Annotated in this window: 73 protein-coding genes (1 of these 73 cut by a window edge); 43 read left to right on the top strand and 30 right to left on the bottom strand. The window is 56.8% G+C overall.

Annotation, left to right across the window (positions count from 1 at the left end; translation table 11 throughout):
* The first annotated feature begins 44 nt into the window (after positions 1-44).
* Positions 45-662, top strand: coding sequence for a serine hydrolase domain-containing protein (locus FDY93_RS04590; protein WP_171018887.1), 618 nt, complete (start codon positions 45-47; stop codon positions 660-662).
* A 66-nt stretch (positions 663-728) separates the two neighbouring features.
* Positions 729-1,028, top strand: a complete 300-nt coding sequence (locus FDY93_RS04585; protein ID WP_246068455.1) for a hypothetical protein — start codon at positions 729-731, stop codon at positions 1,026-1,028.
* Positions 1,029-1,167: 139 nt separating this feature from the next.
* Here the strand turns inward: FDY93_RS04585 and FDY93_RS04580 are convergent, their stop codons facing one another.
* Positions 1,168-1,404, bottom strand: coding sequence for a helix-turn-helix domain-containing protein (locus FDY93_RS04580; protein WP_220446089.1), 237 nt, complete (start codon positions 1,402-1,404; stop codon positions 1,168-1,170).
* A gap of 228 nt (positions 1,405-1,632) precedes the next feature.
* Here FDY93_RS04580 and FDY93_RS04575 point away from each other — a divergent pair, with 228 nt between their 5' ends.
* The 3 genes from FDY93_RS04575 (at position 1,633) to FDY93_RS04565 (ending at position 3,809) form a co-directional block, all read left to right on the top strand.
* Complete coding sequence (locus FDY93_RS04575) at positions 1,633-2,373, top strand: hypothetical protein (protein ID WP_138234545.1); 741 nt, start codon at positions 1,633-1,635, stop codon at positions 2,371-2,373.
* 246 nt (positions 2,374-2,619) lie between these two features.
* Positions 2,620-3,384, top strand: a complete 765-nt coding sequence (locus FDY93_RS04570; protein ID WP_138234544.1) for a hypothetical protein — start codon at positions 2,620-2,622, stop codon at positions 3,382-3,384.
* A gap of 56 nt (positions 3,385-3,440) precedes the next feature.
* On the top strand, positions 3,441-3,809 hold the full coding sequence (locus FDY93_RS04565) for a PH domain-containing protein (RefSeq protein ID WP_138234543.1): 369 nt from the start codon (positions 3,441-3,443) through the stop codon (positions 3,807-3,809).
* Positions 3,810-4,144: 335 nt separating this feature from the next.
* Here FDY93_RS04565 and FDY93_RS04560 read toward each other — a convergent pair whose 3' ends face one another.
* Complete coding sequence (locus FDY93_RS04560; RefSeq protein ID WP_138234542.1) at positions 4,145-5,098, bottom strand: peptidyl-alpha-hydroxyglycine alpha-amidating lyase family protein; 954 nt, start codon at positions 5,096-5,098, stop codon at positions 4,145-4,147.
* A gap of 95 nt (positions 5,099-5,193) precedes the next feature.
* On the opposite strand from FDY93_RS04560, the gene FDY93_RS04555 reads away from it, so the two are divergent.
* Together FDY93_RS04555 and FDY93_RS04550 are read left to right on the top strand one after the other, a co-directional pair.
* Complete coding sequence (locus tag FDY93_RS04555) at positions 5,194-6,090, top strand: LysR family transcriptional regulator (protein WP_138234541.1); 897 nt, start codon at positions 5,194-5,196, stop codon at positions 6,088-6,090.
* A gap of 216 nt (positions 6,091-6,306) precedes the next feature.
* Positions 6,307-8,820, top strand: a complete 2,514-nt coding sequence (locus FDY93_RS04550) for a hypothetical protein (RefSeq protein ID WP_138234540.1) — start codon at positions 6,307-6,309, stop codon at positions 8,818-8,820.
* A 610-nt stretch (positions 8,821-9,430) separates the two neighbouring features.
* Here the strand turns inward: FDY93_RS04550 and FDY93_RS04540 are convergent.
* The 4 genes from FDY93_RS04540 to FDY93_RS04525 all read right to left on the bottom strand — a co-directional run bounded on the left by FDY93_RS04540 (position 9,431) and on the right by FDY93_RS04525 (position 11,749).
* Positions 9,431-10,072, bottom strand: coding sequence for a hypothetical protein (locus FDY93_RS04540; protein ID WP_138234539.1), 642 nt, complete (start codon positions 10,070-10,072; stop codon positions 9,431-9,433).
* A gap of 69 nt (positions 10,073-10,141) precedes the next feature.
* A complete protein-coding gene (locus FDY93_RS04535) occupies positions 10,142-10,348 on the bottom strand; it encodes a hypothetical protein (protein WP_138234538.1) in 207 nt (68 codons plus the stop codon).
* Positions 10,349-10,724: 376 nt separating this feature from the next.
* Entirely contained in the window at positions 10,725-11,129 is a 405-nt protein-coding gene (locus tag FDY93_RS04530; protein WP_138234537.1) for a GFA family protein, read from the bottom strand.
* A complete protein-coding gene (locus FDY93_RS04525) occupies positions 11,129-11,749 on the bottom strand; it encodes a glutathione S-transferase family protein (RefSeq protein WP_138234536.1) in 621 nt (206 codons plus the stop codon). Before FDY93_RS04525 ends, FDY93_RS04530 begins: the two co-directional genes overlap by 1 nt.
* 111 nt (positions 11,750-11,860) lie before the next feature.
* On the opposite strand from FDY93_RS04525, the gene FDY93_RS04520 reads away from it, so the two are divergent.
* The 6 genes from FDY93_RS04520 (at position 11,861) to FDY93_RS04495 (ending at position 18,043) form a co-directional block, all read left to right on the top strand.
* On the top strand, positions 11,861-12,844 hold the full coding sequence (locus FDY93_RS04520; protein ID WP_138234535.1) for a helix-turn-helix transcriptional regulator: 984 nt from the start codon (positions 11,861-11,863) through the stop codon (positions 12,842-12,844).
* A 143-nt stretch (positions 12,845-12,987) separates the two neighbouring features.
* A complete protein-coding gene (locus FDY93_RS04515) occupies positions 12,988-14,379 on the top strand; it encodes a MutS-related protein (protein WP_138234534.1) in 1,392 nt (463 codons plus the stop codon).
* 215 nt (positions 14,380-14,594) lie between these two features.
* Entirely contained in the window at positions 14,595-15,512 is a 918-nt protein-coding gene (locus tag FDY93_RS04510; RefSeq protein WP_138234533.1) for a hypothetical protein, read from the top strand.
* A 216-nt stretch (positions 15,513-15,728) separates the two neighbouring features.
* Entirely contained in the window at positions 15,729-16,994 is a 1,266-nt protein-coding gene (locus FDY93_RS04505; protein WP_138234532.1) for a DEAD/DEAH box helicase, read from the top strand.
* Between the two features lie 38 nt (positions 16,995-17,032).
* On the top strand, positions 17,033-17,479 hold the full coding sequence (locus FDY93_RS04500; RefSeq protein WP_138234531.1) for a DUF1294 domain-containing protein: 447 nt from the start codon (positions 17,033-17,035) through the stop codon (positions 17,477-17,479).
* A 150-nt stretch (positions 17,480-17,629) separates the two neighbouring features.
* The gene (locus tag FDY93_RS04495; RefSeq protein WP_138234530.1) at positions 17,630-18,043 is read left to right on the top strand and encodes a VOC family protein; all 414 of its coding nucleotides are present in this window, start codon (positions 17,630-17,632) and stop codon (positions 18,041-18,043) included.
* A 141-nt stretch (positions 18,044-18,184) separates the two neighbouring features.
* Here FDY93_RS04495 and FDY93_RS04490 read toward each other — a convergent pair whose 3' ends face one another.
* The 3 genes from FDY93_RS04490 to FDY93_RS04480 form a co-directional block, all read right to left on the bottom strand.
* Positions 18,185-18,814 (bottom strand): glutathione S-transferase family protein, encoded by a 630-nt coding sequence (locus FDY93_RS04490; protein WP_138234529.1) that lies wholly within the window; start codon positions 18,812-18,814, stop codon positions 18,185-18,187.
* 84 nt (positions 18,815-18,898) lie between these two features.
* Positions 18,899-19,249: a YciI family protein gene (locus FDY93_RS04485; protein WP_138234528.1), complete on the bottom strand. Its 351-nt coding sequence runs from the start codon at positions 19,247-19,249 to the stop codon at positions 18,899-18,901.
* 46 nt (positions 19,250-19,295) lie between these two features.
* The gene (locus tag FDY93_RS04480; protein ID WP_138234527.1) at positions 19,296-19,739 is read right to left on the bottom strand and encodes an SRPBCC family protein; all 444 of its coding nucleotides are present in this window, start codon (positions 19,737-19,739) and stop codon (positions 19,296-19,298) included.
* 548 nt (positions 19,740-20,287) lie between these two features.
* Between FDY93_RS04480 and FDY93_RS04475 the strand changes: the two genes are divergently transcribed.
* Positions 20,288-21,844 (top strand): ATP-binding cassette domain-containing protein, encoded by a 1,557-nt coding sequence (locus tag FDY93_RS04475; RefSeq protein ID WP_171018886.1) that lies wholly within the window; start codon positions 20,288-20,290, stop codon positions 21,842-21,844.
* A gap of 85 nt (positions 21,845-21,929) precedes the next feature.
* Here FDY93_RS04475 and FDY93_RS04470 read toward each other — a convergent pair whose 3' ends face one another.
* The 3 genes from FDY93_RS04470 to FDY93_RS04460 form a co-directional block, all read right to left on the bottom strand.
* Positions 21,930-22,808 (bottom strand): hypothetical protein, encoded by an 879-nt coding sequence (locus FDY93_RS04470; protein ID WP_138234525.1) that lies wholly within the window; start codon positions 22,806-22,808, stop codon positions 21,930-21,932.
* Positions 22,809-22,821: 13 nt separating this feature from the next.
* Entirely contained in the window at positions 22,822-24,474 is a 1,653-nt protein-coding gene (locus FDY93_RS04465; RefSeq protein ID WP_138234524.1) for a hypothetical protein, read from the bottom strand.
* A 351-nt stretch (positions 24,475-24,825) separates the two neighbouring features.
* Complete coding sequence (locus FDY93_RS04460) at positions 24,826-26,601, bottom strand: ABC transporter transmembrane domain-containing protein (RefSeq protein ID WP_138234585.1); 1,776 nt, start codon at positions 26,599-26,601, stop codon at positions 24,826-24,828.
* Between the two features lie 366 nt (positions 26,602-26,967).
* Between FDY93_RS04460 and FDY93_RS04455 the strand changes: the two genes are divergently transcribed.
* The 6 genes from FDY93_RS04455 to gad all read left to right on the top strand — a co-directional run bounded on the left by FDY93_RS04455 (position 26,968) and on the right by gad (position 33,875).
* On the top strand, positions 26,968-27,177 hold the full coding sequence (locus tag FDY93_RS04455) for a cold-shock protein (RefSeq protein ID WP_138234523.1): 210 nt from the start codon (positions 26,968-26,970) through the stop codon (positions 27,175-27,177).
* 167 nt (positions 27,178-27,344) lie between these two features.
* The gene (locus FDY93_RS04450; protein WP_138234522.1) at positions 27,345-28,559 is read left to right on the top strand and encodes a DUF3667 domain-containing protein; all 1,215 of its coding nucleotides are present in this window, start codon (positions 27,345-27,347) and stop codon (positions 28,557-28,559) included.
* 165 nt (positions 28,560-28,724) lie between these two features.
* A complete protein-coding gene (locus FDY93_RS04445; RefSeq protein ID WP_138234521.1) occupies positions 28,725-30,329 on the top strand; it encodes an ABC-F family ATPase in 1,605 nt (534 codons plus the stop codon).
* A 278-nt stretch (positions 30,330-30,607) separates the two neighbouring features.
* Positions 30,608-31,399, top strand: coding sequence for a hypothetical protein (locus tag FDY93_RS04440; protein WP_138234520.1), 792 nt, complete (start codon positions 30,608-30,610; stop codon positions 31,397-31,399).
* An 81-nt stretch (positions 31,400-31,480) separates the two neighbouring features.
* The gene (locus FDY93_RS04435; RefSeq protein ID WP_138234519.1) at positions 31,481-32,446 is read left to right on the top strand and encodes a linear amide C-N hydrolase; all 966 of its coding nucleotides are present in this window, start codon (positions 31,481-31,483) and stop codon (positions 32,444-32,446) included.
* 22 nt (positions 32,447-32,468) lie between these two features.
* Complete coding sequence (gene gad / locus FDY93_RS04430) at positions 32,469-33,875, top strand: glutamate decarboxylase (protein WP_138234518.1); 1,407 nt, start codon at positions 32,469-32,471, stop codon at positions 33,873-33,875.
* Between the two features lie 107 nt (positions 33,876-33,982).
* On the opposite strand, the gene FDY93_RS04425 is transcribed toward gad, so the two are convergent.
* On the bottom strand, positions 33,983-34,480 hold the full coding sequence (locus FDY93_RS04425; protein WP_138234517.1) for a Spy/CpxP family protein refolding chaperone: 498 nt from the start codon (positions 34,478-34,480) through the stop codon (positions 33,983-33,985).
* A 633-nt stretch (positions 34,481-35,113) separates the two neighbouring features.
* Here FDY93_RS04425 and FDY93_RS04420 point away from each other — a divergent pair.
* Positions 35,114-35,623: a hypothetical protein gene (locus FDY93_RS04420; protein ID WP_138234516.1), complete on the top strand. Its 510-nt coding sequence runs from the start codon at positions 35,114-35,116 to the stop codon at positions 35,621-35,623.
* Positions 35,624-35,709: 86 nt separating this feature from the next.
* On the opposite strand, the gene FDY93_RS04415 is transcribed toward FDY93_RS04420, so the two are convergent.
* Positions 35,710-36,126, bottom strand: a complete 417-nt coding sequence (locus FDY93_RS04415) for a VOC family protein (RefSeq protein WP_138234515.1) — start codon at positions 36,124-36,126, stop codon at positions 35,710-35,712.
* 277 nt (positions 36,127-36,403) lie between these two features.
* On the opposite strand from FDY93_RS04415, the gene FDY93_RS04410 reads away from it, so the two are divergent.
* Positions 36,404-36,799 carry a hypothetical protein gene (locus FDY93_RS04410; protein WP_138234514.1) on the top strand — a complete coding sequence of 132 codons (396 nt, stop codon included), beginning with the start codon at positions 36,404-36,406 and terminating at the stop codon, positions 36,797-36,799.
* 54 nt (positions 36,800-36,853) lie between these two features.
* Here FDY93_RS04410 and FDY93_RS04405 read toward each other — a convergent pair whose 3' ends face one another.
* Both FDY93_RS04405 and FDY93_RS04400 read right to left on the bottom strand, forming a co-directional pair.
* Positions 36,854-37,954 (bottom strand): acyltransferase family protein, encoded by a 1,101-nt coding sequence (locus FDY93_RS04405; RefSeq protein ID WP_171018885.1) that lies wholly within the window; start codon positions 37,952-37,954, stop codon positions 36,854-36,856.
* 66 nt (positions 37,955-38,020) lie between these two features.
* Positions 38,021-38,959 (bottom strand): LysR family transcriptional regulator, encoded by a 939-nt coding sequence (locus FDY93_RS04400; protein WP_138234512.1) that lies wholly within the window; start codon positions 38,957-38,959, stop codon positions 38,021-38,023.
* A 225-nt stretch (positions 38,960-39,184) separates the two neighbouring features.
* On the opposite strand from FDY93_RS04400, the gene aptA reads away from it, so the two are divergent.
* The 6 genes from aptA (at position 39,185) to FDY93_RS04370 (ending at position 51,318) form a co-directional block, all read left to right on the top strand.
* On the top strand, positions 39,185-40,522 hold the full coding sequence (gene aptA, locus FDY93_RS04395; protein ID WP_138234511.1) for an omega-aminotransferase AptA: 1,338 nt from the start codon (positions 39,185-39,187) through the stop codon (positions 40,520-40,522).
* 124 nt (positions 40,523-40,646) lie between these two features.
* The gene (locus tag FDY93_RS04390; RefSeq protein WP_138234510.1) at positions 40,647-42,140 is read left to right on the top strand and encodes a CoA-acylating methylmalonate-semialdehyde dehydrogenase; all 1,494 of its coding nucleotides are present in this window, start codon (positions 40,647-40,649) and stop codon (positions 42,138-42,140) included.
* Between the two features lie 401 nt (positions 42,141-42,541).
* Positions 42,542-45,238, top strand: a complete 2,697-nt coding sequence (gene pepN / locus FDY93_RS04385) for an aminopeptidase N (protein ID WP_138234509.1) — start codon at positions 42,542-42,544, stop codon at positions 45,236-45,238.
* A 177-nt stretch (positions 45,239-45,415) separates the two neighbouring features.
* On the top strand, positions 45,416-46,339 hold the full coding sequence (locus FDY93_RS04380) for an alpha/beta hydrolase (RefSeq protein ID WP_138234508.1): 924 nt from the start codon (positions 45,416-45,418) through the stop codon (positions 46,337-46,339).
* A 128-nt stretch (positions 46,340-46,467) separates the two neighbouring features.
* Positions 46,468-49,155, top strand: coding sequence for an aminopeptidase N (gene pepN / locus FDY93_RS04375; RefSeq protein ID WP_138234507.1), 2,688 nt, complete (start codon positions 46,468-46,470; stop codon positions 49,153-49,155).
* Positions 49,156-49,431: 276 nt separating this feature from the next.
* Positions 49,432-51,318 carry a hypothetical protein gene (locus FDY93_RS04370; protein WP_138234506.1) on the top strand — a complete coding sequence of 629 codons (1,887 nt, stop codon included), beginning with the start codon at positions 49,432-49,434 and terminating at the stop codon, positions 51,316-51,318.
* Positions 51,319-51,469: 151 nt separating this feature from the next.
* On the opposite strand, the gene FDY93_RS04365 is transcribed toward FDY93_RS04370, so the two are convergent.
* From FDY93_RS04365 to FDY93_RS19420, 3 genes are all read right to left on the bottom strand, one after another.
* Positions 51,470-52,411, bottom strand: coding sequence for a hypothetical protein (locus FDY93_RS04365; RefSeq protein ID WP_138234505.1), 942 nt, complete (start codon positions 52,409-52,411; stop codon positions 51,470-51,472).
* A 162-nt stretch (positions 52,412-52,573) separates the two neighbouring features.
* Positions 52,574-53,524 (bottom strand): hypothetical protein, encoded by a 951-nt coding sequence (locus tag FDY93_RS04360; protein WP_138234504.1) that lies wholly within the window; start codon positions 53,522-53,524, stop codon positions 52,574-52,576.
* 142 nt (positions 53,525-53,666) lie between these two features.
* Positions 53,667-56,435: a hypothetical protein gene (locus tag FDY93_RS19420; RefSeq protein ID WP_171018867.1), complete on the bottom strand. Its 2,769-nt coding sequence runs from the start codon at positions 56,433-56,435 to the stop codon at positions 53,667-53,669.
* 414 nt (positions 56,436-56,849) lie between these two features.
* Here FDY93_RS19420 and FDY93_RS04350 point away from each other — a divergent pair, with 414 nt between their 5' ends.
* Together FDY93_RS04350 and FDY93_RS04345 are read left to right on the top strand one after the other, a co-directional pair.
* A complete protein-coding gene (locus FDY93_RS04350; RefSeq protein ID WP_138234503.1) occupies positions 56,850-57,233 on the top strand; it encodes a RidA family protein in 384 nt (127 codons plus the stop codon).
* Positions 57,234-57,326: 93 nt separating this feature from the next.
* Entirely contained in the window at positions 57,327-58,157 is an 831-nt protein-coding gene (locus tag FDY93_RS04345) for an ATP-grasp domain-containing protein (RefSeq protein WP_138234502.1), read from the top strand.
* Positions 58,158-58,247: 90 nt separating this feature from the next.
* Here the strand turns inward: FDY93_RS04345 and FDY93_RS04340 are convergent, their stop codons facing one another.
* The 6 genes from FDY93_RS04340 to FDY93_RS04315 form a co-directional block, all read right to left on the bottom strand.
* Positions 58,248-58,994 (bottom strand): TerC family protein, encoded by a 747-nt coding sequence (locus FDY93_RS04340; protein ID WP_138234501.1) that lies wholly within the window; start codon positions 58,992-58,994, stop codon positions 58,248-58,250.
* 82 nt (positions 58,995-59,076) lie between these two features.
* Complete coding sequence (locus FDY93_RS04335) at positions 59,077-59,466, bottom strand: SpoIIAA family protein (RefSeq protein ID WP_138234500.1); 390 nt, start codon at positions 59,464-59,466, stop codon at positions 59,077-59,079.
* Between the two features lie 97 nt (positions 59,467-59,563).
* Complete coding sequence (locus FDY93_RS04330; RefSeq protein ID WP_138234499.1) at positions 59,564-59,875, bottom strand: hypothetical protein; 312 nt, start codon at positions 59,873-59,875, stop codon at positions 59,564-59,566.
* Between the two features lie 12 nt (positions 59,876-59,887).
* On the bottom strand, positions 59,888-60,616 hold the full coding sequence (locus tag FDY93_RS04325) for an SIMPL domain-containing protein (protein ID WP_138234498.1): 729 nt from the start codon (positions 60,614-60,616) through the stop codon (positions 59,888-59,890).
* Between the two features lie 163 nt (positions 60,617-60,779).
* Positions 60,780-62,297, bottom strand: coding sequence for an aldehyde dehydrogenase (locus tag FDY93_RS04320; protein WP_138234497.1), 1,518 nt, complete (start codon positions 62,295-62,297; stop codon positions 60,780-60,782).
* 214 nt (positions 62,298-62,511) lie between these two features.
* Complete coding sequence (locus FDY93_RS04315) at positions 62,512-63,036, bottom strand: asparaginase (protein ID WP_138234496.1); 525 nt, start codon at positions 63,034-63,036, stop codon at positions 62,512-62,514.
* A gap of 220 nt (positions 63,037-63,256) precedes the next feature.
* Here FDY93_RS04315 and FDY93_RS04310 point away from each other — a divergent pair, with 220 nt between their 5' ends.
* The 4 genes from FDY93_RS04310 to FDY93_RS04295 all read left to right on the top strand — a co-directional run bounded on the left by FDY93_RS04310 (position 63,257) and on the right by FDY93_RS04295 (position 65,790).
* Positions 63,257-63,868 carry a Crp/Fnr family transcriptional regulator gene (locus FDY93_RS04310; RefSeq protein ID WP_246068454.1) on the top strand — a complete coding sequence of 204 codons (612 nt, stop codon included), beginning with the start codon at positions 63,257-63,259 and terminating at the stop codon, positions 63,866-63,868.
* An 82-nt stretch (positions 63,869-63,950) separates the two neighbouring features.
* Positions 63,951-64,577: an NAD(P)H-dependent oxidoreductase gene (locus tag FDY93_RS04305; protein WP_138234495.1), complete on the top strand. Its 627-nt coding sequence runs from the start codon at positions 63,951-63,953 to the stop codon at positions 64,575-64,577.
* 1 nt (position 64,578) lies between these two features.
* Complete coding sequence (locus tag FDY93_RS04300; protein ID WP_246068453.1) at positions 64,579-65,016, top strand: DMT family transporter; 438 nt, start codon at positions 64,579-64,581, stop codon at positions 65,014-65,016.
* A gap of 3 nt (positions 65,017-65,019) precedes the next feature.
* The gene (locus FDY93_RS04295; protein WP_138234494.1) at positions 65,020-65,790 is read left to right on the top strand and encodes a GNAT family N-acetyltransferase; all 771 of its coding nucleotides are present in this window, start codon (positions 65,020-65,022) and stop codon (positions 65,788-65,790) included.
* A gap of 81 nt (positions 65,791-65,871) precedes the next feature.
* Here FDY93_RS04295 and FDY93_RS04290 read toward each other — a convergent pair whose 3' ends face one another.
* On the bottom strand, positions 65,872-66,534 hold the full coding sequence (locus FDY93_RS04290) for a fumarylacetoacetate hydrolase family protein (protein WP_138234493.1): 663 nt from the start codon (positions 66,532-66,534) through the stop codon (positions 65,872-65,874).
* Positions 66,535-66,682: 148 nt separating this feature from the next.
* Here FDY93_RS04290 and serA point away from each other — a divergent pair, with 148 nt between their 5' ends.
* Positions 66,683-67,915 (top strand): phosphoglycerate dehydrogenase, encoded by a 1,233-nt coding sequence (serA, locus tag FDY93_RS04285; RefSeq protein WP_138234492.1) that lies wholly within the window; start codon positions 66,683-66,685, stop codon positions 67,913-67,915.
* 170 nt (positions 67,916-68,085) lie between these two features.
* Positions 68,086-69,000, top strand: coding sequence for an EamA family transporter RarD (rarD, locus tag FDY93_RS04280; protein ID WP_138234491.1), 915 nt, complete (start codon positions 68,086-68,088; stop codon positions 68,998-69,000).
* Positions 69,001-69,018: 18 nt separating this feature from the next.
* On the opposite strand, the gene FDY93_RS04275 is transcribed toward rarD, so the two are convergent.
* The 3 genes from FDY93_RS04275 to FDY93_RS04265 form a co-directional block, all read right to left on the bottom strand.
* Positions 69,019-69,996 (bottom strand): alpha/beta hydrolase, encoded by a 978-nt coding sequence (locus FDY93_RS04275; protein ID WP_138234490.1) that lies wholly within the window; start codon positions 69,994-69,996, stop codon positions 69,019-69,021.
* Positions 69,997-70,065: 69 nt separating this feature from the next.
* Complete coding sequence (gene fba, locus FDY93_RS04270) at positions 70,066-71,130, bottom strand: class II fructose-bisphosphate aldolase (protein WP_138234489.1); 1,065 nt, start codon at positions 71,128-71,130, stop codon at positions 70,066-70,068.
* A gap of 219 nt (positions 71,131-71,349) precedes the next feature.
* Positions 71,350-72,522: a phosphoglycerate kinase gene (locus FDY93_RS04265; protein ID WP_138234488.1), complete on the bottom strand. Its 1,173-nt coding sequence runs from the start codon at positions 72,520-72,522 to the stop codon at positions 71,350-71,352.
* Positions 72,523-72,847: 325 nt separating this feature from the next.
* Between FDY93_RS04265 and FDY93_RS04260 the strand changes: the two genes are divergently transcribed.
* The 5 genes from FDY93_RS04260 (at position 72,848) to FDY93_RS04240 (ending at position 79,476) form a co-directional block, all read left to right on the top strand.
* A complete protein-coding gene (locus tag FDY93_RS04260; RefSeq protein WP_138234487.1) occupies positions 72,848-73,663 on the top strand; it encodes an alpha/beta hydrolase in 816 nt (271 codons plus the stop codon).
* A complete protein-coding gene (locus FDY93_RS04255; RefSeq protein WP_138234486.1) occupies positions 73,660-73,866 on the top strand; it encodes a CPXCG motif-containing cysteine-rich protein in 207 nt (68 codons plus the stop codon). Before FDY93_RS04260 ends, FDY93_RS04255 begins: the two co-directional genes overlap by 4 nt.
* A 145-nt stretch (positions 73,867-74,011) precedes the next feature.
* Positions 74,012-76,837 carry a M16 family metallopeptidase gene (locus FDY93_RS04250; protein ID WP_138234485.1) on the top strand — a complete coding sequence of 942 codons (2,826 nt, stop codon included), beginning with the start codon at positions 74,012-74,014 and terminating at the stop codon, positions 76,835-76,837.
* Between the two features lie 431 nt (positions 76,838-77,268).
* On the top strand, positions 77,269-78,837 hold the full coding sequence (locus tag FDY93_RS04245) for a S8 family serine peptidase (protein ID WP_138234484.1): 1,569 nt from the start codon (positions 77,269-77,271) through the stop codon (positions 78,835-78,837).
* Positions 78,838-79,077: 240 nt separating this feature from the next.
* Positions 79,078-79,476 (top strand): globin, encoded by a 399-nt coding sequence (locus FDY93_RS04240; RefSeq protein ID WP_138234483.1) that lies wholly within the window; start codon positions 79,078-79,080, stop codon positions 79,474-79,476.
* Here the strand turns inward: FDY93_RS04240 and FDY93_RS04235 are convergent.
* The gene (locus tag FDY93_RS04235) at positions 79,470-79,952 is read right to left on the bottom strand and encodes a hypothetical protein (RefSeq protein ID WP_138234482.1); all 483 of its coding nucleotides are present in this window, start codon (positions 79,950-79,952) and stop codon (positions 79,470-79,472) included. The genes FDY93_RS04240 and FDY93_RS04235 overlap by 7 nt on opposite strands.
* A gap of 243 nt (positions 79,953-80,195) precedes the next feature.
* Here FDY93_RS04235 and cyoA point away from each other — a divergent pair, with 243 nt between their 5' ends.
* Positions 80,196-81,125 carry a ubiquinol oxidase subunit II gene (cyoA, locus tag FDY93_RS04230; RefSeq protein ID WP_138234481.1) on the top strand — a complete coding sequence of 310 codons (930 nt, stop codon included), beginning with the start codon at positions 80,196-80,198 and terminating at the stop codon, positions 81,123-81,125.
* A gap of 3 nt (positions 81,126-81,128) precedes the next feature.
* On the top strand, positions 81,129-81,287 hold the 5' end (the start) of the coding sequence (gene cyoB / locus FDY93_RS04225) for a cytochrome o ubiquinol oxidase subunit I (RefSeq protein WP_138234480.1). It continues 1,896 nt past the right edge of the window; the window shows 159 of its 2,055 coding nt (coding positions 1-159); it begins with the start codon at positions 81,129-81,131; its stop codon lies off the right edge, out of view.

The raw sequence follows: 81,287 nt of genomic DNA, 5'->3' as shown, positions 1-81,287 counted from the left end.
GGGGTCATGGCTGATTCCTTTGTGTAAGTACGGTTGGAATCAGTGTGTTGAAGTCGAATCAGGAAAAACAGGTGCTGATTCTTTGGCGCTTACAATACAGCGATACCGGATTTAACCTGCTGGGAGCCGTCGTCAGTGCGGTGTCCGGCATGCCCTTCGATCAGTATGTGGAACAACACATACTGGAGCCCAGTCATATGCGACACAGCGGCTACTATGATGGTCAGCAGGGTATAGCACCCTCTGCACAGCCAACCTATCAGGGCAAGGTGCTGACACAAACGCAGCAGCGGCCCTTCGATCCTGGCTTTTATCCCAGTGAAGGATTGGTCTCCAGTGCCGAAGATCTGGGCCTTTGGCTCAGCGCCACGCTGAATCAGGACGACAGTATTCTGACCGCGCCCAGTTATGCGGAAATGCTGCAACCACGTGCAGACACCCCATGGGGAGATATCCAGGTTGCACTGGCGTGGCAGGTCTACAAGAAAGACGACAGAATCGTAGCCCAGCACCTGGGTAGTTTGCGCGGATACAAGTCGCTGCTGATCAGTTATCCACAGGAACGCAACGGTATCGTACTGCTGACCAATGCGGCGGAGGCCCCACGGTTTGAGATTGCCGAGAAATTGACGCAGGCCTTGCGGAGCTCGGGCGTCTGGTAGTGCGGCCTGCACTCTATTGCCCCCAACCCTGCTACACTCGCCACAAAATATTGACCCGGATAAATTATGCAAGAAGAAATTCTAAAGGTGTTTCTAACCAACCAGTGGCTGACTATACCGATATTCATCATCCTGGTAATCGGTATTACCCTCTTCTGGTTCGGTGGTCTGATGGCTGCGCTTACGGCATTGGGTAACAACCGCTGGGGTTGGGGCTTATCGGCGATTATTCTCGGCCCGATAACGGGATTTCCATACTCCCTGATTTACAAGGAAGCCTCATACCCGAAATCACTAATGATCAAAGGCTTGATCTTCCTGCTAGCGGGGCTGATGTTATCACTCATTGCATGGGTAATTGCCTGAGTGGAATCTGTAGTAAATTTTGTTGCCGGCGTCCACCACGCCGCCACATGGCACTAGGGGGAAAATTTTCACACAACATCAAAACAACAACTAGCAACACCATGATCATGCCGCTGGTACAAAGATGTACATCGAGGGTTTATTTTTCAAGGTCTATGTTTTTCGCTATCTCTACAACTCGCGCTTTATCTTTTGCAGACAGCCGGTGGAAATACAGTAGCAACTCCGCAGTGGCGTCGTCTTTCGCATAGAGATACTCAATCGGCACTTCCAATACCTCGGCGAAGCGCTCTGCCAGTGGATACCCGGGCGTATGAACGCCACGCTCGTACTGGCTCATCCGCGCACTGACCGACATTTCATCTATGCCGGCCATAATACTGAGACGCTCTTAAGAGAGCCCCAGGCGTGATCGAGCTTCTTTTAGCCGCTTCCCAATAACAGACATTTAGCCTCCTGTACAAAGCTTAAGACAGGTTTAGATTTTGCTTGTCCGACCACTAAGTATTACTTAGCATGGTTATCACAACACTTGAAAGTGGAGATTCCCTTAAGACCGCATTAGGGTTGCACGTACTCGCATATTGGCAAACTCTGGAAAACAATGAATCGAAATCACGGAACCGCCATTGCGGCGAAATCAATTCTGATAGTGCTAGCATTTCTCGGATCATCCGACATCTGGGCGAAAGAAAAATATCTCTGTTTCGAGGGAATCTCAGACAAAGCCAATATGCTCTGCTACCCAAATACCATCGACTCGGAGCGAGAGGCGATTGTAAAGCATGCGGTTGATCGGTTGGGCTTGAAGTTGGACGGGAAAGAGCCTCTAGAGTCGCTGGCAACCATGGGGCCTGACATGGCCAACTTCTACACACAGGATAAATTTGAAGCCTCGCTTCGAAAGCACTTCCCCCTGCTCGGTCGCAATTCCATTGCACACATCGTGCATCACGGCGAGAGTTCCGCCCTTCTTCTAACAGATGGATCACAGCTCCTGTTCGATCATGAGAAACAATCGTTCATATTCGGCTTCAATGAGCCACCGCCTCTAGCCGGGCTGGCATACTATTACGGACGCGGCAGTAAACCCGGCACTTGGGCGGAGGAACTTCCCATCTCCAATTGTGCCCTTACCCGGGAAGGAATCACCTTTGTTGCACCGGCGCGTGAAAACCTGCTTTACAGCCAAACCGGGTCATTCTGCGCTTACGATGGTTATTATTTCAAACCGATTGGAGGTAAACTCGAAGTCCGCAAGGTGGATCAGATCGGACAGGGGCAAAGCCTGATCAGCGTAAATGGTCTCGCTCCAATGTTGGAATGGCTCAAACAGGGTCAGTAATTTTATGGGACGCGCGATTTTAACGACTTGGCGTAATTTATAGCTTCTGAAAGCGGCGCATCGACAGAAATTGCTTGTTGCGAAGCTGGATGCTTCAGAAGCCAATCCGCGCCCCAAGGTTTTGTATCAGCGACTAATCTTTACCGAGAAACATAACAAAAAGCCCACGCAAAGCTTGACGGAAAAACGGGATCTTATGTGTAGGGAAATCCTAAGATCAACGCCAATGTGACAAAGGAAGACGCTATGGCCGGTAATAACAATTTTCAATCCCTGCGCGAGTTTTCACAGAAGGTTTATAAGTTTCAACAGGAAAAATCTATTTTCGCGTTGGATCCCCATGGAGAAGTAAATGGTGGAGCCATCAACCATGTCGTGTTGCCGAGTGATCAGTTCAATTTAATCAAGGGTGGTGTTTGCGCATCCTTAACCTGCGCCTGGCTTAAAGAGAAACAAACCAGCGGGAACTCTTTCAGGGGAAACTCCGCCGGCGGTAATATCCACACGGGTAAAAACCTTGATACTGTGGCTGCGGCGGCAACATACCAGATTGAGTACGTATCTAATTTTCAGAAAAACTCCCCTATTAAACTATACGGACTCAAGCCTCTTTCTTACCCAGATGGTAACGATGTCCTTGTAACTAAAATGACGCCCTTCCAACGGACAACAATGAGCGGTTATGTAGAACGCGGATTTTTGCGTGAAATCGAGGTATTGCCTTCCATATTAAATGCTTGCGAGCGAGAATATCTTAAGATGGGTCGGGGTGTTTATGTTAGTTTTACCTTGCGCTCTACTATCGAAGGCAAGCAGGGAGGTGGCCATGCGGTGGGAGCCTACCGAAGCCGCGGCGATAAACTTTACTTTTTCGATTCAAACTGTGGCGTTTACCATGTAGCCGATCCTTATAGTTTTTTTGATGCATGGATAAACTGCTATAAAAATATAGGCTATGAAGTTACCATCAATGAAAATAACGGCAACGGATTTACCTACGTCAAAGGGTAGCCTGACTTGCCGTATGTTGTTCAACGACTGCGCAAGACCCCGGGAGCCTCCAAGAAATGATCGATTTCAGTAATAAGAGCGTATTCAAGCTCAAACAGAATTCGGACTTCGCCGAGAAGGTGGCACCACTGCTTCTGGATGGTGAAGAAGTGCTGGACTCGTTCAAATCCATGCGCGACGGCGTGGTATTCACGAGCAAGCGTATCATCGCGTTGAATGTGCAAGGCCTTACCGGTAGCAAGAAAGATTTTACTTCCCTGCCCTACAAAAATATCGTGGCTTGGTCAGTAGAAACCTCCGGCACATTCGATATCGACAGCGAGCTGGAGATGTATTTCTCTGAAGTTGGCAAGGTGCGTTTCGAGTTCAGTGGCAAGTCACGGCTCGTGGATATTTCGCACTATATTGCGCGCTATGCGCTGTGAACACAGGACCGGGTGTATTGAAGCGCAAAGCGGCAAATCATTTCTAAAATGGAATCAGGTACCGGGATACACTATTTGAATGTATCCCGTGAGCAAAGCCTCGAACCAGACAAATATACGTCGCGTCGGCACTCCAGACCTGGTTGGTAGGGTAATCGGAACTCCGCGCAATAGACATGGGCACGCCCTTGTGCTTATGGTGCTTCTTACTGGTCGCCGATCCTGAAACCATACCCGCTTAGACCTATTTCGCCGTACTGGCGATCTTTATCGCCCTCGTTATCCTTGCTTGGTCTAGAACGGTGTGCTGATGTTTGCGCGGGAGCCGGGGTGGATTACCTAAAAGTCTGGGTGCGCCAGTTCAGCAATTCGCCGACATAGACCACACCTTGATTGTCGACAGCCAGACCGTGTGGAAAGCCGAATTCCGACTCACGTTTGCCCCACTTTCCAAAACGCTCAATCACAACGCCTTCCATGCTCACTTTGTTGATTTCACCACTTCTGGCATCGGTCAGGATCAGTGTGTTTTCATCATAGCGTTCCAACTCATATGGGTAACCGATATCCCGCCACTGATTGATGAAATGACCGTCGGTATCAAAAATCTGGATGCGGGCGTTCTGCCGGTCAGTTATGTAGATCTGGTCCCGCTCGTCAATGTACACAGAATGGGGGAAATTGAATAAGCCTGCTTTGTCCCCTTTGTGCCCCCAGGTACTCAGTAGATTGCCATCCGTGTCGAACTTAACAATCCGAAAGTTTCCGCCGTCAGCCACATAGATATTGCCATTGCTATCCAGAGCTACATCACTGGGAGCATTTAACAAGTTAAGTTGGTAACCGTTATCAAACCAGCCGGTCCCCGGAGAGTCGCGACGCCCCAAGATCAGATGGATCTTACCCTCTATATCCATTTTGAGCACCTGGTGGGTCTCCTGATCAGTGGTCCAGATATAGCCTTCCTTATCGACAGATAGTCCGTGCGGCATTTTGAACAATCCGATGCCCAGTTCGCGCTTGAAATGGCCCTTCCGGTTGAAGAGCATCAGCGGATGCAGGCCCCGATTGAAAACTACAAGATCGCCGGATGGCATAAACTCCAGCCCCGCGACTTCACCGAGATACCAGTTTTCCGGCAATTTCAAATCAAGCAACTCGGTGCGGCTGGTATCCACAACACCGGCAAGGCTCGGGGCACAAAAAGCAGAGCAGATAACAGCCGCAGCAAGGTAGGCTACCTGCAACGCCTTATTGACGGGATTTCTTTTCCTAAGCTTTAGTATCATCAGACAGTCTCCAATAGTTGTGGAGCCAGTATGAGCCTCATATAATTTCCGATTAAGGCGTATTACGGAAGTTGATATTTTCCAATAAGGAATTAATGGACAAGGATCTAATAGCTCTATTGCGTGTGTTTTGTGCCGTGGCTGAAGCTGGAAGTCTGTCAGCGGCGGCCGATCGCCTGGACGTACAGCCTCCGGCGATCAGCAAGTCGCTAGCCAGGCTGGAAACACTGCTTGGTAAGCGGCTCTTTAACCGCACGACGAGGGCAATTGAGATCACGGAGGTTGGGCGATACGTCTATGCGGAAGGCCTCAAACAGCTTCTGGCGCTGGAGGCGTTAGTAGAAAATGTCGGCGCCTTTGATCAAGCGCCGGCCGGAACTCTAACCATTACTGCCAGCTCAACTATTGGAGAATACTTGATTGCCCCATCCCTGGCGGATTTTGCCCGGCAATTTCCGCAGATAGCGGTAAACCTGCTGTTCAGCAATACGATGCTGCGATTGCCCTCTCAAAATATCGATATTGCCATTCGCAGTAGCCAGGCCTTGGAAGATTCGACGTTAACGTCCCGAAAACTATTTGAAGTAGCCAGGGTAGTAGTAGCGTCGCCAACTTACTTGGAAAGAGCGGGCACTCTGCAGGAGCCGGAGGAAATCACCCATCATGCCTGCCTGAATTTTCGGCACAGAGAGTTGTACGATCAATGGGATTATGTTCGTGATAACATTCACCATGAACTTGCCACTCGTACCACTTACAGCGCGAATAGTTACGCGACCTTGAAGACCTTGTGCTTGACGGGCCTGGGCGTGGCCAGGCTTTTTGAATATCAGGTCAAAGAGGAGTTAAAACGAGGTGAACTGGTGGCTATAGCAAGGCATGTAGACTGGGGAAGACAATCCATTCACGCTGTTTATCATGGCAGGCTGGCGGATTCGCCTAAAGTCCAGGCCTTTCTTACACATTTTTGCGCACAAGGCGGGCAGAACTGAGGTCGAAATAAATCGGGCCGGATCAAAAATCAAACGAGTTCAAATCAGTATTCTGCCCCAATTCGCGCACTCATTATTCATTGCTCGCTGTGATCACATCGCATTTGCCAGTAGTGGCGTCCATTTCATCAAACTAGCGCTGTATGAGCTGGTTCTCGTGCGCCATTTATGGTTTTCTGCCAATCAAATAGTCAACCAATCAATGTTGGAAAATAAATGCGCGAAAACGGATTTTCAGGAAAGGGGTTTTTGTGGACCCTGCTGTTGTTGCTTACCGGTTGCGGCGGCGGGGGGTCGAGTTCCAGCGGTCCCGGGCAGAGCAGCGGTGGAGATGAGCCGCCGGAGCCCTCCCAGTTTACAGCCACTCCACAGCAGCTGCGCGATCGGGTCGCCATCGACAGCGCCCCGGCAGAAATCACTCTGGAAAACACACCGCTGCTCTCCGGAAGCTTCTATGAGTTCTACGCGCTTGCGCAAGAGCTCTACTACACCTACTTCGACGAATATACCTGGGGTTTTAATTCCCTTGATGTCCAGAATGGTGTTTTCGACTGCCGTTATGGTGGCTCCCTGGAAATGCGTTACTCCGAAGGAAATACCGTCTTATCCGCATTTTACTCTGACTGTGTGGAGAGCCTCCCGGGGATCGAGGGGCCGGTAACCCTGTCCGGAGCGGAGCGCCAGAGCTTTCTGTGGGATGAAGCTGGTGAGCGCTATATGCGGCACGAATACGACGGTTATCGCATAGTCGCGGATAGCGGAACCCTGGCTATAGACGGAGTTACCGAACTCTTCAACTCGCGTATCGACGGACGCCCGGGAGATGTGCTGCTGGACCTCTCCATTCGTGACGACAGCGGCTTCCATATCCGCGCGGAGAACCTGTTGTTCGACCTGTACCGGAACCAGTACGGGGTCTACTTCCATAATGTGATTGAAAGAGTTTCCGGTACCCTTGAGTTTTCCGACGGGAAGGTAGAGATTCTGCACTCCGGTACGGAGCCGCTGGCGCTGCGCTTTAGCGGTGCTACCGAAGCCGCTGCCAGTATGCTCGTGGGGGGCTGGTATCCCAACAACATGTATATGCAGCTGGGCTTTGATGGCGATGGGGATGGCTATCGGGATAACACCCTGTTTGCCACGCTGGATGAGTACCTGGAGGAGCCATTTGCCAGGGGCGGTCTCGCAACACCGCTGTTGCGAGGCTCCAGCCCGAATAGGGCGGAGGATGTGGAGAACCTGGGAGCTACTCGTGCCGGTTTTGATGCAGCGCCCTTCTTCCGCGACCCCGGTGGAAACCTGCTGAATTATTCCGCGGCACTGACAAAAGCGGAGGAAGTACTGGGAGATAAATTATCCGATCCCCGGGAGGAGATCGAGGTTCGGGAGTCTGTCGACTTTCAGCTGGAACAGGATCACGCGGGCCATTTTGTTCTTTCCTCGGAGATCCAAAGTCCGTTGCTGGTGTATACCTTTGAGATGACGGCGCGCAATCGTCACGGTGAAGTTTCCGAGGAAACACTGCTGGTGGAAATGCCCGTATACCTGGACACGGATGGGGACGGAAATCCGGATCTGTTCGATTCGGATAAGGATGGTGACAACGTCAGCAACGACGATGACCCTTGGCCAATGGATCCTTCTAAATGGCGGGATACGGATGGCGATGGCATTGACGACAACGCCGATGAGGACGACGACGGGGATGGTGTCGTGGATACCGATGACGTTCAGCCCCTGGATTTTCTTTGCAGTATCGAAAGCGATACGAATGGGGAAGTGTGCCTGCAGCGAGTAGTGCTGGGCAGCGGTTACGATCGACGCAGCGCCTTTATGGGTAGCGATGGCATCGTCTACTTCTGGCACTCCGATGTGCAGGATATGTATCGCTGGGACTCCAAGAGCGGGCACTTTCTTGAGCCGGTAGATATGAATCCTGGTGCCCTTGGTGAAGTATATTATTCCGACAAGAATACGCTCATCAACACGCCCTTACAGGATGCGATCTATGTGCTTTTAGGCTCATCGTTTCAAACCCGATTTATGATGCGAATCGACCTGACCGACGGACTTGCGGAAACACTCTTTCTCGACGAGGAAGGCTTTGCTGCCCTGGAACTGGGGATGCAAAGCCGAGTTTTTGATCATACCGGGTCTGCCCTGATCTTAGGCTCGGTCTTCAGAACAAAGCGTAACTATGTCGCCGTCGGGCGAGATGGAGAAGTGCTTGATCACTACGTCAGTGAAATGCCAAGCGACTATGCGGCAAGTGATGACATCAATTTCCGGTCGCACGATCTTGGCCCATTCTGCACCAGCGGCTTCTACTTCGACACGGAAAGCGGCACTTTTGTTGCCAACGACAGCGGAGATCCGCAGGCTGATCCCTGCAGACGCACACTTGATGACACAGGCACTTGGCCCGCAGTGTCTACCGATGGCCAGCTGGCCCTGACCAGCGAGGGCATCATTGATCGCTTCCAGAATATGGTGGCGGAAGTTCCGGGTCTCTCTCCCGCGACGACTACCTGGTTTGGTGAGCACCTCTACCATCTGGATCGGGAAGCAGGCCGCCTGGTACGCTACTCTCCCGCCGGTGAGCCGCTGGGCCAGATGTCCATCCCCAAAGCCGGTTACAACGATTACCTGATGGTCGCTGGTGATCACTTGGTGTACTTCGCTATCAACCAAGAGAATAACCATGTACTGATGCTGCGCTACAAAGAGTAGCGTAGGCACGCGCCCGCCAGACATTTACCCCCTCTTTTACATACCAGCTGGTGCGAAGCGGCGGCGCAGCACTTGCTGGGCCGCCAATTTCTTCCACATAGCCTTTGCCGAACGAGCACACGCCGCAGTGTTTGCAGAACAGGTGGTGTCCCTGCTTGCTGCTGAGGAATTTGCAAGTAACACTTGCGAGTTAACAGGTTTTTGAGAAGCAGATGACAACGTAGGCGCCGCAGGCTTTACCTGAACCAGCCAGGCGTGTAGATGATCTGATGAAATTACTCGGCTTCAATATGGCGGTAGGAAATGGCTATATACCTGAACGTTGCTGTGCCATTTTCCTATGCATAAGGATGATTACCGGCTGAACGTGTCAAAGCACCACTAACCTAGAATATGAAGAGAGCAAAATATTACTTGCGAAGTCATTTGCAGAGAGACGCGACAAAAGTTCAACTATCGCAAAACGCGTACTCGTTATGAGAACCAGGCTGGATTTCCAAGGTTCCCTATCTATGGCGCTTCCTATGAAATCCCTTTTAAATCTTCGGCTTGACGAAAACCTTCATACACTTTATGGATAACATTCTAACTTATTCGCGAATTTTCAATTTTAGAAATCGGTTACATCCTGCGTTGTCTGCATTTGAACTACGCGCGCTATTCGCCGTGCAGTACCGCCATAGCCAGGCGCGGTGAGGACTACGGTGTAAACCTGCCCGGACTGTTCGAACGCACCGTAGAATTCCGGCGCCTCCCCCCTGATGTTAAGCATATTCGTTGCAGGGAGATTGGGGCCCACAGGATTGAATGCTGCAATGGGTTGTATTTGCTGCGTATTGACTGCATTACGCCAAGCCGCCTTCGCTTGGAGAGAGGCCGGGGTATCAGGAGCGGTATCAGTACCTATATGACCGGCGTAATCCACACCTTGGAAACGAAAAATGACAAGCCAACAGCCACTCATTCTCCCGGTCAGAATATCCGCCCCCGCTAGTGGCACACAGCTTACCTTACCGATAATCCAAGGCAGCCATCGAAAGGTGCGGTGTGCTTTATTTCCATGAGCACCCGCGACGATCTGACTGGATCGTTTACGATGGAAGAAACTTCCGATATTTGTCGACTGCTGAATATTGTAATTTCGGTTTGGCACAGGGGAAAAATCGTTGGGAAAGTTCTGGTTTACCCCGGAAGGAGCTTGATCGAACTGAGGTAGGGTAAGGTGACGATCGCGAATTAATTTATGTAACATGGTTCACGTCCTTTGTTGACAATTTGGCCTTAAACGTTCCAGTTTAACCCCAGCCCGATAAAAGTATTTTCAAGAAGGTAGAACTGGCTTTTTTCGCTTGATAACATTCCCCTCTTCATCCAGTTTTTCATAAAAAAAATCTCCTGTTTCCGGGGCTTGTGACAGGACTTCCAGCCCAGCCTCCAGGCTTTCCTTACGGGCTTTAAGGCCAGCCTCAGATGCAATTTCAGCGACTTCACCCACCGAAAAGCCATCAAAACTACGTTTTTTAGACATTTTCGCACCCTTTAATTAAAACTTCGTCAAATCCGCCGACCAGTAAATTTCATTTTTGTACCAATTGATCTAAATCTACTTGAACGGCACATCGATAAAGACGGTTTTTATCCCATAGAGCTATTAGCTTTGCAACCAAGGAGGAAAGTAATAGTTCTAGCAGGAAAATGAGATGCTAACCAACCATCTCAAGAAAGGAAATCAGCCGGTGCGGTTAGTTAAATTCGTATCAGAGTGGAATATTTATCGGAATAGAAATCTGAATGCGGAATTCTGAGATAGATGAATTTCGAGCCACTAATCCGCCAGGCGCAGTCCGTTGCACTCTGGCCGATAGAAAGCGGCGACCCAATACTTAGTCGAGCCGCCCAGACGGTCACAGATGCCGGGTTTCCGCTGGTGACTCGAACCAGTTGTCGTTGCGCCCATCGAAATACTGAATCGGTGCGTCGATCAGTTCCTGCGGGGTGACATTGTCTAGTGAGGAGACATAGATGGCGACAAAGTCGCCGCCAATTTCCTCCACATAGCCTTTGCCGAACGAACGCACGCCGCAGTGTTTGCAGAACAAATGGTGTCCCTGCTTGCTGCCGAACTGATAGTTGCTGAGCGCGTCCTCGCCCTGCAGCAGGCGGAAGTCCGCCGGCTTGATCATCGCACCCCACTCACGGGTCTTGGTACAGATGGAGCAATTGCATTTGCCTGTGCCGGCACTGAGGTCGATATCCGCTTCAAATTTCACGGCGCCGCAGTGGCAACTGCCTTGGTAGGTCTTTTTCATCAGGCCTTCTCCACCAGTGCTTCGTCTTTTTCCATGGCGCGGCGGTAGGTGTCGCGGTCGGTGACGCGCTTGGCGTAGTCGATGAATTCGATACGCTTTTCGATGGTGCCAAAATGCAGGCCCCAGTTGATCTGCGCTCCCACATAGACGTCGGCAGCAGTAAAGCGCTCGCCGGTGACATAGGTGTGGCCCATAAACCAGTTGGAGAGGTTGTCGAGCACCGCAGCGTAACTGCCGTAACCCACCATCATCTGCTTCTCCGCATCCGGCTCCACGCCGAAGGTCTTGGTGTCGATAATTGCCGATTCCAGCGGCCCGGCGGCAAAGAATAACCAGCGGTAATAGCTGGCACGCTCCTCGGGCTTAGGTGCCAGTCCCGCCTGCGGGAAGGCTTCCGCCAGGTAGGCGCAGATGGCCGCGCCTTCGGTAACGACCTCACCGCGGTGGACAATGGCCGGCACTTTACCCATGGGGTTGATCTTGAGATAGGCCGGCGCTTTCATGCTGCCGCCGTATTCGAGTACTTCCGTTTTGTACGGCGCACCCACTTCCTCCAGCATCCAGCGCGCAATACGACCACGGGACTGGGGGTTGGTATAGAGGATGACTTCATCTTGCATAGCAGCTCTCCGTTGCTCATGGGTTGTTTGGGGGCTTGTGGCCCGAGTGCGAGCACTGTAAATGCTAAATAGGCTATATTCCGCCCTAATAAATCTGGCGGGATGAAATTTATGTCGAATCCGACGACGCGTGTATTGGCGCTACTGGAGTTGCTGCAGAGCAATGGCAATGCCAGTGGTAGCGAGTTGGCACAGACATTGGGTGTAGATGGCCGCACCCTGCGCCGCTATATCGCGACGCTAGAGGAGATTGGTATTCCACTGACGAGCGAACGTGGGCGCCACGGTGGCTATCGGCTGGTGTCTGGCTACAAGCTGCCGCCGATGATGTTTACCAACGATGAAACACTGGCCATCTCCCTTGGCCTGCTGGCGGCGCGCAGCCTCAGTGTAGGCGAGATATCCACGGCTGCAGCGAGTGCCCAGGCAAAACTTGAACGGGTGATGCCAGAAAAACTGAAACAACAGCTGCGCGCACTCGACGACAGTGTGACTCTGGATCTGGTGCCGAGCGCGGCACCGGAGAGCGCCACGCTGGCAACCCTGGCCGCCGCCACCCAGAACCGGTGCCGCACGGTGTTCGACTACGTGGGCGGCGCCGGCAAGGGCCAAGGCAATGGCAAGGACGAGGGCTATCTGGAACCGACACGGCGCGAGTTCGATCCCTATGGCCTGGTGTTCCGCCGTGGCCGCTGGTACGCGGTGGGCCACTGCCACCTGCGCGCCGAGCTCCGCACCTTCCGCCTGGACCGTATCCAGCGGTTACGCCAACTGGAAACCCCCTTTCAGCGACCACAGGACTTCGATGCTGCCGCCTACCTCAACTTCAGTTTTGCCAGTATGGACTCAGGCTACGAAGTAGAGCTGCTGCTGCACACGGACCTTGCGAGCGCCAGCGCCGTACTCGGTGATGAGCTGGGCCTGCTTACGCCTAAAGGGGAGGCCGTGCTATGGCGCGCCCACACCGGCTGCCTCAACTGGCTCGCTTCCCAACTGGTGCGACTGCCTTTTGCGTTCGAGATTCTTACGCCATCGGCCTTGCGAGAGGAGCTGCATCGCCATGCGGAGAGACTATTGGCCATGACGGCGGCGTAAGTTGGCAGGCAGGATGGGGTAGGAATATCCGTCTATAATCAGCAATCCTGTATAGTCAACGCACATAACAATAACCATTTGATCGGAATTGCGGGAGCGATCGCCTCCATCGTGGTTTCGCTTTGCAAACCGGAATCCCGCTTATGCTGCCTAACCCTATTAGTTCCGATATTCTCGGTGTCGATTCCCACACCGCCAAAGACCTTGAAATATTCGAGTCCGATACTGGCGATGCCAGCCTGTTCGATTTCTGTAATCGAACGCGATCCGTCGGTGGCGCGGTGGTTTTACGGCGGCGTATGCAAAATCCCTGGGCCAGTGGGGAGCGTATTGAATTCACCCAACAGGCTATTCGCTATATCACAGAGCGGCGCGCACTGTTCAACCAGATGCCTTCCGTGTATGCAGTTGAAGGTACGCAGAACTATCTGCAGGAAATTCTGCCAAATCTGGACTTCCGCAACCGGTTGGAGTTTGTTCTGGGTGCCTTTCAGGTCTGGGCCAATCAAGACAGTCACTATTTCAGCATTGTGCGCGGTGCCCAGGCGACCTGCCGATTAATTCAGGCGCTGAGGGCATTTGTGACACAGCCGTCCCTGAAAAAGCCGCCCGGCGAACTGGGGCCGCTGTTGCAACGATTGCGCGCGCACTTGTCACGTCCGAACTTCCGATTGATACCCGACTATGATGTGGGCGCCTGGGGCACCTGGAAAATGCTCAAACTCGACCAAATACTGCGCGTTAAAGAGAAGGACGCCCTCAACCGCCTGCTGGCAATCAACTATGAACTGGAAGCACTGGTATCCATGGCCGATGCCACCTGCGAACACAACTTTTCTATACCCGAAATCTGCACCGGCCAGATGCAGGTTGAAGCCGAAGGCCTCTACCATCCGTATCTCGCTAACCCTGTCGCCAATCCTGTTGCACTCAACCAGCAACACCGCATCCTGTTCCTAACCGGACCCAATATGGCCGGCAAGACCACTTATCTGCGCGCCTTTGCCACCGCGCTCTACCTCGCCCACCTGGGGATGGGCGTACCCGCACAGACGTTTCGCTTTGTGCCGGTGCAGTGGCTATTCAGCTCCATTTCGTTGACCGACGATTTGCGGCGGGGCGTCAGCTACTTCCGTGCGGAGGCGCTGCGCGTTAAAGCAGTGGCTGAGGCCGTGGCACGGGGGGAGCGGGTCTTGGCGCTGATGGATGAACCCTTCAAGGGAACCAACGTGAAAGACGCATTCGAAGCATCCTTGGCGATCCTCGAGCGTTTCTCCAGGCGGGACAATTGTCTATTCATGTTTTCCTCCCACCTCATCGAACTCAGCGATGATTTGCAACGGCTGCACAACCAGGTCGACTGCCGCTATTTCGAGGCGGTGGAGACAGGCGAGCGGCTGCTCTTTGATTACCGACTGCGCTCAGGTATTTCCGATCAAAGGCTAGGAATGCGGGTGTTGCGGGAAGAAGGAATATTCGATCTATTGGATCCGAATTCAGATACGACATCGGTACCAATGCAAACAGCGTTGTGATCTGCCGCACGGGTGAAATCCTGATAACCATTTTTCCCATTCAGCCACCTAAGTAAATATCCAAGCAATAACCTTAGAGATTTGCACGCCACCGAAATCCAGACGCGAATTGCGCCACCAAGTAGATAAATTTTGTCTATGGCAGTGAAGTGCCTGGCGCACTTTTCCACTCAGCTAGTATTAGTAGAACAATGACCCTCTAGCACTCGACACTTGTGAAAATTCTATTTTCAGTACTTGTTTTAATGTTCTCAGACTTGGTTAGTGGTGAAGTTTTGGCTACTCGTCGAGAAAATCTGGACAAGGTGGCGATATATGATCGCTTTAGATTTTTTTACGCCTTGAAGGGAGTGGATGCACTGTCAGCCGAACGGCATGTGGACCGGGATAACAGCGGCACCCCTGATTATATCGAGAGACTGGCGCAGCGATTCATCCGGGTAGACAAGTTCTACAGAGAGGAGGTGGGGCTGACATCGCCGTTGGATGGCGATCGGTACCGGGGACACGCGCTGTATATTGATGTAAACCTGCTGAACCTACCCACCCACAAAAATGGCCCGATGAATGGCATCGCCTACGATGGCACGCCGAAGCTTGACCGGGCTGCGGCAGGCGAGGACTCGGTCAACGTTCTGTTGATTGATTTATCCGCTTCGCTCAGCTGGGAGAACCGGTCTGTTGAGCACGAGTTGTTTCATCTTTACCAGAACGGATATACCTATTTCAAAAATCCCTGGTATACAGAGGGGACCGCCAGGTGGTCTGAGTTTGTGATGAATGGCCGTCTTGGCCCCGGGAGCACGCTTCCTCGCACCAGTACTCAACAGCGAGAATTATTCAGTAAAACCTATGCGGCAAACACGTTTTGGAACGAACTGATACTGCGCTGTGATAGAGCGGATGTTGGAAAAAATTTCATTAGAAAGTTACTGGAGACGCTTGGAAAACTGGACCGCATTGCCGCGAAAGATAGAGGTATAAACAGCACAAACTGGGAGGAATCGGAACAGCGGAGCAAGAAGAACGATCCGTATATATGGCGCGCGGTGCTGGAAACAATAGAGGGCATGGAGTACCCGGTTTCCAGCGATAAAGAAATGAATGCTCTGTTTGATTTGTCTGGCCTATAGACCGGGCCGGCCAGACTTGCCATTCGGATACCACCCGTCGCAGATGGGCTAGTTCTCGCCGAAAGCGAGCCCCTACCTCGATTGCGAATACACAGTCGCTGGCTCCTGTGCCCCAGGGCTCAAAGACTGCCAACTATTCTGTACATTGCTGTTACCATGCCGCGCTGAAACCAGCCGCCGATCCATTATCGGCCAACGCCCGTACAGAGAACCCAGATGACATTCCGTACCTTAGGATTGAGCAACCCGATCCTGCAAGCCCTTGAAGAGAAAGGCTACTCAACCCCCACCGAGATCCAGCGCAAGGCGATCCCCGCCATTGTGGAGGGCCGGGACGTGATCGCGACTGCGCAGACAGGCACAGGTAAAACCGCCGCGTTTGTGTTGCCGATACTGGAAGCACTGCGCGGTGAGCGCAAGCGGCGCGCCAAACGCTTCCGCGCGCTGATTCTGGTGCCCACCCGCGAACTGGCGATGCAGGTGGAAGAGAATATCCAGCGGTACGGAAAGCATCTGGCGGTGACCTCCATGAGCATGGTGGGCGGCGTTGACCTGGAGCCCCAGAAGCAGCAGCTGATCGAAGGTGTGGATATTGTGGTGGCCACGCCGGGTCGCTTGTTGGACCTGGCCCATCAGCGCGCACTCTATTTTGATGAGCTGCAAGTGGTGGTGCTGGATGAAGCCGACCGGATGCTGGATATGGGGTTTATCGACGACCTCAACAAAATCATTGCGCGCCTGCCCGCACAGCGCCAGAGCCTGCTGTTCTCCGCAACCCTGTCGAGCCAGGTGCGATCGCTGGCGAAATCTGTTATCGAAGATCCCTTCGAAGTATCCATCGCCAGCCATCAGAAAACTGCACCCAGAATTACTCAGTGGCTGATTGCGGTGGACAAGCACAATAAGTCGGCATTACTCAGCCATCTGGTGAGCGAGCGCAATTGGACCCAGGCGCTGATCTTTATCCGCACACAACACGGTGCGGCAAAGTTGGTAAGCCAGCTGGAGAAGCGCGGTATTGCGGCGGAATCCATTCACGGTGGCAAGAGCCAGGCGTCGCGCACGCGGATACTGGAAGACTTTAAATCCGGCAAGATCGGTCTGCTGGTGGCGACCGGGGTTGCGGCACGCGGCATTGATATTGATGGGCTCGCGCGCGTGGTCAACTATGACATGCCAGACGATGCCGACGAATACATTCACCGCATCGGCCGCACAGGACGCGCCGGCTTTGCCGGCGAGGCGGTGTCGCTGGTCTCCAAAGACGATTTCAAACGGCTGTGCGCGGTCGAGCGGCGGCTGGGGAGGATCATCGACCGCGTGACGATTGAGGAATTTCCCGTGGTGAAGGACCTGCCGCCGTCGAATTTAAACTTTTCACCGAAAAGTGGTAAACGCACTGGCGACATTAAGAAACCGCGCCACGCGACCAAGCCCGCGCAGCCTGCCAGTAAAACACCCTGGGGAGCCATTAAGAAATGATCGACTTCGACAACAAAAGCACCCCGGTGTCAGGATAGATGTCGCGCGCGGGAAAGCCGAAGGTAAAGCACAAATCAGCGGGCACTAATGCCGGCAGTTCGCGCCCGCTGATGGTCGGCCTGGCCTTTTTTGGTCTGGTGGTCGGCTCGACGACGCTCGGTAAATTGCCTCCGTTGGTGCCAATGCTCTACATCTTCATGAGCCTGCTGACCTATCTGCTTTATTTTCTCGACAAATCCGCGGCGCGTAACGGCAGCTGGCGCACCAGGGAAAGTACTCTGCACCTGGTGTCACTGTTGGGCGGTTGGCCCGGCGCCTTGCTGGCGCAACAGCGGCTGAGACACAAAACCCGCAAGCAGCCATTCAGGTTCATCTTCTGGTTTACCGTGCTTGGCAACCTCGGCGCTTTGATCTGGTTGCACTCCGCTGAGGGCTCTGCCTCACTGCAAGCGCTGTTGGGTCACCATAGAGACTTCCCTTTTTGAGGCCGTTGCACAAATGACGACTGAGACACGCTTCCGAGTATCTCAGCACTATCCGCCAAAAAAATTTTTCGTTACTGTCGATTTTCCATCGATTGCTTCGACTATTGTGTATCAACGCAATCCTGTGTTGACTCTACCTGAGGAATTGCTATGTCCAGAATGATGTTCGTGAATCTCCCTGTTGCCGATCTGGGAAAATCCATCGAGTTTTTCTCTCAACTCGGCTTCGAGTTCAACCCACAGTTCACCGATGAAACGGCCACATGCATGATTGTTGGGGAAAGCAACTTCGTCATGCTCCTCACCCGTGAGAAGTTCAGCGGCTTTGCGCCCGGCCTTAAGATCTGCGATACCGGCAAGAGCACCGAGGTGCTGGTGTGCCTGTCTGCGGACAGCCGCGCGGAGGTCGATGCGATGCTCAGCAAGGCCGTAGCGGCCGGCGGCAGTAACTTCCGCGAACCGGAAGATTATGGCTTTATGTATGGCCGTTCCTTCCGGGATCTGGACGGACATATCTGGGAAATCATGTGGATGGACCCCGCCGCCGTGCAACAGCCCAGCTGATTGTCGGAAAGATATATCGTCACCTGGTGACATACTGCCCCTGTCCTTAATAGGAAACGCTCCAGACCCGTCTCGCTGCAATAGAAGTTAATGACAGCAGGCAGGTAGGGAGCGTCAATAAGGGGCCAGGAGGCGCGCCGGCTACTGGGTCTCCATAGCCGCGAACCCCTCGGCAATGGTCATCGGCGCTGCAGGTCGGGCGTACATGGATTTCAGGTAATTTTTCAAATTCGGCGTGCCTTTGAGCAGTTCCTCTTCGTTTGCCCAGTCGAGCGTGTAGGCGGCATTAAAGTCGGCAACACTTACCCGGTCTCCCACTATAAATTCGCGATCCGCCATGTGCTTCTCCAGCACAGCAAGCATTTCTGAACACTCCTGCTTGGCGAGCTCGACATCCTGAGGTATTCGTTTGCTTTCCGGGTACACGAAGGTGTGGCGAGCAATACGCCACAACGGCTGCTCGATTTCGGTCATCAGGAAGAATATCCAGCGGTACATCTGTCCTCTCTCTTCCACCGTATCCGGAATAAAGCCAGCTTCAGGATATTTGTCGGCCAGGTAGAGCTGGATGGCAGCGGATTCGGTCAACACATGCTCCCCATCGACCAGCACCGGAACTTTAGCGGCGGGGTTGAGCGCAAGGAACCTGTCCTCCTGACACTCGCCATTGGCAACATCTATGGGCAGCATTTCGTATTCCACGCCCAGCTCATTGAGCAGCCAGATTACACGCAAGGCACGGGTTGGAGGTGTTCCGTATAGTTTGATCATTATAAGCTCCACATATTTTCAGCTGTGGCTTGGTTGAGGTTTGCCAGCAATTGTCACTGCAGGCAAACCTCGGGGCGGATGGAATCACGGTGTAGGAATGGGCATGCACTCCATTACTTCTACGCAGTCGCCAGGAAAGATGCTGAAATGCGGATGGTCTTCGAAGAGCTTCGCGGCTTTGTCGTGGTTTTCCGCTTTTACGATGACATAGCCGGTCATATCGTTGCGGACATCGGCGATACCAGTGGCGTCAATACGTTTGGTTTTGCCCAGCGGGCCGCCCTCGGCGACAAGAATATCGCTGTGTTTTTCCATCCAGCCGCCCCAGGCAGCCATGCCTTCCTGTATACGCTGCTGACGCTCGTCTTCCGACAGGTTTTCCCATCCTTTCATTGAGTCCGGGGCGCCGAGATACATGGCGAGGAAGTTTTTCATGTTTTCTCCTTAGGTTATTTCTACGGTTTACGGTGCGAAACAATCATTATTCTCTAATTTCCGGCTCTACCAGGCGGGCCAGTGCCGCCAGGGATTCCTGCCAGCCGAGATAGCACATTTCTACGGGAATCACGTCCGGGATGCCTTCCTGAACGATACTGAGTTCGGTACCGCAAGAGACGGCCTTCAGCGTGACGGTCACATTCATGGTGCCGGGCAGATTTGGATCGTCGAAAGTATCGACATAGCGAATCAGTTCGTTCTCCACCAGTTCTTTGAATTCACCGCCAAAGGAGTGGCTCTGCCCGGTGGTAAAGTTGGTAAACGAGGCCTTGAAAGTGCCGCCCACCTTAGGCTCCAGGTGCTCGTAGATGGCGTAGAAACCGTCTGGCGGGCACCATTTGGCCATGGCATGCGGGTCCATAAAGGCGCGGTATACCCGCTCGGCGGGCGCCCGCAGGACGCGGTGTAAACGTACGGTGCCAGTCATGTTATTTCTCCTGATGTTTTTCTATGGATTCAACCGGCGCTGCCACCGGCCTGGTTTTTTGTCCTGTCAGTTCCCGCGCGAGGCGTGAACCCTCAAGCTGCAGCGGACCGGTAAGATCCTGCCGTTTGAAGTTAGTCGAATGGCGCTGGCGAAATTCGACAGATCTACGATTTTTTTGAAAATTTTTTCAGTCAGGCCCGCTGGCCCCCGATTTGGCTGGGCACAATACCCGGAATATGGAGGTAACCCACGCCCCCAAAGTCGAACTGATCACGTCGCGACAGAAGGAAACCCATGCGTCACATTGCGCATTTCGCCGGATTTCGCTACTCTTCCCGTCCACTCCATTTCCCACTCAGAGACGCCTTACGCCGATGAATTAACCCTGCACTACACCGGACACCGACTGGCTCCAGCCTGGAGCTATCTGATTCCTGTGGCAGGCGGCGCATGGCCATTCCAACGCTCTCTTTCCCGAGACCTATTTCGCCCAGGTTTCCGGGCAATACCACCCGATGCGCTGCCCGCTCCGATCCCCGGAGGGGCCTATGACAACCATCTGTAACATACACAACATTAGCCTGACTCTGGACGGGCATTCTGTTCTCGACAATCTCAGTGCCAACCTGCCAGCGGGTCTTTCCGGGCTCGTTGCACCCAATGGTCGCGGAAAGTCGGTACTGTTGAAACTGCTATCCGGGCACTGGCGCCCGGACGATGGCGGAATCGAGTGGCGTCGCACATTCTATGTCGTTGATCAGATAGAGCGCTTGCGGGGGCACAGATTGGTGGATGCGCTGTGCCGCGGCGAATTGTTCGACTGCTTTCGGCGTATTGAAGCCGGTTGCGGTAGCGAACCGGACCTCGTCGCTGTTGCAGACTACTGGCACCTTCCCGCGCTGTGGCAGCAACAACTGGATAGCGCTGGCCTGCATGGCCCACTGGATGCGCCGGTAACAGAATTGAGTGGAGGACAGCGTACGCGGCTCGCGCTTGCCGCAGCATTTATGCACCGGGGGCACTACCTGTTGCTGGATGAACCCAGCAATCACCTGGACAGACATGGACGTGCCTGGCTGCACGCGCAGCTGCGCGCACATCATGGTGGCGCGCTGGTTGCCAGTCACGACCGTGAATTACTGGAGTGTATGGACAACCTGTTTGAGCTCGGCGAATCCGGCCTCAGGCACTATGGCGGTAATTACAGTTTCTACCAGCAAGTTCGCTCCGCGGAGCTTGCGGGGCTGGAGCAGCGCCTGGAAAACACGCGCAAAGAAATTCAGCTCACGGAACGGCAGCAGCAAAAGGCCTTGCAGCGTGCGGCACAACGACAGCGCCAAGGGGAGAATGATCGCGGCTCACAGAGCAAGCTGCTTCTCGACGCCAAAAAAAACCGTGCCGGTAACAGCCTCGGCAAACTAAAACAACAGCATTTTCATCGGCAGGCTCATCTGCAGCAAAAATTGGCCAATGATAAAAGCCAGCTTGAACAGCATCGTGTCCAGCACCTGGCAGTGACCAGCTCGGGGTTGCGCGGTGGCATCCGCTTGCATCTGGAAAATCTGCGTTTACCGTTCGGCAGCCAGGAACCGATCTCATTGACCTTGCACAGTGGTGCCCGCTGGCATATCAGTGGTGTCAATGGCAGTGGAAAATCCACTCTACTGAAAGTAATCAGCGGAGAAATACGGCCGCAATCGGGTGAATGCCATGTGCATGGTACGTATCTATACCTGGATCAGGATTTCACGCTGCTGGATATTCACTGTTCGGCACTGGACAACCTGTTGCGCCTGCATCCGGATAAGGATGCCACCTACTGGCGTACGGCACTGGGCAGCATGCGACTTCGCGGTGAGTTGGCGCTTCGCCCGCTGAATACGCTGAGTGGTGGCGAACGTTTGAAGGTCGCGCTGCTCGCCGTCACCCGCGGTGCGCAGGCGCCGGACCTATTGCTTCTGGACGAACCAGATAATCACCTGGACTTGGATTCACGCCAACTGCTGGAAGGCGCACTGCGGGAGTATCCGGGTAGCTTCCTTATTGTTTCTCACGACCCGGTCTTTTTGGCGGCCGTTGGTATGAATGGCGAACTGTCCCTTTAACAGACGCGGTATTGAAATTTCTTTCTGTTAAAAAAGGGCTGCGGTGATTTCCGCAGTCCTTTTAGTTCTTCGAGAATGTACCCACTCAGGGTTCTGCCGTCGCTTCCACCTCCTCGTTTGCCCTGGCAACCGCAGAGACATTCGTTACTGTTACCTTGGCTCCCGGTACAACGGGACCGGAGAAGTCTGCCTGTGCCCGCCGGGCATCTTCAGCCGTGTTGATGGTATAGCTTTTTAAGCTCTCCAGGCTCTCGATATGCCGGAAGGTACCGTCTTCCGGCAGCGTTGCGTCGTACTCGTCCCGAAACCAGCGCCGCCCGTGGGTAATGACCTTGCCCACCGAGTTTTCGGCGCTGGGAAGCCCTGGAACCATGTATGGCATGGAGAAGTCGTCATAGAAAGACTGGATCTCCGCGGCGTCGTCAAAGTCGGTGAAGTCGATCTCGAATGTGGTGGTTACACTGTAATAGGTAAAACCCACCACCTGGGTATTTGGTCCACAGATTTTCTCCACCATCTGGCAGGTGCCGATGGGATCTTCCATGACCTTGCACCCTTCGAAAACGATCTTCGATTGGACAGTGACTCCAGATTTCGCCAGCACCTGCTGCACGGTGGAGAGCGAGGGACTCGCGCCGCCGATCAGCAGGAAACCCGGCCCGGAGTGCACGTCGATGATCAGCGTATCAATCCTGCTGTATTTACTGAGTGCGGAAGCAAGTCCTGACAGTGAATTGACGCCAACGAGTTTTGCCCTGGGATAGTAGGCGCGCGCCAGGATCGGTGCAAATGCGCTGATCCTGGCGTCACTGCTGTCGTATACCATCAGTGTATGAATTGTTGGCCCCGTGGTTGCGGGCGATCCGCCACCAGTGGCCGCTTTGGTGTCGCTCACCGGTGAGTTGGTGAGGGTGGCCGCATTGAGCACCCTCCCAACATCGGTAACGGGATGTCTTGGAGGCATGGGGGATTCCTCCTTATTCCGCCGTTTCCAGTGCACACAGGCGATTGAGATCCACGATGGTCTCAAGACGGTCCTCGAGCTTGGCTTCGGCAATGGCGGCCTGTACCAGACGCTCGCGATCGTTGGCCAGGGTTTCCTTGTTGGCGGCGGCGCGCTGGATGGACATTGCGTATTCATCCAGCGCATCGGCCTGGCCGAGCAGGGCTTCGACGATGACGCTGTCGGTGCGCATGGTGATACGCGATTCATTCAACAGCACGCCGTCAACCGGATTGCTGGCATCGTCCTGGTGCAGTGGCCCCGTTTTGAAGCGGTAGTAGCTATTGCGGGTCGGCACCGGGAACTCCCCGTTTTCGTCCAGGGTCGCCGGCGTGATTTCAATACGCGTGCCGTGGTCGACCAGATTTACCCGCTCAAGCGTGGGCACCATTACGTCTTCGCTATCGGCAATAAACCCCGCAATCTTCAAGATGGCGCGCGCTACTTTCGGGATTTTTGCTTCGACCACGAACTCCTGCAGAAAGCCCAGCAGCCCGGAGATCGGCACTTCGCGCCAGGAGTCGCGGCGGCCGTTGGTAAATGCCACGCGCACGTCCTTCAGGTGTAGCTTGGTGATGTACTCCTGATTGAGCTCGCGGAAGACGAAGTTGAGTACGCGCCGCATATTGGCATTGCTGATGGTGCGTTCGATGATGGTTTCGGAACCGGATTCCTCTTCGCGCTCGGAACTGCTGGTTACGGACATTTCGCGTTTGCTGGATGCCTCCGCGGCATGTTCCTTGACGGACTCTGCGGCCTGCTTGGCAAATTGCTCGCGGCCACTGGAGTATTCGCCACTGCCCCCGCCAGAAACACTGGCGCTGCCAAAGCCCCAGCTGGCAGAGACTTCCGCTTCCACATGCCATTCTTCGGTCTTGGATTTGGTCTGTTTGTCGGTGGTCTCGTTCTGGATCTTGTCGGCGAAGCGCTCGCGCGCGGACTGCTCGTGGGAGTCGATAATGCTGGAGGATTCCTGACGGCTCTCCTTGGTACTCTGCCAGGTGCGCATGGAAATCTTTGTGGTCTCTCCCGGCAACAGCGTGAAGGTCTTCACGGTTTTGCCCATACCATAGTCACCCAGGAAGGAGCTGACACCGTAGCGTTCCACCAGGAATATCTTCGGTTTTTCCGGGGAATCAACCGGGTGGGGCGTGTAAGTCAGGTTGCCCGCCCAGCCCACACTTGGGACCATGACCATGCCAACATGGATGTTTTCCTTGAAGATATCCGCATCGATGGCGTTGTTCAGCGCGGTGATGGTTTTCATCTGTGGGCTGGTATTGCCTGATGCTGCTTTATCCAGCGTCGCGCGCTGAGGCTTCACATTCTCCGGCAGCCGGGTTATCCGCGTGCTGATACGGTGAATACTCTCGCTCAGAAAATTCTGCACCTTGGTGTTGTTGGGCAGGATTTTGTCTTTCACTTTCGGATCTATGCCGAGCGAATCCTTGTAGGAGGTGCCGGCGGTTCTCGCCAGCGCGGTGAAGTCTTTGTGGCCGAGCCCCAGATCCAACTCAATGATCCGCCGCCCGGTATGGGCGCCGGGCAATGGCACCTGATAATTGATTTTTGCTGGCTGTCCGGCTTCGCTGAACTGAATTGCCTTGGGTTCATTGATATCTGGCATCGCTAAAGTCCTTTTTATGGATGAGTGTGACGATCAAACCTGGCTTTAAATCCTGCTAAAACCAGACAGCGTTTGAAATGGCTCTGAACTCAGAACTGGGAGAGAAAGGCAGTTGCAGTGCCCGAAGTAACTTGCGGGCTCTGTTTCAGAGTTCGGCGAGAATAGCAGAGTAATATTTTTATCGGCAATTGCACGAAACGCTTATCGCGACAGAAAAAATCGCCGTTAAAAAAATCTATGGGCCCGTCTCTGACAACTTCCTGATTTGGAAAATAAATTAAAAAAGTAACTGCCGATTACATCGGTATTACATGCGCTTACAGACAAATTACGCCGGTCAGCTTACGGGGTTTATTCCGCCACCGGCTGCTGCGACTCCGGACTCTGAAACTGAAGTTCCGCCAGCCGCCGGTACAGTGGCGAAACCTGTATAAGCTCTGCGTGGGTTCCCTGTGCAACCACCCGCCCATGCTCCAGCACCGCGATATTGTCCGCGTGCAGGATGGTGGCCAGCCGGTGCGCGATGACGATCGTGGTGCGGTTGTGCATCAACGCCTGCAATGCCTGTTGCACGTGGTATTCGCTCTCGGCATCCAGCGCGCTGGTGGCTTCATCCAACAGCAGGATCTTCGGGTCTTTAAGAATTGCGCGGGCAATGGCGAGGCGCTGCTTCTGACCGCCGGAGAGACGGGTGCCCTGCTCGCCAAGATGGCTGTTGTAGCCATCCGGCAACTGCTGGATAAAGTCGTGGGCGTGGGCGGCTTTGGCGGCGGCGATGACCTCTTCATCGCTCGCATCGGGTTTACCGTAGCGGAGGTTATACCAGACATCCGCGGTAAACAGCGCCGGTTGTTGCGGCACCACGGCCATCTGGCGACGCAGGTCGGCGGTGTCGAAATCGCGAATATCGGTGCCGTTCAACGTGATGCGCCCCCGCTGCGGATCGTAGAAGCGCTGCAACAGCTCCAACAGCGTCGATTTGCCCGCGCCGGAGGGGCCGACCAGAGCGAGGCTCCTGCCAGCGGCCACGCTCAGATCCAGTCCGCGAATGGCGGGCTGATCGGGGCGCGAGGGATAGCTGAACTCCACGCTCTCAAATTCGACCTGCGCTTCATTTTCGCCGGCGAGAGACCCGGTGACCGCGTCGCCATCGCCTGCCGGGATTTCCGCTTTCACATTCAGCAGGTCCACCAGCCGCTCGGTGGCGCCGGTGGCGCGCTGCAGTTCGCCGTAGACTTCCGAAATAGTCGCAACCGCCGAACCCATCATAATGGCGTAGAACACAAAGGCGGCGAGATCGCCACTGCTCATGCGCCCGGCGATCATGTCATTACCTCCCACCCACAACAGCGCACTGACGGCGCCGAACATCAGCAGTATTACCACCGCCACCAGTAGTGAGCGCTGACGTATGCGGCGGCGGGCGACGTTGAACGCGGTTTCCACCTCGACAGCAAAGGCCTGTTGCTCGTGCTGCTCGCGGGTATAGCTCTGTACGGTCTTGATGTGCTGGATGATTTCGCCGGCATAGCTGCCCACATCGGCGATGGAGTCCTGGCTGGCCTTGGACAACCTGCGCACGCGGCGACCGTAGAACACGATCGGCAGCAATACCAGGGGTACCCCCACCAGTACCATCACGCTCAGTTTGAGGTTGGTGAACAACAGCAGGATCAGTGCACCCACAAACATCAGCGCGCTGCGCAGCGCCATCGAGAAGGAAGTGCCAATGATGTGCTGCAACAGACTGGTGTCGGTGGTGAGGCGGGACATGATCTCGCCGCTGCGATTGGTCTCGAAGAAACTCGGGTGCAGGGTAATGATGTGGTCGAACACCGCCTTGCGCAGGTCTGCCACCACGCGCTCGCCGAGCCACGACACCAGATAATGGCGCGCGTAGGTGCCAACAGCCATCAACAGGGCCAGCGCCATGATGACCAGAACCGCGCGGCCGAGCGCCTGGCTGGAATCCCCGGTCAGACCCTGGTCGACCAACAGGCGCACTCCCTGGCCGATAGCCAGGGTAACGCCTGCGGTAAACACCAGCGCCACCCCGGCACCGCACAGAACGCCGCCATAGGGGCGGACAAACCGCCAGAGCACCGCCACCATGGCGCGCGCGCTCATGCTGGAGGCCGCAGCGGAATGTGTGGCCGATGGGTCAATTCTGGCATGACTGGTGGAGGAATCCTGCATCTTTGGCATTCTTGGCTACTTTTACGTCTGTTTGCGAAACGGAGTGCGCGGTCACCCAGTATATGGGGCAATGCCGGCTCGGGGCCAAACGCGGATTGGCAGAACAATTTGTAGACAACCCTATCCTTTACCCAGTAGAGTTGCTCCCTGCTAGAAAGAAAGCCTCACATTTACACGCTACATTTCGCTGTTTTACTCGTAATACCTCGTCCTGCAGTTTTTAAGTCGCGGCTAATTTTCCAAGCACCACCCGCCTGAATTACCAGGCACAACCCGATTCAATCTCAGGATTTAAAAATGTCTAATGCAGTAAGAGGAACCGTTAAGTGGTTCGACGAAGCGAAAGGTTTTGGTTTCATTGAGCAGCAGTCTGGCCCAGACGTATTCGCACACTTCAGCGCAATCGCCAGCACCGGCTTCCGCACCCTGACCGAAGGCCAAGCCGTTGAGTTCACCGTAACTCAGGGCAAAAAAGGCCCGCAGGCAGAAAACATCGTAGTCGTGTAATCGCACTTCGGATGTGAAAACGGACCCTTCGGGGTCCGTTTTTGTTTGTGGCCCACCAGCGGTGAAGCAGAGATTAACCGGCGCGCCATTTCATGGCACCATCGCGTTCATTTCCTAGCAAACTGCCACTGGCATGTTGAAATCCACGACTTTCGCGTTGGTGCGCCATGAGTGAAATTGCAAGTCCCATCAAACCGGACCTGGCGGCCGAGCCCCGGTCGCAGCCCGAATCCGCGCAGGCCATCCCTGACATACCTTCCGCGGCACCCAATGCCGCCCGCTGTGGCAACTGCGCCGAGCCACTGCTTGGGCCCCACTGCTACGCCTGCGGGCAGCCCGAAAAGAGCCTGGTGCGGCAGTTCCCGGAGCTGCTCGGAGATTTTTTCGGCGCCGTGTTCGGGCTGGACTCACGCATTGCGCGCACCTTCGGCCCGCTGCTGCTGAACCCCGGCTTTCTCACCAATGAGTATTTCGCCGGTCGCCGTGTGCGCTATGTGAGTCCGGTGCGCCTGTTTGTGTTCCTGTGCCTCACGGCGTTCTTTGCGGCAAAACTCAGCAGCGACTGGAAAACCACCTTCAACTTCAACGAGTCCACCACCAGTCAGGCGATGGCCGAGTCCAACCTGGACCAGATGGAGCATTCCATCGCCACAGCCACCAGTGTGGAAGAGGTGCTGCGGCAGCGCGATCTGGCGCTGGCGGAAATCGCCGAAGTGGCACGCGAAAGCAGCGATGTGCCCGGTATTTCCGGTTTAATGAACGGCGTGGAGCAGATCGTACGCAAACACGCGAACCAACGCATCGCGCAGCTGGACCCGACGGCGCTGCAGCAATTGGCGGAGGAGGGACAGATAGAAATTCAGCCATTGCAGATCGACGGTGCGCCGTCGGCGGTCAATGCCTGGTTCGTCCGCCAGAGTGCGCGGCTGACATTGAATATTTCCCGCATCGAGAAGGACCCGAACCTGCTCAAAGACGCCCTGTTCGGAGCCATTCCGTCCGCGCTGTTTGTCATGCTGCCGTTTTTTGCCCTGAGCCTGGGAGTGCTGTATGTGTTCAAGCGCCGCCTGTATATGGAACATTTGATCGTCGCGCTTCACAGTCACGCGTTCCTGTCCCTCGCGCTGCTGCTGGCGGTGTTGCTGTTCGATCTGCGCGCCTGGCTCAGCGAACCACACACACTGCCGCACGCGCTGTTCAATCTGGCGCTACTGGCGCTCGCATTGTGGGTGCCGGTTTACTTGTTGCTGATGCAGAAACGGGTATACCGGCAGGGCTGGCCCATGACCGCAATGAAGTTTTTCGTACTCGGCGTGGTCTATATCGCCTTGTTGAGCTCAGCCGCTGCAATCGCCGGGCTGGCGAGTGTGGCCAGTTTCTGATGCGATACCCCGGGGCGACGCCATGCGGCCCCGGAGTTGCTCATTTATCAAACAAATCCCTCGACACTCCGCCACTGCCGCCGTATAGTTCGCGACCCGCGCCATGTGCCCTTGCACGGCATTAACCCGGCGCATCTTTTCAGCTATACCCCTCGGGACAGACTCTTGATTACCACCGCCAACATCACCATGCAGTTTGGTGCCTCGCCGCTGTTTGAAAACATCTCCGCAAAGTTCGGCAACGGCAACCGCTATGGCCTGATCGGGGCTAATGGCTGCGGCAAATCCACCTTTATGAAGATCCTGAGTGGTGAGCTGGCGCCCACCGCAGGCAATGTATCCATTGCGCCCGGCTGTACCCTCGGCATCTTGAGCCAGGACCAGTTCGCGTTCGAGGAGTACACCGTGGTAGACGCGGTGATCATGGGCGATGCGCGCCTGTGGGCAATCAAGCAGGAGCGCGACCGCATCTACTCGCTGCCAGAGATGAGCGAGGAAGATGGTATGCGCGTGGCGGAACTGGAAGTGCAGTTTGCCGAACTGGACGGCTACAGCGCGGAGAGCCGCGCGGGTGAGATTCTGCTGCAGGCGGGCATTGAGGAATCCTTTCACTTCGGCCTGATGAAACAGGTGGCTCCGGGCTGGAAACTGCGGGTGCTGCTGGCACAGGCCCTGTTCGCCGATCCGGACATCCTGCTGTTGGACGAGCCCACCAACAACCTGGATATCCATACCATCCACTGGCTGGCGGAAGTGCTGAACCAGCGCAAGTCCACCATGATCATCATTTCCCACGACCGCCACTTCCTGAACCAGGTGTGCACGCACATGGCGGATATCGACTACGGCGAGCTGCGTATTTTCCCCGGCAATTACGAGGATTTTGTAGCGGCATCCACCCTGATTCAAGAACAGCTCCATGCGGAGAACGCCAAGAAAAGCGCGGAGCTGGAAGAGCTGCAATCCTTCGTGAACCGTTTCTCCGCCAACGCCTCCAAAGCCAAACAGGCGAGTTCCAGGGCAAAGAAAATGGAGAAAATCAAGCTTGCGGAAATCAAGCCTTCCAGCCGCGTGAAACCCTACATCACGTTCCAACAGTGCAAGAAACTGCACCGCCAGGCCCTGACCCTGGAGGGACTGACTCACGGGTTTGACGGCGAGATGCTGTTTGCCGGTGGTGAAATGATTCTGGAAGCAGGCGCCCGCCTGGCGGTAATTGGCGAAAACGGCGTGGGCAAAACGACTTTTCTGCGCTGCCTGGTCAATGAACTCGAGGCCAACGGCGGCGTGCTCAAATGGTCCGAAAACGCGGCCATCGGCTACTGTCCACAGGACAGCAGTGCCGACTTCGATAACGATCTCACCATCTTCGAGTGGATGTCACAATGGCGCTCGCCCAAGCACGACGACCTGGTAGTGCGCGGCATGCTCGGCCGTCTCCTGTTTACCGCCGACGACGCCAATAAAAAAGCACGGGTGTGTTCCGGTGGTGAAAAGAACCGCTTGCTGTTCGGCAAACTCATGATGATGGACACCAATGTGCTTATCATGGACGAGCCCACCAACCACCTGGATATGGAATCCATCGAAGCACTGAACAAGGCACTGGCCAAGTATGAAGGCACACTCATATTTGTCAGCCACGATCGCCAGTTTGTTTCCTCACTGGCAACCCGTGTGCTGGAAATCAAGGACCAGACCCTGATCGACTTCCAGGGAACCTATGAAGAGTATCTGGCGCACCGGGAAAGCACGGCGCGCGCCGCATAGTTTTCCGCAGTGAAATGTCAGCAGAGCAACGTGCTGACATTTCCTTTTCTGTTTACCTGCCCCACAACTGCCCCTCTGTACGCATTGAGTCGTTCATTTTCTCGCTCTGACGAGACGCAGACCGGTACCGGAGTTTCTGAATTTTTCTGACGACTCCGATACAGCAAGAACACTTCCGCCATATTTGCGCGCCAAGTACCCGTCGCTTTCCTCCGACCGCAACCTGACAGTCTAAGATTTTTAGACTTTCAGATTAAACGGCAGAGGATTTTTTGCGCATGGCGGGATTGTTCACTTTTGACTTTAGACATCGCTATCGAAATGGCCTTAGTACATGGCTTGTTGCGCACGCTCTGCTGCTTACTTTTCAATGCAATCCCACCCATGTACAGGCGGAGACCGCTGACTGGGAATTCTATATCGCGCCCTATGCCTGGGGGCTGGGTCTTGATGGAAACATTTCCCACGGCCCGTACCACTTCAGAGCAGACGCCAGTTTCAGCGACCTGTGGTCTGACCTTAACTGGGGTGGCATGGGGGCCTTTCAAGCACAAAAGGGCAAGTTCGGAATTCTGGTGGATGGGCTTTACGTCGATCTTTCCGATGATGTGTCGTTAACCAACCTGCCACTGCCCTTCCCCGTGGATATTGATATCGATAACAAAACCTCCACCGGTTTGCTCGCAGCGACATTCAGAGTCCTGGATAGACCGGGCGGTTTTGTGGACCTGATGGCCGGCTACCGCTATTGGTCGATAGAAACCGACGTGGATATCTCGGTGCCAATTGCCAATCTGGATGTTTCCGAGGGCGCCGATTGGCATGACGGGCAACTCGGTATTCGCGGTCACGCGAACCTCTCCTCACGCTTCTATATTGAAGGCATGGCCCTGACCGGAACGCGCTCCGATCGCACTACAGATCTCACCGCATTTGCGGGCTTCCGGATAAATGACTGCACCGCAATCATGGCCGGATTCCGCCGCATAAGTATCGACTACCGTAATTCGCTCTACCGTTTCGATGCCACACTACATGGGCCGGCCATAGGGTTCAGTTACAAATTCTGAGGCCGAACCAACCGTTCGGAAAATTACTCCACACACAACGTCGCCGCACAGGTCGACAGAGTACTACCCTGGAAAAACACTATGTGTACAAGAACACTATGGCTTGAAAGTGGGCAAGGCCCCATTGCGGGGCGCAACATGGACTGGGCGCAGAGCCTGGGAACCAATCTCTGGGTGTTGCCGGCGGGCGCAGAACGCACCGGTATCGACAAGGACCCGAACCCGCTGAAGTGGAAGTCAAAACACGCAAGCCTGGTCGCCACCGCATACGATCTGGCAACGGTAGATGGCCTGAATGAGAAGGGCCTGGCAACCCATGTGCTGTGGCTCACCGAATCCGACTACGGCGAGCGCGATCCGGCACAATTGGGATTGTCCGTCTCTCTGTGGGCCCAGTTTTATCTGGACCAGTTTGACAGCGTCGAAGCCTGTGTTGCCTATACCAAGAAACACCAGATTCAAGTACGACCTCAGGGCGACCCGGTGTCCGGCCGTTGGTCAACGGTGCACTTGGCGCTCAGTGATGCTACCGGCGATTCCGCGGTGATCGAATATATCGACGGCGTGGCGAAGGTGCATCACAGCCGGAAATACACAGTGATGACCAATTCACCGCCATTTGATCAGCAGCTGCAGCACCTGGCCAAGTATCAGGGGCTGGGGGGAGACCTCCCACTGCCAGGAACTACTGAGGCGGCAGACCGGTTTGTTCGTGCGAGCTACTACCTTTCGAAACTGCCACCGGCGGACTCCCCGAGGCAGGCCTATGCAGCACTGTTGAGCGTAATGCGCAATGCGGCACAACCCTTCGGTGTCGCCGACCCGGCCCGCCCGCATATCTCCATGACCATCTGGCGTACCCTGATCGATCTCAAACGCGGTGTTTACGCGTTCGAATCTTCCTTCAGCCCGGACATCATCTGGGTACAGCTTCACAAACTGGATCTCAGTAAAAGCCAGAAGCTGGATCTCAGCCAAGAGGACCTGGTAGGAGATGTGAGTGGCAGGTTTGTCGCGACTCCTGCATTTGCCTTTATGTCCGCCTAGCGCAGCGAATCAGGATTCACCGATGCCATTACACCGGAAAAGTAAGCGTAAGCATGTCTCGCGGGATGTCGGCGAGGACATATTCGCCGACAGCGCCAGTCGCCACAGCGTACCCCGCTACAGCCTGCCCACTCATTCGATGGCTGCGCCGACCGGCTACCAATTGGTGCGAGATGAGCTGTATCTGGACGGCAATTCCCGCCAGAACCTAGCCACCTTCTGCACCACCTGGGCCGAAGACGAAGTGCATCGTTTGATGTCGGATTGTTTTGACAAAAACATGATCGACAAAGACGAGTACCCACAAACGGCAGAAATCGAAGCCCGGTGTGTACATATGCTCGCCGCGTTATGGGGCGCACAGGATGCGGAAGACACCATCGGCTGTTCCACCACAGGCTCATCCGAAGCCGCGATGCTCGGTGGCTTGGCATTGAAATGGCAATGGCGCAAGCGGCGGCAAAAGCTGAATCTAAGCACGGACAAGCCCAACCTGATTTGCGGGCCGGTCCAGGTCTGCTGGCACAAGTTCGCGCGATATTTCGATGTGGAACTCCGCGAGGTACCACTTGATGGCGATGAAGTCTGCCTGAACGCGGAGAAAATTCATCAGTATGTCGACGAAAACACCATCGGTGTAGTTGCCACCCTCGGTGTAACCTTCACCTGTGTTTACGAACCCGTAGAGGAAATCGCCCGCGCCCTGGACCAGATTGAAGCAGACACCGGTTTTGACATCCCCATTCATGTGGATGCCGCCAGCGGCGGATTTGTGGCGCCGTTTGTACAACCGGATCTGGTGTGGGATTTCCGCGTAAAGCGAGTGAAATCCATTAACAGTTCCGGACATAAGTACGGCCTGGCGCCGCTCGGTGTGGGGTGGGTGGTGTGGCGAGATGCTGCCGAGCTACCTGAGGATCTTATATTCCACGTGGACTATCTCGGTGGCGATATGCCTACCTTTGCCCTGAACTTCAGCCGTGCCGGCGGTGGCGTGATCGCCCAGTACTATAATTTCGTTCGCCTCGGTTTCGACGGCTACCGAAAAATTCAGCAGAGCTGCATTGATACCGCAATCTGGCTTGGTAAGGAAATTGCGGATATGGGGCCGTTTGAGCTGTTTTACAATGGAGAAGGTGGTCTGCCAGCCATCAGCTATACGCAAAAACCCGGCGATTGGGGCTTCAATCTCTACGATCTCTCCGACCATTTGCGCATGCGTGGATGGCAGATTGCATCCTACCCGCTGCCGACAAACCGGGAACACACCGTGATTCAGAGAATCATGGTCCGCCACGGTATCAGCCGCGATATGGCCGCACTCCTGACGGAGGATATCCGGCGCGCGATCACATATTTTGCGGCCCACCCGGAGCCGCCTTCACCAGCGCGTCCGGCATTCAGTCACTCAGGAAGAACGTCTTCCTGACGATGTATTCCGAATCAGGCAACAACGGGGACGGTTTAACCGCCCCCATTGTCGCTGGGGGAGAAGGCATCACATCAGAATGACTTCTCATTCAGGTTGACACGACATTAATCGTCGTCTCCTCCCCGATATTTTTTCTCCCACTCATCCCGATGTTCAGCCTTGAACTTTTCAAGCCTGGCTTTCTGCTCTTCATCGAGAATCTCTTTGAATTTCTTCTGGTACTTGTGAGCCATTTCCATTTTCGCCACCTGGACTTTTCCCCATTGTGCACCCAGGCTATCGAGCGTGGACCGGTCCGCCCCGGACTCCAGCGCATCTTTTATCTGCTTGTGAAGTTTCTTACTTTCTTCTTTCAGTTTCTTTCTTTCCTCCTTTACCGCCTCTCGATGCTTTCTGAGTTCCTCCTTCTGCTCCTTTCTGAGCGCCAGCTTTTCTTCCAGCGTCATCCAGAACTTATCAAACCTCTCGGAGTGATCGTGTTTTTGATAGTTGACTATCGCCGCATCGGCCTGACCGGGAAGAGCGACGAGAACCCCTGACAACCCCATGCAGGCGACCAGGTATTTCCAAGAACTCATAGAAACCTCTACATCATTGACCATGTTGGTTCAATTAGCCTAGTTCGTTGTTTTTTGCGCCTCAAGAATCTGTATATACCCATTCAGAGTAGCGGGGCTGCTATCTATTTCCGAAGATAAGGACAAGACATAGTGAACGCAAAACCAGGGATTCACTGAATACTTCCCGGATCGGGGCCTAATGCTACCGGACTTCGCCCATGGACCATCGGCTCACCAGAATCCCGCTCTCTGCTTCGAGCTTCTCGGACTGGATCTTTGTGCGTACCTGAATATCCGCTCACTGCATTGAAACCGAGGTGTCCACAACATGCACGATTTAAACTTATCACTTACCTGGTCACACCAGGCTTTATCAGCCTATCAACCGTTGCCTTAAACCTCCCGGTCTTCCATATCACTATTCCGATGTACATACAGAGCACATGATATCCACCCCAGGATTAGCATTGAATGGAAGATAAATCCAAGTCGTTTTGCTCAACAGTTAGCAAAAACAGATTTCAGACACGCTTTTTCCTTGTCAAAAGCGGACAACTCGGACACCACCACTAGAATCAGCCTGGCAATCCTTTCTGAATAGAGATTTACCATTCATAAAGGTATTGCAAAATTTTTATAGCATCTCGCCCATTATTCAACCTTCAGGAAGGCATCATGAAAATTGCGAATTTTAATAAAATATTCACTCTTCTATTTGTAGCGCTTCCATTCAACAACGCGCTGGCGGTAGGTGAACTCACGTGTACGGCCAGCGCTGATATTTCCTACTCGCCCGGATTGCGTTTATTCTCGCAACAAACTGACATCAGTTTTGATGTGGAATATTCAGGGTGCACCTCCTTGACCGGATCAACAATTACCGGTGGAAGCCGCTCAGGCAGTTTTACCGGTTCACGCAGTTGTCTTGCACTACCGCCCAGCGGCTCGGCAACCATTGAAATTTACTGGGATAACGGCCAGACAAGCGTTGTGGATGCCACCACGCAGAGTACGGATGCCGCAGGGCAAACCGTGCACCTGCTGACGGGCCCGATCATTTCCGGACCGTTTGCCGGTTTGACGTTTAGTGAGCAGCTAGTGCAGGCATCTCTCGATCTCTTGAGTTGCCTGGTCGCACCTGGTGTTGAATCACAAACAGGTATAGGCGTGATGGAAATTTTATAATTGAAGAACAGCCCTTTCTCGGCGTTTAATGAAAACCATGAACACGAGAAAGGGTTGCGAAAAAATACGCGTCCGGCAGCCTTTAACTACTTGAACATAAGCTCCGGATTTTTCATCGACTTCATCTCCAGCACATTGCCGTTAGGGTCTTTGATGAAAAAAGTTTCCTGCTCATATTCGTTGCCGACAAATCGGCGATAGGGTTTATCCAGATATTCCAGACCCGCAGCTTCGATACGTGCCTTTAGCGCCTGAAATTCTTCATTGGGCAGATGTGCGCCAAAGTGCGGTACCGCTACTGCGCCCATATCAACTTCATGACGCACATTAGGCAACTGCTCGGTACTCTGATGCAGGGTGAGTTCATTGCCCCAGAAGTCGATGTCGATCCAGTGCCCAGCTTCGCTGTTACCGGTCTTACAGCCGAGTATGTCGCAGTAAAACTCCTTGGCAGTTTCCAAATCCCCGGCGGGAATGGCCAGGTGCATACAGTTGGATTTCATCCTATCTCCTGAAGTTGGTTCAGGGTGAAAGTGATCGCGCCCACGGTGCGTCCTGCAAGGAGTTTAGATTAAGGATCAGCACCCCTCTATAATCGACCTCTCCGGAAAGCGGTGCAGAACACTGCCGGGAGGTACCTGCATCATTTTCAACAGCCGGTTATGCGCCAAATGTACTTGAAACCCTGTTTCGGTTAGAGTGCCTGACAGCGGTTGCGCTATGACTCCAGCCCAATCCGGCGCTCGGAACTCTTATTGAATACGACCAATCCAATGCACCATGTTTTCTAACCAGTGGTACCAACTGAAACTGCAGTTTCGCGAGCACTCGGCGCATTTCACCGCCGGGGAATGCAGTTTTCGCGCGCAACTGCACGCTGCGTTCGTGCGCCTTGCCGCCAGCGGTGGTGAAGTCAGGGCTACGCTGATGGTGCATCACCGGCTGCACGGCTGGCTAAAGGTGTGCGATGCCGATCATCGCTACCCCATCATCCAAAACCCGCTGCGGCTGGACTGTACACAGCTGTTCAAAGCCGTGCGTCACACCCTTCAGGAAGCCGATCGCTGGCCAAGCGATGAGGAAAAGCTGCGCCGCCGTCTTGAGCGCCAAACCCGCCGTCGCGCAGAAGATGCCATGGCGCGCCGCAGCAGGTTTCATATCGTCCGGGATGAATGAGTGGGCATGATCTGTCACTGTTGCCCCGCCAATATCTCATTGCCAGGTTAAATATTAAGCGACCGCCGCCAGATCTTTGTCCACGCTATTCCGGCTCAGGCGGCGTCCGGCCTCAATGGCGGGCCGCTCAATCAGGTAGTATGTCGCGATAGCAATCACCATGGTCAGTGTTATTGCCACGGCCATATATCCCCACAGCGCCCAATCTCCGGTAAAGCTTGCCCACGTTTGGTGACGCAACCAATGGACGACCGTCATTGCCACCGGATGGAATAAATAGACGGAGTAACTCACAACACCCGACCAAGCCAGCATTGCTGGTACCCGCCAGTGGAAACCGATAGCCATGCAGAAGACACCAAGCGCAATAAGATGTGCTGCCCCAAACCTTATGGGCTGGTCGACAAGGTTGACACCAGCAGCATGGAGCATCAGCGCAAGCGCGGGCAGACCAAATACTGTAGCGGGTGCCATCAGGAAAAACAGTTTTGTTGCTGTGGTATGGGTACCAAACAAGACTTCGCGCAAAATCGTTCCGCAGAGCATGATCGCAAGCAAGTAGGGGATATATTGATGCTCCGGCGATAGCGAACTCTGATAGCCAAACATTTTTTCGAGCAATTTTTGACCAACAAAAACTGATAGAAACACAACGGCTAACACGGTCAGGAACCGGCCGTCGTGCATTTTCCCGATATAAAACAGAAAACCGCACAAAATATAGAAAACCAGTTCAACTTGCAGGGTCCAATACAATCCCTGTATATGAGGCATACCCAACAGTGACTGGAACATCGTAAGGTTGGTACCTATCTCGGAGATGGTCCATTGCTTACCGACAAAAATTGCCCCAGTGAATACCGCCAGAAAAATAGAAAACCAATAGACCGGGTACAATCTGAAAAATCGTCTTACCGCGAATTTTTTCACAGCGCCGGCGCCAGCCGAAAAACTGTGTGGAATAATAAAGCCGGAAATCAGGAAGAAACACACCACGCCGATCCGACCAAAATCGACACTCCACGCCACATCGGCGAGCCACGTTCCTTTGTCCGCCACACCTGGAATTCTTACAAACGACTCGGAGGTGTGTTGCCACACGACCAGCAACGCGGCAATTCCCCGCAGTGCATCCAGCCGATCAATTCGCGTCACTACTTTACTCCCCTGAAATCCATTAACAGTCCCGGCACCCCTGCCGAGGTCGCTCAACATACATGACTATCTCGAGCTACCCAAGTAGTGCGCCTCCACCAAACAATCCCACAACACCTTCACAATCCTTGAAGGCCGCGGCGACAACCGGCGAATCGCAACAAAATCGCATTCGTATTGGTAGTGCTGCGGACAGATTGCGCGGATTTCCCCTTTTTTCAAAAACGTCTCCGCATAGTGGTCCGGCAGATAGCCGATATAGCGGCCGGACTGCAGGCAGTGGACGATGGCTTCCTGGTCGTTGACGGTGATATCGCGCTTGAGGCCGAGGCGGTTGCCTACCTCCATGTTCGGGGAGTGGTAACCGAGGCCAGCGTATTTGCTCGCGCGGATGGCGTCGTCGTCGATGGAGATATCCGCGGTGCCGAACAACGGGTGGCGGTAGCCGCAGTAGAGGTACATCTGCTCGTAGAACAGGTGCTGGTATTCGAGGCTCGGCGAGGTGCGGTGCGCGGGAATCACGCCGAGCTGAAAGCGCCCCTCCATGACTCCGCGCTCGATTTCATTGATCGGTTCGATGTGGATGTCCAGGCTCACCTCCGGCGCCAGATCGTCGAATTGGCGCAGGGCTTCCGCCACATGGGCGGCCGGGTTGGTGACCATCTTGTCGAACAGGGCGATGGAGATGTGGCCGGTCATGCGTCGGTGTACGTCCGCCACTTCACCGCGAAAGGTGTCCAGCGAGGCCAATAAACGCAGGGTGGCCTCGTAAATCTGCCGGCCCTCGCGGGTGAGCGCGAACCCGCCTCGCCCCCTCTGGCACAAGGTTACTCCAAGGCGCACTTCCAGATCCTTGATATGGCGGCTGATGGTGGAGCGGCCCACATTCAGCTCCAGCTCCGCAGCGGAGAAGCCGCCCGCCTCGGCCACGGCGCGGAAGACCCGCAGCAGGCGCAGGTCGATGTCGCTGAGCTGGCCCAGCAGGGCGGTTTGGGTTCTTGCCATGGATATCTCGTTACGTGCGCGCTCTCTGTAGGAGCCTGCCCGCAGGCGAACCCCAAGGTGGGCGCCGCTTTGCGGCGCTTCGCCTGCAGGCAGGCTCCTACAAGAAGGTGGTCGCGTTAAGTTTCATGTAAGTGAAACTTAACGTTTATAAGTCACAATTCATGAAACATTAAAGCTCATCTACAGTTACCGCAACTCAATCGTCGAACAAGCCGGAGAAGAAGAGTGAGCGACAAGTTTGCCGGGCTCAGCCAGTCTCAGCTGGATGCCCACTGGATGCCCTATACGGGCAACCGCCAGTTCAAGAAGGATCCGCGGATCATCACCGGGGCAGAGGGGTGCTATTACACCAGCGCCGACGGCCGCCGGGTTTTCGACGGGCTGTCCGGTCTTTGGACCTGTGGTGCGGGCCACAATCGCGCGGAGATCGCCGATGCGGTCAGTGAGCAGTTGCGTACCCTGGATTACTCGCCGGCTTTCCAGTTCGGTCATCCCAAGGCGTTTGAACTGGCCGAACGCATTACCCAATTCATGCCAGACGGGCTGAACCGCGTATTCTTCACCGGCTCCGGTTCCGAATCCGCGGAAACGTCACTTAAAATCGCCCGCGCCTATTGGCGCAAGAAGGGCTTCGCCTCCAAGACCAAGCTGATCGGCCGCGCCAAGGGTTACCACGGGGTCAACTTCGGCGGCATCAGCGTCGGTGGCATCGGCGCCAACCGCGCGCTCTACGGCACCGCGGTGGATGCCGACCACCTGCCGCACACGGTGTTGCCTCAGAACAGGTTCTGCAAAGGCATGCCGGAGGAAGGTGCGCATCTGGCGGATGAACTGCTGGAAATGATCGCGCTGCACGACGCCTCCAATATCGCCGCGGTGATCGTGGAGCCGATGGCGGGTTCCGCCGGGGTGCTGCCGCCGCCGGTGGGTTACCTGCAGCGCCTTCGGGAAATCTGTACCCAGCACAACATCCTGCTGATTTTCGATGAGGTAATCACCGCCTTCGGTCGTATGGGCGCCGCAACCGGCGCCGAGGCCTTCGGGGTGACGCCGGACATTCTCAACGTCGCCAAGCAGCTGACCAATGGTGCGGTACCCATGGGCGCGGTGATCGCGAAGCAGGAAATCTACGATACGTTTATGGAAAACGGCGGTCACGAATATTTGCTGGAGCTGCCCCACGGCTACACCTATTCCGCGCATCCGGTGTCCTGCGCCGCGGCACTGGCCTCGCTGGATATCCTGGAGAAGGAAAACCTGTTTGCACGCGCGGCGGAACTGGCGGTGGTACTGGAAGAGCGCGTGCACCAGCTGAAAGGCACCCCGCTGATCAGCGATATCCGCAACTGCGGTGTGGCCGCGGGCCTCACCATCGAGGCGGCGCCCGGTGAGCCGCTGCTGCGCCCGTACCAGATCGCGATGAACATGTGGCAGAAGGGCTTCTACGTGCGCTACGGCGGCGACACCATCCAGTTGGGGCTGCCGTTTGTGGCGAGCCCGGAAGAAGTCGACACACTGGTCAGTGCGCTGGGCGATGCGATCAATGAGGTTGCTGCGGGCTAACCACCGCCGTCATCCCGGACTCGATCCGGGATCCAGTGGGCACGGTATTTTCCAGCTTCGTAGCCCTGGATACCGGCCTTCGCCGGTATGACGAAGAAGAACATCAGATTTGAGAGAGAAAAACATGAACACAGTCGGCCACTTTATCAACGGCGAGGTGGTGGAAACCGCCGAGCGCACCCAAGATGTTTTCAACCCGGCCACCGGTGAGGTCGTCCGCCAGGTGGCGATCGCTGCCAAAAGCACGGTGGAAGAAGCCATCGCCGCCGCGCAAGCTGCCTACCCGGAGTGGCGCAACACGCCGCCGGCGAAGCGCGCCAAGATCATGTTCAAGTTCAAGCAACTGCTGGAAGACAACGCGGAGAAGATCTGCGCGTTGATCGGCGAGGAGCACGGCAAGATTTCCCACGACGCCATGGGCGAACTGACCCGCGGCATCGAAAATGTGGAATTCGCCTGCAGTGCCCCACTGATGCTGAAGGGCGAACACAGCCGCAACGTGGGCCCCGGTATCGATTCCTGGAGCGAAATGCAGCCGCTGGGTGTGGTGGCCGGTATCACCCCGTTCAACTTCCCGGCGATGGTACCGCTGTGGATGTTTCCGCTCGCCATCGTGTGCGGTAACACCTTCGTGCTGAAACCCTCCGAGCGCGATCCCTCCTGTGGGCTGTTTTTGGCGCAACTGCTGCAGGAAGCCGGCCTGCCGGATGGTGTGCTGAATGTGGTGAACGGCGACAAGGTGGCGGTGGACACCCTGCTCACCTCTCCCACCGTGAAGGCGGTGAGCTTCGTCGGATCCACCCCCATTGCCGAATATGTCTACTCCACCGCAACAGCCCACGGCAAACGCTGCCAGGCGCTGGGCGGTGCCAAGAACCACGCGATCATCATGCCGGACGCGGACATGGACAACACCGTGGCCGCACTGACGGGCGCCGCCTTCGGCTCCTCCGGCGAGCGCTGCATGGCGCTTTCTGTCGCCGTGTGTGTGGGCGACGAGGCTGCCGATACCTTTATCGAAAAAATGTCCACAGCCATGACCGGCCTGAAAGTGGGTGCCTACACCGACAGCAGCAACGACTTCGGCCCGGTGATCACCGAGGCGCACAAGCATAAGGTGAATGGCTATATCGCCAGCGCCGAACAGCAGGGCGCCACCATCGTGGTGGACGGCCGCAACCCGCAAGTCGCGGGGTTCGAGAAGGGCTTCTATGTGGGCGGCACCCTGATCGATCACGTAAAACCCGGCATGACCTGCTACGAAGAGGAAATCTTCGGCCCAGTACTGCTGGTGGTGCGCGCCGAGTCCATGGAACAGGCGATGCAGATGATCAACGATCACGAGTATGGCAACGGCACCTGCATATTCACCCGCGACGGCGAAGCGGCACGCTACTTCAGCGACAACATCCTCGTCGGCATGGTGGGCATCAATGTGCCGCTGCCGGTACCAGTGGCATATCACAGCTTCGGCGGCTGGAAGCGCTCGCTGTTCGGCAGCCTCGGCACCTACGGGCCTGACGGTGTGCGCTTCTACACCAACCGCAAGACCATCACCCAGCGCTGGCCGTCCAGCGGCGTGCGCGAGGGTGCGCAGTTCTCTTTCCCGAGCCACTGATCTCTGTGCAAATTTTCCCCAGGTTTTTCCGGGGGAAAAGCATTCAACGGCGGAAGTGCAGTGATGTACACATCACAATATATGGAAATATGTCCCGGCGCGCTTACCCGCGGAACAATGCCGGCGAATCGCGCCGGCATTGTTCCTGACCCCCGATATTTTTGACCATTAAAAGCCACTCCTGCGAAATAAAAAACAATTTTCAGGGGCGCTGTCAGCGCGAAATATTCAGAAAATTCACCCCGCGATAAAGCGCCCAATCGGCGGGACAAAGCGCCCACGCCGTTTGCGGGGAGCGTGATATAAGGTGGCTCTTCCCATGCGGGGTTCCTTGAGATTTTCTGCGGATCATCTGGTCGCCCGCGTTACGAATAACCTATAGAAGTGACCAAGGGGTTCCCATGAACAGATCCGGAAAATTCGCCGTCGGCGTGCTGTGCAGTGCGGTACTCGCCGCCTGTAGCCTCGAGCCGAACCAGTTGCAGGCCACCGCCGGCACCAGCACCGCCCATGCACTGGCCGAGTCCGCAGCCGCGCGCGACAACGCACCGGGCCTGTCGGAGCAGTACGCCAAGCTGCGCAAACAGCAGATTGCGCAGGTGGACTACAAGCTGTCTGTCACTATCGCCAAAACCGGCGAGGCATTTTCCGGCCGCGTGATCGCGGATACCCAGTTCCGTCGCAACCTGTTGCAACCTCTGACCATCGACTTCGCCGGTGGTGAAGTGCGGGGCGTGCAGGTGGACGGCAAGACCGTACCCTTCGAATACAATGGCCACTTCATCACCATTTCCCCCGAGCACCTGAAAGGCCGCAAACACGCGATCGCTGTGGACTATACCCACGCTTACTCCAGCAACGGTTCCGGCCTGCACCGTTTCCAGGATCCGGTGGATGGCGAGGTGTACATGTACACCGACTTCGAACCCTACGATGCCAACCGCCTGTTCCCGCACTTCGACCAGCCGAACCTGAAGGCGCACTACACCCTGGACGTGACCGCGCCGAAAGACTGGAGCGTGATCACCTCCGTGCGTGAAAAGAACGTCGAGCAGAAGGGCGAGGTGAATCACTGGGTATTCCCACAGTCCCAGAAATTCTCCTCCTACATTTTCTCCCTGCACGCGGGCCCGTTCCACGTGTGGGAAAACGATGCCGACGGCATCCCGCTGCGCCTGTTCGCGCGCAAAACCCTGGCCGAATACGTGAAGCCGAACGACTGGTTCACTTTTACCAAACAGTCTTTTGAATTCTTCCAGAAGTATTTCGAAGTGGATTACCCCTTCGTGAAATACGATCAGGTGATCGTGCCCGACTTCAACGCCGGTGCGATGGAGAACGTGGCCGCGGTGACCTTCAGCGAGCGCTACGTATCCCGCGGCGACAAAACCCAGGCGGAGCGCATGCGCCTCGCCAACGTGATCGCCCACGAGATGGCGCACATGTGGTTCGGCGATCTGGTCACCATGAACTGGTGGGACGACCTGTGGCTGAACGAGAGCTTCGCCACCTACATGGCCAACCTGGCACTGGCGGAGAACAGCGAGTTCGACGATGTGTGGGAAAACTTCTACCTGGGCACCAAGCAGTGGGCCTACGGTGAAGACCAGCTGCCCACCACCCACGCGATCCAGCTGCCGGTGCAAAACACCGATGAGGCCTTCGCCAACTTCGACGGCATCACCTACGGCAAGGGCGGTTCCATCCTCAAGCAGCTGCCCTACTACCTGGGCAAGGAAGAGTTCCGCAAGGGTGTGTCCAACTACCTGAAGGACCTGTCCTACAAGAACTCCACCCTGGACGACTTCATGGGTCACCTGGGCAAGGCCGCCGGCAAGGACCTGGACCAATGGCAGCAGCAGTGGCTGTACAACGCCGGTCTCAACACCATCGCCGCCAGCTTCCAGTGTAAAGACGGCAAGATTGCCAGCCTGACCATCAAGCAGTCCGCCCCCGCGGATTACCCGGTGCTGCGCGAACAGCGCACCCAGGTTGGCCTGTACAACATGGCCGGCGGCAAAATGGTGCTGAGCAAGGCCATTCCGGTGACCTACGCCGGCGCTTCCACCGAAGTGGCCGCGGCCAAGGGCGAGGCCTGCCCGCAGATCGTCTACCCCAACGAGGGCGACTGGGCGTTTGCCAAGGTAAACCTGGACAAGGTATCTGTGGACAACATGTCCAAGCACATCAATGACATCGACAAGCCGTTCACCCGCCTGATGCTGTGGCAGAGCCTGTTCGACTCCGTCAGCGACGCCAAGCTGCCGCTGGACGAATTCGTCAGCTTCGCCATCAACAACGCCGGTGTCGAAACCGACATCAATGTGATCCGTCTGGTGTCCCGCTACCTGGGCACGTCCTATGCGTTCCTCGATCAGTTCCAGATGGACGACGCCAAGCGCACCCGCCTGCAACTGGCCATTGAAACCTTCGTGTGGGACCAGTTGCAGAAGGCGCCGGCGGGCAGCGATGCGCAGAAGACCTGGTTCAGCACCTTCACCGGAGTTGCCCATACCAACAAGGCGCTGACCAACGCCCGCAACCTGCTGCGCGGTGAGCTCGTCATCGACGGCCTGAAGCTCGACCCGGATATGCGCTGGAGCCTGATCACTCTGCAGAACCAGCGTCTTTTCGGCGACTACGCACAGGCGATCAAGACCGAGCTGGCGAAGGACAACTCCGACCGCTCGCAGCTGAACGCCATCGCCGCGGAAGCCATCCGCCCGCAGCAGGAAGCCAAGGCCAAGTGGCTGGAGAACCTGCTGGAGAAGCGCGACAACTTCAAACTGGCGCAGCTGAAATACGCCGCCGATGCCCTGTTCCCCACCGAGCAGGGCAGTCTGTATAACGCCAATGTCGAGCGCGTCATCGCTGCCTTGGACGACGTAAATTCCAGCGACGCCTCCGAGTTTGTCGGCACCTACGCGCGCCTGTTCCCGCTGAACTGCAGCGATAAGGGTGTACAGCAGGTGAGCGACATCCTCGACAGCGGCAAAACCCTGAACCCGCTGCTGGAAAAAGCGCTGAAAAACCGCCGATTCAAGAACCAGAGCTGCCTGGACATGGCGGAAGCCATCAACGGCAACACCGCCGGCTGATCGGCCAGCGGATAAAAAAGGCCCTGCGGGGCCTTTTTTATTGCACGTCGCGCGACACCCGACTCAGCGCCCAAGTCCTTCGATCTATCGGATACCCTCCCCCCCCTGCAGGCGGATGTACTTCAGGCGCGCGCCGACCACTATCCGCACTGAACATTCACACGCAAGGAAATAAAAATGTTACAGCGGTTGTTCCGAAATCTCAGTGTTTTGTGGTTACTCCTCCCCGGCCTGCCGGTCGTTGCCATGGAAGTTTCGTCGGGGAAGCTGATGACCTTGCCCGCGTTTGAATTTCACGATATTGCGGCGCGTCCCGTGCATGTGTGGCTGCCTGAGGGATACCCATCACAGCAGCCCTATTCCGTCCTCTACATGCACGACGGGCAGATGCTGTTCGACCGCCGCACCACCTGGAACAAACAGGAGTGGGGCGTGGATGAAGTTGCCGCAGAATTGCAGCGCCAGGGAAAGGTAAAACCCTTCATCGTGGTGGCCATCGAAAACATCAGCGAAACCCGCCACCAGGACTACTTTCCGCAGAAGGCGCGGGCACTGATGCCCGAAACGGCGCAGGCTCAGCAACACCCGTTCAACCAGGCGGAACTGCGCGCAGATAACTACCTGAAGTTTCTGGTCACGCAAGTGAAACCGTATATCGACCGCAATTTCCAGGTCGCGAGGGATGCGAGCCACACATTTATCGCCGGCTCCAGCATGGGCGGCCTTATCTCGCTGTATGCCACGCTGGAATACCCGGAGGTGTTTTCCGCCGTGGCTGCGATCTCCACCCACTGGCCGGGGATAGGCCCGGAAGACAAACTCCCTGTAGCAGCGAGCATCCGCGCTTATCTGGAGCAGAATCTGCCGGAGCCTGGCACACACCGCTTTTATTTTGATTACGGCACCAAAACCCTGGACGCCTACTATCCGCCACTGCAACAGCAGGTGGATACCATTATGCAGCAGGCCGGTTACCACAGCCCGGACTGGCAAACGCGCGCCTTCGAAGGTCACGCTCACGATGAAGACTCCTGGCGCCTGCGACTTGCAGAGCCGCTGCTGTTCCTGCTTGGCAGCGACACGCCGGTACAGCCCAGGTAATTCGATTCGGCAATGGGATGGCCAAACGGTCTGGGGTATCCTGTGTGCTCTCACGCCGCTGGTCATCCGGGCACGGAATACTTTGAATACAGGGCGCTGCACAACTGAAATATCTACCGGAGAATTCAATGCCCCGAATTTCACTCGTCAGTACGATCCGTCGCACCGCCATTGCCGGGGTTGTTTTCAGCACCTTGAGTGTCACTGCAGCGGCAGTGGCACGTGACAATAACCAAGCAAGTCCGATCGAACGGCCGAATGCACCGCTGCTGACGGCGGAATACGCGGCGCTGCGCCGCGCGCAGATCGCCGATGTGGATTACACCATTGCGGTGAAACTCGACGGCGATGCCGAGAGTTTCACCGGCGTGGTCACCGCCGACACCACCCTCGCCCACGATCTGAAACAGCCGTTGACGGTCGACTTCGCCGGCGGTGACGTGAAGTCGGTGCGCGCCAACGGCAAGCCGGTCAAATTCCACTACAACGGCAACTTCATCAGTATCGCCCCGCGGGATCTGCGCAAGGGCGAAAACCAGATCGTCATCGAATACAGCCATCCCTATTCCAGCGACGGCTCCGGCCTGCACCGTTTCAAGGACCAGGAAGACGGAAGCGCCTACCTCTACACCCACTTCGAGCCTTACAAAGCCAACCGCTTTTTCCCGCACTTCGACCAGCCGGACCTCAAGGCACGCTACACCGTGGAAGTGACCGCGCCGGCGGACTGGCAGGTGATCACTACCGCGCGCGAAGAAAAAGTGGAGGAAGTGGAAAATGGTCTGAAGCGCTGGTATTTCCCGCAGACCAAGAAATTCTCTTCCTACATCTTCCCGCTGCACGCCGGCCCCTATGCCGTGTGGGAGAGCGACGCCAACGGTATTCCCCTGCGCCTGTTCGCGCGCAAGGCGATGGCGGAGTACGTCAAACCGGAGGACTGGTTCAAGTTCACCCGCGAGTCTTTTGACTTCTACCAGAAGTATTTCGACATTCCCTATCCGTTCGGCAAATACGATCAGGTGATCGTGCCGGACTTCACCATCGGCGCCATGGAAAATGTCGCCGCGGTGACCTTCAATGAAGCCGCCTACGTCAGCCGCGGAGCCAAAACCCAGGCCCAGCGCCAGCGCCTCGCTAATGTGATTGCCCACGAGATGGCGCACATGTGGTTTGGCGACCTGGTAACCATGAAGTGGTGGAACGGCCTGTGGCTGAAAGAGAGTTTCGCCACCTATATGGCATCGCTGGCCCTGGCGGAAAACAGCGAATTCGAGGATGTGTGGCAGAACTTCTACCTGGGCTCCAAGCGCTGGGCCTACGGCGCCGACCAGCTGCCCACCACCCATCCCATTGAAGTGCCGGTGCCGAATACCGACGAGGCCTTCTCCAACTTCGACGGCATCACTTACGGCAAGGGTGGCTCGGTGCTGAACCAGCTGCCCTACTACCTGGGCAAGGAAGAATTCCGCCAAGGCGTGAGCAACTATCTCAAGCAGTACTCCTACGGCAACGCGGAGCTCGACGACTTTATGGGCGCGCTCGGCAAGGCCGCCAACAAGGACCTGCAGCAGTGGACGCAGAACTGGCTGTACAAGGCCGGCGTCAACACCATTTCCGCCAGCTTTCAGTGCGACCGCGACCGCATTACTTCGCTCACCATCGAGCAGAGCGCACCGGAGCAGTACCCGGTACTGCGCTCGCAGAAGGTGCAGCTGGGTATTTACCGTATGCAGGGCGGCAAGATGACCCGGGTCGCCAAGGTGCCCGCGATCTACAGCGGCGCGCGCACGGAAGTGAAAGATGCCGTCGGCATGCCCTGCCCGCAGATCCTGAGCCCCAACGATGAAGACTGGGCCTACGTGAAAACCAGTCTCGACGGCAATTCTGTGGCGGCCATCAACCGCCATATCAACGACATCGAAAGCCCGTTCACGCGCCTGATGCTGTGGCAGAGCCTGTACGATTCGGTCACGGATGCAAAGCTGCCGCTTACCGACTGGATCGAGTTTGCCCTCGCCAATGCCAGCAAGGAAACCGACATCAACGTCATCCGTTTGATTGCCGGCCATCTGGAAAGCGCGCGCGCCTATCTGTTCCGCCTGGATATTCCGCAATCCCTGCGCAAGGAAAAATTGCAGGCCATCGAGGACTTTGCCTGGAGGCAGCTGAATGCGGCACCGCAAAAAAGTGATGCACAGAAAACCTGGTTCCAGACCTGGTCTGATCTCGCCCAGAGCAAGACCGCATTGAAGCGTGCCGAGCGATTGCTCGACCATAAAATGACAATCAAAGGCCTGGAGATCGACAAGGACCGCAGCTGGCCGCTGATCGCCCTGCTGAATCGCAATCTGTTCGGCGACTATGAAGAGCGCATCAACCGGCAGCTGGAAAACGACAGCAGTGACCGGGCGCAACTTGCCGCCATCAGTGCCCGTGCCGGCCGCCCGACCCTGGAGGCAAAAAGCCTGTGGCTGGATAACATCCTCGACAAGCGCGACACCCTCAAACTGAGCCAGATTCGCGCCGCTGCCGGCAGCCTGTTCCCGGCGGAACAGCTCGACCTTTACCGCCAACTCGCCCCGCGCCTGTTTGCCGCGGTGCCGCAGGTCAGCAGCACCGGCGACACCCTCTACAACAAGGCCTACGCCATGCTGTTCCCGGTGGTGTGTGTTAAAGAGGATATCGCGGCCTACAACAGTGCGCTCACCAATAGCACCAATCTCATGCCGGCCCTGGGCCGCGTGTTGAAAGATCGCCGCCAGCAGAGCGAATGGTGCAGAGCTATGGATACGCTACAGCACCAGGCCAATAACTGAGCTTCGGCAAAACGCTAGCCACACTCACTCAGCCCCCGAAATTCAGGGGGCTGAGTGACAACCCGACAGTAGCGAAGATTTCATTTTCAATTCCTCGCAGTGATCTCGATTCTCGCGCCCGCAATCCAAGCGTGGTATAACCCATTCCGCCAGATAATTGCGCGCTGAGTCACAGTTACCAGTGCGACCAGTCACCGTTTTTTTCATCAGTAACACCGATAATCCGCGGCGTTAGTAGTGCGGATTCATGAGTATTTAAAACAAGAGGGGACAAGCATGGCGTTCGATTATGGATCGATCGACCTTGGGCTTAAAAATCCATTCAAAACCGAAGGCACTGTCACCGCCATCCGCGGCGGCCTGCAGACCATTTCCGGTCTGGTGCTGCTGATTTCTGCCGCGGGCACGGTCAAAGAAAATGCCGGTGCCGGCTGGATACTGATGGCGTTCGGCCTGTTTCTGTTAGGCTCGGGCATCCGTGTACTCGCTGGCGGTATTTACGCGGTGCTGCGTTACTTCGTGGGCCGCAACCACCCCACCTCGCTGGCCCCAAACCGCAGCAAATCGGAAAGCAGTACCGCCAAGGAAGAGGCCGCCTATGTGGCCTACAACGCGCAGCAGCTGGAAGAAATGCTCATTGGCCGCAAGAATGCGACATTTACCGAGCCACAGGGATTCCTGGCGCGCCTGTTACACACCTTCATCCCCAAATTGCTGTTTATGCCCTACCCGGTGCGCAACTTCGCCCAGCGTTTGTTCGGAGCCTGGACCAGTACGCTGTTCGCACTTGTGGCTTTTGCCCTGGTGGCATTCGTATCCCTGGCGGGTTTCGCCGGCACAGCCGGGGAGCTGCTGTTCCCGGTATATTCCGTGCTGCTGATGGTCTATCTGCTGGCAATCTGGCGGCGCGCGGGCAAGCCGATCCAGCGCAGTGCCGAGCACAACATCGAATCTCTCGGCGGCGGCACACTGTCCCGAGCAATTACCCTGGCCCTGATCGTGCCCGTGTTGGCCGGCCTCGCCGTCTCCTGGATGCTTGCCAAGAGCCGTGTCACCCCGGAGCAACTGGACGGCTTCCTGGCCCAGGTGCCCAACCTGAATCCGGGACTGTACATCATTTCCGCACTTTTGCTCGGCGCGGCCAGCGGTGCGCTGTGCTTTGTACTTTTGCGCCAGCGCCTCACCGTCGCCAATCCGGTGGCAGAGGTATCGGAATTGCGCGAGAACTGGCAGGAGTCGGTTCACCCGAACGAAATTTTCATCAATCTCGACAACCTGGTAATGGCCAACCGCCGCTACAAGGAAGTTCCCAATCGCGTGTACCGCGAACTCGACCCGCAGCTGCAGGAACAGACCGATGGCAAGGGCGGGTTTCGCGGTGAAATGATTCAGGAGGTCCAGCCCCGCGTAAAGCCCATGGAACTCGGCGAGACCTTCCGCAAAGCGCGTTTTGCCGCCCTGATTGCGGGCAATGTTCTGAGCATAATCGCCATCGCCTTCACGCTGATGCTGGCTTACAAGGCGGTGGATATTTACAGCTTCATTGCCAATCCCGCTACCGGCTCAATCAAGCAGATCCTGAACAGCGAGCAGGTGTTCACGCTGCTGGGCCTCAGCATGGGCGCAGTGCATATCCTCCTGATTGGCTTCCTGTTGAAGTCCTTTGGACAACTACTCTCTAACGCGGCGCACCTGCACTTTGCCGAGATCCAATTTGAATCCCTGCTGGTGTATTTCAAATGTGAGGGCACCTTTACCGAATCGAAGATTTCCACTGGTACCGGTATTCACGACAGCACCCGCTCCGAGAACACCCTGGTGCGCAGCAGCATTACCCCCTGGGTGGTTGTATCTCGCATCGTTTCCAGCACCTTCGCCTCAACCGGCATGAAAAATCTGGAGCATCCGCGTCACATTCTGGAAATGCACCGGGACGAGCGCGAACTTCAGAGCATCAAGAATGACGTGGTGAATTTCCTGAAGGATCGCGAGTCCATTGCCTCCATCACCAGCAACCGCGACTTGGGCAACGCCTCGCAGATTCACCAACTGAATCAGCAGACCCGCGCCATGCCCGACGATCACAGTCTGGTACACGACGAGGAAGCGGCGGGCTTCCTTCGCAAGGAAGCGGAAGCAAAGCTGCCGGAAACGGATAAGTAACGCTCAACAGGCGATATAACAAAAAGGCCGCAGATTAGTCATCTGCGGCCTTTTTGTTTTTACTGACAGTCACACCCAAGTACATGCCGGAGTCGAGAGCATAACGAAATACTACCCGATACCGTCAAGAGCTCCCGGCCCTGGCAAAGACTCAGTTTTTAACCACTCTGATGCCAATACCCATATGGTCGGTAACCGCAGCGGCGAGACTGCCGTTTTCACCAGCCACTTCCGTGCACTGGGACAGATAGACCAGATCTTCGATGGTTACCGTCGCGGTATTGTAGACAGCTACATCGTATTTTTTTGAGGCATTACTGTTGGTGCCACCAAAGCTGCGCTGGTGGGCGTCTTCCGGCTGAATATCCTTCCCCTGGTGAAACACCGAAAAATTCTGCCCGGTCGCCGCGGACACCACTTCCTGGGTGTAGCCAAGGCGCGGTTGGTTGGTGTCGCCCATGATGACATCGATCACACCGCCACCGGCAACGCCCAGTAGAGAGTCTTGAATATCGCGGTAAAACTTTTTCGTGAGCGCTTCCTGGGTGGCCACGCTGTTCGGAACATGCACAAACAGAGCGCGGATTCCATCGCTCTTAATGGCGATCCAGCCCATCCCCTGCCCGAGAATCTGGTGGCTGCCACTGCCGTTGGTATGTACGCTGAAACTGTTGCACGCCTTGCCGGAACTGAAGGCACCGAGCAGGTTGCCGGCGTGATTCTGCATGCTCTGCCAGTCGCTATGATTGCCATCCATTTCCCCGTAGACCATCAGGCTGCACTGCCCGAGGGAGCGGATCAGATGCTGGTGAGTCTGTCGCGCCTTACCTTCCACCATCTTGCGAAAGTTCACATCCGTGTGTTTACCTTTTTGGATGTAGTTTTTTTGCGCGCTGGGCAGTAACTGCGCGGGGCCGTGTATCGGTATATCCGGCGCCGCACTGTCGGCAACCGGCATCGCCAGCATCCAGCGGCCGCCGCCGGCGGCGATGTTGTTGTGGGTACTCTCGGTAAACCGTTGTGAGTTCGATGCGTGTACACCGCGATCGGTATTGTTGCCGGAATTGAGGGATTGATAGGCAAAGACGGGCACGACAGTCACCTCCTGTGATTGTATTCAGTCCGTGATGGCGTCCGCCCGTCGGCGTTGGCGGAGGCCGTTGGAAAACCGGCCCGTATTACATCACTTATTGCCGCCAAGCTCAGCAATTATAAAATCGTGTCAGAGTGAATTTTCTACGTGCGTCACACCGCTTTACCAATACGCCGCCACCGCCATGGCAATGGTCAGGCTGTGCGCCTTTTCCAGATCGGGATCGTCGAACCCCAGCTGTAATTTCCAAATGCCGTTGTCATCACCAACAGACAACAACCACTGCCGATCCACCAATTCGTATCCAAGATAGGGGTTTCCCGGGACATGGTCCCAGAGCAGCCCCGTCGTATAGCGCAGGTCGTTGCCGTAGTACTCGACATCGAGCTTCACGTCGGCGCCGCCTCGGGCATGTTCGGTGTAGCTGGCGAGCCCGTACATCGGCATTTTCTGCCGGAAATCTTCCAGCAGGCGCTTGCCGGAGAACAGTGGGTTCAGCTGTACCTTGTCTTCCACATCGCGGTCGATGGTGTCGAACTTACCGTACGTATGCGGCGCCAACTCCCAGTCGATGCGGTTGTATAAATCCTGCAGTTGTATCTGTATGGTGCGTTCACTACCGCTGTAGCCGACGGCGAGATCTGTCGTGAAGCCCCGCCCCTGGGGCATGTCGAACTGGTGTTCCAACAACAGGTCTTTGGTGTAGCGATAGTCGAGGTCGGCGGTACCGGAGAAAAAATCACCCTCCGCATTCAGGGTACCTGCTAGTTGCCCCGCCTGAAAATCGCTGGCCTCAAGCGCGGTGACACTGACACGCGCAAAGATGCCGCTTTGCCACCGGTGGCGGTAACCGATTTTGAACCCTTGCGCGCGCAGCTGGTCGATACGCAGGAAAACCGGCACATCCCCCTGTCTTGCAGGCAAGTTATTTTCATTGCGGTAATACAGGTCCGCAGTGTCGCGGTTGTATTCGAGGCGGTAGTCAAAACGCTGGGTGTAGCCGACCGTCCAGTTGCCATAGTTGGCACCCAGCTCCAGACGGTTGCGCGTCCAGGTGCTGTCGCCGGCGCTGGGGGCGTTTTTCCAGTCACCGGCAAATTCACTGATCGGCAATGCTTCACTAACGGTGCGGCTGGTAAAATCCAGCGTGATGCCGGCCGGCTGGGCGACGGACTGTACAGGCAGGCTCGCAGACGCCAGAACAAGAAGAGGCCACCAATGGTGGCCTCTTGCATGACGTTGCGATCGCCCCCGCTTAGAGCAGAGTTTCGATGGCATTGTCGATCCAGGTAATCACGTAGATATCGTCACCTTCTTCCGTCAGGGTGCCGTAGACGGTGCCATCCTTGCTAATGGTGCCGGCGGCTTCGCCTTCGCTGCTGAAGGTCAGCTCGAACACGCTGCCTTCGCCATCGGTGAGCAAAATTACCGGCGCGCTGTCTTCGCCCTCGTAGGTGTACTCCACACGTAGAGAATCACTGCCCCATGCCAGCGCAAGTGACAGATCTGCCACCTCGTACCCGGTGCGCTTGAGCACCAGTTCGATATCCATCTCCGGCAGGGTAGCGGAGAGTTTTCCGCTGGCATTTGCACGGAAGGTGGCTTTGGCATAACGGCCTTCGGCGTCCACATCCATTTCCGGATAAATGAGTGTCGCGGAGATGGCACCTGTTGCGGCATCGGAAGGCACAATGGAAGCAAAGCCGAGTGTTTCGTACCAGTCGTCAGGTCCCGGGACATAGGTGCCCTCTCCCGGCACACGCGCCTTCAGGCTGCCGGCCAACAACCACTCGCCATAGTACTCGTCGAATGCCACACGGATATCCTGTTGAACGCCGGTGTCTTGCGCGAGAATGCTGTAGTAGCAAATACCGTTCTCCCAGTTCCATGCAAAGTCCAAGCTCCAGCAATCGTCATAGGACATCTGCTCAGTGGTAGCGAGGCCCCCAAAGTAAGTACGCGCAGGAAGATTACACTCTGCTTCACCGATTACACTGACACATTCGGCTGCGATGTAGTAGTCGGTATAGGTTTCGGTTGAATCCACTGACAAGGTATACCGGGCGACGACCTGATTTGCTTCGGTACCGAAAGTCACTGTCAGGCTGTTATCCGTTTCGTCGTAAACATAGCTGACAAGATTCTCTCGCTGATAGCCACTCGGGTAAAAGCCGTACTCATTGACGTTGTCGATGGTCAGGGTAACACCCGCCGTTACGTCTGTGCCCTTCGCCTTGTCGGTAAATGTACCCTGCAGGGACAGTTTTTCCGGTAACAGCAAAAGCGCGTCGTTATCCGGCATCATTTGCTGATAGGACTCGCCTTCGCTCAATGCCAGCGCAACCGCACCTTCAAAACCGTAGCTGGCATTTTCCAGGCTACCGTTCACTGCAATGCTGACACTCTCGATTATCGGATCGCCTTCAGTATCTTCGGCAAAGGATTCCGCCAATGCCAGGGTTACTTTAGAGCCATCACCCAGCGCAAACCGATTATCTCCGAGCACCGCCGCGCCTTCGATGGAGAGGATATTTTCTCCCGCAGGCATGGAAATGCTACCGGGCTCACCGCTCAGGTCGGGAAGGGTAATTGTGATATTTACCGCGACCTGGTCATCCGTGGTGAAATGGCTGCCATCCAGATCATAGACGCCGTTGCTTAGGGTCCACACAGTGCCATTTTTGACAATGCTGCCAGCGGGAAAGTGCGCCATAGCGCTCGCGCGTGAGTCGTAGTCGGTATCTTCGAGATACTTGTCCCAGAGATAGCCCGCCGCGTCGCTGAGGTTGAAGAAGGGTGTTTCAAGCGCAGGCTCTACACCGAACTCTACTGCGGAAATCTGATTGACCAGTACATCGCTGACTTCGCGGAAGGCGGTCAATACATGCTGGGTTTCACTGTCGAGAAGCGACTCGGCACTTTGCAGTTTCACCACAATGTTGTCCGGATTGTAACTCTCGGAGTCCACATCGATTTCCGCATTTATAGCAGCCAGGGCTTCTACGGAAACTTTACGCGCAGTAGCAACCAGAGCCTTGGCTTGTTGCAGATTAGTGGCCAGCTCTCCGCTGAACTCTATCGGTGGCAGGCAGGTTCCACTGTCACTGCAGTTGTCTTCTATCGCACTGGCAATATCTTGTCCTGCGCCAGCCGCGGCATCGGCAACACCGCCCAGTGCAGTGTTATTGGCACCGGCGGTTTCCGCCACTAAGGTAATAGCATTGCTGATTCCCTGCAGCGCAGTGGCGCCTATCGCGTTGGAAGCAAAGCCTGCGGTCAAGCCCGCCAATTGTGCCGCTACATCTCCGTCTGCCGCTTGCTCTATCGCGGCGTTAACCAGTGCAAAGCGCAACTGCTGCTCGTTCGCCTCAGTAGCCTTGGTAAGATCCACCGGCGCAATCGTATCCGGGTTGGCATCCAGCCCCAGGGCATTTTTTACAAAGCTGTTGGCCGCAGCAATGCTCGCCTGGTCAAGTTGAACTCCCGCCTTTTCAGAAACCAGCGTAGTCAGCGCGGTAATGCTACTGGATACTTCGGTCGCGGTTTCGTCTACGTACACGACGGAACTCAGTTCATAATCCAGCGCATATTGCTCGCCGAACTCAATCACACCGTCGCTATCGGTGTCGGCATCATCGGTACCGGCGGCGCGACAGCTGGCAGTGTCACAGGTCACCATCGCCTTGCCTTCGGCCGGATTCGTCAGCACCAGCTTTACCGCACCGCTATACCTTCCGAGATCGATACGGTAACTACCATCGGCCGCAGTAGTGGCAGTACCGATCACGGTACCATCCGCTTTGTGCGCCTCCACAAGTGCGCCAGAAATGATGCCCTTGGCCGCAGTGCCGCCAATTGAAACCGGGCTGCCGTTGCCGCCGCTAGAACTGGAGGAACTCGAGCTGCCACCACTGCTGGAACTACTGCTTGAGCTGCCACCGCCGCCATCGGAGCTTCCGCCACCGCCGCCTCCACAGGCAGTGAGCGCCGTGACCGCCAAGGCCAATGCGAGTTTCTTGTACATTCCTATTTTCCCCCGTTCCTTTAACAAAGAGTCACTCAGATAACTCCCGCAGTCCGTATTCCAGGTCCGCAGACTGCGGTACGAACCGTGTGACTTACTCAAACAAAGCCGCGCCAAGTGTGTGATGCAATTCTCATTGGCCGCGCCGGGGCACATGATGCATGACACAAAAGCGCGCCACAATGGCTCTATTTCGTTATTTTTACCGCTAGAATCAGATAAAAATTGCTCAACCTGGCCATTCAACGCTCAAAGGTGCTAATAAGCACCCAACACCGCATTCGCGCTCCCCGACACCTTGTGCCACTAGGGGATTTCTCTGGCCTATGGCATCATCCCGCGCCCAACCTGTAACCGGCCACACCCGTGGCGCTTTATCGGCTCTCCCAGAGCCTTTCTCCAAGGAGCATTTCTGTGAGCAGAAAACTGATTTCCAGCGGATCGGAGTTTGAAAGCAAGATCGGCTATTCCCGTGCGGTAGTGGACGGCGACTATGTGTTTGTCTCCGGCACCACCGGTTTCAACTACGCAACCAACAGCATCAGCGACAGCGTGGTGGAGCAGGCGGACCAGTGTTTCGCCAACATCGAGCAGGCCCTGCAGCAGGCCGGTGCCAAGGTGGCGGACATTGTGCGCGTGACCTATATCCTGCCAAACCGCGATGACTTCGAACCCTGCTGGCCGGTGTTCCAGAAGTGGCTGGGTGACGTGCGGCCGGCCGCCACCGTGTTTGAAGCGCGCCTGCTGAATGATGCGATGAAGATCGAAGTACAGGTGACCGCACGGTTACCCAAATAGCGGCATTTTTCTCGCCGGCGGATATAAATCCGCTTGACGAAAAACCCGGGCCGCCGTAAAAACGCGCATCTCAACTTGTGTGTGTTTTGACCGGTGGCTTGGATCTCTTTTGACGTATTCAGAACCCTCGGTTTCGCAGATACCCTGCAACTGAAACCCGAAGAAGTCTTCAAATACAAAGCGGAAATTGCCGAGGCGGAATGGGTGCTGTTCCCCGAGTACTGGCAATTGAACGCGCTGACCTATGGCCTCAAGGCCCGCGTCTTTCCCAGTGAAGCCAGCTACCGGCTGGGACACAACAAGATCGAAATGACCCGCGCTTTCGAGCTTGTTGCACCAGGCAATACGCCCAGCACACGCATCCTCGCCAACACCCCGGAAAATGCCGCCCGTCTGTGGGAGGCCATGGACCACCCATTTGTCGCCAAGCTGCCGAAGGCTTCTCGCGGCTGCGGTGTATGGCTGATCGAAAGCTGCGACGACTGGCGCAGTTACCTGGGAAAAACCGATGTGTTGTACGTACAGGAGTGGCTCCCCATCGACCGCGATATCCGTATCGTGATCGTCGGCGACCAGGTGGTGACGGCCTATTGGCGGCTGCAGGCAGCGCAGGGCTTTTACAACAACGTATCCAAGGGCGGCACGGTGGATCGCGCCCCGGTACCACAGGCGGCAATCGACCTGGCGCTGCATCTGGCGCGCACCCTCGACATCAATCACGCGGGCTGGGACATCGCCATGGTGGGTGAGCACCCCTATGTGATCGAGTTCAACCGCTTGTTTGGCAATCAGGGGATCGAGGGTGGCACAGCAAAACTGCGCGATGCCATTCTCCAATACCTACAGCAGAGTTCGACGCCCACCGGCCCCAATTACCCTACACGCCCGAGCACACCTCGGCGGCGCCTGCGACAGGTGGCGTGAGCGCAACCCTCCCCCGACCGGCGGCAGTTACATTGGGGAGTACAACAGCGATGGCAACCGGGAGGATGTAGCCTGCCGGTTTCCGTCTTTTCAGTCTTCCCGGTACGGCTTGCGCAGCTCCACCGCCTCCACCTGTTTCTTGCGCAGGCGGATATTGAGCATCTCCACGGCCACGGAGAACGCCATGGCGAAGTAGATATAACCCTTGGGTACGTGTACATCGAACCCTTCGATGATGAGTGTTACCCCCACCAGGATCAGGAACGACAGCGCCAGCATCTTGATGGTGGGGTGGCGGTCAACAAAATCGCCAATGGGCTTGGCCGCAACCAACATCACGCCCACTGCCAGGATGATGGCGATGGCCATGATGGAAACGTGGTCCACCAGGCCCACAGCAGTGATCACCGAATCCAGTGAGAACACGATATCCAGCACTGCGATCTGCACCAGCACCATACCGTAGGTCGCGGTGGCGACGCTGCTGTGCCCACCTTCGGCGCCTTCCAGGCTGTTGTGGATTTCGTGGGTGGCCTTGGCCAGCAGGAACAGGCCGCCGCCGATCAGGATGACATCGCGCCCGGAGATTTCCTCGCCGAACAGGGTAAACCAGGGCTGCGTAAGCCCCATGATCCAGGCGATGGAAAACAGCAGGGCCAAGCGGGTAAGCATCGCCAGTGCCAGGCCGATAAAACGCGCGGACTCGCGCTGTTTTTCCGGCAGGCGCCCTACCAGAATGGAAATGAAGATGATGTTGTCGATACCCAGGACAATTTCCAGGGCAGCCAGCGTGGCCAGCGCAATCCAGGCCTCCGGGCTTGCAATCCATTCGAACATACACAAATTCCTGTGACGTTATTGTGAGGAAGCCGGGCGCGATAACCGGGCCCGGCTGGGAGAATTAGAAACGGAAGGGAGTTTATGCGGTTTCTTGCAGCCACGCCAAGGCCGGCGCCCTGTCTTCGAAAAAGCGGGCCTCGCCGCCGATAAACCAGCTGCCGATTTTGGATGCGGTTTCCTGCCAGGATTTGTTGCCTACAATGGCCACGCGGTTGAACTGGCGCCCATGCTTCAAACCCAGCTTGAGATCGTCCCAAGCCGCGCGGATCTCCCAGCCTTCGAGCTCGCGCAAATCCATCAGCACATCGATTTTAGGGTGTTGCATACCGGCAATCGCGGACTCCAGCATCGGCACCAGGGTTTCGTAATCCTGATGTTCGAGTTTACCGCGGGCATGCATGGCGAGCAGCACCCGTTCGTCGCCGGTGCGCTGGATACTGATGGAAAATCCGTGCTGAAATTCGCTCATGGCGGAACCTGCTGGCGGAAGAATTCAATCTCCCCGCTGGTATAGGATGGCTTCCGCCAGAAGGCAAATTTCCGGCTCCCCGCTCAGTGGGAAGGGATCAATGGGAGAGAATGTCGACGATTTCGTGGGTGGCGTGCACCAGCCGCACCAGCTCGCCTTCAATCCGCACGGTGACCAGGCCGTGGCGGTCTACCGGTTGCACGATGACCGCATGACTGTAGATCGAATCTTCCAGTACATGGCCGCGCACCAGCTTCTTCTTCCAGCCGGGGGGCAGTTCACCACCGCGCTCTGCTTTCTTCTGCAGTCCCGGGGGAAGTTCACCGTTTTTGTCCGGCTTTGCAATCGCTGCGGTTGTTCCCATTGCCAAAGACGCGATCAGAAGTACTGAAAGAAGCGGATGTTGCATATCACTAACCTTTTAGTCTGCCAGGTAATACTCGATGGTGGATACCACCCGCACTTTCTTGATGTGCGGATTGTTCTTGTCGCGGTCGCCGATCGTGAACTGCCCCTGTGACGCGCGGCGGATCTTGCCCAGGCGACTGCCGGAATCCTCGGCAAATTTTTCCGCAACTGAGCGCGCCTGCTTGGTGGCCTCCTCGACCATCAGTGGTTTCACCTCGTTCAGACGGGTGAATATATATTCCGGTTGCGCCTGATAATTGCCCTGGGAAAAGACGATACCGTCGCGCCCCAGATTCGCGAGTCCGTTCATCGCTTCGCGCACTGTTGCCACCTTGTCGGAATATACGGTGACCGTCTGCAACGCGGTATAGCGGTATGGGGAATTCTCGTTGCCGCCGTATTGCTGCGCGGATTTGTCCGTGATTGACGGCATAGACACCGAGATCGCGGCGGCGTCGATCCCCTGCTGTTGCAGGAACTTTTGGATTTTCTCGCTGCTGCTGGCGATGGTCTGGTAGAGCGCCGCCAGGTCATTGTCCGCGGCGGTGAACTGGATCGGCCAGATGGCGATGTCCGCGGGGAACTCACGCTCCGCCAGCCCCTTGACCGTGACCGTGCGCTCGTAACCCTTGAACCGCTCCACCGCTTTCACAGTAAAGCCGCCCAACACAGCCAGGCCGAGCAGTACACCAATGCCCAGCAGGGCAGCGGCGGCAATATTGTTCCTGTTCCATTGAGTCACGGCGGCTCCCGGTCCCGATACAAAGTGCTTGTAGCATGTTCGCCCACAGCAGCTGAATCAAGTCTGAATCACGCAAAAAATTGCCGCCGCCGCGACATCCAGACCTGGCACAAAAAAGGCCGCGATAGCGGCCCAATAGAGTCGGATTCCGACGGTGCCGGGATCAACTGATATCAATCCAGGTGGATTTCAGTTCGCAGTACTTGTCCAGCGCGTGCAATGATTTGTCGCGACCATTGCCGGACTGTTTGAAGCCACCGAAGGGTACGGTGATGTCACCACCGAAGTAGTTGTTCACCCACACCGAGCCCGCGCGGATATCGCGCGCCATGCGGTGGGCGCGGCCGATGTCACGGGTCCAGACACCGGAGGCGAGGCCGTAGATGGAATCGTTGGCAATTTTCAGTGCCTCTTCCTCGGTTTCGAATTCAATCACCGACAGCACCGGCCCGAAGATCTCCTCGCGGGCGATCTTCATATCGCCGTTCACGCCGCGGAAAATGGTGGGCTGGTAATAGTGCCCCCCTTCCACCGCCGCAGCGGGCTTGCCACCACAAACCAGTCGCGCGCCCTGTTCCAGACCTTTCGCCACATAGAACTCGACAGTATCGAACTGGCTCTGGTCGATGAGCGCGCCCATCACAGTGTTCGGATCCTGCGGGTGGCCGGGCACAAAGCGCTCGGCGGCCTTGGCGACTTTCTCGATAAAGGTATCGGCAATGCTCTTTTCTACCAGCAGGCGGGTGCCGGCGGTGCAGGTTTCTCCCTGGTTGTAGAACACGGCCAGTGCCGCGGCCTCGGCGGCCTTGTCCAGATCGGCGTCGGCAAACACGATGTTCGGGCTCTTGCCACCCAGCTCAAGGAAGGTGCGCTTGAGGTTGGACTGGCCGGAGTACTCGGTCAGCGTCTTGCCCACCTCGGTGGAGCCGGTGAAGGTCAGGCCGTCGATATCCATGTGCAAACCCAGCGCCTTGCCGAGAGTGCTGCCGGGGCCCGGAAGTACGTTCAGCACGCCGTCCGGAAGACCGGCCTCCTTCGCCAGCCCCGCCAGTTTGATGGCGGTAAGCGGAGTGTTGGAGGCGGGCTTCAGGATCACGCTGTTGCCGGTGGCGAGCGCCGGCCCCAGCTTCCAGGCGGTGGTGGACAGCGGGAAGTTCCACGGCACGATGGCCGCTACCACGCCCAGGGGCATGCGGGTGATCAGGCCGATTTCGTTGGGGCCGGTGGGGGCGATTTCGTCGTAGATCTTGTCGATGGCCTCGGCGTTCCAGCGGATGGTGGTCACGGCGCTCGGCACGTCCACATTCATGGTGTCGCTGATGGGCTTGCCCGCATCGAGGCTTTCCAGCAGCGCGATTTCCACCTTGTTCTGTTCGATCAGCTCGGCAAAGCGCACCAGGATTTTCTTGCGGTCCATGGGCGGCATATGCGACCAGGCACCGGATTCAAAGGTATCGCGCGCCACTCTGACCGCGCGCTCGGCGTCTTCCGGGCCACAATTGGCGATCTGCGCCAGCACACGGCCATCGGCGGGGCTGGTACAGGGGCGGGTCTGACCGCTCAAGGCGTCCACGTACTCACCGTTGATAAAGGCGCGGCCCTCGATGGTGAGGGTTTCGGCCAGGGCGAGCCATTCCTGGAGCGTCTGTGGAACTGGCTTCTGGGTCCGGTTGTCGGTCATGCGCACCTCGATTCCTGGGTTGCAAAGTAAACTGAAGGATTGCTCAGTTTATATATGAAATGTGATCACAAATCAAAATCCGGGATTTGCAGCGCCGGAGTTCGCCTGACAAATTTTTGCTCCTGCAAAATTTGCATTTCTGCTGGGCGGCATCCCGCCGTCCATGGCGATCACAGCAGCTTCCTACAGGTTTCTAGGATAGACCGGGGATGGCTCAAACCGCCTCGAAGGTGCCGGCTTCCAGGTTTTTGCGCGCGCCGGGGATGGGGAACACCCGGTTGTGGAAGGCGATGTAGAAGCCGGGCTGCACGAGTCGCGCCGCCAACAGGGCTTCGGTAACGTTCTGGCGGGCGTCGGAATCGATAAAACCCATAGGCTTCATGGCGCCGGTAAAGACCACCGGGACTTTCGGCGTGCCCATCTTGGCGTGGCAGTAGTCCGCCGTCACGGACATGGTGTCAGTACCGTGCAGAATGACGATGGGATCCCCCTTCTCCGCAGTGCGGGCAATGGCGGTGCAGATCTGATCGCGGTCGCTGTCGTCCATTTCCAGAGAGTCCTTGTTGAGCACGCTCTCCAGCTCGAGATGGGTATAGGGCAGGCGCAGGCTGCTGATCAGACCGTCGCGAATGATGGAAGCGCGGTTCTTGAGGGTGCCATCGGATTCGCAATAACTCTTTTCGATGGTGCCACCGGTGGTGAGGATGCGGATGGTGGTCTTTTGGTTGAGATCTGTCATCGTTTTTCCCGCTGATTGAGTACAAGCCTGCGCATCTTAGAGGGGGTTGCGGAGCGGGACAATCTTAGTTTCAACCTGAACGACTCGCATCCTGTTTCGCGACTCGCGGTAAGCGGCCCGGTACAACGTCCGTTCTCCCCGCTTACCCTATATACTCTTCGCACTCCGACACCGGGACATAACCCGCGCCCCCAAGTTCCCACTAATCGCAGAGCTACCAGTGTCCGAACAAATAGAAGATGCCGCATTCTCTTCCCTGCGTCAGCAGCTCAATACCTACTATCCGCTGACTCAACGCACCTGGGCCGCCTATCGCCGGATCTGCAATCGGCGTCAGATCAATAAGGGGGCGATCCTCTACCCTGCAGGAGAAACACCGCGCTCCTTTGCCTATGTCTATCGGGGTCTGTTCCGCGCCTATGTGCTGGATAAGAAAGGGACCGAGTACAACAAAAATTTTTTCCCCGAGGGCCGCTTTCCCGGTGCCATGACCGCGCTGCTGCGGGGGGAGCCCTCGCAATTCGTCATCGAAGCGCTGGAAGATTCTGACATCATCGAAATTGATCACGCGGGGTATCGCCGGCTGCTGGAGGAATACGACGATCTCAAGCTGTATCACATCCAGTACCTTGAACGGCACTGGCTACTGGACAAGGACATCCGCGAAGTAACCCTGGTGCAGGATGACGCCGGCACACGCTACCAAAAATTTATGCAGGACTATCCGACCCTGGTATCCCGGCTGCCCCAATATCACATCGCTTCCCACCTGGGGGTTACCCCCACACAGCTCAGCCGAATAAGAAAAAAACGGATCGATCAACCTATGTAAATGCTTCTACCGCATCGGCTGCCTACACTCGCCCGCATCACACAGAGCCGCTCCGGCTCCGCTGGATACTCGGGAGAAAGCCATGCAACTGTTGTCCGCACTACACTGGCGCTACGCGGCGCGCCGCTTTACGCAGGCACGCCTGCCCGATCAGGTTATCCACAGCCTGGTCGAAGCAACGCGGTTGAGCGCATCATCCTATGGATTGCAGCCCTACCGCCTGATTCAGGTGGATTCCCCGGCGCTCCGCGCACAGCTGTTGCCCCATGCAATGGGGCAACAAAAGGTACTGGAATGCTCACATTTGCTGGTCCTCGCCACGGAAACCAACGCCGGTGACGCGACGGTTGATCGCTATATGGCCTTGCGAGGCCGCCTGCACGATCTGACACCGGAAGCACAGTCCGGCATGGCCGACCATATAAAAACAGTGCTGTCCGGGATGACGGTGACAGAACGCCAGGCGTGGGCCAGAGAGCAGGCCTTTATTGCCCTCGGCACACTGCTGACCGCCGCCGCGCTGCAGAACATTGACAGCTGCCCGATCACCGGATTCGAAGCGGCGGGTTTTGACCGGGTGCTGGGGTTGCCGGAACAGGGGCTGACCGCAACCGCGCTGTGCGTGCTGGGGCACCGCCACCCGGACGACGATCAGGCAGACCTCCCCAAAGTGCGCCTGGCACCGCGCGAATTCGTGCAGGTGGTGTAGCGTGTGGTTCGCTGCCCTGGCCATGACTGCCGGAGCCGCCATTGCGCTGCAGGCCGGCATGAACGCGCAACTGGGCGTCCTGCTGCGCAACTCCCTGCTCGCCACCGCCATCGTGTTTGGTATCAGCTGCCTGGTAACGACAGGTGCGGCCCTAACTGCGTTGCGACAACCCGTTTCGTATTCGGTACTCCAGGCGGTGCCGGTTTATCTGTGGTTTGGCGGATTGCTCAGTGCGTTTGGTGTAGGGATATTTTATTTCCTGATTCCCCGCATGGGCGTGGGACAGATGATGTCTTTTGCCCTGACCGGGCAAATTCTGGTGGCCATGATCAGCAGCCATTTCGGCTGGTTCGATCTTCCGCAAAAGCCAATCACCGGGGCCCGCGGGCTGGGTGTGGCGGCACTGGCAGCGGGCATATTGTTGATCAACTGGGAGTAACACATGGGTAAGCTATTGACGCCGGGGAATATGATTGAAGCCCACTTAAACGGCGACGCGCTGGACAAAGCCAATATCGACAACTTGACCGCGCTGTGGACGGCGATGGGGGCAACGCCCCTACCCGACCATGCCGGGGTGCTTGCCTGCGACCGCTGGCCAAACCGCTTCTGGTTTCCCCGAGAGGGTGCATTGCCAGCGGCCGAGTCTCTGAAGACACTGTTACGTCAACTACCCGCCCGCGCTATGGTGCCCGTTTTTGCACAAGATCCGGAGCTGGAGCAGGGACTGCGGGACGCTGGCTATGGAGTCGCTCTGGAACAGCAGGCGATGCATCTGGACCTGGCGCACTGGCAGCCGGCGCCGGCCGCTGGGGGACTGCCACTGCACCGGGTCCGCTCCGCCGATGAAGCGGCAAGCTGGACCGAGGTGTGCAGCGCGGCATTCAGCTACCACATCGACGCCGCGGTAATCGAACAGCTCGTCCGGCATCCCGATGCCAGCCTGTGGTGGGCGGAACGCAACGGTGAGATGGTGGCCACCGCATTGCTGTTTCGCACCGGAGTGGTCACTGGCATCCACATGGTGGGCGTGCCCGAGGATTTTCGCGGCCTCGGTATCGCGCGCTCACTAATGCAGGCGGTGCTCACCCACTGCCAAGCCTCCGGCGCACGCTACACCACGCTGCAGGCTTCGCGCATGGGCGAGGGGCTCTATCGACAACTGGGTTTCGAGCACCGTTTTCAGATCGCGAGTTTCCGCCGCAGTATCTAACCGCGCAAATACTTCGGTGACTGGCTATTTCTACCAGGTAATTTTGCACCCAGCTGTTTCGCGCCCGGCCCGCCGGGCGTATCACACCGCGCGAGACTCGATGAATAGCCAGTCGTCCTCCAGTCCCATCGCGATCTTATCCCCGGCCTTTAATTCACCCACACCGGCCGGGGTGCCTGTCAGCACCACATCGCCGGGCAGCAGAGTGAAATAGCTGCTGATATACGCCACCAGATCCAGAACCGGTGTCAGCATGTGGCTGGTCTTGCCGCGCTGGCGGATCTCATCGTTCAACCACAGGGTGTAGGTGAGGCTGTCCCAGTCTGGCAGCCAGTCCAGCTTTACAAACGACGACAGCGGGCAGGAGCCGTCGAATCCCTTGGCCTTTTCCCACGGGTGGCCCTGCTTTTTCAGGTCCGCCTGCAGGTCCCGCAGGGTCAGGTCCAGTGCCAGCCCGAGGCCGGCGATGGCCGGCGCCACTTCGGAGGCGTTGGCGTCCGTCAGTTTCTCGCCAATCAGCAGTGCCAGCTCGCCCTCGAAATGACAGCTGCCGCGGCCGCGCGGCAGGTGCACCGGCTCAGCCATGGGTACCGCCGCGGTGGCGGGCTTGATGAACAGCAGCGGCTCTTCCGGCACCGGGTTGTCGAGTTCCTCGGCGTGGGCGGCGTAGTTGCGCCCGACACACACGATCTTGCCGAGAGGCAGCTCGACGGGAGATTTGCAGGTGAAAGCGTGTTTATACATAACCAAATTCGATAACTAGGATAAAAATTGCGTATAAAGTTTTGCAAAGCCGTTGTGGTATGATGCCGCCCTCGCCGGGTCCCCGGCGATTCCCAACGACTTTCGCTAAACTGTCGCGGTTTTTTCGCGCTCGGCCAAGAGACCTGTTATGGCTCCTCAGACTTCTCTTCAGAAAGACAAAATCCGTATCCTGCTGCTGGAGGGTGTTCACCAGTCCGCGGTGGATCTGCTGTCTGCCCGTGGTTACACCAATGTGGAATACATCAAATCCGCGCTGCCAGAAGACCAACTGATCGAGAAGATTGCCGACGCGCATTTTGTCGGGATTCGCTCCCGCACCCAGCTGACCCGCAAGGTACTTGAGAGCGCACCCAAACTGATCGCCGTGGGCTGCTTCTGTATCGGCACCAATCAGGTGGACCTGAAAGCCGCCACCGAGCTCGGTATCGCGGTATTCAATGCACCTTACTCCAACACCCGCAGCGTAGCCGAACTGGTGATCGCCGAAGCGATCATGCTGCTGCGCGGCATCCCCGAGAAGAACATGGTATGCCACCGCGGCGGCTGGCAGAAATCCGCCGTGGGCTCTTACGAGGCCCGCGGCAAGACCCTGGGTATTGTCGGCTACGGTGCCATCGGCTCCCAGACCTCTGTCCTGGCCGAGGGCATCGGCATGCGCGTGATCTTCTTCGACGTGGTCACCAAGCTGCCGCTGGGCAACGCCTCTCAGGTGAACAGCCTGAACGAGCTGCTGGCGCAGTCTGACGTGGTCTCTCTGCATGTCCCAGAGCTGCCCTCCACCAAGTGGATGATCGGCGCCGAGCAGATCGCAAAGATGAAGAAAGGCGCGATTCTGATCAACGCCTCGCGCGGCACCGTGGTGGAGATCGAACCGCTGGCGGAAGCATTGAAGAGCGGCCACCTGGCCGGTACCGCCATCGACGTATTCCCGGTGGAACCCCGCGGCAACGACGACGAGTTCCTGTCGCCCCTGCGCGGCCTCGACAACGCTCTGCTGACCCCGCACGTGGGCGGTTCTACCGTGGAAGCCCAGGAAAATATCGGTGTGGAAGTATCCGACAAACTGGCGCTCTACTCCGACAACGGCACCACCACCAGCTCGGTGAATTTCCCCGAGGTGGCACTGCCCGGCCACGCCGGCGCGCACCGCCTGCTGCACATTCACAAGAACGTGCCCGGCGTGCTCGGCGCCATCAACCAGGTGTTCTCGGAAAACGGCATCAATATTTCGGCCCAGTACCTGCAGACCAACGAGACCGTCGGTTACGTGGTGATTGACGTGGATGCGGAGTACTCGGACCTGGCGCTGGAAAAACTGAAAAACATTCCCGGCACCCTGCGCTGTCGCGTACTTTTCTGATCCCCAATCTGATGGGCGCAGACTGACGGGCGCAGACGCGTCTGTTAAACTCTCCCGAACCCGGACGACGCACTGCACCAGCAGCTGCGAAGTCCGGGTTTCTTTTTCCCTGTCTTCCCGAATCTTACGGCCCACCGTTTTCCCATCCGGTGCGCCAAGGCGGTTTCCACGTGCAAAACCAGAATCCCGAATCCGCCGCCAGCGGTCTGCTGGCGGGCATTGGTGCCTTTCTTATCTGGGGGCTGGCACCACTGTATTTCAATTTGCTGGACGGTATTTCCGCACCGGAAATCCTGAGCCACCGCAGTATCTGGGCCTTTGTGCTGGCTCTACTGATGCTCGCGGCCATGGGCAAGCTGGAAGACCTGCGCGGCACGCTGCGCTCTGGCAGGAAAATGCGCACGCTGTTGCTGTCGACCCTGCTGATCGGCAGCAACTGGCTGGTATTCATCTGGGCCATCACCAACCAGCACATTCTGGATGCGAGCCTCGGCTACTACATCAACCCGCTGATCAGCGTACTGCTGGGTGTGCTGTTTATGGGGGAGAGGTTGCGCCCGCTACAGTGGCTGGCGGTGGCGATCGCCGCAGTGGGAATCAGCTATGAACTGTGGCAGTTCGGGCGGGTTCCAATGATCGCGCTGTTCCTGGCGCTGACCTTCGGTTTCTACGGCCTGGTACGCAAGCGCGCGCCGGTGGAAAGTCTCACCGGGCTCGCGGTGGAAACCCTGTACATGCTGCCGCTCGCCGTCGGCTTCCTGATCTGGACCGACAGCCCCAGCAGCAACCTGCTGCACAACAGCTGGGAACTGAACGGCCTGCTTTTGCTCGCCGGCCCCGTCACCCTGACGCCGTTGCTGCTGTTCAATATCGCTGCGCGCCGCCTCAACCTCTCCACCGTGGGTTTCCTGCAGTATCTGGGACCGACCCTGATGTTATTGCTGGCCACCTTTTATTACGGCGAACCGCTCAGCGATAACAAGCTCATCACCTTCGCCATCGTGTGGTTTGCGCTGCTGCTGTATTCCGCGGACGCACTGTTACAGCGGCGCAAACGGCACCAGCTGCGGAAGACGGCACTGTAGGGAAATCGAGAAGAGGAATTACTGCGCGAGCCAGCCGTCAAGGGCAGCGATGATCTGTTGCCGGTAGGGCTGGGTCTCATTGATCATCTGATGGCGCGCACCGCGCACGATGACCCGCTTGCTGTTGGGAAAACGGTCGCGGATCACGCGCATGTTGTAGCGCCAGTCTACGGTTTTGTCGTCGGTGCCCTGCACCACGAGAATCGGGCGCAGGTTGCGCTCGGACCTGGGAAACAGATGCAACCAGTCCACCATCGCCCCAAGCCAGCGAATCGACATCACCGGCGATTGCAGTGGGTCGCGGTGGGCCTGGCGGCGGGCGAATTCCGCATCGTGGGTATTGATATTGAAACCGCGATTGGGGCGAGGCATCAGGAAGCGTCCCAGGTAGAACATCCACTTGCGCAAATGCCAGTTGGCCGGGCGCACCAGCGGCGCGAGTAACATGACCTTGTCGAACGGCTGCCAGTGACTGAACTGCAGGTAGGCCAGCAGCGTGGCGCCACCGGTACTCTGCCCCAGCCCGTGCCAGGGTTGCGGCATACGGTCCCGCGCTCGCCACAGCAGGGCTTCCAGCACTTCCCGGTACTGCATGAAGCTGTCGATGGCCACCGGCTCACCGCTGGACAATCCGTGTCCGGGGAAATCCACCGCAACGACATTGAAACCGCGTTCGAGACCAAAGCGGATGGCGGAGGCGTAGACGCCGGTGTGATCGAAGTAGCCGTGGCAGATAAACAGGGTGCCTGTGGGGTTCTGCACCAGCCAGTACTGGGCGACGAGCTCAAAGCCGGCGGCGCTGAAAGTACCAATTCCGGTAGCGCTGGCTTCATCAAAATTCAGGCGATAGAAATTGCGGTAGGAGACTACCGATTTTGGCAGGGGCTGGTCGCAGGCGAAGTCCAGTTGCGGCAGTTGGCTGCGCAGGGCAGAGTAATCCGGCCGGCGGATAACCGGACTTATCTCGACGGCATTGAGGTCGTTGAGCAGATCCATGACCCAATGGTACTGCTTTTTCTAAAAAAAAGGCGAACCGAAGTTCGCCCTTTTTTCATGCCACTGAGATCAATTGATCTTCGGCACCAGTTCGCCTTTTTCATAGCGCTGGAACATGGTTTCCAGGCTGATCGGCTTGATCTTGCTGGCATTGCCGGCGGTGTTGAAGGCCTCATAGCGGGCCACACAGATTTCCTTCATGGCCTTGGTGGTGGCGGCGAGGAACTTGCGCGGGTCGAACTCAGATGGGTTTTCCGCCAGGAAGCGGCGCACCGCGCCGGTGGAAGCAAGGCGCAGGTCGGTGTCGATGTTGACCTTGCGCACACCGTATTTGATGCCCTCGCAAATCTGTTCTACCGGCACACCGTAGGTTTCCGGGATCTCGCCACCGAACTCGTTGATCACCTTCAGCCACTCCTGCGGTACGGAAGAGGAGCCGTGCATGACCAGGTGAGTATCCGGGATGCGGGCGTGGATTTCCTTGATGCGGTCGATGGCGAGGATGTCGCCTGTCGGTGGACGGGAAAACTTGTAGGCGCCGTGGCTGGTGCCACAGGCGATGGCGAGCGCATCCACCTGGGTTTTCTTGACGAAGTCGGCGGCTTCTTCCGGGTCGGTCAGCAGCTGGTCGTGGGACAGTTTGCCCTCGGCGCCGACACCGTCTTCCTCGCCGGCCATGCCGGTTTCCAGGGAACCCAGGCAGCCCAGCTCACCTTCCACAGACACACCGCACGCGTGCGCCATGTCCACCGCGCGGCGGGTCACGTCTACGTTGTACTCGTAAGAGGACGGAGTTTTGCCGTCTTCCATCAGCGAGCCGTCCATCATCACCGAGCTGAAGCCCAGCTGGATGGAGCGCTGGCACACGGCGGGGCTGGTGCCGTGATCCTGGTGCATGACCACCGGAATGTGTGGAAATTCTTCTACTGCGGCCAGGATCAGGTGGCGCAGGAAGGGGGCGCCGGCGTATTTCCGTGCGCCGGCGGATGCCTGCACGATGACCGGGGAGTTGGTCTGGTCCGCCGCCTCCATGATCGCGCGCATCTGCTCCAGGTTGTTAACGTTAAACGCGGGCACGCCGTAGCCGAACTCGGCAGCGTGGTCCAATAGTTGGCGCAAGCTGATTAAAGCCATGAAAAAAAACCCTTTCTCGTCGAAATTTAGCTGGTATTGGAGTGGGCCGCTCATAGAGGTCGGTAACAGAACTCTATGAGCGGCCCACTCAGTTGTGCGGTTCCTCGAGCCAGGCTCCGGCCGCATCTCTTTTTAATGATGGGTACTACTTACAAACGAGTACTTCTTGCTGCGCATCCGGGACGATTGCGCGTCCCGGATGCCCAATAACGCGGGTGATTACTCGCCGGCACGGGTTTCCAGAATCGCTACCGCCGGCAGCTCCTTGCCTTCCACATACTCAAGGAAGGCACCCCCTCCTGTAGAAATATAGGAAACCTGGTCGGCAATGCCGTACTTGTCCACTGCGGCCAGGGTGTCACCGCCGCCGGCAATGGAGAAGGCGTCACTCGCGGCGATGGCGCGGGACAGGTGCTCGGTACCGGCGCCGAACTGGTCGAACTCAAACACGCCCACCGGGCCATTCCAGATGATGGTCTTGGCGTTCTTGAGGATTTCCGCCAGCGCCGCGGAGGTGTCCGGGCCGATGTCGAAGATCATGTCGTCTTCGGCCACGGCGTCGGCCGGCTTGGTCTCCGCCGCGGCGGATTCACTGAATTCCTTACCGGTCACTACATCGGTGGGTACCGGGATATCGCATTTCTGCATCAGTGACTTGGCGGTGCCGATCAGGTCGTGCTCGCACAGGGACTTGCCCACCGGCTTGCCGCTGGCGGCGAGGAAGGTGTTGGCGATGCCGCCGCCCACGATCAGCTGGTCCACCTTGTCGGACAGGCTCTCGAGTACGGTCAGCTTGGTGGAGACTTTGGAGCCGCCGACGATGGCCACCATCGGGCGCGCCGGGTTCGCCAGTGCTTTTTCCAGTGCGTCCAGTTCCGCCGCCAGCAGCGGGCCGGCACAGGCGACGGGGGCGAATTTGGCCACCCCGTGGGTGGATGCCTGGGCGCGGTGGGCAGTGCCGAAGGCGTCCATTACGAAGATGTCGCACAGGGCCGCGTACTGCTTGGCCAGGGCCTCATCGTCTTTCTTTTCACCCTTGTTGAAACGCACGTTTTCCAGCAGGGCTACTTCGCCATTTTCCAGGGAAGCAAGTTCCGCACCGTTTTGCCAGTCTTTGATCACCGGCACGTCCTTGCCCAGCAGCTTGCCCAGATGCGCGGCCACCGGCGCCAGGGAGAACTCTTCCTCATACTCGCCCTCGGTGGGGCGTCCCAGGTGGGACATCAGCAGGACTTTGGCGCCTGCATCTACGGCGGCCTTGATGGTGGGCAGTGCCGCGCGAATACGCGCGTCGGAGGTCACCACTCCGTCTTTTACCGGCACGTTCAGGTCTTCGCGGATCAGTACGCGCTTGCCCGCCAGATCCTGGTCCTTCATCAATTTAACCGCCATAGCCAATCCTCATTTTGCTTTCTGGTTGCTGAATACTTACTCACTCCGACCTTCCCAGCTCAGGCCAGAGAAAGCGGGCGCGGATTATAAGCTGTTGCGATTGTCCCTGCCCACACAGGGGGGCACCGGGCATTCGGCGCGGAGTATATCAACCCGTTTTGTAAATGAATTACCGCACACTCAGCAAAACGATCTGACACCGCTGTCATTATTACAAGACGGCAAAAAAGTTCGCGGCGGTGCGTTGCCCGGGTAATTCCGGCTCTCTACCATTGCCCGGAAGCCCCTCGCGGATGCGCACCATTACCCATAGACAGGAGTGTCCATGTCCGACGCCGGCAGCGGCCGCAATCGCCGCCACAAAGTGACCTTCCCCAATGCCCGCGGTGAACGGTTGGCTGGGATTCTGGAAACTCCGGCGGGCTCCCCGCTCGGTTTCGCTCTGTTCGCCCCCTGCTTCACCTGCGGCAAAGACGTGCTCGCCGCCTCCCGTATCTGCCGCCGCTTGGCGGATCACGGCATCGCCTCCCTGCGCTTCGACTTCACCGGCCTCGGCGACAGCGAGGGGGACTTCAGCGACACCAACTTCTCCAGCAATGTGGCAGACCTCGAAAGTGCCGCCAGTTTCCTGCGCGACGAATATCAACCCGCCTGCCTGCTGATCGGCCACAGTCTGGGCGGCGCGGCCGTGCTCGCGGCAGCGGCATCGGTGCCTGAGGCAAAGGCCATCGTCACCATCGCCGCACCGGCGGACCCGGAACATGTGCTGAAACAGTTTTCCTGCGCACTGGACACCATCCAGAGCGAGGGCAGGGCGGAGGTGAAACTGTCCGGGCGACCGTTCATCATCCGCAAGCAGTTCGTGGATGACGTGGAATCCATCGTCGAGGGCTATATCCACCGTCTGGGACGGCCGCTGCTGATCTACCATTCACCGGTAGATCAGGTGGTGTCCATCGACGAGGCCGCCGATATCTACAACCGCGCCCTGCATCCCAAAAGCTTTATCAGCCTGGATCGCGCCGATCACCTGCTCACCCGGCGGGAAGACGCGGTGTACGTGGCTGACACCCTCGCGGCCTGGGCCGCGCCTTACCTGGAGGCCCTGCCCGCGGCAACTGGTTCAGAGGAGGAGCCATGAACAGCCCCACGGGAAAGATTGAGGAATTCAGCGATCGCTGCCCTTACTGCGGCGAGACCATCCTGATGCTCATCGACACATCCGCCGGCAGTCAGCACTACATCGAAGACTGTGCCGTGTGCTGTCGGCCCATCCAGGTACTGGTGAGTGAGGATATGGAAGGTCAGTGGACGGTGGAGTTCAAGCACGAGGGCGATGTTTAGCCGGGAGATGGTCCCCCGGCGTTGCAGCCTCTCCCACCGGCAACTATAAACAGGCGTCGACATAAGTTCGCGGGAGTTCTCCGCGGTGCGGTCTCGAACGCACAAACCCTGAATAATGAAAGCCAATACAATAAGGAAACCTGTTATGGCAAACAGACTCTGGCTGCCAGCCACCCTGGCCCTCGCCATCGCCGCCTGCGGCGACCCCAACAACAACGGCAACGAAAGCGGCAAGATCACCACGCCCGACAAAGGCGCCGCAGAAGTACTGCAGTCCACCGCAGCCACCCCGCAAGCACTCAGTATCGATTACGAGAAATTCACCCTGCCCAATGGCCTGCGGGTAATCGTGCACGAGGATCGCAAGGCGCCAATCGTGTCTGTGGGCGTGTGGTACCACGTGGGCTCCAAGGACGAGAAACCCGGGCGCACCGGCTTTGCCCACCTGTTCGAGCATTTGATGTTCAACGGCTCGGAGAATTACGACGACGAATACTTCAAGCCCTTCGAACAGGCCGGCGCCACCGGCATGAACGGGACTACATGGCTCGACCGCACCAACTATTTCGAAACGGTGCCGAGCAACGCGCTGGACATGGCCCTGTGGATGGAATCCGACCGCATGGGCCACCTGCTCGGTGTGATCACCCAGGAAAAACTCGACGAGCAGCGCGGTGTGGTGCAGAACGAGAAGCGCCAGGGGGAAAACCAACCCTACGGCAAGGTCATGGGCAAGATGCAGCAGGCCATTTTCCCCGCCGGCCACCCCTATTCCTGGGAGACCATCGGCTCCATGGAAGACCTCAATGCAGCGAGCCTGGAAGACGTGCACGAGTGGTTCAAAACCTACTACGGCGCGGCCAACACTGTGCTGGTGCTGGCGGGCGACATCGATGTTGCCACCGCGAAAGAGAAAGTGAGCAAATACTTCGGTGATATTCCCGCGGGCCCGCCGCTGGCGAAAAAGGACTCGTGGATCGCCAAGCGCGACCAGTCCACCCGCGAGAGTATGTTTGACCGCGTGGCGCAGTCGCGCATCTACAAGGCCTGGAACACCCCCAACATCGGCCACGCAGACGCGGGTGCCATCGACCTCGCCGCCTCCATCCTCGGCGATGGCAAAAACTCGCGGCTGTACAAACGCCTGGTCTACCAGGACCAGATCGCCACCAGTGTGTACGTGTCTGAATACGAATTTGAACTGGCGTCGATGATCCAGGTGGTGGCCGACGCCAAACCCGGTGTGGATCTCGCCACTGTGGAAGCGGCTATCGACGAGGAACTGCAGAAGTTTCTCGCCGAGGGCCCGAGCAGCGAAGAGCTGGCGCGGGTCAACATGACCGATTACGCCGCCACCGCGCGCGCCCTGGAACAAGTGGGCGGCTGGAGCGGCAAGGGCGTGATCCTCGCCCGCGGCGAGCTCTATCTGGACAACCCCAACGGCTATCTGGAAGCGATGGCGCACCGCCAGCAACTGACACAGGCGCAGGTGCAGTCCGCCGCACAGAAGTGGCTGTCGAGCGGTGATCACGTGATCGAAGTGCACCCCTTCCCTGAATACAAAACCGCCGCAAGCGGCGCCGACCGCAGCAAACTGCCGGCGCTGGGCGACTTCCCGTCAGTGCCCTTCCCGGATATCCAGACCGCGGAAATGCCCAACGGCCTGAAGATCGTGCTGGCCGAGCGTCACTCGGTGCCGGTAGTGAACATGGAGCTGCAATTTGACGCGGGCTACGCCGCGGACCAGGGCGCGCGGCTCGGCACGTCCAGCTACACCATGTCCATGCTGAAGGAAGGCACCAAACACCTGAGTGCACTGGAGATCAGCGCGCGCGAGGAAATCCTCGGTGCCACCATCGGTACCAGTGCGGACCTCGATACTTCCAGCGTGAGCCTGAACGCCCTCACCAGTAATCTCGACGCCTCCATCGAACTGTTCGCGGATGTGCTGCTGAACCCCGCATTTGCCGATGAAGAAATCGAGCGCAAGCGCAGCCGTTGGATCGCCGGCATCCAGCAGGAAAAAACCAAACCGGTGCAGATGGCCCTGCGCAACCTGCCGCCGCTGCTGTACGGTGAGGGGCATGCCTACAGCATTCCGTTTACCGGCAGCGGCACCGAGGAGTCCATCACCGCACTCACCCGCGGCGACCTGATGAACTACCACCAGACCTGGCTGCGCCCGGACAATGCCACCCTGATCGTTGCCGGCGACATCACCATGCCGCAACTGCAGGAAAAACTGCAGCAGCACTTCGCCGACTGGACCGCACCGCAATCTGCCAAGCCGGTGAAAAATCTCGCGCGGGTGGCGCTGCCGGAAAAAGCCAGCGTTTACCTGATCGACAAACCCGGATCGGAACAGTCCATCATCATCGGCGGCCTGCTCGCACCCTCGGAGAAAATCCCCGAGCGCGAAACCCTGCACATGATGAACGATATTCTGGGCGGCACCTTTACCGCGCGCATCAATATGAACCTGCGGGAGGACAAGCACTGGGCCTACGGCGCCTACTCCTTCCTCACCGGCGCCAAAGGCCAGCAACCACTGCTGGTGTATGCCCCGGTGCAGACCGACAAGACCAGTGAATCCCTCGCGGAACTGCAAAAGGAACTGCGCGCGTATATCGGCAGTAATCCAGCCAAGGCGGATGAACTGCAGAAACTGAAGGACAAACGCATCAACGAATTGCCAGGGCGCTTTGAAACCATCAACGCTGTGGCCGGCGCCCTGTCATCCCTCGTCACTTACGAACGCCCACTGGATTACATGGACAGCTACGCCGAGCAGGTGCGCGGTATCGACCTGGAGCGGGTACGCAAACTGGCGAAGCAGACCATCAAGCCGGAACAATTTGTGTGGGTGATAGTGGGTGACAAGGAAAAAATTGCAGAAAAAATCGCACAACTGGAAATTGGAACTATTTCCGAGCTGAATGTGGACGGACATCCAATAGCGGGCGGCAGCTGAACAACTACCGGGAAAGCCCCTGCAAACATAAAAAAAGGTCGCGGCGTACGCCGCGACCTTTTTTTATGTTTTGTCCGTCGGAACTTCACTGCGCCCGAACATTGGCAATCCACCACCGGGGACACCTCTGAAAGTGTTGTGACCCGATGTTGCCAGACCCCACAAACAGGAACAAACGTACCAGTTAAGTTGCACCCCCATTAACACTGACGAGTAAGTACCTCTCGCCCTCCACTAGCTTGACGCGAATTTCATCCACAAAAAAAGATTTTGATCAGCGCTCCACACTTGCCATATCCGGCAATTGGAGCCGCGCAAAAAGCTGCTAGATTTTCTTCACCGGCTGTACGCCTGTATCGGGTTCGATACAACGGCAGCCACAAAAACCATCAACAATAAGAAGTACCAGCCTATTCTGGAGCAATAAAAAGATGACCAAATCCATTCCAACGTTAATCGCCAGCGCACTGGCTCTGGCCATATCCACACAGGCCAGTGCCTCCGACGAACGCTACATCGTCAAATTCAAGACAGGTAAAGGCCCCGCCGTAAAAGCGATGATGGAAAAGAACGGTGGACGTTCCGCTCTGACACTGGAAAAGCACAATGCCATGGCAGCCAACCTGCCGTCGCAAGCTCTCGCTGCACTGCGCAACAACCCTAACGTGGAATTTGTGGAAGAGGATGTAAAGCGCTACCCGATGGCGGAAAGCCTGCCATTCGGCATCCCCATGGTGCAGGCGGATCAGGTCAGCGATGTGCTGGCCGGCAACCAGACCGTGTGTATCATCGATTCCGGCTATGACCTCTCCCACGAGGATCTATCCGGCAACAATGTCACCGGCAGCAACGATCCGGGAACCGGTTTCTGGTACACCGACGAGAACAGCCACGGCACCCATGTGGCGGGCACTATCGCCGCGATCGGCAACGGCAAAGGTGTGGTGGGCGTGATGCCGAATGCCAATATCAAGCTGCATATCGTCAAGGTATTCGGTGCTGACGGCTGGGCCTATTCTTCGTCACTGGTCGCAGCTGCGGATCAGTGTGCCAGCAACGGCGCCAGTGTGATCAACATGAGTCTCGGCGGCACCACGAAATCTCGCACCGAAGAGCGCGCCTTTGCTGACCTGTACAGTACTTACAACATTCTCTCCATCGCCGCGGCGGGCAACGACGGCAACACCCGTCATTCCTACCCGGCCTCGTACGATTCCGTCATGTCCATTGCCGCCATCGACAGCAACAAGATGATCGCGGACTTTTCCCAACAGACCGATCAGGTCGAACTCGCCGGCCCCGGCGTGGATGTCCTGTCCTCTGTACCGGTGGGCATGGGCCTCGCCACCACATTTACCGCGGCTGGAGACACCATCGAAGCCTCTGGCATGGAAGGCAGCCCACAGGGCAGTGCCAGCGGCACCCTGATGGATTGCGGCCTTGGCGAATCCACCTGTGCGGACGCCAACGGCAAAATATGCCTGATTGCCCGCGGCAACATCAGCTTTGCGGAAAAAGTCCAGGCCTGTGAAGCTGGCGGTGGTGCGGCGGCGGTGGTCTACAACAATGAGCCCGGCATGCTATTCGGCACCCTGGGAGAAACCGTTACCGGTATCCCGTCGGCCGGCATTTCCGACATTGACGGAGCCACCCTACTCGGCCAAATCGGCAGCAGCGCCAGCCTCTCCATTGAGCCCAGTGACTACGCCTATTTCAATGGCACCTCTATGGCCACCCCACATGTAGCCGGTGTCGCCGCGTTAGTATGGAGCCATTTCCCCAGCTGCAGCGCCAGTGAGATCCGTACCGCGCTGAATAATACCGCGGAAGACCTCGGTGCAGTCGGGCGCGACAATGCCTATGGCTACGGTCTGGTGCAAGCAAAAGCAGCCGTGGATTATCTGACGGTCAACGGCTGTAGCGGTAGCAGTAGTTCTGGCGGCAGCAGCGGCGGTGGCAGCGGTGGTGGAAAACCTTGCAAGGGCAAAAACTGCAGCTGAGTACAGCAAGCAAAAGAAAGGGGCCAAATGGGCCCCTTTTCTATTTGCGAGCTCAGGGAAATTTTTTTACTACCCGAAAGAGCGAATTGATCCAGATCAATTTAATCAACCGGCTTGATCTAGATCAATTTTCTCCACAAACCCTACCACTAGAATCCCCCCGCCTCGATCAGCGACGCGCGTAGAGGGCGGTGCACCGCCGACCGTATTTACTGGTATCAAAATTCACGGAGATCCACGATGGGGAATGCCGACAGCGATGTGGTGTTTCAGAGCTATGGACGCTGCTGTAATAACGAATATTTCTTTGTCGATTTTTATGATCGTTTCATGGGTAGCTCCGAAGAAATCCGTGCACTGTTCGTCAATACCGACATGGCCGCCCAGCGGCATCTGTTGCGCAACGGCATCATGCAGCTGGTGTTGCACGCTCGCGGCATGCCGGATACCAAACTGCGCGCGCTGGGATGCAGTCATTCCCGCAGCGGCTACAATATCCGCCCGGAATGGTACGGCCTGTGGCTCGACGCATTGCTGGCAACACTGCAGCAATACGACCCGTACTTTGAGGACGCCACCGCGCAGGCCTGGCGCCGGGCACTCGAACCGGGAATCGAACTGATCCGCGGCGCCTACTGACCGGTCAGCAGACGGTTTCCCTTTGTACACCCCGGGATTGTTTGGTAGGCTTCGCGCGCAACCGCCGGGGAAAGTACATTCTTTGAACGAATTCCCGGTTCAAGACGCAGGGTGTCACCTGCAAGCACTACCCGCTGGATGAGTTTTTGAAAGCGATCAGCCGTCTTACCAATGCCCCCGGAATACCTCCGGCCAACCTTGACCCAAAGGTCAAGGCGGCATTCGTATTCTGGCTGCTGGGCAGCGCCTTCTTCGGTTTCTCCAATCTGCTGCTGCAATTCGGGTTTCCGCCAAACCCCGCTGAATTTATGCCGATCCTTGAAAGCGGCATCACCTCGGAAACCATCGTCGCGCTTGCCAGCGCCGCCCTGCTGATTACCAGCATCTTCGTTTTCCGGCATTTCTGGCTGCAACTGCTGCTCAGTTTTTTCAGAAGCCTGCGCGCCGTTTTCAAACGTTTTCTCCGCGCACAGCAACCGCCGGCTCCGGCACTGTGCTCCGCACACCGCTCCGCCCATTCCTCTCGGGCGCCTCCCTTCCGCGCGTAAACAGTTCGGTCTTTCCGACCGTGCGCGCTGATTTTTTCCGGAATCAACAAATCCGTTGACCTGACTGCCTGCGGCAGCAGGGGCTGGACTTGTTCGCTCGAAATTAGCCAGCGCATTTCTCACTACCCCCGGTAGTTGTTATCAACCTCCATAGCGAGAGGAATGCTCCTCGTGTTTATTCGTAGCCTCAGAAACGCTGCGCTGTCTGCCGCCGTGCTTGCACTGGCGGGATGCGACGGCGGCGTGCTCGACCCCAAGGGACAAGTGGGTGTCGATGAAAAATCCCTGATTATCATCTCCACCGTGCTGATGCTGCTGGTGGTCATTCCGGTTATCGTCATGACCCTGTACTTCGCATGGAAATACCGCGAAGGGCGGGAGCATGAAATCTATGCGCCCAAATGGGCCCACTCCACCAAGATCGAGGCCACCGTGTGGCTTATCCCGGTGGTGATTGTGGTCATTCTCGGCGTCATTACCTGGCGCTCCACCCACAGTCTCGATCCCTACAAACCACTGGAACACGAGCGCGACCCGCTCACCGTGGAAGTGGTTTCCCTCAACTGGAAGTGGCTCTTCATTTATCCAGAACAGGGCATAGCCGCGGTCAACGAGCTGGTGATCCCCACTAACGTGCCGGTGAATTTCAAGATCACCTCCGAATCCACCATGAACTCGTTTTTCATTCCGCAACTGGGAAGTCAGATCTATTCCATGGCCGGCATGGAGACGAAACTGCACCTGATCGCCAACGAGCCAGGCACCTTTGAGGGCTTCTCGGCCAACTACAGCGGTGCGGGGTTTTCCGGTATGCACTTCGAAACCAAAGCGGTGGACGAAGCAGTATTCGAGCGCTGGGCAAGCGATATGAAACAAGGTCATCCAACCCTCGACAGTACCCGCTACGCCGATCTCGCCAAACCCAGCGAAGACCACCCAGTGGAATATTTCAGCGCGGTGAGCGACGGGCTGTTCCACCAGATCATGTTCAAGTACATGCAGCACTACAACACCTGGAACAAGGCCCCTGTCCATCAAGAAATGGAGCACGGTGCCACTGGCATGCACCCCACCATGCATCATGGCAAAGCGGAGGAGTAACCCATGAATCTGCTCGGAAACTTATCCTGGGAAGCCATTCCCTATCATGAGCCCATCATCATGGGCACTCTTGCGGTGGTCGGCATCGCCGGCATTCTCATCGCCATCGCCATCACCCGCGCGAAACAGTGGGACACCCTGTGGTTTGACTGGATAACGTCC

Origin of the sequence: Microbulbifer harenosus (assembly GCF_005771435.1) — a bacterium.
GTDB classification, from domain to species: Bacteria; Pseudomonadota; Gammaproteobacteria; order Pseudomonadales; family Cellvibrionaceae; genus Microbulbifer; species Microbulbifer harenosus.
The sequence above is the reverse complement of the archived record's forward strand: the minus strand, read 5'-3'. Positions and strand labels throughout refer to the sequence as shown.

Coding starts and splice junctions, on each gene's coding strand:
- FDY93_RS04585 (WP_246068455.1), top strand. CDS start 729: ATGCAAGAAGAAATTCTAAAGGTGTTTCTAACCAACCAGTGGCTGACT.
- FDY93_RS04580 (WP_220446089.1), bottom strand. CDS start 1,404: ATGGCCGGCATAGATGAAATGTCGGTCAGTGCGCGGATGAGCCAGTAC.
- FDY93_RS04575 (WP_138234545.1), top strand. CDS start 1,633: ATGAATCGAAATCACGGAACCGCCATTGCGGCGAAATCAATTCTGATA.
- FDY93_RS04570 (WP_138234544.1), top strand. CDS start 2,620: ATGGCCGGTAATAACAATTTTCAATCCCTGCGCGAGTTTTCACAGAAG.
- FDY93_RS04565 (WP_138234543.1), top strand. CDS start 3,441: ATGATCGATTTCAGTAATAAGAGCGTATTCAAGCTCAAACAGAATTCG.
- FDY93_RS04560 (WP_138234542.1), bottom strand. CDS start 5,098: ATGATACTAAAGCTTAGGAAAAGAAATCCCGTCAATAAGGCGTTGCAG.
- FDY93_RS04555 (WP_138234541.1), top strand. CDS start 5,194: ATGGACAAGGATCTAATAGCTCTATTGCGTGTGTTTTGTGCCGTGGCT.
- FDY93_RS04550 (WP_138234540.1), top strand. CDS start 6,307: ATGCGCGAAAACGGATTTTCAGGAAAGGGGTTTTTGTGGACCCTGCTG.
- FDY93_RS04540 (WP_138234539.1), bottom strand. CDS start 10,072: ATGTTACATAAATTAATTCGCGATCGTCACCTTACCCTACCTCAGTTC.
- FDY93_RS04535 (WP_138234538.1), bottom strand. CDS start 10,348: ATGTCTAAAAAACGTAGTTTTGATGGCTTTTCGGTGGGTGAAGTCGCT.
- FDY93_RS04530 (WP_138234537.1), bottom strand. CDS start 11,129: ATGAAAAAGACCTACCAAGGCAGTTGCCACTGCGGCGCCGTGAAATTT.
- FDY93_RS04525 (WP_138234536.1), bottom strand. CDS start 11,749: ATGCAAGATGAAGTCATCCTCTATACCAACCCCCAGTCCCGTGGTCGT.
- FDY93_RS04520 (WP_138234535.1), top strand. CDS start 11,861: ATGTCGAATCCGACGACGCGTGTATTGGCGCTACTGGAGTTGCTGCAG.
- FDY93_RS04515 (WP_138234534.1), top strand. CDS start 12,988: ATGCTGCCTAACCCTATTAGTTCCGATATTCTCGGTGTCGATTCCCAC.
- FDY93_RS04505 (WP_138234532.1), top strand. CDS start 15,729: ATGACATTCCGTACCTTAGGATTGAGCAACCCGATCCTGCAAGCCCTT.
- FDY93_RS04500 (WP_138234531.1), top strand. CDS start 17,033: ATGTCGCGCGCGGGAAAGCCGAAGGTAAAGCACAAATCAGCGGGCACT.
- FDY93_RS04495 (WP_138234530.1), top strand. CDS start 17,630: ATGTCCAGAATGATGTTCGTGAATCTCCCTGTTGCCGATCTGGGAAAA.
- FDY93_RS04490 (WP_138234529.1), bottom strand. CDS start 18,814: ATGATCAAACTATACGGAACACCTCCAACCCGTGCCTTGCGTGTAATC.
- FDY93_RS04485 (WP_138234528.1), bottom strand. CDS start 19,249: ATGAAAAACTTCCTCGCCATGTATCTCGGCGCCCCGGACTCAATGAAA.
- FDY93_RS04480 (WP_138234527.1), bottom strand. CDS start 19,739: ATGACTGGCACCGTACGTTTACACCGCGTCCTGCGGGCGCCCGCCGAG.
- FDY93_RS04475 (WP_171018886.1), top strand. CDS start 20,288: ATGACAACCATCTGTAACATACACAACATTAGCCTGACTCTGGACGGG.
- FDY93_RS04470 (WP_138234525.1), bottom strand. CDS start 22,808: ATGCCTCCAAGACATCCCGTTACCGATGTTGGGAGGGTGCTCAATGCG.
- FDY93_RS04465 (WP_138234524.1), bottom strand. CDS start 24,474: ATGCCAGATATCAATGAACCCAAGGCAATTCAGTTCAGCGAAGCCGGA.
- FDY93_RS04460 (WP_138234585.1), bottom strand. CDS start 26,601: ATGAGCGCGCGCGCCATGGTGGCGGTGCTCTGGCGGTTTGTCCGCCCC.
- FDY93_RS04455 (WP_138234523.1), top strand. CDS start 26,968: ATGTCTAATGCAGTAAGAGGAACCGTTAAGTGGTTCGACGAAGCGAAA.
- FDY93_RS04450 (WP_138234522.1), top strand. CDS start 27,345: ATGAGTGAAATTGCAAGTCCCATCAAACCGGACCTGGCGGCCGAGCCC.
- FDY93_RS04440 (WP_138234520.1), top strand. CDS start 30,608: ATGGCGGGATTGTTCACTTTTGACTTTAGACATCGCTATCGAAATGGC.
- FDY93_RS04435 (WP_138234519.1), top strand. CDS start 31,481: ATGTGTACAAGAACACTATGGCTTGAAAGTGGGCAAGGCCCCATTGCG.
- gad (WP_138234518.1), top strand. CDS start 32,469: ATGCCATTACACCGGAAAAGTAAGCGTAAGCATGTCTCGCGGGATGTC.
- FDY93_RS04425 (WP_138234517.1), bottom strand. CDS start 34,480: ATGGTCAATGATGTAGAGGTTTCTATGAGTTCTTGGAAATACCTGGTC.
- FDY93_RS04420 (WP_138234516.1), top strand. CDS start 35,114: ATGAAAATTGCGAATTTTAATAAAATATTCACTCTTCTATTTGTAGCG.
- FDY93_RS04415 (WP_138234515.1), bottom strand. CDS start 36,126: ATGAAATCCAACTGTATGCACCTGGCCATTCCCGCCGGGGATTTGGAA.
- FDY93_RS04410 (WP_138234514.1), top strand. CDS start 36,404: ATGTTTTCTAACCAGTGGTACCAACTGAAACTGCAGTTTCGCGAGCAC.
- FDY93_RS04400 (WP_138234512.1), bottom strand. CDS start 38,959: ATGGCAAGAACCCAAACCGCCCTGCTGGGCCAGCTCAGCGACATCGAC.
- FDY93_RS04390 (WP_138234510.1), top strand. CDS start 40,647: ATGAACACAGTCGGCCACTTTATCAACGGCGAGGTGGTGGAAACCGCC.
- pepN (WP_138234509.1), top strand. CDS start 42,542: ATGAACAGATCCGGAAAATTCGCCGTCGGCGTGCTGTGCAGTGCGGTA.
- FDY93_RS04380 (WP_138234508.1), top strand. CDS start 45,416: ATGTTACAGCGGTTGTTCCGAAATCTCAGTGTTTTGTGGTTACTCCTC.
- pepN (WP_138234507.1), top strand. CDS start 46,468: ATGCCCCGAATTTCACTCGTCAGTACGATCCGTCGCACCGCCATTGCC.
- FDY93_RS04370 (WP_138234506.1), top strand. CDS start 49,432: ATGGCGTTCGATTATGGATCGATCGACCTTGGGCTTAAAAATCCATTC.
- FDY93_RS19420 (WP_171018867.1), bottom strand. CDS start 56,435: ATGTACAAGAAACTCGCATTGGCCTTGGCGGTCACGGCGCTCACTGCC.
- FDY93_RS04340 (WP_138234501.1), bottom strand. CDS start 58,994: ATGTTCGAATGGATTGCAAGCCCGGAGGCCTGGATTGCGCTGGCCACG.
- FDY93_RS04335 (WP_138234500.1), bottom strand. CDS start 59,466: ATGAGCGAATTTCAGCACGGATTTTCCATCAGTATCCAGCGCACCGGC.
- FDY93_RS04330 (WP_138234499.1), bottom strand. CDS start 59,875: ATGCAACATCCGCTTCTTTCAGTACTTCTGATCGCGTCTTTGGCAATG.
- FDY93_RS04320 (WP_138234497.1), bottom strand. CDS start 62,297: ATGACCGACAACCGGACCCAGAAGCCAGTTCCACAGACGCTCCAGGAA.
- FDY93_RS04315 (WP_138234496.1), bottom strand. CDS start 63,036: ATGACAGATCTCAACCAAAAGACCACCATCCGCATCCTCACCACCGGT.
- FDY93_RS04305 (WP_138234495.1), top strand. CDS start 63,951: ATGCAACTGTTGTCCGCACTACACTGGCGCTACGCGGCGCGCCGCTTT.
- FDY93_RS04295 (WP_138234494.1), top strand. CDS start 65,020: ATGGGTAAGCTATTGACGCCGGGGAATATGATTGAAGCCCACTTAAAC.
- FDY93_RS04290 (WP_138234493.1), bottom strand. CDS start 66,534: ATGTATAAACACGCTTTCACCTGCAAATCTCCCGTCGAGCTGCCTCTC.
- serA (WP_138234492.1), top strand. CDS start 66,683: ATGGCTCCTCAGACTTCTCTTCAGAAAGACAAAATCCGTATCCTGCTG.
- FDY93_RS04275 (WP_138234490.1), bottom strand. CDS start 69,996: ATGGATCTGCTCAACGACCTCAATGCCGTCGAGATAAGTCCGGTTATC.
- fba (WP_138234489.1), bottom strand. CDS start 71,130: ATGGCTTTAATCAGCTTGCGCCAACTATTGGACCACGCTGCCGAGTTC.
- FDY93_RS04265 (WP_138234488.1), bottom strand. CDS start 72,522: ATGGCGGTTAAATTGATGAAGGACCAGGATCTGGCGGGCAAGCGCGTA.
- FDY93_RS04260 (WP_138234487.1), top strand. CDS start 72,848: ATGTCCGACGCCGGCAGCGGCCGCAATCGCCGCCACAAAGTGACCTTC.
- FDY93_RS04255 (WP_138234486.1), top strand. CDS start 73,660: ATGAACAGCCCCACGGGAAAGATTGAGGAATTCAGCGATCGCTGCCCT.
- FDY93_RS04250 (WP_138234485.1), top strand. CDS start 74,012: ATGGCAAACAGACTCTGGCTGCCAGCCACCCTGGCCCTCGCCATCGCC.
- FDY93_RS04245 (WP_138234484.1), top strand. CDS start 77,269: ATGACCAAATCCATTCCAACGTTAATCGCCAGCGCACTGGCTCTGGCC.
- FDY93_RS04240 (WP_138234483.1), top strand. CDS start 79,078: ATGGGGAATGCCGACAGCGATGTGGTGTTTCAGAGCTATGGACGCTGC.